The organism is Paenibacillus yonginensis (genome assembly GCF_001685395.1).
In the GTDB taxonomy this organism is placed as follows: domain Bacteria; phylum Bacillota; class Bacilli; order Paenibacillales; family Paenibacillaceae; genus Fontibacillus; species Fontibacillus yonginensis.
Map to the genome: position 1 here is coordinate 346,028 of NZ_CP014167.1, position 115,343 is coordinate 461,370.

The 115,343-nt window shown below is 51.4% G+C and carries 102 protein-coding genes and 1 pseudogene (2 of these 103 running past the window's edge); 62 read left to right on the forward strand and 41 right to left on the reverse strand.

Features of this window, described 5'->3' with window-relative positions; genetic code table 11:
• The 3 genes in view from AWM70_RS01515 to AWM70_RS01525 are tightly spaced (each overlapping or abutting the next) and all read left to right on the forward strand, a layout consistent with a single transcriptional unit that may run on beyond the window.
• On the forward strand, positions 1 to 153 hold the 3' end of the coding sequence (locus tag AWM70_RS01515; protein ID WP_068693739.1) for a cytosine permease. 1,116 nt of this gene lie to the left of the window's left edge; the window shows 153 of its 1,269 coding nt (coding positions 1,117-1,269); its start codon lies beyond the left edge, outside the window; it ends in the stop codon at positions 151 to 153.
• On the forward strand, positions 150 to 1,253 hold the full coding sequence (locus AWM70_RS01520) for an S-methyl thiohydantoin desulfurase family protein (RefSeq protein WP_068693741.1): 1,104 nt from the start codon (positions 150 to 152) through the stop codon (positions 1,251 to 1,253). The genes AWM70_RS01515 and AWM70_RS01520 overlap by 4 nt, the downstream gene beginning before the upstream one ends.
• Complete coding sequence (locus AWM70_RS01525) at positions 1,246 to 2,799, forward strand: hydantoinase/oxoprolinase N-terminal domain-containing protein (protein ID WP_068693743.1); 1,554 nt, start codon at positions 1,246 to 1,248, stop codon at positions 2,797 to 2,799. The genes AWM70_RS01520 and AWM70_RS01525 overlap by 8 nt, the downstream gene beginning before the upstream one ends.
• A gap of 107 nt (positions 2,800 to 2,906) precedes the next feature.
• Here the strand turns inward: AWM70_RS01525 and AWM70_RS01530 are convergent, their stop codons facing one another.
• Positions 2,907 to 3,803, reverse strand: a complete 897-nt coding sequence (locus tag AWM70_RS01530; protein WP_068693745.1) for an SDR family oxidoreductase — start codon at positions 3,801 to 3,803, stop codon at positions 2,907 to 2,909.
• Between the two features lie 180 nt (positions 3,804 to 3,983).
• Here AWM70_RS01530 and AWM70_RS01535 point away from each other — a divergent pair, with 180 nt between their 5' ends.
• The 5 genes from AWM70_RS01535 to ybaK all read left to right on the forward strand — a co-directional run bounded on the left by AWM70_RS01535 (position 3,984) and on the right by ybaK (position 9,100).
• Complete coding sequence (locus tag AWM70_RS01535) at positions 3,984 to 4,631, forward strand: TetR/AcrR family transcriptional regulator (RefSeq protein WP_068693748.1); 648 nt, start codon at positions 3,984 to 3,986, stop codon at positions 4,629 to 4,631.
• A gap of 139 nt (positions 4,632 to 4,770) precedes the next feature.
• Positions 4,771 to 5,274 carry a hypothetical protein gene (locus AWM70_RS01540; RefSeq protein ID WP_068693750.1) on the forward strand — a complete coding sequence of 168 codons (504 nt, stop codon included), beginning with the start codon at positions 4,771 to 4,773 and terminating at the stop codon, positions 5,272 to 5,274.
• Between the two features lie 231 nt (positions 5,275 to 5,505).
• Complete coding sequence (metE, locus tag AWM70_RS01545) at positions 5,506 to 7,794, forward strand: 5-methyltetrahydropteroyltriglutamate--homocysteine S-methyltransferase (protein ID WP_068693752.1); 2,289 nt, start codon at positions 5,506 to 5,508, stop codon at positions 7,792 to 7,794.
• Between the two features lie 387 nt (positions 7,795 to 8,181).
• Positions 8,182 to 8,598 (forward strand): GNAT family N-acetyltransferase, encoded by a 417-nt coding sequence (locus tag AWM70_RS01550; RefSeq protein WP_068693754.1) that lies wholly within the window; start codon positions 8,182 to 8,184, stop codon positions 8,596 to 8,598.
• A 19-nt stretch (positions 8,599 to 8,617) separates the two neighbouring features.
• Entirely contained in the window at positions 8,618 to 9,100 is a 483-nt protein-coding gene (gene ybaK / locus AWM70_RS01555) for a Cys-tRNA(Pro) deacylase (RefSeq protein ID WP_068693756.1), read from the forward strand.
• A gap of 363 nt (positions 9,101 to 9,463) precedes the next feature.
• Here the strand turns inward: ybaK and AWM70_RS01560 are convergent, their stop codons facing one another.
• Positions 9,464 to 12,094 carry a discoidin domain-containing protein gene (locus AWM70_RS01560; protein ID WP_068693758.1) on the reverse strand — a complete coding sequence of 877 codons (2,631 nt, stop codon included), beginning with the start codon at positions 12,092 to 12,094 and terminating at the stop codon, positions 9,464 to 9,466.
• A 377-nt stretch (positions 12,095 to 12,471) separates the two neighbouring features.
• Here AWM70_RS01560 and ppk1 point away from each other — a divergent pair, with 377 nt between their 5' ends.
• On the forward strand, positions 12,472 to 14,553 hold the full coding sequence (gene ppk1 / locus AWM70_RS01565; protein ID WP_068693760.1) for a polyphosphate kinase 1: 2,082 nt from the start codon (positions 12,472 to 12,474) through the stop codon (positions 14,551 to 14,553).
• On the opposite strand, the gene AWM70_RS01570 is transcribed toward ppk1, so the two are convergent.
• Positions 14,513 to 16,039: a Ppx/GppA family phosphatase gene (locus AWM70_RS01570; protein WP_068693762.1), complete on the reverse strand. Its 1,527-nt coding sequence runs from the start codon at positions 16,037 to 16,039 to the stop codon at positions 14,513 to 14,515. The two genes, ppk1 and AWM70_RS01570, sit on opposite strands and share 41 nt — an antisense overlap.
• Positions 16,040 to 16,311: 272 nt before the next feature.
• On the opposite strand from AWM70_RS01570, the gene AWM70_RS01575 reads away from it, so the two are divergent.
• On the forward strand, positions 16,312 to 17,415 hold the full coding sequence (locus AWM70_RS01575) for an FAD:protein FMN transferase (RefSeq protein WP_068693763.1): 1,104 nt from the start codon (positions 16,312 to 16,314) through the stop codon (positions 17,413 to 17,415).
• 85 nt (positions 17,416 to 17,500) lie between these two features.
• Positions 17,501 to 18,436, forward strand: a complete 936-nt coding sequence (locus AWM70_RS01580; protein WP_068693765.1) for a glycoside hydrolase family 25 protein — start codon at positions 17,501 to 17,503, stop codon at positions 18,434 to 18,436.
• Positions 18,437 to 18,535: 99 nt separating this feature from the next.
• On the opposite strand, the gene AWM70_RS01585 is transcribed toward AWM70_RS01580, so the two are convergent.
• The 5 genes from AWM70_RS01585 to AWM70_RS01605 all read right to left on the reverse strand — a co-directional run bounded on the left by AWM70_RS01585 (position 18,536) and on the right by AWM70_RS01605 (position 24,085).
• Positions 18,536 to 19,732 carry a cation:proton antiporter gene (locus AWM70_RS01585; RefSeq protein WP_068693767.1) on the reverse strand — a complete coding sequence of 399 codons (1,197 nt, stop codon included), beginning with the start codon at positions 19,730 to 19,732 and terminating at the stop codon, positions 18,536 to 18,538.
• 189 nt (positions 19,733 to 19,921) lie between these two features.
• Positions 19,922 to 20,122 (reverse strand): CLC_0170 family protein, encoded by a 201-nt coding sequence (locus AWM70_RS24250; RefSeq protein WP_068693769.1) that lies wholly within the window; start codon positions 20,120 to 20,122, stop codon positions 19,922 to 19,924.
• A 12-nt stretch (positions 20,123 to 20,134) separates the two neighbouring features.
• Positions 20,135 to 21,370, reverse strand: coding sequence for a Ger(x)C family spore germination protein (locus tag AWM70_RS01595; protein WP_068693771.1), 1,236 nt, complete (start codon positions 21,368 to 21,370; stop codon positions 20,135 to 20,137).
• Entirely contained in the window at positions 21,354 to 22,466 is a 1,113-nt protein-coding gene (locus tag AWM70_RS01600) for a GerAB/ArcD/ProY family transporter (protein WP_068693773.1), read from the reverse strand. Before AWM70_RS01600 ends, AWM70_RS01595 begins: the two co-directional genes overlap by 17 nt.
• Positions 22,463 to 24,085 (reverse strand): spore germination protein, encoded by a 1,623-nt coding sequence (locus AWM70_RS01605; protein WP_068693775.1) that lies wholly within the window; start codon positions 24,083 to 24,085, stop codon positions 22,463 to 22,465. The genes AWM70_RS01600 and AWM70_RS01605 overlap by 4 nt, the downstream gene beginning before the upstream one ends.
• A 204-nt stretch (positions 24,086 to 24,289) precedes the next feature.
• Here AWM70_RS01605 and AWM70_RS01610 point away from each other — a divergent pair, with 204 nt between their 5' ends.
• Positions 24,290 to 24,856 carry a GbsR/MarR family transcriptional regulator gene (locus AWM70_RS01610; RefSeq protein WP_068693779.1) on the forward strand — a complete coding sequence of 189 codons (567 nt, stop codon included), beginning with the start codon at positions 24,290 to 24,292 and terminating at the stop codon, positions 24,854 to 24,856.
• Between the two features lie 112 nt (positions 24,857 to 24,968).
• Here AWM70_RS01610 and pstB read toward each other — a convergent pair whose 3' ends face one another.
• The 4 genes from pstB to AWM70_RS01630 all read right to left on the reverse strand — a co-directional run bounded on the left by pstB (position 24,969) and on the right by AWM70_RS01630 (position 28,593).
• The gene (gene pstB / locus AWM70_RS01615) at positions 24,969 to 25,724 is read right to left on the reverse strand and encodes a phosphate ABC transporter ATP-binding protein PstB (RefSeq protein ID WP_068693781.1); all 756 of its coding nucleotides are present in this window, start codon (positions 25,722 to 25,724) and stop codon (positions 24,969 to 24,971) included.
• A gap of 18 nt (positions 25,725 to 25,742) precedes the next feature.
• Positions 25,743 to 26,630, reverse strand: a complete 888-nt coding sequence (pstA, locus tag AWM70_RS01620) for a phosphate ABC transporter permease PstA (protein WP_068693783.1) — start codon at positions 26,628 to 26,630, stop codon at positions 25,743 to 25,745.
• Positions 26,627 to 27,526 carry a phosphate ABC transporter permease subunit PstC gene (gene pstC / locus AWM70_RS01625; protein ID WP_068693785.1) on the reverse strand — a complete coding sequence of 300 codons (900 nt, stop codon included), beginning with the start codon at positions 27,524 to 27,526 and terminating at the stop codon, positions 26,627 to 26,629. Before pstC ends, pstA begins: the two co-directional genes overlap by 4 nt.
• Positions 27,527 to 27,639: 113 nt before the next feature.
• Positions 27,640 to 28,593 (reverse strand): phosphate ABC transporter substrate-binding protein, encoded by a 954-nt coding sequence (locus AWM70_RS01630; protein ID WP_068693786.1) that lies wholly within the window; start codon positions 28,591 to 28,593, stop codon positions 27,640 to 27,642.
• Between the two features lie 204 nt (positions 28,594 to 28,797).
• Here AWM70_RS01630 and AWM70_RS01635 point away from each other — a divergent pair, with 204 nt between their 5' ends.
• Positions 28,798 to 29,685, forward strand: a complete 888-nt coding sequence (locus tag AWM70_RS01635; protein WP_068693789.1) for a LysR family transcriptional regulator — start codon at positions 28,798 to 28,800, stop codon at positions 29,683 to 29,685.
• Between the two features lie 45 nt (positions 29,686 to 29,730).
• Here AWM70_RS01635 and AWM70_RS01640 read toward each other — a convergent pair whose 3' ends face one another.
• On the reverse strand, positions 29,731 to 32,100 hold the full coding sequence (locus AWM70_RS01640) for an alpha/beta hydrolase family protein (RefSeq protein ID WP_083180087.1): 2,370 nt from the start codon (positions 32,098 to 32,100) through the stop codon (positions 29,731 to 29,733).
• A gap of 146 nt (positions 32,101 to 32,246) precedes the next feature.
• The gene (locus AWM70_RS01645; RefSeq protein WP_068693791.1) at positions 32,247 to 32,792 is read right to left on the reverse strand and encodes a GbsR/MarR family transcriptional regulator; all 546 of its coding nucleotides are present in this window, start codon (positions 32,790 to 32,792) and stop codon (positions 32,247 to 32,249) included.
• 374 nt (positions 32,793 to 33,166) lie between these two features.
• On the opposite strand from AWM70_RS01645, the gene AWM70_RS01650 reads away from it, so the two are divergent.
• The 5 genes and pseudogenes from AWM70_RS01650 (at position 33,167) to AWM70_RS01670 (ending at position 38,543) form a co-directional block, all read left to right on the forward strand.
• Entirely contained in the window at positions 33,167 to 34,387 is a 1,221-nt protein-coding gene (locus AWM70_RS01650) for a quaternary amine ABC transporter ATP-binding protein (protein WP_068693793.1), read from the forward strand.
• Positions 34,362 to 35,190: pseudogene (locus AWM70_RS01655) on the forward strand (ABC transporter permease); the annotation flags it as partial. The gene AWM70_RS01650 and the pseudogene AWM70_RS01655, both read left to right, overlap by 26 nt.
• Before the next feature lie 91 nt (positions 35,191 to 35,281).
• Positions 35,282 to 36,232 carry a glycine betaine ABC transporter substrate-binding protein gene (locus AWM70_RS01660; protein WP_068693798.1) on the forward strand — a complete coding sequence of 317 codons (951 nt, stop codon included), beginning with the start codon at positions 35,282 to 35,284 and terminating at the stop codon, positions 36,230 to 36,232.
• Between the two features lie 274 nt (positions 36,233 to 36,506).
• On the forward strand, positions 36,507 to 37,214 hold the full coding sequence (gene deoD, locus AWM70_RS01665) for a purine-nucleoside phosphorylase (RefSeq protein ID WP_068693800.1): 708 nt from the start codon (positions 36,507 to 36,509) through the stop codon (positions 37,212 to 37,214).
• A 27-nt stretch (positions 37,215 to 37,241) separates the two neighbouring features.
• Positions 37,242 to 38,543, forward strand: coding sequence for a pyrimidine-nucleoside phosphorylase (locus tag AWM70_RS01670; RefSeq protein WP_068693802.1), 1,302 nt, complete (start codon positions 37,242 to 37,244; stop codon positions 38,541 to 38,543).
• A 67-nt stretch (positions 38,544 to 38,610) separates the two neighbouring features.
• Here the strand turns inward: AWM70_RS01670 and AWM70_RS01675 are convergent, their stop codons facing one another.
• From AWM70_RS01675 to AWM70_RS01690, 3 genes are all read right to left on the reverse strand, one after another.
• Complete coding sequence (locus AWM70_RS01675) at positions 38,611 to 39,147, reverse strand: chromate transporter (RefSeq protein WP_068693804.1); 537 nt, start codon at positions 39,145 to 39,147, stop codon at positions 38,611 to 38,613.
• 31 nt (positions 39,148 to 39,178) lie between these two features.
• On the reverse strand, positions 39,179 to 39,850 hold the full coding sequence (locus AWM70_RS01680; RefSeq protein WP_237167806.1) for a chromate transporter: 672 nt from the start codon (positions 39,848 to 39,850) through the stop codon (positions 39,179 to 39,181).
• 379 nt (positions 39,851 to 40,229) lie between these two features.
• On the reverse strand, positions 40,230 to 40,757 hold the full coding sequence (locus tag AWM70_RS01690) for a hypothetical protein (protein WP_068693810.1): 528 nt from the start codon (positions 40,755 to 40,757) through the stop codon (positions 40,230 to 40,232).
• A gap of 547 nt (positions 40,758 to 41,304) precedes the next feature.
• Between AWM70_RS01690 and AWM70_RS01695 the strand changes: the two genes are divergently transcribed.
• A complete protein-coding gene (locus AWM70_RS01695) occupies positions 41,305 to 43,026 on the forward strand; it encodes an NAD-dependent malic enzyme (RefSeq protein WP_068700264.1) in 1,722 nt (573 codons plus the stop codon).
• 108 nt (positions 43,027 to 43,134) lie between these two features.
• Here the strand turns inward: AWM70_RS01695 and AWM70_RS01700 are convergent, their stop codons facing one another.
• The 5 genes from AWM70_RS01700 to AWM70_RS01720 form a co-directional block, all read right to left on the reverse strand.
• Positions 43,135 to 43,707, reverse strand: coding sequence for a PadR family transcriptional regulator (locus AWM70_RS01700; RefSeq protein WP_068693812.1), 573 nt, complete (start codon positions 43,705 to 43,707; stop codon positions 43,135 to 43,137).
• A 3-nt stretch (positions 43,708 to 43,710) separates the two neighbouring features.
• Positions 43,711 to 45,249, reverse strand: a complete 1,539-nt coding sequence (locus AWM70_RS01705; protein ID WP_068693814.1) for an MDR family MFS transporter — start codon at positions 45,247 to 45,249, stop codon at positions 43,711 to 43,713.
• Positions 45,250 to 45,410: 161 nt separating this feature from the next.
• Complete coding sequence (locus AWM70_RS01710) at positions 45,411 to 46,406, reverse strand: Gfo/Idh/MocA family protein (protein WP_068693816.1); 996 nt, start codon at positions 46,404 to 46,406, stop codon at positions 45,411 to 45,413.
• Between the two features lie 231 nt (positions 46,407 to 46,637).
• Positions 46,638 to 47,354 carry a glycosyltransferase family 2 protein gene (locus AWM70_RS01715; RefSeq protein WP_068693818.1) on the reverse strand — a complete coding sequence of 239 codons (717 nt, stop codon included), beginning with the start codon at positions 47,352 to 47,354 and terminating at the stop codon, positions 46,638 to 46,640.
• Between the two features lie 163 nt (positions 47,355 to 47,517).
• Positions 47,518 to 48,531, reverse strand: coding sequence for a ketoacyl-ACP synthase III (locus AWM70_RS01720; protein ID WP_068693819.1), 1,014 nt, complete (start codon positions 48,529 to 48,531; stop codon positions 47,518 to 47,520).
• Between the two features lie 230 nt (positions 48,532 to 48,761).
• Between AWM70_RS01720 and AWM70_RS01725 the strand changes: the two genes are divergently transcribed.
• Positions 48,762 to 49,091: an ArsR/SmtB family transcription factor gene (locus AWM70_RS01725; RefSeq protein WP_068693821.1), complete on the forward strand. Its 330-nt coding sequence runs from the start codon at positions 48,762 to 48,764 to the stop codon at positions 49,089 to 49,091.
• 18 nt (positions 49,092 to 49,109) lie between these two features.
• Positions 49,110 to 50,888: a SulP family inorganic anion transporter gene (locus AWM70_RS01730; RefSeq protein WP_068693823.1), complete on the forward strand. Its 1,779-nt coding sequence runs from the start codon at positions 49,110 to 49,112 to the stop codon at positions 50,886 to 50,888.
• 160 nt (positions 50,889 to 51,048) lie between these two features.
• Here the strand turns inward: AWM70_RS01730 and fabV are convergent, their stop codons facing one another.
• The gene (gene fabV, locus AWM70_RS01735; protein WP_068693824.1) at positions 51,049 to 52,239 is read right to left on the reverse strand and encodes an enoyl-ACP reductase FabV; all 1,191 of its coding nucleotides are present in this window, start codon (positions 52,237 to 52,239) and stop codon (positions 51,049 to 51,051) included.
• Positions 52,240 to 52,357: 118 nt separating this feature from the next.
• Positions 52,358 to 53,518, reverse strand: coding sequence for an MFS transporter (locus AWM70_RS01740; RefSeq protein WP_068693825.1), 1,161 nt, complete (start codon positions 53,516 to 53,518; stop codon positions 52,358 to 52,360).
• 153 nt (positions 53,519 to 53,671) lie between these two features.
• Here AWM70_RS01740 and AWM70_RS01745 point away from each other — a divergent pair, with 153 nt between their 5' ends.
• The 9 genes from AWM70_RS01745 to AWM70_RS01785 all read left to right on the forward strand — a co-directional run bounded on the left by AWM70_RS01745 (position 53,672) and on the right by AWM70_RS01785 (position 64,606).
• Positions 53,672 to 54,433: an exodeoxyribonuclease III gene (locus AWM70_RS01745; protein WP_068693827.1), complete on the forward strand. Its 762-nt coding sequence runs from the start codon at positions 53,672 to 53,674 to the stop codon at positions 54,431 to 54,433.
• Between the two features lie 153 nt (positions 54,434 to 54,586).
• Complete coding sequence (locus AWM70_RS01750) at positions 54,587 to 55,819, forward strand: aminopeptidase (protein WP_068693829.1); 1,233 nt, start codon at positions 54,587 to 54,589, stop codon at positions 55,817 to 55,819.
• Positions 55,820 to 55,898: 79 nt separating this feature from the next.
• Complete coding sequence (locus tag AWM70_RS01755) at positions 55,899 to 56,591, forward strand: response regulator transcription factor (protein WP_068700265.1); 693 nt, start codon at positions 55,899 to 55,901, stop codon at positions 56,589 to 56,591.
• On the forward strand, positions 56,588 to 57,592 hold the full coding sequence (locus AWM70_RS01760) for a sensor histidine kinase (protein ID WP_068693831.1): 1,005 nt from the start codon (positions 56,588 to 56,590) through the stop codon (positions 57,590 to 57,592). The genes AWM70_RS01755 and AWM70_RS01760 overlap by 4 nt, the downstream gene beginning before the upstream one ends.
• A 127-nt stretch (positions 57,593 to 57,719) precedes the next feature.
• A complete protein-coding gene (locus AWM70_RS01765; protein ID WP_068693833.1) occupies positions 57,720 to 58,481 on the forward strand; it encodes an ABC transporter ATP-binding protein in 762 nt (253 codons plus the stop codon).
• The gene (locus tag AWM70_RS01770) at positions 58,471 to 60,405 is read left to right on the forward strand and encodes an FtsX-like permease family protein (protein WP_068693835.1); all 1,935 of its coding nucleotides are present in this window, start codon (positions 58,471 to 58,473) and stop codon (positions 60,403 to 60,405) included. The genes AWM70_RS01765 and AWM70_RS01770 overlap by 11 nt, the downstream gene beginning before the upstream one ends.
• 120 nt (positions 60,406 to 60,525) lie before the next feature.
• Complete coding sequence (locus AWM70_RS01775) at positions 60,526 to 61,224, forward strand: S-layer homology domain-containing protein (protein ID WP_083180088.1); 699 nt, start codon at positions 60,526 to 60,528, stop codon at positions 61,222 to 61,224.
• Positions 61,225 to 61,671: 447 nt separating this feature from the next.
• Positions 61,672 to 63,090 carry a group II intron reverse transcriptase/maturase gene (ltrA, locus tag AWM70_RS01780; RefSeq protein WP_068693838.1) on the forward strand — a complete coding sequence of 473 codons (1,419 nt, stop codon included), beginning with the start codon at positions 61,672 to 61,674 and terminating at the stop codon, positions 63,088 to 63,090.
• A gap of 235 nt (positions 63,091 to 63,325) precedes the next feature.
• Positions 63,326 to 64,606, forward strand: a complete 1,281-nt coding sequence (locus AWM70_RS01785) for an MFS transporter (RefSeq protein WP_169823387.1) — start codon at positions 63,326 to 63,328, stop codon at positions 64,604 to 64,606.
• Between the two features lie 92 nt (positions 64,607 to 64,698).
• Here AWM70_RS01785 and AWM70_RS01790 read toward each other — a convergent pair whose 3' ends face one another.
• The 4 genes from AWM70_RS01790 to AWM70_RS01805 all read right to left on the reverse strand — a co-directional run bounded on the left by AWM70_RS01790 (position 64,699) and on the right by AWM70_RS01805 (position 68,671).
• Positions 64,699 to 65,391: a metal-dependent hydrolase gene (locus AWM70_RS01790; RefSeq protein ID WP_068693840.1), complete on the reverse strand. Its 693-nt coding sequence runs from the start codon at positions 65,389 to 65,391 to the stop codon at positions 64,699 to 64,701.
• A gap of 114 nt (positions 65,392 to 65,505) precedes the next feature.
• Positions 65,506 to 66,513 (reverse strand): FecCD family ABC transporter permease, encoded by a 1,008-nt coding sequence (locus AWM70_RS01795; RefSeq protein ID WP_068693842.1) that lies wholly within the window; start codon positions 66,511 to 66,513, stop codon positions 65,506 to 65,508.
• Positions 66,510 to 67,583 (reverse strand): FecCD family ABC transporter permease, encoded by a 1,074-nt coding sequence (locus tag AWM70_RS01800; protein WP_083180089.1) that lies wholly within the window; start codon positions 67,581 to 67,583, stop codon positions 66,510 to 66,512. Before AWM70_RS01800 ends, AWM70_RS01795 begins: the two co-directional genes overlap by 4 nt.
• A gap of 89 nt (positions 67,584 to 67,672) precedes the next feature.
• On the reverse strand, positions 67,673 to 68,671 hold the full coding sequence (locus AWM70_RS01805) for an iron-hydroxamate ABC transporter substrate-binding protein (protein ID WP_068693844.1): 999 nt from the start codon (positions 68,669 to 68,671) through the stop codon (positions 67,673 to 67,675).
• 314 nt (positions 68,672 to 68,985) lie between these two features.
• On the opposite strand from AWM70_RS01805, the gene AWM70_RS01810 reads away from it, so the two are divergent.
• The 3 genes from AWM70_RS01810 to AWM70_RS01820 all read left to right on the forward strand — a co-directional run bounded on the left by AWM70_RS01810 (position 68,986) and on the right by AWM70_RS01820 (position 71,908).
• Positions 68,986 to 69,768 (forward strand): hypothetical protein, encoded by a 783-nt coding sequence (locus tag AWM70_RS01810; protein WP_083180090.1) that lies wholly within the window; start codon positions 68,986 to 68,988, stop codon positions 69,766 to 69,768.
• A gap of 194 nt (positions 69,769 to 69,962) precedes the next feature.
• A complete protein-coding gene (locus tag AWM70_RS01815) occupies positions 69,963 to 71,297 on the forward strand; it encodes an MFS transporter (protein WP_068693846.1) in 1,335 nt (444 codons plus the stop codon).
• A 158-nt stretch (positions 71,298 to 71,455) separates the two neighbouring features.
• Complete coding sequence (locus AWM70_RS01820; protein ID WP_206093408.1) at positions 71,456 to 71,908, forward strand: flavodoxin; 453 nt, start codon at positions 71,456 to 71,458, stop codon at positions 71,906 to 71,908.
• Between the two features lie 248 nt (positions 71,909 to 72,156).
• Here AWM70_RS01820 and AWM70_RS01825 read toward each other — a convergent pair whose 3' ends face one another.
• The 5 genes from AWM70_RS01825 to AWM70_RS01845 form a co-directional block, all read right to left on the reverse strand.
• Positions 72,157 to 72,981 (reverse strand): alpha/beta fold hydrolase, encoded by an 825-nt coding sequence (locus tag AWM70_RS01825; protein WP_068693849.1) that lies wholly within the window; start codon positions 72,979 to 72,981, stop codon positions 72,157 to 72,159.
• A 149-nt stretch (positions 72,982 to 73,130) separates the two neighbouring features.
• Positions 73,131 to 73,955 (reverse strand): carbohydrate ABC transporter permease, encoded by an 825-nt coding sequence (locus AWM70_RS01830; RefSeq protein ID WP_068693851.1) that lies wholly within the window; start codon positions 73,953 to 73,955, stop codon positions 73,131 to 73,133.
• Complete coding sequence (locus tag AWM70_RS01835; RefSeq protein ID WP_068693853.1) at positions 73,955 to 74,821, reverse strand: carbohydrate ABC transporter permease; 867 nt, start codon at positions 74,819 to 74,821, stop codon at positions 73,955 to 73,957. Before AWM70_RS01835 ends, AWM70_RS01830 begins: the two co-directional genes overlap by 1 nt.
• A 45-nt stretch (positions 74,822 to 74,866) precedes the next feature.
• Positions 74,867 to 76,111 (reverse strand): ABC transporter substrate-binding protein, encoded by a 1,245-nt coding sequence (locus tag AWM70_RS01840; RefSeq protein ID WP_068693855.1) that lies wholly within the window; start codon positions 76,109 to 76,111, stop codon positions 74,867 to 74,869.
• 227 nt (positions 76,112 to 76,338) lie between these two features.
• The gene (locus AWM70_RS01845) at positions 76,339 to 76,578 is read right to left on the reverse strand and encodes a hypothetical protein (RefSeq protein WP_169823388.1); all 240 of its coding nucleotides are present in this window, start codon (positions 76,576 to 76,578) and stop codon (positions 76,339 to 76,341) included.
• A gap of 220 nt (positions 76,579 to 76,798) precedes the next feature.
• On the opposite strand from AWM70_RS01845, the gene AWM70_RS01850 reads away from it, so the two are divergent.
• Complete coding sequence (locus AWM70_RS01850; RefSeq protein ID WP_068700273.1) at positions 76,799 to 77,659, forward strand: pentapeptide repeat-containing protein; 861 nt, start codon at positions 76,799 to 76,801, stop codon at positions 77,657 to 77,659.
• Between the two features lies 1 nt (position 77,660).
• Here the strand turns inward: AWM70_RS01850 and AWM70_RS01855 are convergent, their stop codons facing one another.
• Together AWM70_RS01855 and AWM70_RS01860 are read right to left on the reverse strand one after the other, a co-directional pair.
• Positions 77,661 to 78,419, reverse strand: a complete 759-nt coding sequence (locus tag AWM70_RS01855; RefSeq protein ID WP_068693859.1) for a methyltransferase domain-containing protein — start codon at positions 78,417 to 78,419, stop codon at positions 77,661 to 77,663.
• A gap of 226 nt (positions 78,420 to 78,645) precedes the next feature.
• The gene (locus AWM70_RS01860; RefSeq protein ID WP_068693861.1) at positions 78,646 to 79,698 is read right to left on the reverse strand and encodes a 2,3-butanediol dehydrogenase; all 1,053 of its coding nucleotides are present in this window, start codon (positions 79,696 to 79,698) and stop codon (positions 78,646 to 78,648) included.
• 282 nt (positions 79,699 to 79,980) lie between these two features.
• On the opposite strand from AWM70_RS01860, the gene AWM70_RS01865 reads away from it, so the two are divergent.
• Complete coding sequence (locus tag AWM70_RS01865) at positions 79,981 to 81,012, forward strand: LacI family DNA-binding transcriptional regulator (RefSeq protein ID WP_068693863.1); 1,032 nt, start codon at positions 79,981 to 79,983, stop codon at positions 81,010 to 81,012.
• Here AWM70_RS01865 and AWM70_RS23375 read toward each other — a convergent pair.
• On the reverse strand, positions 80,963 to 81,145 hold the full coding sequence (locus AWM70_RS23375; RefSeq protein WP_169823389.1) for a hypothetical protein: 183 nt from the start codon (positions 81,143 to 81,145) through the stop codon (positions 80,963 to 80,965). The genes AWM70_RS01865 and AWM70_RS23375 overlap by 50 nt on opposite strands.
• Positions 81,146 to 81,229: 84 nt before the next feature.
• Between AWM70_RS23375 and AWM70_RS01870 the strand changes: the two genes are divergently transcribed.
• Positions 81,230 to 81,790: a CueP family metal-binding protein gene (locus AWM70_RS01870; RefSeq protein ID WP_206093409.1), complete on the forward strand. Its 561-nt coding sequence runs from the start codon at positions 81,230 to 81,232 to the stop codon at positions 81,788 to 81,790.
• Positions 81,791 to 81,976: 186 nt separating this feature from the next.
• On the opposite strand, the gene AWM70_RS01875 is transcribed toward AWM70_RS01870, so the two are convergent.
• Both AWM70_RS01875 and AWM70_RS01880 read right to left on the reverse strand, forming a co-directional pair.
• Positions 81,977 to 82,651 carry a DUF1129 family protein gene (locus AWM70_RS01875; RefSeq protein ID WP_068693865.1) on the reverse strand — a complete coding sequence of 225 codons (675 nt, stop codon included), beginning with the start codon at positions 82,649 to 82,651 and terminating at the stop codon, positions 81,977 to 81,979.
• Positions 82,651 to 82,980 (reverse strand): PadR family transcriptional regulator, encoded by a 330-nt coding sequence (locus AWM70_RS01880; RefSeq protein WP_068700277.1) that lies wholly within the window; start codon positions 82,978 to 82,980, stop codon positions 82,651 to 82,653. The genes AWM70_RS01875 and AWM70_RS01880 overlap by 1 nt, the downstream gene beginning before the upstream one ends.
• Before the next feature lie 400 nt (positions 82,981 to 83,380).
• Here AWM70_RS01880 and AWM70_RS01885 point away from each other — a divergent pair, with 400 nt between their 5' ends.
• The 6 genes from AWM70_RS01885 to AWM70_RS01910 all read left to right on the forward strand — a co-directional run bounded on the left by AWM70_RS01885 (position 83,381) and on the right by AWM70_RS01910 (position 88,977).
• Entirely contained in the window at positions 83,381 to 84,109 is a 729-nt protein-coding gene (locus AWM70_RS01885) for an amino acid ABC transporter ATP-binding protein (protein ID WP_068693867.1), read from the forward strand.
• Between the two features lie 31 nt (positions 84,110 to 84,140).
• Entirely contained in the window at positions 84,141 to 84,974 is an 834-nt protein-coding gene (locus AWM70_RS01890) for a glutamate ABC transporter substrate-binding protein (protein WP_068693869.1), read from the forward strand.
• 111 nt (positions 84,975 to 85,085) lie between these two features.
• Positions 85,086 to 85,736, forward strand: coding sequence for an amino acid ABC transporter permease (locus AWM70_RS01895; RefSeq protein WP_068693870.1), 651 nt, complete (start codon positions 85,086 to 85,088; stop codon positions 85,734 to 85,736).
• Positions 85,737 to 85,792: 56 nt separating this feature from the next.
• Entirely contained in the window at positions 85,793 to 86,443 is a 651-nt protein-coding gene (locus AWM70_RS01900; protein ID WP_068693872.1) for an amino acid ABC transporter permease, read from the forward strand.
• A gap of 139 nt (positions 86,444 to 86,582) precedes the next feature.
• Entirely contained in the window at positions 86,583 to 88,007 is a 1,425-nt protein-coding gene (locus tag AWM70_RS01905; RefSeq protein WP_083180092.1) for a sensor histidine kinase, read from the forward strand.
• 58 nt (positions 88,008 to 88,065) lie between these two features.
• Entirely contained in the window at positions 88,066 to 88,977 is a 912-nt protein-coding gene (locus AWM70_RS01910) for a response regulator (protein ID WP_068693875.1), read from the forward strand.
• A gap of 381 nt (positions 88,978 to 89,358) precedes the next feature.
• Here the strand turns inward: AWM70_RS01910 and AWM70_RS01915 are convergent, their stop codons facing one another.
• Positions 89,359 to 90,153 carry an SDR family NAD(P)-dependent oxidoreductase gene (locus AWM70_RS01915; protein ID WP_068693876.1) on the reverse strand — a complete coding sequence of 265 codons (795 nt, stop codon included), beginning with the start codon at positions 90,151 to 90,153 and terminating at the stop codon, positions 89,359 to 89,361.
• Between the two features lie 296 nt (positions 90,154 to 90,449).
• Here AWM70_RS01915 and AWM70_RS01920 point away from each other — a divergent pair, with 296 nt between their 5' ends.
• From AWM70_RS01920 to AWM70_RS01960, 9 genes are all read left to right on the forward strand, one after another.
• A complete protein-coding gene (locus AWM70_RS01920) occupies positions 90,450 to 91,298 on the forward strand; it encodes a helix-turn-helix transcriptional regulator (protein WP_068693878.1) in 849 nt (282 codons plus the stop codon).
• Between the two features lie 656 nt (positions 91,299 to 91,954).
• Positions 91,955 to 92,968 (forward strand): LacI family DNA-binding transcriptional regulator, encoded by a 1,014-nt coding sequence (locus AWM70_RS01925; RefSeq protein WP_068693880.1) that lies wholly within the window; start codon positions 91,955 to 91,957, stop codon positions 92,966 to 92,968.
• A gap of 267 nt (positions 92,969 to 93,235) precedes the next feature.
• Complete coding sequence (locus AWM70_RS01930; protein ID WP_068693882.1) at positions 93,236 to 94,750, forward strand: sugar ABC transporter ATP-binding protein; 1,515 nt, start codon at positions 93,236 to 93,238, stop codon at positions 94,748 to 94,750.
• Positions 94,747 to 95,709, forward strand: a complete 963-nt coding sequence (locus AWM70_RS01935) for an ABC transporter permease (protein ID WP_068693884.1) — start codon at positions 94,747 to 94,749, stop codon at positions 95,707 to 95,709. Before AWM70_RS01930 ends, AWM70_RS01935 begins: the two co-directional genes overlap by 4 nt.
• Complete coding sequence (locus tag AWM70_RS01940) at positions 95,706 to 96,659, forward strand: ABC transporter permease (RefSeq protein WP_068693887.1); 954 nt, start codon at positions 95,706 to 95,708, stop codon at positions 96,657 to 96,659. Before AWM70_RS01935 ends, AWM70_RS01940 begins: the two co-directional genes overlap by 4 nt.
• Positions 96,656 to 97,696, forward strand: a complete 1,041-nt coding sequence (locus AWM70_RS01945) for an autoinducer 2 ABC transporter substrate-binding protein (RefSeq protein ID WP_068693889.1) — start codon at positions 96,656 to 96,658, stop codon at positions 97,694 to 97,696. Before AWM70_RS01940 ends, AWM70_RS01945 begins: the two co-directional genes overlap by 4 nt.
• Positions 97,697 to 97,734: 38 nt before the next feature.
• A complete protein-coding gene (locus tag AWM70_RS01950) occupies positions 97,735 to 98,244 on the forward strand; it encodes an ureidoglycolate lyase (protein WP_068693891.1) in 510 nt (169 codons plus the stop codon).
• Between the two features lie 18 nt (positions 98,245 to 98,262).
• On the forward strand, positions 98,263 to 99,573 hold the full coding sequence (locus AWM70_RS01955; RefSeq protein WP_068693893.1) for an ArgE/DapE family deacylase: 1,311 nt from the start codon (positions 98,263 to 98,265) through the stop codon (positions 99,571 to 99,573).
• 132 nt (positions 99,574 to 99,705) lie between these two features.
• Positions 99,706 to 100,437 carry a glutamine amidotransferase gene (locus AWM70_RS01960; RefSeq protein WP_068693895.1) on the forward strand — a complete coding sequence of 244 codons (732 nt, stop codon included), beginning with the start codon at positions 99,706 to 99,708 and terminating at the stop codon, positions 100,435 to 100,437.
• Between the two features lie 97 nt (positions 100,438 to 100,534).
• Here the strand turns inward: AWM70_RS01960 and AWM70_RS01965 are convergent, their stop codons facing one another.
• Entirely contained in the window at positions 100,535 to 101,458 is a 924-nt protein-coding gene (locus AWM70_RS01965) for a helix-turn-helix transcriptional regulator (protein ID WP_068693897.1), read from the reverse strand.
• Positions 101,459 to 101,559: 101 nt separating this feature from the next.
• Here AWM70_RS01965 and AWM70_RS01970 point away from each other — a divergent pair, with 101 nt between their 5' ends.
• The 6 genes from AWM70_RS01970 (at position 101,560) to pdxA (ending at position 107,939) form a co-directional block, all read left to right on the forward strand.
• Positions 101,560 to 102,024 carry a VOC family protein gene (locus AWM70_RS01970; protein WP_068693899.1) on the forward strand — a complete coding sequence of 155 codons (465 nt, stop codon included), beginning with the start codon at positions 101,560 to 101,562 and terminating at the stop codon, positions 102,022 to 102,024.
• Positions 102,025 to 102,065: 41 nt separating this feature from the next.
• A complete protein-coding gene (locus AWM70_RS01975; protein ID WP_068693901.1) occupies positions 102,066 to 102,635 on the forward strand; it encodes a YdeI/OmpD-associated family protein in 570 nt (189 codons plus the stop codon).
• A 105-nt stretch (positions 102,636 to 102,740) separates the two neighbouring features.
• Complete coding sequence (locus tag AWM70_RS01980) at positions 102,741 to 104,444, forward strand: sigma-54-dependent transcriptional regulator (protein WP_068693903.1); 1,704 nt, start codon at positions 102,741 to 102,743, stop codon at positions 104,442 to 104,444.
• Between the two features lie 158 nt (positions 104,445 to 104,602).
• The gene (locus AWM70_RS01985) at positions 104,603 to 105,565 is read left to right on the forward strand and encodes a 2-keto-3-deoxygluconate permease (protein ID WP_068693905.1); all 963 of its coding nucleotides are present in this window, start codon (positions 104,603 to 104,605) and stop codon (positions 105,563 to 105,565) included.
• Positions 105,566 to 105,630: 65 nt separating this feature from the next.
• On the forward strand, positions 105,631 to 106,929 hold the full coding sequence (locus AWM70_RS01990) for a four-carbon acid sugar kinase family protein (RefSeq protein ID WP_068693907.1): 1,299 nt from the start codon (positions 105,631 to 105,633) through the stop codon (positions 106,927 to 106,929).
• Between the two features lie 2 nt (positions 106,930 to 106,931).
• The gene (pdxA, locus tag AWM70_RS01995; RefSeq protein ID WP_068693909.1) at positions 106,932 to 107,939 is read left to right on the forward strand and encodes a 4-hydroxythreonine-4-phosphate dehydrogenase PdxA; all 1,008 of its coding nucleotides are present in this window, start codon (positions 106,932 to 106,934) and stop codon (positions 107,937 to 107,939) included.
• A gap of 214 nt (positions 107,940 to 108,153) precedes the next feature.
• Here pdxA and AWM70_RS02000 read toward each other — a convergent pair whose 3' ends face one another.
• Entirely contained in the window at positions 108,154 to 108,837 is a 684-nt protein-coding gene (locus tag AWM70_RS02000; RefSeq protein WP_068693911.1) for a hypothetical protein, read from the reverse strand.
• A 210-nt stretch (positions 108,838 to 109,047) separates the two neighbouring features.
• Here AWM70_RS02000 and AWM70_RS02005 point away from each other — a divergent pair, with 210 nt between their 5' ends.
• From AWM70_RS02005 to AWM70_RS02025, 5 genes are all read left to right on the forward strand, one after another.
• A complete protein-coding gene (locus tag AWM70_RS02005) occupies positions 109,048 to 110,310 on the forward strand; it encodes a GntR family transcriptional regulator (protein WP_335582139.1) in 1,263 nt (420 codons plus the stop codon).
• Between the two features lie 276 nt (positions 110,311 to 110,586).
• Entirely contained in the window at positions 110,587 to 111,945 is a 1,359-nt protein-coding gene (locus tag AWM70_RS02010) for a Vps62-related protein (protein ID WP_068693917.1), read from the forward strand.
• Between the two features lie 112 nt (positions 111,946 to 112,057).
• Complete coding sequence (locus tag AWM70_RS02015; protein WP_068693919.1) at positions 112,058 to 114,049, forward strand: ABC transporter substrate-binding protein; 1,992 nt, start codon at positions 112,058 to 112,060, stop codon at positions 114,047 to 114,049.
• An 82-nt stretch (positions 114,050 to 114,131) separates the two neighbouring features.
• Complete coding sequence (locus AWM70_RS02020) at positions 114,132 to 115,130, forward strand: ABC transporter permease (protein ID WP_068693921.1); 999 nt, start codon at positions 114,132 to 114,134, stop codon at positions 115,128 to 115,130.
• Between the two features lie 15 nt (positions 115,131 to 115,145).
• Positions 115,146 to 115,343, forward strand: partial view of an ABC transporter permease gene (locus tag AWM70_RS02025; RefSeq protein WP_068700281.1) — the beginning only. It continues 939 nt past the right edge of the window; 198 of the gene's 1,137 nt are visible here — the first part of the coding sequence; its start codon is at positions 115,146 to 115,148; its stop codon lies off the right edge, out of view.

A 115,343-nucleotide genomic window follows, 5' to 3' on the forward strand; every position in this document is an offset into this window, starting at 1 on the left:
ATCGCGGCCATTCCGGTTGTACTCTCGCTGTTCCCGAGCCTGCCGCAGGTGTCCAATCAGCCCCTGATCGGGATTGTCATTTCCTTTGTCCTTTATGTCGTAGGTTACCGGATTACAGCTTCAAAAACAGTAGTATTGGAGGAACAGCAATGAGATATCTGGATAAAACAGCTATTGAAAATATTTCAATCGGGGCCGCTTTCCTGGGAACAGGCGGCGGCGGCGACCCCTATATCGGCAAGCTGATGGCGATTTCCGCCATTGAACAAAACGGCCCGGTCAGGCTGTATTCGGTTGATGAAATCGCCGATGAGGATTTTTTTATCCCGACGGCCATGATGGGGGCACCTTCCGTATCGTCCGAGAAGTTCCCGAATGGGAGCGAATTCGTTAAAGTATTTCAGAAGCTGTCCCGTTACCTGGGCAAAGACAACATTGCAGGCACTTATCCGATGGAAGCGGGCGGCGTCAATTCGATGATCCCCATCGTAGTCGCTGCACAGCTGGGACTGCCGCTCGTCGATTGCGACGGGATGGGAAGAGCGTTTCCGGAGCTGCAGATGGTAACGTTTAACCTGGATGGCGTACCGGCGACGCCGATGGCGATTACCGATGAGAAAGGGAATATCGGCATTTTTGAAACGATTGATAATAAATGGACGGAGCGGCTCGCCCGGGCGGTGACGGTGGAGATGGGAGCAAGCGCTCTAGTGAGCTTATACCCGACGACCGGCGCACAGATGAAAACAAGCGGCGTGCATGGCATCGTGACGCTTTCGGAGCAGATTGGAGAAATTATTGCTTCGAAGAATAGAGACGCCAAGGACAAACTTGAGGAGCTGCTCCAGCTTGTATCCGGTTATGAGCTCTTCCAGGGCAAGATTGTCGATGTGATCCGGGAGACCAAAGGAGGGTTTAACCTCGGCCGCATGAATCTGGAAGGGATTGAAGGCCATAAGGGCGGAAACATGGACGTTCATTTTCAAAATGAAAATCTCGTTGCGGAGAAGGACGGCCGCGTTGTAGCGATGACCCCGGACTTGATTTGTCTGGTCGATTTCGAAACCTTGTCGCCTATAACTACAGAAAGCCTGAAATACGGGAAACGCGTAAGAGTCATCGGACTCCCTGCCCATGAGAAGTGGAGAACGGCGAAAGGCATAGAGACAGCGGGTCCCAAGTATTTTGGATATGACTATGAATATGTTCCTCTTGAAAAATTGGTAAACAAGGCGGTGACAGACCATGTATAGAATCGGAATTGATGTGGGCGGAACCAATACGGATGCCATTATTCTGGATGAGCGCCATCAGCTGATCCATGCCGTGAAATCGCCGACAAGTTTGGATATCAAGACGGGGATTGAATCCTCTCTCCGGCAGTTGCTGCAGGAAGCCAAGATTGATAAAGCACAGATTACTCACGCGATGCTGGGCACAACCCAATGCACTAATGCGATTGTAGAACGCAAGAAGCTGGCGAAGGTCGGCGTTATCCGTTTAGGATACCCGGCTACAGCATCCGTACCGCCATATACGGCTTGGCCTAAAGATATGGTGGACATCCTGTCCGGCAGCTACTCGCTGGTTCAGGGCGGTTATGAATACGATGGCCAGCTGCTTGGTGAGGTGGATGAAGAGGAGATTAAGGCACTGCTGGACAAGTGGCGGAACCATGTGGAGTCCATTGCCGTAATCGGGGTATTTTCCTCCATCAAAAATGACCAGGAGCTTTTGGTTCGTGACCTCATTCAAGAAGAATACGGGGAAGCCTTCCCGGTTTCCTGCTCCTCTTTAATCGGCTCCGTCGGTCTTATTGAACGGGAGAACGCAACGATTTTAAATGCGGCATTGTGCAAGGTGATTGCTGCAACTACGTCGGGATTTATTCATGCCCTTGAGGAAGAAGGAATCAAAAGTGCGCAGGTCTACCTGTGCCAAAACGACGGAACCCTGATGTCCATTGATTATGCCAAGCAGTTCCCGATTTTGACGATTGCCTGCGGACCGACCAACAGCATCCGAGGCGCTTCTTATCTGGCACAGATCAAAGATACGATGGTGCTCGACGTAGGCGGCACGACCTCGGATATCGGCGTTCTGCAGGACGGTTTCCCCCGGGAATCCTCAGTAGCCGTTGAGGTCGGCGATATCCGCACCAATTTCCGGATGCCGGATATCATCTCCGTTGGCCTGGGCGGCGGCAGTATTGTCCGGGTGAGCGACAGCGGTGCCATTACAGTCGGTCCGGACAGTGTCGGCTATAGAATCGGCGAAGAAGCGCTTGTCTTTGGCGGGAATACACTGACAACAACGGATATCGCAGTCCGTCTGGGGCTTGCTGAGGTCGGCGATAAAAGTCTGGTGTCTCACCTGGAAGAGGATTTTGCCTTAGCGGTACAGGCCCAGATAGCGGCTATCATCGAGCAGGCCATCGATAAGATGAAAACCTCTTCCGAAGACATTCAGCTCGTTCTTGTGGGCGGAGGAAGTATCATTATTCCTGATCAGATTCGCGGGGTCGCCCGTATGATCAAAACGGAAAACGGAAATGTCGCCAATGCCATCGGCGCCTCCATTGCCCAAATCAGCGGCCAATACGAACAGATTTATATTTACTCCAGAGAGCCGCGCGAATCTTCCCTGAAGGATGCCGAGGAAAAAGCGGTTAAACAAGCCGTTTTAGCCGGTGCGGTTTCCGAAACCATTGAATTGGTAGAAGTGGAAGAGACGCCGCTGGCTTATCATCCGGAGAATGCCACCCGATTAAGAGTCAAAGTTGTAGGAAAAATGAAATAGTAGTATAGGGTTAAAAAAATCCCTGCCGGCATAGGTTCTATGCTTGCAGGGATTTTATTTTGCTATTTTTCTAAGGGATCACATCGCCGGTAGGCGGGTTGGCCTTATCAGTTCTTGAAATAATGCCCCTGTTCGAGATCTTCGATTAAGCCAGGTTCTTTAGGCTGCCACTCCAAACGCTGCTGCGTGAGTGCGCTGGAGGTCGGGTTATCGGCGGAGGCGAAAGCGCCGAGGAAACCGAAATGAGCGTCCGCATCTTCGCGCGGAATGCTGACGACCGGTACGCCCAAATGCCGGCTGATGACCCCTGCGATGTCGCGGAAGGGTATCCCCTCATCCCCAACCCCATGAAAGATGGAACCCGCCGGTGCCTGTTCGAGCGCCAGCCGGAACAAACGGGCGGCATCCAGGCGGTGTACGGCTGGCCAGCGGTTGGACCCGTCGCCGACATATGCGGCGGCACCTTTGGTACGGGCGACGCCGATCAGGTAGGAGACAAATCCATGGTCGCCTTCCCCGTGGACGGAAGGAGAAAGGCGGACAACAGAGGAACGCACGCCGCGTTTGGCGAACGCCAGTGTCGTATTTTCCGATGCGCCCCGGGCACGCTGTCCGGCAACGATTTCTTCCGTTCCGGTTGTACCCGGAGGAGTAACGCCTAACATCATCAAAGTCCCCGAAGTATTCACGAAGGGTTTGCCGGACCCTTCAAGGGCGGCCCCTATGGTTTCGACGGCGCGGAGATCGGCTGCCAGAGCACCCTCATAATCCGAAAAATCATGCTTGAATGCCAGATGAATAACGCCGTCGGCCGAAGCGGCTCCGCTGCGCAGACTGTCAAGATCGTCAAGACTCCCGTGGTGAGCTTCGGCTCCCGCTGCAGCCAGCTCGGCCGCAGCCTTGTCAGAACGGGCAAGCCCGACAACTTGATGGCCGGCGCTAATAAGCTCTTTTATTACGGCAGATCCAATAAATCCGGTCGCTCCTGTAACAAAAACACGCATGAATTTGCGCCTCCTTAATTTTAGGTTGATAAACAAGAGTGGATACAGGATTGATTATAGAGCTTAACCTTGATAAGGTAAACTATTTTTATTAAATAAGTTAATTTATTAAGAAGCATTTATGATACCTCCCATTTTCGTTATAATAGGATTTATGAGTCTCAAAGGAGGATTTAGGCCGTGAGAAAAGCCGTCAGCAGGGATCAATATCTCTTGAAAATAAAGCCCGTTATCAGGCATACCAAATTCAGCCAATTAAAAATAGATGAAATCGCCAAATATTTGGACATCAGCAAAGTGACGCTGTATAAGCATTTTTCCTCCAAAGACGAGATCATGCAGGAAATTGTAGATTATTCGGTCAATTTTCTGCATGAGGTGGATCAGGTGGTACAGGATGAATCCCTTTCGTACATTAAACGGTTCCAGAAGACGTTTATCGAGTCGCTTGTCTGCGTCATTTACATTACGGATTTGTTTCTGGACGATCTAAAGGAGTTTTATCCGCATCACTTTGACGATCTTTCCGCCGCTATGCAGGATAGAAACAAAAAGCTGGAGGTATTCTTTGAATCAGGAATGGAGCAGGGGATCTTCAACCGGATGAATGCGGTGCTGTTTATGGTTCAGGATGACGCCGTGCTGCGGCGCTTAGTGGAGCCGTCTTTTTCCATCCAATATGATGTAACGCTCAAGCAAGCTGTCATGGACTTTTATCAGATGAAAAAGTATCAGCTGCTAAAACCCGAATATTTGGATCAGGCAGACGATTCCTCAGTGGAAAAACGTGTCGTTCAGATTTTGCAAACCGTTTCCGTCAATTATTAATTATTAGGCAAAAAGGCTCCTTCGGGGAGCTTTTTCTTTGCCTTGACAAAAGTAAATAAATGGGATTCAATGAATGAGATTGCTTGATCTGCCAAAGGGAATTAAACCATCTTAAAGAAACTGCAAAGGGGGACATCCTATGAAGATCAGTAAAGGACGGTTGTTCCTTATCCTATTTCTCCTTATTATGCTTGGAGTACATATTTATAATCTGGGAGTGGTCGACTGGTTTCGAACTTATTCTTTGGATCAGGTGCTGATCAACAAAGTTCAGGATAACGGCGTAGACCGTATGCTCTTAGTTCATAACCCAGATACATCCATAGAAACAGATACATCCATAGAAGATCCGCAGGTCATCCAGAACTTCCTTAACAGCTTTGATGATGTTCGCCTAAGGAAGATAAAAGACTTCCATAAACATGGGGAAAGCATGGGCTATTTTTATATGTTTACAGATAAACGAGATCATACGGAACAAAACGGGCTTTATTTATATGGTGAGAATGGAATCGTAAAATACCTGGAAGTCATGGATGCCCAAAAGACCAAAAACGCGCTGAGTTCCTACAAGATCATTGGCGGCAATGTCGATTATAAAGCGATTAAAGAAGTTATAAGCCAATCCAAGGAAATCAACTAGCGGGGCAGTCCAATAACGTTAAATAGTTTTCTCGCATGCGCGCAGCTCCGTACAGCTGACTGCACGTTATTTTTATGGTTTGATATAGTTTTTAATTATAACCGGCTATATCTTTTAGGATTTACCCTATATCCAGGAAACTATGCTATTTTGAGTTTAACAAGAAAAGCGGACGACGGCAGGCCTGCAGGAACCGCTCAAGACCATCTCAATATAGAGGAGTGTTTCCGAATGAGAAGCAGCAATTTAGGATACCCGCGCATCGGTCAAAACCGGGAGTGGAAAAAAGCCATCGAGGCCTATTGGGCCGGCAAGCTGGAGGAGCAGGAGCTGCACAGCGAGCTGGAATCCATTCGTCTCGGGAACTTGAAGCTTCAGCAGGAGCAGGGGATTGACCTGATTCCTGTAAATGATTTTACTTATTACGATCATGTACTGGATACGGCTGTCATGTTCGGATTGGTGCCAAGTCGGTTTGCCTGGACGGGAGGGCAGGTCGACCTTGCCACCTATTACGCGATAGCCCGGGGGAACAAGGAAGCCACCGCCTCCGAAATGACAAAATGGTTCAACACGAATTATCACTATATCGTGCCGGAGATTACGGCGGATCTGCAGCCGGTTCTGACGGTCAACCGTCCGCTTGAAGCATACCGGGAAGCCAAAACCAAGCTGGGCATTGAAGGCAAGCCGGTGCTTCTTGGCCTGTTTACGCTGCTGAAGCTGTCCAAAGGGTATGAAGCCGAGCAGTTCTCGGCCTGGGTGGACCGCCTGCTTCCGCTATACGGACAAGTGCTGGCCGAGCTGGAGCGGGAGGGCGTACAGTGGGTGCAAATCGACGAGCCTGCCCTGGTGGCGACGCTTACGTCCGAAGAGCTGGCAGAGGTCCAGCATATCTACGGGTCTTTGAGTAAACAGCTGTCCGGCTTGAAAGTGCTGGTTCAAACCTATTTTGAAGCTGTGGATCACTACAAGGAAATCGTAGCTTTGCCGGTGCAGGGCATCGGTCTCGACTTCGTTCATGACCGCGGGCAAAATCTGCGCTCCGTGCTGGAGCAGGGTTTCCCGGGCGACAAGGTGCTTGGAGCAGGCGTGATTGATGGCAGAGGCATTTGGAAATCCGATCTGGCCGCCAAACTTGAGCTGCTGGATGCCTTGAAGCAGAAAGTAGCGGCGGATCGCCTTCTCGTTCAGCCTTCCAGCAGCCTGCTGCATGTCCCTGTGACGGCGGCTCAGGAGCAGAAGCTGGACCCGGTCCTCCAAGACGCGCTTGCTTTCGCCAATGAAAAAATCACCGAGCTTGTGCTGCTCACCCAAGCCGGCCGCAAAGGCGCTTCAGCCGTCAGCGCCGAACTGGCTGCGGCGGACCGCGGCCGCAAGGCGCTTCAGCAGTCGCCGGCCAGAAATAAAACGGCTGTACGCCAGCGTACTGCCGAGGCGGCGGCCCAACCTGCCGAAAGAACGGCCGATGTGGAGACTCGCCGCAAGCTGCAGCAGGACAAGTTCCAGCTTCCGCTGCTTCCGACAACCACGATCGGCAGCTTCCCGCAGACGCCGGAGGTCCGCAGCGCCAGATTGAAATGGCGCAAGGGCGAGTGGAGTCCTCAGCGTTATGAAACGTTCATCAAGGAGCAGATCCAGGACTGGATCCGTATTCAGGAAGAGCTGGAGCTGGACGTACTTGTGCATGGAGAGTTTGAGCGGACGGACATGGTGGAATTTTTCGGAGAGAAGCTGGAAGGGTTTGCTTTCACATCGCTGGGCTGGGTGCAGTCCTATGGCTCCCGCTGCGTGAAGCCGCCGATCATTTACGGGGATATCGAGTTCACCGCGCCAATGACGGTCGCCGAGACCGTATACGCTCAATCGCTAACCCAAGCTCCGGTGAAAGGCATGCTGACCGGTCCGGTTACGATCCTCAACTGGTCGTTTGTGCGGGATGATCTGTCCCGCGAAGAGGTCGCTTATCAGATTGCGCTGGCCCTGCGGGAAGAGGTGGAGGCGCTAGAAGCAGCCGGCATCGGGATGATCCAGGTGGATGAACCGGCTCTGCGCGAAGGGCTTCCGCTCAAACGCGAGCAGTGGCCGCATTATCTGGACTGGGCGGTCAAGGCGTTCCGGCTGTCCACGACAACGGTTAAGGATGAAACGCAAATCCATACCCATATGTGTTACAGCGAATTTAACGACATCATCGAAGCGATCAGCGCTTTGGATGCGGACGTCATTTCGATCGAAACCTCGCGCAGTCACGGCGAGCTGATCGAAAGCTTCGAGAAATATACGTATGACAAAGGCATCGGTCTTGGCGTCTACGACATTCACAGCCCGCGTGTGCCTGCGGTGGAGGAAATGACCTCCATGATCGACCGTGCTCTGCGGGTGCTGAAGCCGTCCCAATTCTGGATCAATCCGGACTGCGGCCTGAAGACACGCAAAGATGAAGAAACGGTGCTGGCGCTGAGAAACATGGTGGAAGCCACTCGCCTCAGCCGTGAGAAATACGGCGTTAAAGCCTGATTTTCAGGCAAATTCACGCCAAATAGAAAGCGGGTTCCGGATAACGCCGGGGCCTGCTTTTCTTTTGTCTTTTCAGGTTCTAAGCTCAGCTTCTAAGCTCTATTAGCCATCCCAAGAAGGCAGCACATCCGTGGTGGTGTTGATCATCGAATTTCCTGCATGAAGATGGGCAGTGCAGCTTTCGTCATGTCAACAAATGAAATAATATGGATAGGGAAAGCAGCTGCCGCTGTATGCAGGATTATCGGAGGCCGGACGAGGATCCAAACATCATCCAAACATAATCCAAGCCGGGATGCCGGTCTTGGTGCAGCGCCGGAATAATGACGGGATGCTGCGGCAGTGAATGGGTTCAAAGACAATGTAGCCAAGAAAGGAGGGGTTTTTATGTCAATCGAAAAAATCTCCAAGGAGCTTGCCTGGCAGCTGCGGCACGAAGTGATGTGGCCGGACAAGCCTCTTGATTACGTCAAGCTGACAGACGATGATGCGGGCGTCCATTATGGGCTTTTTGAAGAAGGAAAGCTGCTGTCGGTGGTATCCTTGTTCTTAAAAGGGCCTGAAGCCCAATTCCGCAAATTTGCTACAAAGAAGAACGAGCAGGGCAAAGGGCATGGAAGCAGGCTGCTGGCGCATGTGCTTGAAGAAGCCCGGACGGCTGGAGCCAAACGTATTTTCTGCAATGCCCGCTCAGAGAAGGCGCCTTTTTATGAGAAGTTCGGACTGCTTAAGACAGAGGAAGAATTCGAGAAGGGCGGCAAAAGGTATGTGGTCATGGAGAAGGCAGGGGAGAAGGAGCAATGAGCGATAGGGGGAGAAAATAATGGCTGAAGGCAAAACCAATGCCATGCGGCAGCTCGACAAATCAAACATTCCGTACGAAGTGCTGAGCTACGAGCACGAGGATGGGCAGATTCACGGCACAGCCGTGGCCGAGAAAATCGGCAGACCGCAGGAGTCCGTCTTTAAAACGCTGGTGGCCCACCAAGGCAGCCAAATTTACGTTTATGTCATTCCGGTAGCGGAGGAGCTTGATTTGAAGAAAGCAGCCAAAGCCGCCGGCGTCAAAAAGATCGAGATGCTGCCCGTGAAGGACCTGCTTAAATGGACGGGGTATATCCGTGGCGGCTGTTCTCCAGTCGGCATGAAAAAGCTGTACCCGACCTTTATTGATGCCAGTGCCGAAGGGCTGGAGAACATTGCAGTCAGTGCGGGAAGAATAGGCACGCAAATCGAGCTGAACCCGCAGCAGCTGGCGGCGCAGGTGAAAGCAAAGTTTATTCCCTTAATCAAGGGAGAAGGTTAGTAAAAGGTCCGACTCCCTCTATAAGAGGCTTAACCGCTTCTCCGGACAGCTGTATCAGATCTTCCGAGGAAAAATGAGTGTCGATGTGGACATGGGAAAGTCTCCTCTCGGAAAAAAGGGATCATGGCTAAGTTGGTTAATAGTGTAACTAAATGGCGGGAAGTAGGGGCAACGGTCACAACGTTCCTGTGAAGTCATTATATTCCCCTGCGTACTTCAGAAAGCAGCTAGCGATCCGGCTTGAACGGGCTTAAAGCCGGGTGAACCTGCAGCTTTGGCTGTTTTCCATTACAAAAGAGGGGTCTCCAAGTGGAATGGAGACCCCTCTTTCGATTTATTCAGCTATGTGCGGCCAGGCTGAGGTCAAGGATACACGTTCAGTTCATGAATCGACCACCAGCTGGTGCTGGTCCCGGTTTGTACGATCCGGATGTATCTCGCATTTTGCGGCGTGAAGGTAGCGGTGATCACAGGACCGTTCCCCGTGCCTGTCGCAATCGCGCTGCCAAAACTGGTGCCGTCGTTCGATACATAAATCTCGTATCCGCGTGCATAGTCATCGCCGCTGCCCGTGGAGTCCATGACGATTTTACTGAAGCTGCTCGCGGTCTTCATGTCGATCGTCAAAGACTGGCCCGGTGCCATCGGTGCGCCTGTGCTCCAGCGGGTGGCGGGGTTGCCGTCGAACAGGCTAGCCGGCAGGTCGCCGCTGGAAGGCGCCGAGGAAGCCGTCCAGCCATTACGGGCAAGCGGCGTATCCGAGGAGCTGGCGGTGGTGCCATACACGTTCAGTTCATGGATCGACCACCAGCTGGATGAAGTGCCGGTCTGCACGATTTTGATATACCGGGCATTTTGCGCGGTAAAGCTCACGTCGATTACAGGACCGCTTCCGGTTCCAGCTGCCGCCGGATTGCCCCAGGTACTGCCGTCATTGGATAAATAAATCTGGTAGCCGCGGGCATAATCGCCGTCGCTGCCGGTCGAGTCCATTTTGATCGAATTCACGTTGTAAGCCTGGTTCATATCGATCGTCAAGGATTGACCCGAAGCCATTGGCGCCCCTGTGCTCCAGCGGGTTGCTGTATTGCCGTCAAACAGATTTGCGGCGGAATCGCCGCTGGAAGGATCAGAGACGGCCGTCCAGCCGGTGCGGTCCAGCGCAGTTCCGCCTGGATTGGTGCCTCCGTCTCCCGGATTTTCGCTGCCGTTCCCGGCAAATTCATTAAGCGTCTGCCGCATGGCCGAGGCCGGACTGTTCGCATATACGCGGCCGCCGGTGTTATTGACAATGTGGGTAATTTCGCTTCCAGGCGTGCCGTTAAGCCAGATGGTTGTGGCGTGATGGATTTTGACGCCCGGCGTATTAGGCACCTCGATTGCGCTGTTCAGCTTGACGGCCGCATCCCGGAAATAAGAGTAGATGCCAAGCCCCCAGGCTTCATGGCTGGTTACCGAGTCGGCCACCTTGTAGGAGGCATAGCCGTTCACCGCTCCGCCGTTCGACATCCAGGCTGCCTGGTTTGGAACATCGTACGGGATTTCCGATTGATAGAAATACAGACGGCCGCCATTGCCGTTCCATACCGTTTGATATTCGTTGTGGTGTTCGTTAAACAGGCCGTACAGGGTAACATCGGCCCCGTTTACGATCAGGCCGTTTTTGGACACGTTGCTGGTCCAGCCGGCTCCCGTGCCGTGATCGGCACGCCAGATCCAGAAATGATCGCCGATGACGTCGCGGCTGTTGATGACCAGGCCGGCATCTGTGCGGCCGTTTGAAGCGCCGCCGATCCGGAAGGTAAGATCGTGCAGCGAAGTCGGATTGGCGGCATGGCCGGCGCTGCTGCCGGCAGGACCTACTTCAAGCAGGCTTGAAGTATTCGCCGGACCGGCGTCAAAGGTCAATCCGGCAATTTTGACGCCGTCTACATCCGCTACCGACATGACCGGTTTCCCATTGTCCGGCACGAGGGTCGGAATACCGATGCCAAGCACGACTGTGTTGGGATTCGCAATGCGGATCGTGTCGTTTAAGTGGAAGAAACCAGGGGTGAACAGCAGGTTTTTGCCTTGGGCAAGAGCCGCGTTAATCGAATCCGCAGTAGCCGTTTCCGGTTTGGCGATATAGAACTGATCGATGGACAAGGAAGAACCCGGCGTGGAGCCGTTCGCCCAGCTGACCCCCTTGGAGTTGGACTGCAGCGCAGGCACGAACACCCGGTATTGGCCGGCGTTATCTATATAGAGATAAGGTTTCTCCCGCATAACCGGTGTTCGGTCTATCACGGTATACGGAGGTTCCGGGAACTGTCCCGAAGGCGCGTTTGTATCGCCTACGAATACCATATTCCAAACGCCGTTGTTCCAGGAGCCGTACAGATTGTTGCGAGAGAACCACTGCTGCTGGGACGCCGGCACAACCGTTCCGTCGACGATGGAGTCCGCCAGAAAGCCGCCGCTGGCCCAGCCGGCATTCCAATTGGAGTCGAAGTCAAACAGGTCCAACTCGCCTTTAATGTGCAGCCGTCTAAGCGGCGCTGCCTGGGATACGGCGATTTGGGTAACGCCACTGGAAGGAGCGATGGTCAGGTTCTCGATAGTGCGCCAGAAATTACGGGTGGCGTTGCCGTTGTCCCAATCGGCGTTGACGTTTAACCCGCCGTTGATCGTTACGTCCCCGGGATTCTGCCCTAGCCCGGCTACGTGGGTGTTGAAGCCTACATTGAAATTAATATTATAAGACCCTGGTTTGAATAATAAAGCGTTTCGCTGGGAGCCAAACTCGTTGGATTCCTGAACGGCAAATACAGAGTTGACCGTGTTCTGAATATCGGAAGCCGGCATAGAAGGGTCGAATACATAGACGTTAGGGCCAAAGATAGTGGAATTGGCATCGCTGATCGAAGCTGCATGGGAAAAACCGGGATCAGCCGCAAGGAACCCCACCGTCATGACCAGACTGGAAACGACGGACACTGCTTTTCTGAACATAATTGTCTCCTCCCGTAATAGGTTTTGATAAACCGCTTGGACTTGACCAGAACAGATCTTAAATAGTAGGTAAGCGTTTGCAAAATGCTGAAGTATCCTCTCCTTTCCTCATCAAACCCTATTTAATCATGAAAGCGTTTCCCAAGCTGCACAGCTATTATATCTAAATTTGTAAGAAATAGGGGGTTGATTTTTTTAAGGAGTTTTTAGATTCCGGAGGTATTTAATCCTGTTGTTCTTAAAACTCCGTTTACATAAAATTAACATTCGTTTTACACTGCCCTAACACGAACTGCAAGTCTGCAAAGTACAATTACATAGTTAAGCTGATTAATAGAGTAAATGCAATCATTTATGCTGACATTCGGAGGACCGATATGTTAAGAGAAATAAACACCGGAAAATATGTAAACCGGGATCTGAGCTGGGTGGAGTTCAACAGACGTGTGCTGCAGGAGGCCCAGGACACTGATACGCCGCTGCTGGAGCGCCTGAAGTTTCTTGGCATTGTAGCCAGCAATCTGGATGAGTTCATGGCCGTCCGCGTTGCCGAAACGATGGAGAAGATCAAGGCCGGCTTTACGCAAAAAGATTTTACGGGATACGCTCCCTCGGGTTTATACCGAAGGCTGGTCAAACGGATCAAACAGATGACGGCGGAGCAGTACAAGAGTTACCGGGATCTGACGCGTCTGCTCGCCAAGAAGGGGATTGTTTTTCAGGAATATGAGGCGCTTAATGCGACCCAGCAGAAGGCTCTGGATCATTACTTTCATGATATTATCTTTCCGGTGCTTACGCCGATGGCGGTAGATCAGAGCCGGCCGTTTCCGCTTGTGCATCCGAAATTTGTATATTTATCGGTTTTGCTTCGCAAAGAGGAGGCGGAGGATGAGGAAGAGAGCTTTTTTGCGATTGTGCAGGTGCCATCCAATGTGCCGCGGGTCGTTCCCGTGCCGCTGCGTGCGAACAGCAAACGCAAATCCTTCATCCTGATCGAAGAATTGATCAAACATCATATCCATACGCTGTTTATCGGTTATACGCCGCTTGCCGTTCATGAGTTCAGGTTAACCCGGAATGCCGATTTGACCATCAACGAAGAAGAGGCGGAGGATTTGCTGGAGGAAATTGAAAAAGAGCTTCGCCGCCGCAGGCGCGGAGCGCCCGTCCGGCTGGAGGTCGAGAAAGGCATTCACCCGGATGCGCTTGCCGAGCTGCAGGAGGAGTTCGAGCTGGAGGACATTTACGAAATCGACGGTCCGCTTGATTTAAGTTACCTGATCGGTTTTGCCGATAGCCTGGAGGGTTTCTCCCATTTGAAATATCCGCCGGTCCAGCCGGTATATCCGCAGGAGTTTGCGCCGCAAGAAAGTCATTTTGAAGTGCTGCGCAGGCAGGACGTGCTGGTCTACCATCCCTATGAATCGTTTGATGCGGTGACTGATTTTGTACAGGAAGCTGCCGAAGATCCGAAAGTCATGGCGATCAAAATGACGCTTTATCGGGTTAATGGCGACTCGCAGCTGATTCCGGCTTTGGCGCACGCCGCGGAATGCGGCAAGCAGGTAACGGTCGTTGTTGAGCTTAAAGCCCGTTTTGATGAGGAACGGAATATCGCCTGGGCGAGAAAGCTGGAGAAGGCCGGCTGTCATGTTGTTTATGGCCTTGTTGGATTAAAGACCCATGCTAAGATTATTTTGGTGGTTCGCCGCGAGCAGCAAGGGCTCCGCCGCTATGTGCATGTGGGAACCGGCAACTACAATGCCAGCACAGCCAGAGTGTATACCGACGTAGGGCTGTTCACCTCGAATCCGGTCATTGGCGACGACGCCTCGGAGCTGTTTAATGAAATTACCGGGTTCTCCGGCCCCAAAAATCTTAAGGCGCTGCGCATTGCGCCAACTGGCCTTAAGGACGAGCTGTTCCGCCTGATCCGGCGGGAAGCGGAGCATGCCCGCAACGGCAAGAAAGCCCGGATGATCGCCAAGATCAACTCCTTATCCAATCAGGACATGATTGATGAGCTTTATCTGGCTTCCCAAGCAGGCGTGCAGATCGAGCTGATCGTCAGGGGGGTGTGCTGCCTGCGTCCCGGTGTAGAGGGACTGAGCGAGAATATCAGGGTCATCAGCATCGTGGACCGGTTCCTGGAGCACAGCCGGATCTTTTATTTCGAGAACGACGGCAGTCCGGAAGTCTTCCTCTCCAGTGCAGACTGGATGACACGAAATCTCAAGCGGCGTATCGAGCTGATGTGTCCAGTCTTTGATCCGGCCACGAAAGAGATGGTGATCCATATTCTGAAGCTGATGCTGCGGGATAATGTCAAGGCAAGGGAACTGCAGGCGAGCGGGAATTATGTCTTTGTCCACAATGAAGAACCTCCGCTGCGCAGTCAGACGGAGGCGATGAACATTAATTATTGGAAGCCGCAAGATTTGACCACGTCAACTTGATCTTCCAAGCTTCTTCAAAGTCTTTGGAGGCTTCCTCCATACGGTTGTTTTGTACAAGCGACTCAGCGGTACAGTGCATCTGCACGTGCAGCGAGCCGTTTGCTGCTTCGACGGAAATCCTCTCCACAATCGGCGTAGACCGGATCGCTTTCGCAAGCGAAAGCAAGGAGCCCAGCCGATGAACCCGCTCCGTGTCGGAGGACTTCAAAATGTCGGCGTGCTGCTCGAGCAGCTGCGGCGTTCTCTTTTTCGGGTGATAATCGGCCGTTATCGCACTAAGCAGGGCTTCCCGGTGAGAGAGCCCGTAAATGCCCCCGTACATAATCCGGTAAACGGCATGCTGGCTGCTCTTATAGTAGTTGATCAGGATGCCGGACTCGCTGAGCATGGCAGCCGTATACATGACGGAGGTATCCCGAGCATCAGGCTTTTGCCGTTCCAGGGCTGTATAGATTTTGACCATATCCTCGTAAGCCGCAGTAAGAGAGGACTCCAGCACCGGCGGCCCAAAACAAAGGATATTCTGTACGCTTGTCTTCAGAGCATCGGCTACCACCGGCTCTTCGGGTGCAAACCAGTCCCGGAACAAGCCGTCGCGTAGTCCTGCCCCGCTGACGATATAGCGGTCGGCCTGAATGGCATGGAAGATCGTCTGCAGAATCAGCAGGCCGGGCACGATCAGATCGGCGCGGTCCTTGGACAAGCCGGGCAGCTTTTTGCGGAAAGAAGAGCTTTCAAACGGCAGCAGTTCGGCCATTTCATCGACGGTTTTCCCTTCCATTTCATAATGATGAACAGCCGGAAGGGAATATTTGATCTGGCGCTGATGCATTTTGGCAAGCGTCCGGATCGTTCCGCCCAGGCCGATCAGTGGAAGGCCCATATTGCTTTGCGGCCAGCCCAGCGGTTCAAGGGCCTGACGGATTTCCGCCCGCAGCGCTTCAACCTGGCTCTTCTCCCATTGCTCCCCTGCGGCGAACCGGGTGAGCCCGTTAACGGCTCCAAGCGGGATCGAGATGCTGTGCAGCAGCTTCCGGTTCCTGAACAGCGTCAGCTCCGTGCTGCCGCCCCCGATATCCACGATCATGCCGTCCTGAACATCCATCGACTGGAGAACGCCAAGAAAGCCGTAATAGGCTTCCTGCTCGCCGCTTACCCGTTCAATGACTAGGCCGGTGCCGGCTTCAAGCCAGCCGATGATTTCTTCCGCGTTAACCGCATTGCGGATGGCGGCTGTAGCGGCCGCGCGGATATGCGTGGTCCGGAACTCCTGGCAGATCATCTTGAACTGATTGAGTATCTGGATGGTCGCCTCCAGGCGGCCGTGCGGAATCGTTCCGTCCGATTCGACCTCCCGGCTTAAGCGGGCCGAATATTTATTTTCATAGATGATCCGGTAGCACCCGCCGGGTTTAATTTCATAGATGACCAGCCGGATTGAGTTGGAGCCGATATCAATGATTCCAATGTTTGAGTGGTGTTTCATAACGTTCTCCTTATAAATCGAATTCACTTATTTCTTCTAGCTTACCCCTCATCGGAGGGAACAAACCTTTCTCTATATTATTTCATATTGACGCTAAGAGAGAAAGAATGAAGAACTCCGGTTATCCGAATTTGAGAGGATTTAAGAGACTGGATAATAGATCTAAATCATTCAAATTTGAAGGGATAAAAGTGACAAATGTCTCATCGTCCGCCTGAAACGGCATGTTAAGATAGCCGGGAAAAGATGGATCAGAAGGTGGTGGGTCAAACATGACCAACAAAAGAGGCAGACGTTTCTCCATTTATATTATGATTTTGGTTTTATTGTCCGGGTTTACGGCGGCGGCGGTATACGGGGTGAAATCCTTCGGGAAACCGGACTCCGCTTCGCCAGCGAAAAGTACCGCTCATTCACCGGTGTTTTCCCAAACCTATTATATTTATGACACGGTTGTAAATATCAAGCTCTATGGGGATAAGGCGTCACAGCGCAATCTGGATGATATCAAGCCATTGCTGGAGCGTCTTGATAGGGAGCTGAGTCGAACGAAAGAAGGCGGCGATATCTATGAGGTTAACCGTCTTGCGGGCGTAGAGGCCGTCCCCGTTTCGGACGAAACGCTGGAAGCCGTCAAGCAGTCTCTCGCCTACGCCAAGGAAATGGACGGCCTGTTTGATCCGACTATCGGCCCGCTTGTAGATTTGTGGGGTATCGGCACGGAGAAAGCCCGCGTTCCCAAGCAGCAGGAAATCGACGAAGTGCTGAAGCTGATTAATTATAAAGAGGTACAGATAGATGATACCGCTAAAACGATCAAGCTCCCCTGCAGAGGAATGGTGCTGGATCTTGGCGGCATCGGCAAAGGTTATGCAGCGGATAAAGTGGCTGATTATTTGCGGAGCCAGGGCATTACGAGTGCGCTGATCGATTTGGGCGGCAGCAGCATCATCACCCTGGGAACCAAACCGGACGGTTCGCTTTGGAATATCGGCCTCCAGGATCCGGATCAAAGCAGAGGCACGCAGCTGGGCACCATCAAGATCAATAACGAAGTGATTGATGATTCCGGCGTTTACGAACGTTTCTTTATGCAGGACGGGATACGCTACCATCATATTCTGGATCCGCGAACCGGGTTCCCTGCCCAGAACGGGATTAAAAGCTTGACCATTATGAGTCCGAATGCAACAGATGCCGATGCTTTATCAACCGGCGTATTTCTGATGGGCGTACAGGACGGGCTGACTTATCTGGAGGCGCTGCCGGAGAAGATTGAAGCCTTCTTCGTAACGGACAACAATAAAATCTACGCAACGCCGGGACTCAAGAAACGGTTGAATATTACGGATAACACGTATTCTTTCGGCGAATGACGGTTATTTTTAGGAGAGAAGACAGGTTATAAGCACAGGCCAATTTCCCGGCGGCGGCATCTAATAGGATAGAAGGGGGGAGAGTATGCAGACTCGAAGCTCTGATTATGCTAAAGGAATTGATGTTTCGCACCATAATGGCACGGTGGATTGGCAGCGTGTGGCGGCCGGCGGATATTCGTTTGTTTTTGTCAAAGCAAGCGAAGGCACAAGCTACAAGGACCCCACGTTTGAGACCAACGTACGTGGAGCGAGACAGGCTGGTCTGCTTGTCGGGGCTTATCATTTCCTGAATGCGGCGAGCAGGCAGACGGCGATAGAGGAAGCAGCAAATTTTGCCGCGGCCATGTCGGCCGTAGGAGGCGCAGCCAGTCTGGATTTGCCGCCGGTGCTGGATTATGAAACCAATCCTTCGGGGATCAGTCAAAGCCAGCTGAATGAAGTGGCCAGGGCTTTTCTGACGGAAATCGAACGGATTACCTCAAGAAAACCTATTCTTTACACAGGCAATGACTTTGCACGGAATTTCTATACCCAATTCGGTGCTTATGACCTTTGGGTGGCCAGATACAGCACGCAGCCGCCTTGGAACGTACCAGCCTGGTCGGCATGGACATTTTGGCAGTACAGCCAGACTGGACGTGTTCCCGGCATTACGGGGGCGGCTGATTTAAATGTGTACAGCGGCTCGCAGACCGAGCTTAGAGCTTGGGCGGCTGGTCAATCAGGCGGAAAGGATGTGGATGATATGGCAACTCTGGAAGAGCTGCAGCGGGTTATTCAAGCCCAGGAGGCCCGAATAGCTGCCATGGAGAAGAAACTGAACATGTCCGGAAAGGAACCGCTTCCGTCTTGGGCGGAAGGCGCCGTTATTGCGGGCAAAGCGGCCGGAGCGATTACGACGTCGGCGGATAAAAGCATTCCGGACCTGATCGCCCTGCAAATGCTGAAAAATTTAGGTTTGCTTGATCCGGATGTGCTGCGGGCGATCCGAGCGCTCGCGAACAGTCAGAAATCTTGAGCGGATTCACGCTTATACAGAACAAACCGCAGAACCCGGCTTGCTTGGCAAGCAGGTTCTGCGGTTTGTTTGGTTTATTTCCAGTTTCGGATCATTATATTAATGGTCAGTTTGCTTGGATTTGTTTGATTCTGTTTGGGGCTGCCTCTCTCGGTCTTCACCGCGCGGGAAGGTTGCTTTCAGCAATGGCGGGGTCACGAGGGTAGTAATCATAACCACAATGACAACGGCTGTAAAATAAGCTTCGTCCAGAAGGCTCGATGCCAGCCCCGTTGCCGCCAGGATCAGCGCAACTTCGCCACGCGAAACCATACCGGCGCCGATTGCGGAGGAGGATTTGAGGGAGAAGCCGGTTAACTTTGCGCCGAGTCCGCCTCCGATCCATTTGGTCAGGATGGCCACAATACTGAGAACCACAATAATGCCAAGCTGTTCAAGCACGCCTTCAAAGCTGACCTTCAGGCCGATGCTGACAAAGAAGACAGGGACGAACAGCGCGTAAGCAATCGGTTCGATCCGGGCTTCAACTTTATGTTTCGAAGGGGTAACAGCAACAGCAATACCGGCAATAAAGGCGCCGATAATTCCGGCTACACCCATCATTTCAGCAAAATAAGAGAAGCCAAAGCAAACGATCAATCCGGCAGTGATTGCCGTTTCAGTTACTTTAAGTCTGCCGAACAATTTCATGACTAAAGGCACGAGCAGCCAGGCTGCAGCAATGGATACACCAAAGAAAATCAGCTTCTTGCCCGTAATCCATAACAGGGAATCCCCGCCGCTGCCTGCACCCAGGAAGCTGAGCATAAAAGCGAGCAGCAGAACGACTACGACGTCGTCAATGACGGCTGCGCCGAGAATAGCTGAGCCCTCGCGGGATTTCAGACGGTCCATTTCCTTTAAGCTTTGAACGGTAATACTGACGGAAGTAGCCGAGAGCAGCAGACCCAGGAATAAGGCATGAGACTGGCTGAGACCAAAGGCCAGAGCGGCGGCATAACCGCCAAACAAAGGCATCAGAATGCCGCCGAGAGCAACAGCCACGGCTGTCTTCCAGTTCTCTTTCAGCTGCTTCAGGTCGGTTTCAAGACCGGCAATAAACATCAACAGCAGTACGCCAATCTCAGAGAAAATATGGATCCAGTCGGCATCCTGTACCCATCCCAAGACGGCTGGCCCGACGATAATCCCCGAGATCAATTTGCCAAGCACGGAAGGCTGCCCCAGTCTGGCAGCCGCATGTCCGGCTAGTTTGGTTACGATTAGAATCAAACATAAGGTCAGTACGAATTCCACAACAAAACTCCTTCCCCAGCCCACAAAAAGAGAGCCAGCTAACGCAGGGAATCCGTAGGTTTTAGCCTGAAAAAAGGCATAAAGGAGCCTGCGTTGGCAGGCTCCTCCAGTTGTCGCTTTTTTTAAATTTAAGCTAATTATAACATGGATTCGCCTGAAAATAAAGCAAAAGCTGGTTATCATGACTTCCTACACCAGTAGGATTAGCAGAATATAACCCAGAAATAGGAGAAAGTTGATTCCCAGAAGAATGAACCCCAAAACCGAAGACAAAGTCCTCTCTTTATGCATTCCGTTTGCACGGTAGAAAGGGCGATCGAATAGAAGCAGGAAAATCCAGGAGCACATAAAGTTGATGATCAGATAAATCATCATTTTTGCGTATATCATATTCTTCTCATCCTATTCGCTTTTTAATCCAACTCTTCGCACTTTGCATTCCACCTTGATTTCAATCGGGATTTTAGAAAATACCTCTTCCCACTCCTCCTTGCTGTGGATATTTTTACGCCAATACTGGCTATGATAGGCACGAACAATTTCGCCCAAGCCAACTATGTCTGACTTGTCTTGTTGAAGCTGATGCATAAATTTGTGGAGGTTCAGCTCCAGCGATTGATTAAATTGTTTCTCGATTTGTTGAAGCGACTCCGAAGTATTAATCATGGCTTGAGTTTCTTTCTCGACCAATTTGGCCTCAACATGGGCTTTGATATAGGCCGCAGGCTGGCCGTTTTTTATTTTCATGTCGATTTTGGTTTCCCGTCGGGTCACGTTCAGCATGACCCCGCCTTTCTCGGAAGCATCTATCATCAATGAATATCCTCCCGGATCCAAACCTTTAAATTCCATATAAGAAGCTATCTGATGCGGAAGCGTGGTGCCTGCCAACCGGTCTGCTTTGAAGTAAGCAATTCCTTTGATCAGAATATTATCTTCGTTGCGAATGGAGATATAGGGCAGAAAGGAGTCTTTGCCAAGTTTGGATTGTGCACTCCAAAACTGGCCGATCGTATCCTCGGGAAATTTCCCCATCGCTACCGAACGCTCGATCATTCCTAATAGATAAAGCGTAGGGACTCTTTCCAGCGGTGGAGAGACATTCATGAACTTGGCAGCCTCCTGATCTGAAACGAGCAGCCAAGTGGATCTCCGGACTTCGGGGTTCCGCCGCAAATAATCATTAATATCGCTAAGGCCCCGTTGTGCTATTTCTTTACTGATAATAATGACTCTAAGATGAATCAAGGTCTTGGGATCTGCTACTTCCTGCTGCAGATTGTTAAGACAGTCGTCAATAGAGTGGCCGTAAACCTGGACTACCCATACAGGCATGGAATCCGTCCCTTTTCCGCCTCCGTCCCCGCCCCCCCCTGTGCCAGGCCCCAAGGGGACGCGGCCGGGTACGGCGATCTGTGCCGTTAAACGAATCATACGGTGCTTGACGGACTCAGGAACGGCAAGATGAGTGACTTTGGTTTCATTGAAATCCTCCTTATTAGAAACTTCGTCAATGGCCAGGCCAAGAATCAAGGCCCTATCTTCAATTTCGTGACGGTCCCAGCATCCGGAAAGCAGAGGAACGTGAAGCACGGCCAAGAGCAGCAAAGCCATTATTCGTTTAACCTGTTGTGTCATGGCGACTGTCCCCTTTCCGGGCGAATGACATGATCATCAATAGCAAGGAGTAGAAGAAGATGAAAGCCATGCCGGCGATGCCGGCCTTGTCAACAATGCTGTATACCTGAAAGAAATCCTGAGGAATTAAAGAAAAGCTCAGGATGAACGGAGAGATTACCGAAGAATAGAGGCGGTAATCCTGAACCTTCGTTAACCGGCTTAACAGATATAAGCAAATATAGTAGGCAGAATATAAGGTCGTAAACCCGGTTAAGACCCACACAATAATAAACAAGCCGTCCAAACGCTGGATTCCGCCAAAAGCGAGGGAGCTGGAGCGCGCCAGTTCCAGCGTAGGATAGACCATCTGTTTCAACTCCTCCGCTCCAAAAACAGCCGTAGCTGTAATGATGATAAATAAATAAAAAAAACCGCTGCATAACAAAGAGACAATGCTGGCTTTTAATGCCTTTTGAGGTTCGGCCATGTGCGGGATAAGGATAGCGGCCACAAAAGAAACCTGAAAAAGGGAAGCAACCGAAAAGGCTCCCCGGTAAAGGTGAACTGGGTGAATTCCGGTAACAGGCAGCAGATTCAAATACTCCCCGTACTTCAAAGCCCCGACAATAATCAGAACTCCGGGAATCAAAATAAAGGGGAGATAAAAGGTATGGATATAAGCAAATTTAACAATGTCCCTGCGCGAGCCTACCATACAGAGGAGCATGACAAGTAGCGATGTAATTTCGGTAGGAGTCCGCGGCAGTACAATCAGGTTGATCGCTTCCGCGGATTGCCGCAGAACCCCCGCTGTGAACAGCATAAAGTGAAGGATGATTAAGGAGCAGAACAAAACGGTCAAAGGGCCGCCGATCATTTTTTTACTGTAAGCGACCAAATGATCTTTTGGGAACTTGCGCCCCGCCAGTATAGCCGGAATCAGAAAAAGGACTGCCAAGATGATGCCGGCAAGGGTTAATAACGGGGATCCGCTATCCGCATCAAGGGCAAGGAAATGCGGAAAGGACAAAACTCCGACACCGACTGTCGTACTGATCAGAACTGATTGGGTTTGGATGACGGTAATTTGTCCTCCGGTAGTTTTACGGCTCAAGTAGGTTCTTCCTTTCTGCTGGGGCCTTTAAATGCAGAGTCTTTCGAAGACTCTTCGTCTTGCCGGGAAAGTCTTTGCTGATTCATTGGATAGAGATGGCTTGGACGTTTAGTCAGCCACCACAAAGGTCCACGGATTAACGTATCCTTCATTCCGCTCCAGCTCCCGGGAACGACAGGAGACAGATAAGGAATGCCAAAGGATTCAAGCGTTAACAAATGATTAACAATAAAGATCAAGCCGATCATCAAACCAAAAAGTCCAAAGAGACCTGAAAGGAAAATCAGCGGAAATCTGAGCATTCTTAAAGCAATGGCAGCGTTATAGGCAGGTGTTGCAAAAGATCCAATTGTCGTGAGCGCTACAACCACTACAGTAATGGGACTGCAGAAACCAGCTGAAACTGCCGCTTGACCGACGATGAGAACACCGACGATCGACAAGGCTCCTCCAATCATTTGAGGAAGCCGGATAGTTGCTTCCCGTAGTATTTCCATCGAGATTTCGATGATTAGAACCTCAATCATTGCCGGGAAAGGTACCCCTGCACGACCGCCGGCAACCGCAACGGCAAAATCCGTTGGGAGCAGCTCGGGGTTGAACGAGATAATCGCCACATAAAGGGCCGGTGTCACCAACGAGAAAATAAGCGCCAGCAGCCGGACGATCCGTAGCAGGGAACCCATCATGAAACGTTCCGTATAATCATCCATAGTTTGATAAAATTGAGAAAACATGGTCGGGATAATCAGGACAATCGGGGAGTTGTCCACCATGATCGCAATTCTTCCCTCCAGCAGAGCTGCAGCTGTTTTGTCAGGGCGTTCCGTATTTTGAATTTGCGGAAAAGGAGAGAACGGATGGTCTTCGATAAACTGCTCGATATAACCAGCGTCGAGGATGGCATCCGTATTGATTTTGGATAAACGGCGAAGGGCTTCTTCCACCAAATCAGGATTGACGATTCCTTCAATATAACAAACGGCTACCCTGGATTGCGTGCGTGCGCCAACCGGGCATATCTTAACTTTTAAGTTTCGGGTCTGAAGGCGTGCCCGGAGCAGAGACAGATTGGATTCTAGAGATTCGATGTACCCCTCGCGAGAGCCTTTGATAACCTGTTCAGTTTGAGGCTGTTCAATGCTCCGCTGTTCAACCTTACGGGTTTGAAGGAGAAGGTTGTCACGGACTCCGTCAGTCAGCAGGGCGGTACTGCCCAGCATAATTCCCCTTATTAGCTTCTCCATTTCCGCTTCTTTGTGTCCCTCTGACACGAGAAGATAGTCCTTCAATAGAATATCCGGCAGCTCCGGAGATGGGGCCTCCGATAGTCCAGGCTGACCCTGTGTATGCATGAGCTGTTTTAGGATTCCTTCATGAATAAGGTTTTGGTCTGCAACCGGAGCCATGAACACCAAACAAGCTTCGACTTGGCCGAAGATCCGGAATTTCCGCAGGATAAAGTCGTCATTATCTCCAAGTAATGATTTTAAGAGTTCAAGTTTATCTTCCATTCGAAGAGAGTTCAGTATGGCATTGGTGTCCCCAAAGGGTGGGAATTGATCTCCTTTCCGGCTATTAGGTTTGTAATTGTCCAGGAGCTGCTTCCAACTTGCCATTTTGTCCCTCCAACTTAAGGTCAATTTCTTAATCACTATTTCCCAAAAGATAATGGGTTATGTATGATCGGCTTCCCTTTCTTTACATTTGTAATCCACTTTCATACAATAAGACAAGAATATACACAGGCTCGGCATAAGCCGCAGGATTAGTCCAATTTAGTCAAACGGCAGCAGGAGACATTTCACGGGAGGTTAGCAGCAATGGGTTTGGAACAGCTTACTCCGGAAGAACAAGCTGAGGTTGCCCGTATTCGCAAGAGAGTTATTGAAACGATTGGAAGCAACATGGATTTGTACGGCATTACCCAGTCGACGGGACATTTGTACGGATTGATGTTCTTCTCCGATAAGCCAATGACGCTGGATGAAATGGGTCAGGAAATGAAGATGAGCAAGACAAGCATGAGCACCGGGGTGCGTAAGCTGCTTGATTTGAAAATGGTCAACAAAGTATGGGAGAAGGGCTCCCGTAAGGATTTATATGAAGTAGAGTATGACTGGCATCAAACCTTTGCGGATTTCTTTGCAACGGAGTGGAGGAGGGCGGTGGAGAGCAACCGGAATGCTTTGCGCCGTTCCATGGCTGAAATTGACCGGTTGCTGCTTCAGTTTTCAGCGGAGCTTGAAGAGGACGCTTTTCGTCAAATCCTGTTTCAGGATAAACAAAAAATGGAGAACGCCATGGCTTATTATGCCTGGCTGGACCGTTTGATAGACGCCATGGAAAGCGGGGAAATCTTTGATCTCGTTCCCAAAGAATCCCCCTGATTAAATTAAGATTCAGAATTAAGCTTCGATAAAAATACAGCGGCAGGCTGGACCTTAAAGGTCTGGCCTGCCGCTGTTTGGTTTAGACACCATGATGCAGAATCAGGAGGAATCAGCCGAAGCGGCCGGAGATGTATTCCTGGGTCATCGGATCGGAAGGGTTGGTGAAAATCTTCTCTGTCTCATCGTATTCAATCAGCTTGCCCATATAGAAATAGGCCGTGTGGCCGGAAATCCGGGCCGCCTGCTGCATATTGTGGGTCACGATGACGATGCAAAGCTGCTCTTTAAGCTGGAGAATGGTTTCCTCAATTTTGGAGGTAGAGACCGGATCAAGCGCCGAAGCCGGCTCGTCAAGCAGCAAAATCTTCGGCTGGACGGACAAAGCACGTGCGATGCACAGTCGCTGCTGCTGGCCGCCGGACAGCGATAAAGCAGAAGTGTGAAGCCGGTCCTTGACTTCGTCCCACAAGGCCGCTTTACGCAGACTGTCTTCAACGATGCCGTCAAGCTCGGCTTTATTTTTGACACCATGATATCTGGGCCCAAAAGCAACGTTGGCATATATGGATTTATAAAAAGGATTTGGCCGCTGCCAAACCATGCCGATTTTTTGTCGCAATACCGTAACGTCTGTGTCAGGAGCGTTTATATTGTTGCCGTCGATCCAGATGTTCCCGGTCATACGCGAGCCGGGGATTTCATCATTCATCCGGTTCAGTGCTCTAAGAAAGGTCGATTTGCCGCAGCCGGACGGACCGATCAAAGCGGTGACCGAATTTCCCGAGAAGGACAAATCTACGCCTTTAACGGCTTCATTTTGACCGTAATAGATTTTAAGATCTTCGGTGCGAAGAATATCCGTCATGTCATCGATCTCCAATTCTTATTTAATGGAAGTGAACTTTCTGTACAGCAGTCTGCCGACCCAGCGTGCCAGCAGGTTAAAGAGAAGCACCATAATGACCAGCACCGCAGATGCCCCGGCAGCGATTTGAGCCGCATCAGGCGAAAGCCCTTCGCTATTTACCTTCCAGATATGGACGGATAACGTTTCCGCAGGACGCAGCGGGTTAATCGGCGAGTGCAGGCTTGTCGGATTCCAATCGGTGAAATCCAGCTTTGGCGTCGTCATACCGGCTGTGAACAGCAGGGCGGCGGCTTCACCAAAAATCCTGCCGGCTGCAAGAATAGTGCCGGTAATAATGGCAGGCAGCGCAACCGGGAACAGGATGGAGGTAATAATCTTCCAGTGGGATAGTCCCATAGCCAGACCGGCTTCTTTTTGTTCAATCGGCACGCTGCGGAAGGCCTGCTCAGTAACGCGAACCATGAGCGGCATGTTAAAGATCGTCAGAACAAGGGCTCCGGATAAGACGGAGAACCCGAATTGAAATGTATTTACGAGAACTAGCAAACCAAACAAACCTACAACGATCGAAGGGAAAGAAGACAATACTTCAACAATCAGACGTATGGAAGCGGTGATCCGGCCTTCTTTGGCGTATTCCGCCATATAAATCCCGGCTCCGATCCCAAGCGGAATCGTAATGATCAAGGTCAGAACGAGCAAATAAATCGAATTAAACAGTGCGGGGCCTATCCCGCCCCCGGCTTTGATCGTTTCAGGCTCGGAGGTCAGGAAATGCCAGTCGATATGACTGATTCCACGGACCAGAATATAGGCCAGCATGCCCACCAGGACAGCGATAATTAATGCAGAAAAGAAAATAATAACGCCGGTCGCAATCCGGTCTTTAACTTTGGCGCTCAAATTCTTGCCCTCCTTTCAAGCAGACGCACAATCAGGACAAACACAAAGGTCATCAGCAGCAGGATAAGCGCCATGCTCCACAATGCATTGTTCTGAACGGAGCCCATAACGGTGTTGCTCATGTTCAGCGTGATTACACTTGTTAAGGTAGAAGCGGATTCAAACAGCGATCTTGGGATATGCGGCGCATTCCCGATGACCATCTGCACGGCCAAAGCTTCGCCAAAGGCGCGGGCCATCCCGAGAACCACCCCGGTCAGCACGGATGGGAGCACAGTAGGGAGCACGACACCGGCAATCGTCTGCCAGCGGGTAGCCCCCAAGCCGTAAGAGGCTTCTTTAAGATTGCGGGGCAGGGAGCTTAGGGCATCGGTCGCGATACTCGTAATGGTAGGCAGGATCATGATCGACAAGACGACTGAACCCGCTGCCACGCCAAGCCCTTGTCCGGGAAAGATATCGCGAAGAAAAGGCACCAATACGCTTAAACCGATAAAGCCGTAAACAACGGACGGGATACCGGCCAAAAGTTCAACTACGGGCTGAAGGATCTTTTTCCCCCAGTTGGGTGTTATTTCAGTCATGAACAGCGCCGCACATACGCTCAAAGGACTGGCAATGACAGCGGCCAGCAGCGAGGTCACAAAAGAGCCGAAAATAAAAGGCAGCGCGCCGAATTTATTAGAATCAGGCTGCCAGGTTTGTCCAAACAGGAACTCGGACAAACTTACGCCGTTGATTGCGAAGGTTGCAATGCCTTTGCTGGCTACAAAATAAACAATCGAAACGATGATTACAATAAGAAGTGCAACACAGAAGGTCGTGTAAATTCGCCCGATCCATTCTTCGGCCCGGTGCTTTCGGAACAGAAGCGGGGTTTCTTGTTTTGCTTTCATGGATGGCCTTCTTTCCTGGATTTTTTATAAAGGGTGTTCACCAAGGATAAACGTGAAAATAGAGGTCGAAGGCAAATGCCTTCGGCCTCCTGTCAAAACAAGTGCCTTGCTTCTTATTTGTTGGAAATGTTGCCGTCTTTGTCGCGAACAACGGTCATTTGGGATACTGGAATGTAACCCAGTTCTACAACATCGCCGTTTTGAACTTCATCGGAAACCATGTAATCCAGGAAAGCTTTAGTGACTGCATCAGGATCGCCTTTGGTATACATGTGCTCGTAAGCCCAAACCGGATATTTGCCGGCAGCTACGTTTTCAGTTGTAGGGTCAACGCCGTCATATTGTACGGATTGAACAGTGTCGTCGATGTAAGAGAAAGCAAGGTAGCCGATAGCGCCCGGTGTTTCAGTAACCAGCTTCTTAACTGTCCCTGAGGAGTCTTCCTGGATGGAGCCTTTCAGGTCTTCCGTTTTTTGCCCCAAAGCGTATTTCTCGAAAGTTGCACGAGTACCGGAGCTGCTTGGACGGTTGATGATTACGATGCCTTGATCTTTACCGCCAAGGTCTTTCCAGTTGGTGATTTTGCCAGTGAAGATGTCAACCAGCTGTTGTTTAGTCAGGTTTGTTACGCCAACTTCTTTATTTACTACTGCTGCCATAGCGACTACAGCAACTTGATGATCTTTCAGTTCTGCGGCTTTAGCAGCATCGTCGATTTTTTCTTCAGCGAATACGTCAGAGTTACCGATTTGAACTTGACCTTCAGAAACCTGAGTCAGACCGGTACCACTACCGCCGCCTTGCACCTGGATGGAAACACCGCTGTTGGTTTCGGAGAACTTCTTAGCAACTTGGTCAACCAATGGCTGCAGCGCTGTAGAACCGGAAGCAATAATGGAACCGCTAAGCGAAGAATCAGCAGGAGCCGTGGAAGCCGTGTTCGCCGAACCGGAAGCGTTATTCGAAGCATTGCTGCCGGAAGAGCTGTTATTGTTGTTGCCGCAAGCCGCCAAAGAGACGCTGAACGCAAGCGTAAGTGCAAGTACTGCGGATTTACCAAATTTCATGACGTAGTATTCCCCCATACTGTATATTTGTTTTCTCGATAAGTGTTCTTGTCCTTATCGACATTATTAATTATAGAAATCGTTCATTTGATAGAAGTCAGCTTAATGTAAATTTAACAATAAAATTCTATATAGAATCTCTATAATATTTATAGATAAAATGTATAATTGTATTAGAAGCAATAGAAAGGAAGAGAGCTTGCATTGAATTTATTAAAATTACAAATTTTGGTGCTTATAGAGAAATACAAAAAGGTCACCGACGTTGCCAACGAACTTCAGCTCAAGCAGCCGACCGTAACCTTTCATATGAAAAGTCTCGAGGAAGAGCTTGGGATCCCTTTATATCAAAACAGAAGCGGCCGGGTGTGGCTGAGCGAAGCAGGAAAAGCACTGTATCCGTATGCACAGAAAATGACGGCTTTGTACAGCGAGGCGGAAAAAACGCTTGAGCGGTTCAAAAGGACAGGCGCAACCGTTCTCCGGATCGGTGCCGAAGATATCTATTCGGCGGCCCTGATGAGAGGGCTCAGGGATCTGGGAGAGAAGAGCCCCGAGCTGCAAGTGGAGGTTCGTTTTGCCCCTGAGAAGGAGCTGGCTTCGTTGTTTGCGGAGGGAGCGCTTGATGGGATGATCAGCGAGCAAAATTTGGCGGAAAAAACAGGGGGAAGCTTTGACGCGCTGTTTAAGGACGAGCTGGTCATCATCTGCAGCCGACGGCATAAATGGGCGGAACTGGAGGTTTTGCCCGATCAGGAAATCCAGCAGGAGAAGCTGGTGGGTTATGATGTTTCTTCTTATTTAAGCAGCGCCGCTTTGAGCTGGGCAGGAAAACGCAGGCTGAGCCTGCAATACGGAACGACCGTTTCATCGTTTGCGGCGGCGGTCCAGGCGGTCAGACTGGGCATAGGTGCTGCTTTTGCGACCCGAATAGCCGCAGACGGGCTCGAAGAACAGGGCAAAGAAATAGCAGTGCTCCCGCTGCCGGGAACACTGCCAGAGAAATTGGGTACTATGGGACTACTGCATCATGGCGCTGAGCCGCCGGGACTATATCTGCGGGAACTGGCCGCCGCCTTGAAGAAGAAATGAAAGGCGAATGAAAGGGGAGGACGCCGAAAGCGGGCCAAATCTCGTCTAGTCCAGATACAAGCCAATTGTGCTCAGCATCACTTTGCCCGGTTCCTCTCCGAAAATAAAGGCGATGGAGACAAGCTGTCCCGGAACAAAAGCCGGATTTTGCGCTGCAAAAGGAGTGAAATCCACTCGGTAGGTTTGAAAAACCGGCTCGGTAGCTTCTTTGTATTTGCCGCCTTCGATTTTGTCGTTCAGCCACGGATTAATCGTAAATTTGCTCACCGGCAAAGGGATCACGGGCATAAAATCCGCTAACGGCAGGCGGGCTTTCTCCCCGTTAGCATCCACTAGCTCAAGCGAAATGTCGGGGGTGTCTGTTTGTGTATCCTGGAGCTGATAATTCAAATTTGCCATAGAGAAGGACAAACCGGAAGAATGGGACAAAGCGTAAATAAACTGGCTGCTGTTGCCGGCCGACCGCAAATGAAGCGTGTAGGAAGGTTCCCCGGAGACGGGGCCGGAGGAATCCGGCGAGTCCGCCTGCTCAGGCGCCTTCGCCTGTCCTGTTGCCTGTCTTGGTGTCTGCTCTGTTGCCTGCGTCTGCGCCGCCTTCGGCCACTCCAGCACGGCCCCGCGTTCATTTTTGGTGGAATTGTCGCGATCCTTCGCTTGTTCCTCGTCCAACTGAACCTGATAAGCTTCGGCCGTACCGCCTCCACGAATCGTATTCTTGTCTCGGTCTTCCTGATAATCGGCCAACACGGTAAAGCGGCCATCCTGATACCGGTTGAAATAAGCCGTATCCGGCAGCCAGCTCAGCCCGTTCCGATAATCCTGGAACAGCTTGGTATATTCGGATTGTCCGTGCAGCGTAGCTTCCATAAAGGCGGATACATATACCTTGGCGATCTGGCGCTGGCTGTCTTCATCCATAATCCGGCTGCGGCTCAGCAGAATCCCGTTTGGAAAGCTGGCGTCATAATGCCCCCAGCTGGTGTTGAACTGGCTGTGATTCGCGCCGTCGACGTACAAAGTTGCTTTGAATTTCGAGCTACCCTTGTCAAAGGTGGCCCGGCTGTATTGCCGATCCCCATAGAAGTCGCTGACATCGCCGTCCTGGGCCCCCTGCAGGGAGAAATAATTGACGTTGCTGAGACGGGCCTGATTATTGTCCACAAGTTTGTCGGTTGGAGCAAGTGCGGCCACGCTGACAATATGAAATTTGTCGATATTCCCCAGTGAATCCCCGCGCTGGAACCAGCGCAGCGGGTCCGCAGCCATGGCTACAGCCTGGCCTCCACGCGAGTGGCCCACCAGACCAATCCGGTCGAAATCAACTTTATTGTAAAAAGGAGTGCTGCTGTCAGCCGCAAATTGGTCGATCTGCTGGAGATGCTTGAGCAGCAGCCAGGCTCTGACCTTCATGTCATTATCGGGAATTCCGGTCCAGGCTGAGTAATTCAGAAAATTCTCGTCGACCGAAACAGCGATGAATCCGCGGCTGGCCAGCAGCTCGCCCAGATAAGCGTAGCCTTCATCCGAGAAATCCTCCATCAAATGATTCCCGTGAACCAGCAGCACAAGCGGAAAAGGACCGCTGCCCTCCGGCATCCAGACCCTGCCGTTAACCGGCAGGGCTTGTGGATCAAATCCCCAGAACGAAGTCCGGGCTTTGGACCACTTCGAGATGAACGCAGAGGCGTCCACGGAGCCCGAGAGCAGCCCGGCGTCTTGGCCATATTCATCCCGGTGGCGGTCATTTCCGCTGCCATAGGTGAAATACCGGTAAGCAGCCGGCCCGGGGAGCCCCGGATTGGCGGCTTGGATCACGGCCGAGCCGTCCGCCGCCGTCTCCACGGCGTCCGGCTCGGCCGGCTTGCTGCCGCTGGTATGCAGCAGCGGCAGATAAAGCAGCACGGCGCACGCAGCCGCCGGCAGCAGGGACATGGCCAGCCTGCGGCGCGTCCGCAGCCGCGGCTTGGCCAGGAAGCCGGCCGTGAAGCCGGCAAGCGTGCCGGCGCACGCGGCGAACAAGGCCACCGCCGTCGACACGTCCCATCTGGCTCCCGCGTAGCGGAAGATGGTCAGCACGGCTCCGGCGGTGAACAGCCATGCCCCGAGGTATAACCGGGGCAAGGGCAGGCCGGCGATCGCCAGCAGCAGGGCGATCGCATTGGCGCAGAGGGCCATGGCGATCGTGCCGCCGGCCGTAAACATCAGCACATCGGCTGCGGTGCCGAAGCCGGTGGGCAGCCCCAGAGCGGTTAAAGTGAAGGCCGCGAGCACCACGGCCCAAAGGCCGAACAGCGAAACCTGCCAAAATAAAGTATCGTAACGGTAAGTAGCCGCCATCCGAGCTTTCATCCGCTGCCTGAGCGGCGGTTTAACCTGGAGGCGTTCGGGGGATAAGGCTTCAATTTGAATGTTCATAAGCTTGATAAGTTCTCCTAGATGAGTTTGGGATGATCATCAAATCATGATGCTGCAGGAACCTGATTGGCTAACATCTATTGTAACATGAAAAAAAGCCTGCACCCGATTAGAAAATCAAGTGAAGGCTCTTTATCATAAAGAAGCTATCGGGGCACCAAATTAAAAATTTCCCCGCTTTCCATCGTCTCGATCAGGCGGTCCAGCCAGTGGTAATACGCTTTGGCCTCCAGCAGCTTTTCCTTATCCCGCTCCAGCACCGTCTTAAAGGTTTTGTTGTCCGTCTCCTGAATGCACTTGTCCGCTTCCTTGATCCCTTTCTGGATCGCAAGCAGATTGCTTTCTACAGCTTTTTTCCAGCGGATTGCAAAATAGTCGAGAAAGGTTTGGTGCCAGTCATATTCGACCTCGTACAAATCCTTCCGGGAGCCTTTCTCCCAGATTTTATTCACCATTCTCAAATCCAGCATGCTGCGGACAGCGGTGCTCATGCTCGTTTTGCTCATTTTCATTTCACTGCCCATTTCGTCAAGGGTCATAGGCTTGCCCGTGAAAAATAACAGCCCATACAAATGGCCTGCCGATTGCGTAAGTCCGTACAAATCCATATTAATACCTATATGTTCAATGACACGTTTCCGTATCTTCAGAATAATAGCTTGTTGTTCTTCGGTTAATGGGTCCTGAACCATGGTTTTTCCTCCTATTCGTGTGCAGGAAACCTCAATGCCGTGGAGGTTCAAATTGAATATGACTCATTGTAAATAAGCATCCTGAGGAAGTAAAGGAGCAATCAAGGGAGCATTAGGCAGCATATGGGAGGATATTGTAGATTTACTTTGTACAGTTTTTTCTGTACGTACTATACGTACGGATTTTTAGGTTGATATGTAAAAGAACTTATTGTTACAATGGGTACATTCCATTGGACCGACAGGCGTATTTCGGCTGCAGAAGGCGGACAGGAGCAGATGCTTCAGACCGGATGCTGCAGGCAGCCGAAGCCAAAGATCCATAAACACAGAGATCTTATCAAGGAAGTTTGACCACAAAAGGGGTGTTTTACATGGCTATATTGGAATTGAAACAGGTCAGCAAGCTGTTTGGCCCCCATACTGAACAGGGGATGAAGCTGCTTGCGGAAGGCTGGAGCAAGGAGAAGCTGGCCAAAGAGAAACACATCACGGTTGGCGTCAACCAAGTCAGCTTTGATATTAAGGAAGGCGAAATCTTTGTCATTATGGGATTGTCCGGCAGCGGCAAATCTACGCTGGTCCGGATGCTGAACCGGCTGATTGAACCGACCGGCGGGCAGATTCTGGTTCACGGCAAAGATCTGATGAAGATGAACCGGGAACAGCTGAGGGAGGTTCGCCGCAAGACAATCAGTATGGTTTTCCAGAAATTCGCTTTGTTCCCGCATCGTACGGTGCTTGAGAATGTTGAATATGGACTTGAGGTCCAGAAAGTAAATAAGCAGGAACGCGCAGAGAAAGCGGCGCAGTCGCTTGAGCTTGTCGGTCTTAAAGGCTGGGAAGACAAGATGCCGGATGAACTGAGCGGAGGTATGCAGCAGCGTGTGGGCCTGGCCCGCGCCCTGGCGAACGATCCCGAAGTGCTGCTGATGGACGAAGCGTTCAGTGCGCTTGATCCGCTGATTCGCCGCGATATGCAGGATGAACTGCTGGATCTGCAGGATAAAATGAAGAAGACGATCGTCTTTATTACCCATGATTTGGATGAGGCGCTGCGCATCGGCGACCGGATCGCCTTGATGAGAGACGGTGCTGTCGTACAGATTGGCACGCCTGAAGAAATCATGATCCATCCGGCCAATCGTTATGTGGAACGATTTGTGGAGGATGTCGATTTGTCGAAGGTGCTGACGGCTTCCCATGTGATGCGGCGTCCGGAGACTATAACTTTGGACCGTGGGCCGCGGGTAGCCTTGGAGCTCATGCGGGAGAGAGGGATCTCGAACCTCTTTATCATCGACCGCTCCAAAAAGCTTCTTGGCGTCATTACCGCGGAGGATGCTTCCGAGGCGATTCGCAGCAAGCAATCGCTGGAAGATATTATGATCCGGGAGACGCCGACCGTGTCTCCTGACCGTGTCCTGAACGAGCTGTTTGAACTGACAAGCACGTCCAAGCTGCCGCTTGCCGTCGTAGACGAACAGAACCGTCTGCTTGGGGTGATCATCCGCGGAGCATTGCTGGGCGCGCTTGCCGGAGGACTGGAACTGGAAAGGAGGGATGATCATGCTTCCGAAACTACCGCTATCTGATTGGATTCAAAGTCTGGTGGACTGGATGTCGGCTCATCTCGGTCCGCTGTTTGATGGGATTTCTACAGTTATTGAAGGTATAGTAGATTTCTTTGCCGATATCTTTTTACTGCCGCATCCGTTTTTATTTATCGTTATTTTGGGGGTCATTGCTTATTATGCGGGCAAACTGCCGCTGGCGCTGTTCTCCATGATCGGATTTCTGCTGGTTTATGACCTTGGCTATTGGACGCAAACGATGAATTCGCTGGCCCTGGTCATTACTTCCGGATTGATATCCATTTTGTTTGGGATTCCGATCGGCATCTGGTGTGCTTATAAGAAGTCTGTCTCCAGCGTGATTATTCCGCTGCTGGATTTCATGCAGACCATGCCGGCTTTTGTATATTTGCTTCCCGCGGTGACTTTCTTCAGCCTTGGCGTTGTGCCGGGCGTCATCGCATCCGTTATTTTCGCTATTCCGCCTACGATCCGTTTGACCCGGCTCGGGATCATGCAGGTTTCGGGCGAGCTGGTGGAAGCCGCCGACGCTTTCGGCTCTACGCCGATGCAGAAGCTGTTCAAGGTTCAGCTGCCTTTGTCGCTGCCAACCTTGATGGCCGGCGTCAACCAGACCATTATGTTGTCCTTATCCATGGTCGTTATCGCTTCGATGATCGGAGCGCAGGGCATCGGCGCCGAGGTGTACCGCGCGGTGACCCAATTGCAGATCGGTAAAGGTTTTGAGGCGGGGATCGTTGTTGTAGTGCTTGCTATCGTGCTTGACCGTTTGAGTCAAAATCTGATCAAGCCGCGGACCAAACGCAAGAAGCAGGCCGCCTAAAGCGGCCATTAGAAGCTGTTCACGGGGGAAATTGGAATCAACAAATTTACGGAAAGAGAGTGATAAGAAAGATGAAATTCAAGAAGCTGAAGTTCAGAAGTGTAGGTTTGCTGGCTGTTTCGGTTGTGCTTGTAGCGGGACTTGCCGCCTGTAATCCGGATCGCAACGGCGCCTCGGGAACGAACAATAACGCTGCCGAAGGAGGAAATGCCGGCACTACAGCTAACATTGGCGATCAGGTGAAGCATCAGATTATCGGGATCGATCCGGGCGCAGGCATCATGAAAGCAACGGCCCAGGCCATTCAAGATTACGGACTGGATAACTGGCAGCTGGTTGAAGGCTCCGGTGCCGCTATGACGGCTGCGTTAGACAAAGCGATTAAGAATCAGGACCCTATTATTATCACCGGCTGGACACCACACTGGATGTTCTCCAAATATGATTTGAAATATCTTGATGATCCAAAGAAAGTTTACGGTGAAGCTGAAGAAATTCATACGATCGCCCGCAAAGGCCTCAAAGAAGACGAGCCGACGGCTTACGAATTCCTGGACCGCTTCCAGTGGACCGACAAACAAATGGGTGAAATTATGACCGCCATCCAGGAAGGACAAGAGCCGGAAGCTGCTGCCAAAGCTTGGGCGGACGCCAATGAAGATGTCATCGCTCCTTGGATCGAAGGGCTTAAGCCTGTAGACGGCAAACCGCTGAAGCTGGCTTATGTCGCTTGGGATTCCGAGATTGCCAGCACAAACCTGCTGAAATATGTGCTGGAAAGCAAACTGGGCTACAAAGTAACCGCGCTGCAGGTTGAAGCTGGCCCAATGTGGACCGGTGTAGCAAATGGTGATGCTGATGCTTCGGTTGCCGCATGGCTGCCTTTGACGCATGCCGACTACTGGAACCAGTTCAAGGATAAGCTTGAAGACCTGGGCGCCAACATGACCGGCGTGAAGACAGGTCTGGTTGTACCGTCTTACATGGATATCAACTCTATCGAGGATTTGAAGGATAAATAATAAATCTGGCTGGCGGCTTTTGGATAACGTCAGTTGGAAAATAGCCGTGCAGGATCGCCGAAATTCCGGTTTAGACCGGGACGGCGGTCCTGTTTTTTTTCATTTTCTTCCTATATAATAGAAGGGCCAATGAATGCGCAGAATAACAAAACCAAACGTAACCCGTCTGGCGGACGAGTTTGGGCGGTTATTTATGCTGTCATAGGCTGCAGCCGGGTATCCGAAGTCGCGATTCCGGCCATTCTTATTTTACAAGCCAAAGGAGATTTTAATCATGAGTGTACATATTGCAGCCAAAGCGGGAGATGTTGCCGAGACGATTCTGCTGCCGGGAGATCCGCTTCGCGCCAAATTTATCGCCGAAACTTATCTGAGCGACGTGACCTGCTACAATGAAGTCCGCGGCATGCTTGGGTTTACGGGGACTTACCAAGGGAAAAGAGTGTCCGTTCAGGGAACGGGGATGGGGACTCCGTCCATTGCTATTTACGTTAACGAGCTGATCCGCGAATACGGTGTAAAAAATCTGATCCGCGTCGGCACATGCGGCGGGATGCAGGAGCATGTTCATGTCCGCGACGTTATTTTGGCCCAGGCGGCCTGTACGGATTCCAGCATGAACCGCCATGTGTTCGGCGGGTATGATTTTGCGCCGATTGCAAGCTTTGAGCTGCTCAAATCCGCATATGAACGCGGCGTGGAGAAAGGGCTCAACATGCATGTCGGCAACATTTTCAGCTCGGACATGTTTTACCGCGATGACACCTCTGTCACCCAGCTGCTGATGAAATACGGCGTGCTTGGCGTGGAAATGGAAACAACAGCGCTGTATACGCTGGCAGCGAAATACGGCGTAAACGCCTTGACCATTTTGACGGTCAGCGACCACCTGCTTACCGGGGAAGAAACGACCTCCGAAGAACGCCAGACCACCTTTAAAGAAATGATGGAAGTGGCGCTGGATACGGCTGTTCATTTGTAGGATTTAAAGAAAGCGGGGACTAAAGCCATGAGAATGGTAGATTTGATCGAAAAGAAACGCGACGGCGGCGAGCTGCTGACCGAAGAAATTAATTATATTATTCAAGGTTATACCCGCGGGGAGATTCCGGATTATCAGGTCAGCGCTTTGGCGATGGCGATCTTTTTCCAGGATATGAACGAACGCGAACGCGCCGATTTGACGATGGCCATGGTGCATTCCGGCGATGTGATCGACCTGTCCGCCATCGAAGGCGTGAAGGTGGACAAACATTCCACGGGCGGTGTAGGCGATACGACAACTTTGGTGTTGGCTCCGCTTGTGGCAGCTCTGGATATCCCGGTGGCGAAAATGTCCGGCCGGGGTCTGGGCCATACCGGAGGAACGATCGACAAGTTGGAATCCATTCCGGGTTTCCATACAGAGATTACGACGGATGAATTCGCCGATCTTGTCAACCGGTTCAAAATTGCCGTCGTCGGCCAAACCGGCAACTTGACCCCGGCAGACAAGAAGCTGTACGCGCTGCGGGACGTCACTGCAACCGTTAACTCCATTCCGCTGATCGCAAGTTCTATTATGAGCAAAAAGATTGCCGCAGGCTCCGATGCCATCGTGCTGGACGTCAAAACCGGCTCCGGCGCTTTCATGAAAACGGCGGAGGATGCCGCTGAGCTGGCGCAGGCCATGGTGCGGATCGGCAACAATGTCGGCCGCAAGACGATGGCGGTGATCTCCGACATGAGCCAGCCGCTTGGCCGGGCAATCGGCAATGCGCTTGAAGTGCAGGAGGCGATCGACGCCTTGAAAGGGCAAGGTCCCGAGGATCTCGAGGAGCTGTGCCTGGCTTTGGGGCGCCAAATGGTTTATTTGGCGGGCAAAGCCGCTTCGCTGGAGGAAGCGGAGGAGAAGCTGCGCGAAGCTATCCGCAGCGGTGCCGCGCTGGAGAAGTTCAAGCAGTTTATCGCCAACCAGGGCGGAGATCCTTCCGTTGTCGACGATCCGGAGAAGCTGCCGAAGGCCGCTTACAAAATCGAAGTGCCGGCCCAGGAAGACGGCGTTGTAGCTGAGATTATCGCCGACGGGATAGGCACAGCCGCCATGTGGCTGGGCGCGGGCCGCGCGACGAAGGAATCGGAAATCGACCTGGCTGTAGGCCTCATGCTGAACAAGAAGATCGGGGATGCGGTTAAAGCCGGCGAATCGCTGGTTACGATCCACGCGAACACGGAAGATGTAGAGGCGGTTAAAGCCAAAATTTACGAATGCATCCGCGTGGCAGATCATGCCGAAGCGCCGGTGCTGGTGCATGGCATCGTAACGGAGTAAGGGAAGCAAATACGAGCAGCAGATGATTAAACCCCGCCGGGAATCCCGGCGGGGTTTGCTTCTGTGATTAGAATATAACAATCCCGGCACAGGCCGAAAGCAAAATGATTGCTAACGGATGCACCTTATATTTGACCACAGCAATAAAAGTCGCCGCCCCGATCAGCAAGGTGCCGAGTGTCGTCCAGTCCAAAATGGAACCGTTTCGGCTGGGGAAAGCGAAGTGGATGGCTGCATAAAGAATAAGTCCCGTTATAATCGGGCGTAGGCCGTAGAAGGAAGATTTTACCCAAAAGTTTGTATGGATTTTGAAAAAAAAGGCGGCAATCAGGATTACGACGATCAAGGATGGCAGGATGATGCCGGAAGTGGCTGCAATGGCTCCGGGCAGGCCCGCAGCATGATAACCGATTAAAGTGGCGCTGTTGGTGGCAATCGAACCGGGCGACATGCCAGACAAGGAGACCGTCTCGCGGAACTCTGCATCCGACATCCATCCATTGCTATGGGTTTCATATTGAATCATGGACAGGACCGCGTAGCCGCCGCCGAAGGACAAAAAACCGATTTTGAGGAATGCCCAGAAAAGCTGCCAAATGAACAAAAGTTCCACCTTCTAAATGTAAATATTCGATCTAAATATAGTACTCGATGACGCCGGTGTTGCCGGTGCTGTTCTGTCCTTCCTGATGTTCTTTCTCTGTAACGACTTGCAGGCCAAACCATTTCTTCACCCTCACAACGGCAATCCCCAGTACAAGGCCGGCCATAATCAGGAAGATCGGGTTCCAGCCCGTTAGCAGCAGCAGGCCCAGCGAGGCGGCACCTATAACAAGGGTAGTTCGGTCGAATAACGCATTTTTGCCCATTTTATAAGCGGCTACGGCAATTAGTCCGATCACGGCGCCGTTGATGCCTTTAAAGGCGGCCTGGACCTTCGGCACGTGCTGCAGCTGGGTATAGAAGAAACTGAGCGCATACAGGATGAGGAAGGTGGGGAGGGTGATGCCGAGCACCGCTGCAACCGCACCTGGAATTTTGGCCAGCCGGTAACCGATGAAAGCCGATGCATTAACGCCGACGCCTCCCGGAGCAGACCCGGCAATAGACATCATATCGTGCACTTCATGTTCTTCCATCCATTTGCGTTTGCCGGCAATTTCGTGTTCAATCACAGTCATCATGGCATATCCGCCACCAAAGGTGGAGGGGCCGATTTTAAAGAAAACCCAGAATAATCCCCATAGAAGGGAAAGCCGGGCAAGACCTTGTTGAATCATTTTGGAATGACGGATTCTTAATTTCATCGAAGTCCTCTCCAAGCTGTTTGATTTGCTCCTTATTATAGCATCTTTTTGTCAACTTGAAATTAACTATCGACCAAAAAGATAAAAATGGGTGGAAACGGCGCAATTTAACCTAAAAAGAGGGAATAAAAATAGAAAAAACATCGGATTTATGGTGATTGAAATTTAGAATTGAAGTAGTTTCTATTAAAATGAAATTAAGTGGGCGTGAATAAAAAATTGCTATCCCGTTTGGCGCTCCATCAAGCTTCAGCTTCCACTCCCACCCACACCCAATAAATATGGGTTTGGTTCTCATAAACTTCAGCTGCGCAAACCTTGCGGCGTGGTATTTTTGATGCCGGACCAGCTCATACACAAGCGTGAGAGCCTCTTCTTTTTATTGCCTACCCACTCCAAGCCGCTCATACAATTGATTGCGCTGCTGAACCGCCCAAGGCTGTCCGGGCTGGGCTTCCAGCATGCCAAGCAGCAGATCGTGAAAGTCCTGAATCATAAATCCGTCCGGCAGATGCGGCTGCTGCAGCAGCGCCGGGAAATCATAGTCAGGCAAAGCCATTTGGCCGTCTACAGCTTGCTCCAGCCAAGCGAGCCAATCCTTCAGATCCAGTAGGTCGGCCCTCCACAAATCCAATTGCAGACTGAGGCAGTCCTGCAGGGTTTCATAACTTTGTTCGTCCCGGAATCTCCGGCACAGCTGCACGGCAAGTGCAAAAAACTCTTTGGCCGCAGCAAGCTGGGCGCCTGCAGGCCTAAATTCAAGCCGGGACAAGAAATCATCGGCCGTAATGGACGAGCCCTCGTCATACAGCAGAAGGCCGTTCGCCAAGGTTTCCATAACATTGTCCATCTGCTGATCGGTTATTTGCCCCGAGCCAAAGGCCTCAAGCAATAGTTTGTTCTCCATAGGTGTATCCTCCGTTTAAGAAATCCGGTTGCTGACTCCAAGTGTACCAGAATTCAGGACATAGGTCTTGGCTTGTGCGGGAAGATAGGGCCAGCTTCAGCGTATTTTAGCCCTTATTTCCTGTTTTTTGGCAAAAGAGTTTGGTCTGTGATGAGGCGGGGTAATGACTGACAAATTATTTTTTATAAAACTACAAAGGGAGGAAAAAGCAAAGTGAATCTAAGTGTGCATGCCTCAATGCCCTACAATCACCAATTCTTTAAGTCCCCGAGTACCACACCTTTCAAAAAAGAGGAACCGCGTGAGAAAAATGTAAATTTCGCGGATATCTTAAATGAAAAGCTGAAGCAGGCGGAACGCCGTTAAAGCTGTCAGCCCTGCAAGGTTAATAGGCAATGTTAACTTTATTATGTTCTGAGAAAGCCGTCTCCGGTTACAATGAAACCGCTGGGCGGCTTTTTGCGTGGTTTGAACACAGGCGGGCCGCAAGGAAATCGAAGCAGAACAAACTGATAAAAGAACAAGGATGGAGAAAGAGGAGATCGACATGCGGCCGTTTAGACCCACCGAACATGGAAACACGATTGAAACAACTTTAAGAGGCAAAGACCTGCTCGCCTGCCCTATGCTGAACAAAGGGGTTGCCTTCACGCTGGAAGAGCGCAGGGAGCTGGGGCTTACCGGCCTGCTGCCGCCTGTGGTGATGACGATTGAGGAGCAGGTCAAGCGAGTGTACGAACAGCTTCAAAACCAGCCGGATTTTTTACATAAAAATATTGCCTTAAACGATTTATTTCACCGGAATGTCGTTTTGTTTTACCGCCTGCTGAGCGAGCATCTAAGCGAGATGCTGCCGATTGTGTATACGCCAACCGTAGGGCAGGCGATCCAGGTCTACAGTCATGAATACCACCGGCCGGACGGCGTCTATTTGTCCATAAATGAACCGGAAGGGATCGAAAGGGCTTTTCAGAACGTGTGCGATTCCGCAGGAGAAATAGATTTGATCGTCGCAACGGATTCGGAAAGCATCTTGGGCATAGGAGACTGGGGCATCGGGGGAATCAACATTTCCATAGGCAAACTGGCCGTATACACAGCGGCTGCAGGCATAGATCCAAGCCGGGTGCTTGCCGTTGTGCTTGACGTCGGCACAGATAATGCCAAGCTGCTCGAAGATCCTTTATACATGGGCAGCCGCCACACCCGCGTGCGCGGGGACAGGTACGAACAGTTTATCGACCGGTTTATCCAGGCAGCTGTGCAGACCTTCCCGGATGTGCTGCTGCACTGGGAGGACCTGGGCAGCGTAAATGCCCGGCAGATTTTGAACAAATATGCCGGCAGCCTGCTCACCTTCAACGACGACATCCAGGGGACAGGCGCCGTTGCCCTGGCCGCCGTCCAGTCGGCCTGCCGGCTGACGAATACGCCGCTGACCGGGCAGCGTGTGCTGATCTTTGGACCCGGCTCGGCAGGCATCGGCATTGCCGATCAGCTTTGCGCCGCCATGCAGCAGCAGGGCTTAACCCGAGCGGAGGCGCTGAGACGCTTCTGGGCTTACGATCAGCGGGGGCTGCTGACGGAGGGCACCGAGAAGGTGCTGGATTATCAGCTGCCTTACGTGCGTCCGGATGCGGAATGCCGGGAATGGAACCGGAATGAAGCCGGGGTCATTCCGCTGCTTGAGGTTGTCCGGCAGGTAAAGCCGACGATTCTGATCGGCACTTCGGGCGTGGCCGGGGCTTTCTCGGAATTCATCGTGCGGGAAATGGCCCGGTATGTGGAGCGGCCGGTGATCCTGCCGATGTCCAATCCGACGGCTCTGGCCGAAGCGGTGCCGGCAGATCTTCTCGCCTGGACCGAAGGGCGGGCCTTAATCGCTACGGGCAGCCCGTTCGAGTCAGCTGAGCTGAACGGCGTCCATTACGAAATCGCCCAATCCAATAATGCTTTAGTTTTCCCGGGTCTTGGACTCGGGGCAATTGTGGTGAAGGCCAAACGTCTGACGCCGGGCATGTTCAGTGCAGCGGCTGACGCTATAGCAGCGTTTGTGGCGCAGCAAGCGGAGCGCGTGCTGCTTCCGCGTGTGGGCGACCTTCGGGCCGTCTCCCTGGCGGTAGCGGCAGCCGTGGCCAATCAGGCCATCGCGGAAGGGGTGGCCGGGGATGTCCCGCTGGATGTGGAAGCAGCTATACACAGCGCTGTATGGCCGTGCGAATACAAGCCGATCAAGGCAATGCCGGAGCCTGCAACGGTAACGGTATAAAAGATTCCTATAAACAATAAACAGCCATTGCCGCGGACGCGGCAATGGCTGTTCGTTTTTTCTCCAAAGAGGGAAGATTTGTGCTGGGCAGGCCTGCAGCCTCCGAGGTTATTCCTCGTCTTCCAGAATCGAGACCGGGGCAATTTCGGCCAGACGCCCCTCATGGGCGTCCTGATACAGCCGCTTCAGCCATTTCAGCTCGGTTTTGGCATGCTCATAATTGCCGGCCATAAGATGCAGTACACTGCGGGGAGCTACGCCGATATGCTCCTGGTAAACCTCATACAGGTAATTGACCTGATGCTCCGCTTCAACAACCCTTTTCTTCAGCACGTCCGCCATTTTAGCCTGATCGCCTTTCCAGGCGAAAGCAAGCGCCATCTTGATCGGCGTATGAACCGGCTCGATTTCCTCCAGCATGCTGAGCAGCAGCTTTTCAAAATAAGCTTTGCCTTTATCCGTAATCTGATAGACGGTTTTGTCCGGGCGGTTATCGCTTTTAATGACTTCTACCGCTTCGATATACGCCTGTTTGGCTAACTGCTCTACAGCGTAATAGAGGGAGCCGATCTGAATTTTGGTGTTCTGATCCAGCGCCCGGTCTTTCATGATCGTGCGGATTTCGTAGGGATGCATGTTTTTCTCCATCAGCAGTCCTAGAATAGCCAGTTTGATCGGCATAGTCTATTCTCCTGAGACGTGGGCTGCCGGCTTGCCAGCCGAGGCTTTTTTATCCACTTGAACCCGGTCTTTCGGCATAAGCATGATAAACAGAGCGGCCAATGCCACTGCAATAAGCGACCATAAAAATGTATGGGCAATGGAGGTAGCCATGGCGTCCGAGATTTTGCTCAGCACAGCTTCAGGAATCAGCTTGCGGTTCTCCGGTGTCAAGGCGTTCTGCGGATTGCCGAAGGAAGCGGCATCCTGTCCGCTGCCGGCAAAAGCTTCTTTCATTTGACCGGTGAGCAGATTGCGCTGGATAATCCCGAAGATCGTAATGCCCACTGTCATGCCCAGAGAACGCATGAACGTAATCGTGGACGTAGCCGAACCGCGCTGGCGCATTTCGAAATGATGAATGCTGGCAAGGTTCAGGGTGGAGAAGGAGAAACCAACTCCGATACCGGTGATAATGCTATAAACGGTCAATAAAGCCCGCGAGGAATCCGAATTCAGGGTGCCAAGCAGAATCATGCCGGCAATAAAAAAGACGATCGAAATCAGCATGATATTCCGGAACGAAAGGCGGGTGGACAACAGGCCGCCGGATTGCGCACCGATGACCGAGCCGATCATCATCGGCATCAGGATCAGTCCGGAGTTGGTGGCCGAACCGCCGTAAACTCCCTGCACGAAGATTGGAATATAAACCGTTGCGACAATAAACACGGCTCCATAAAAAAGAGCAACGGCGTTGCTGGCCGCAAACAGCCGGACCTTGAACATTTCGAAAGAAATAATCGGCTCGGAAGCCTTCCGTTCGATCAGCAGGAACGCGATCAGCAAGGCGGCAAATCCGGCGAACAAACCGATAATTTGCGCCGAATTCCAGGCATAAGTGTCGCCGCCCAGCTCAAGCCCGAACATCAGGCAGACGATGGCTCCCACCAGCGTAATCGCGCCGAACCAATCAATCTTCTGCTTCATATGGGATGGAGACTCTTTGTAGAAGCCCATAATCAGGATAAAGGATACGATTCCGACGGGAACGTTGATGTAAAACACCCAGTTCCAGCCCAGGTGATCTGTAATAAATGCCCCCAGAAGCGGGCCTACAATGCTGGACAATCCGAATACCGCGCCGAACAGGCCTGTAGCTTTACCACGGGATTTAGGCGGGAAGATGTCAAAAATAATCGTGAAGGCGATCGGCATCAAAGCGCCGCCTCCAATACCTTGAATGACCCGGAACAAGCTGAGCTGCGTAATGCTGGTGGCAAGGCCGCACAGAATCGAACCGAGCAGAAAAACGACGATGCCAAAGACGTAGAAACGTTTGCGTCCATACATGTCGGATAATTTACCGAAGATCGGGGTACCGGCCATTACGGCTACCATATAAGCGGAGGTTACCCATACAAATTGTTCCATACCGCCCAGGTCGGATACAATGGTTCCCATTGCGGTAGTTACGATCGTGTTGTCCATTGCCGCCATCAAAATGCCCAGCAGCAAACCGGCCACGATAAACCGGAGACTTCTTGGATTGCTTTGAATCATGATTAAACTCCTTTTTCTTTATTCAAATTTGAATACTTCATCATTATATTCAAATTTGAATAGAAATCAATTAAAAAAATCGCGATCTTCGTAAAAAGAAGACCACGACTTTTTTAAAAAACTTCAAAAGTTCCACTGCAGGACTAAGAACCTGCTTTGACTTAATACATGCCCGTTTGGTCCGCCGGATAGACGAGCCCAAGCTGCCTGCGGGCTTCATCCATAATTTCAGCCGAGATTAAAGTCCGTTCGTGGCTGTTGACGGTGGATTCGATGGAGCCCTGGCGGATCATTTTCATAAACTCAACCGTCTCATAGGTCATCGTAGGCAAAGCGGTAGGGATCGAAATATCCTCCTCATGGCCGTCCCGGTAACGGATCACGACATGGTGAGGTTCGCTCAGTTTGTCGATCACGATTGAGCCAAGCTCACCCTGGATTTCGGAGGGGAGGGCGGAGTCGGTAATTTTGGAATACATGACAACCGCATCCATCTCCGGATAAGAGGCAATCAGGGTGCCTTCGCCGTCTACACCTGATTCCAGCATATATCCGGTCGCTTTGACGGTAGATGGCTTGCCAAACAGCGTCACCATCGGATAGATGCCGTAGATCCCCAGATCCATTAACGCTCCGTTAGAGAATTCCGGTTTAAAGGCATTCAGGATTTCGCCCTCCTTGTAAGCATCGTACCGGGAGGAATATTGACAGAAGTTGGCGATATAACGGCGGATCGGACCGATCTTGTTCAGATTGTCGCGAATGGTCCGGAAGTTCGGCAGCAGAGTTGTTTTCAGGGCTTCCATAAAAACAACGTTGTTCGCTTTAGCCGCTTCAATCACAGCTTTGACCTCGCGTGCATTTGAAGCGGCCGGTTTCTCGCAGAGCACATGTTTGCCGCGATTCATCGCTTCGATGGCCTGGCTCGCATGGAGAGAATTGGGACTGGCAATATATACAGCGTCTATCGTATCGCTTTCCAGCATCGTATTCAGATCCGTGTAAGTATTCGGAATGTTGTGTTTCTCGGCAAAAGCTTGCGCTTTCTCAGAAGTCCGCGAATAGACGGCCGACAGGACAAAACCTTCGGCTTCAGTCGCGGCTTCAATGAACCGGTCGGTAATCCAGTTGGTTCCAATGATGCCGAAACGAATCATGTTATAGCCTCCTTAAGGTTGCTTGCGCCTGTGTACGTATCCGGCAGCAAGTATTCATCACATTGTCAGTTATAATAGAACCGGCAGAGAAATGCAACCCTGCTCAAGAATGGGGCCTGCCGATAACCATTTACATGACCCTTTTTCATAATCATTAAATAGAAAAAAAAGAAGACGGAAGACCGTCCTCTCCATCTCCAATATAGAAGGCAGCGCCATCCCGATCGGCGTTCAGCCCGGCATACCTGCCAGCCGCTGCCGCAGCATCGGCTCATAATAAGCTCTCATCATCTCAAATTCCGGTGTAATCCGGTCTATATGACGTACGGTTCCCATGCCGGAATGACGGCGGTATAGGGTTAACGGCTGATTCAAATACCCCATGTGCACCCCGTTGATCGCAATTCTGGCCCAGAGATCGTAGTCATGCGTATAAGGCAGATCGGGATTAAACCAGCCGACCGCTTCAATCAGGTTGCGCAGCATCATAACCGTGCAGCCGTTGATTGGACAATAGCTCAGCATGGCCGAAACGAGCGCTTTTTCACTCGGGAATGCGAATTGGCTGTTAGGCTGCACAATGCTGCCGTATTCATTAATCGTGTGATAATCGGTGAAGCTGAACTGAAGATGGTGACTTTCCATAAAAGCGACCTGGTTCGCAATTTTATCCGGATAGAAGGCGTCATCCGAGCTGAGCCAGACCACATATTTGCCGCTTGCGCGGGTCATACCGTGGTTAAGGGCGCTGGCCGTACCGCCGTTGGCTTTGCCCAGATAGACAATTCTCGAGCGGTAAGGGTCGATTTTGTATTGGTATTCCGTAGAACCGTCGTCCACGACAATGACTTCAATGGCTTCATAAGTTTGCGCCAGAACGCTGGAGATCGCATGGTCAATATACGGATCATTATAAAAAGGAATGACGACCGTTACAATCGGTGGCATGTGTCCAACACCTTTCTAAAGAGTTTCGGGCTATGTAATCAGTGTATGAAGTTGAAAGGGCGGGGGCTTGGATGGCTGTACCGCTTTCTGGTGAAAAAAAGACCTGAAGAAAGGTCTCCTGATCGGAGCCGTTCTTCAGGTCTTTGCTGGCTGAGCTGGCTGTCTACAAGGCCCAGCGCAGCAGCAGTCCGGCCTGGGACAAGCCGCCGCCAAAGCCGTACAGCATCAGCAATTGACCAGAGCGAATCCGTCCGTCGCGGACAGCCTGATGCAGGGCAATCGGGATAGAAGCGGCGGATGTATTGCCGGTATAAGCAAGTGTACTTAGCGTCTTCTCCAGCGGGATGCCGGTCCGTTCGCTGACCGCTTCCAGAATCCGAATGTTCGGATTGTGTGGCACAAACCAATCCAGATCCTGAGCGGCGATGCCGGTTTGAGCTAAAAACTGTTCGATGCCCTCCGGCACCCGGCTGATCGCCCAGCGATAGACAGCCCGGCCGTTTTGCACGATAAAGCCGTTCTGCTCAACTGCCATCTCGCCGATATTCGGCGCGAGGCTGGAGCGGTACAAATGATGGCCTTCTTCGCCATCTGTCAGAGCAATAGTGCTTAGCCAGGATGCCGGTTCATCCGCCGATCCGGCTTCGACCAGCACGGCGCCAGCCCCGTCCCCGAACAGGATGCAGGTCGTCCGGTCTGTATAGTCGGTGATCTTGGACAAAGCTTCAGCGCCGATGACGAGTATCTTACGGTGCATCCCCGTAGCGATCAGTCCGCCGGCGAGCTGAAGCGCCGCTACGAAACCCGCGCAGGCCGCCTGCACGTCAACGGCTCCGCTGCCGCCAATGCCGAATTCGGCCTGCACACGCGCCGCCATCTGCGGGAAAAAGGTATCCGGCGTTGTGGTTGCTACAATAATATAATCCACGTCTTTAAGCTCTACTCGGTACTCCTCCACCATGCTGCGAACCGCAGCAAAACACATATCGCTTGTAAATTCCCCTTGAGCGGCGATCCGCCGTTCGCGAATCCCTGTACGCTGGACAATCCATTCGTCCGACGTCTCCACCATGTTCTCCAGATCGGCGTTCGTCAGCTTCCTCTCCGGCAAATAGGAGCCGATCGCTGTAATCCTTGCGGTTGTTGTATATGTGAAGTTCCCGTCTTGTCTATTCATTTCCCAAAAACCTCCTTTGGTTAGTACCAGATACTAATACTTAGTGCTAATATAACGTTTTGCAAAGCGGAAGTCAACTTATCATTAGGGAGGGGCCCCTTATTTAGAATGGCTAAAAAAGTGGCACATGTGTGACAAATGTCATAGCAAAATTTCACAGTTGTCTGCATAATCTGTTTTTGTAAATCTTCAAATATTTGAAGATAACAGAACAGAAAGGGTGGGCTTGAATGGATATGCAGATTCCCCGCTTCAAGGCGGAATTTTTTAAAGCTTTGGCTCATCCGCTTCGGATACGGATTCTGGAGGTGTTGTGCGAAGGAGAACGCAACGTCAATGAAATTCAATCGATCGTAGGTCTTGAAGGTTCTGCAGTATCCCAGCAATTAGCGGTACTGCGCGCCAAAAATCTGGTAAACACCGTCAAATCCGGCACCACCGTCACTTATTCGCTCCGCGACCCGCTGATCCGTGATCTGCTGGCCGTGGCGAAGCAAATTTTTAACAACCACCTGGTTGAAACCATTTCGGTATTGGAAGAAATGCAGCAGAACCCATAGAGAAAAGAAGGTAGAAAGATGAAGTGGAGTGGACGTTATCAGCATTACACCGGGGAAGCGTTTAGAAGGGATCTGATCGCAGGGGGCATTGTCGGCATTGTCGCGATTCCGCTGGGCATGGCCTTTGCCATCGCCTCGGGCGTCAAACCGGAATATGGGCTGTATACGACAATTGTAGCGGGTATTCTTATTTCTTTGTTTGGAGGTTCGAAGTTTCAGATCGGCGGTCCTACAGGTGCCTTTATTCCGGTGCTGCTTGGCATCGTGATGCAATACGGGTATCAGGATCTGTTGATCGCCGGTTTTATGGGCGGCGTTATTCTGCTGCTGATGGGGGTGCTGCGGCTGGGATTCCTGATCCGCTATATCCCCAAACCCGTGACGATTGGATTTACGGCGGGGATCGCCGTGACGATTTTCTCGGGACAAATCGGGAATTTCCTGGGGCTTACCGGCGTCAAGCGGCATGAATATTTCCTCGGGAGCATGCGGGAGCTCTGGGACCGGCTTCCCACCTGGAATTTGTACAGCGTGCTCACCGCCGCGATTTGTCTGGCGGCTCTGTTGATCACTCCGAAGCTGCTGCCTAAGCTGCCGGCGTCCATGGTGGGGCTGCTGCTGTCGACCGCGGCTGCGCTTTGGCTTTATCCCGGTCAAGTGGCAACCATCGGTTCGGCATACGGTACAATTCCCGGCGGACTGCCGGTGATTCACGGGCTGGATTTATCAGCGTCTCATCTGCTGCGGCTGCTGGAGCCGGCGCTGATCATCGCGATGCTGGGCAGCATCGAATCGCTGCTGTCAGCCGTTGTCGCAGACGGTATGAGCGGTACACGCCATAACAGCAACCGCGAGCTGCTTGGGCAGGGTATCGCTAATATAGTTACGCCTTTCTTTGGCGGGATTCCCGCCACGGGCGCCATTGCCCGGACGGCAACCAATATCCGCAGCGCAGCGGCATCCCCGCTTTCTGGGATTGTGCACGGGATTGTGGTGCTGCTGATTGTTGCGTTGTTTGCACCCTATGCCTCCAACATCCCTTTGGCGAGCATGGCGCCTGTATTGATGATGGTGGCCTGGAATATGAGCGAACGCAAAGCATTTGTCAAAATGCTGAAGACCCGCACCGGCGATTCGGTTATTTTGCTGGTAACCTTCTTTCTTACCGTATTCACCACCTTGACGACAGCGGTGGAAGCCGGGCTGCTGCTGGCGGCCGTTTTGTTTATTTGGGGGATGAGCCGTTCGCTTGTCATGCATAAAGCGCTGCCAGACGCGGCGCACGGCGAACGCAAAATGCAAGCGCTGCAGCCAGACCGCCACCATGATTGTCCGCAGATCGCGATCTTCAGCGTCAATGGGGCGCTGTTCTTCGGCGCAGCCACAGCTTTTGAGGAGGAAGGCAGCGAACTGGCCAAACACCCGCTGGGCTGCGTCATTCTGCGGATGAGCCGGGTGCCGTTTATGGACACGACGGGGGAAGCTCAGTTCACAGAGCTGGTGCGAAAGCTGCAGGATAAAGGCACAACCGTGCTGGTGGCGGGACTAAACCGCCAGCCGAAGGAAATGCTGACGAAAACGGGTGGTTATGCGCGGCTTGGCGACCGCCACTGCTTTGAACATACCGGCGAAGCGCTCGACTTCGCCTTGTCCAGAGTGGACCGGCCGACCTGCAAAGGCTGCCGTCAATTCGCGTTCCGGGAATGTGCTTCTTTGTGCAAAGCAGAAGGAGAGACGGCTGGATTTGCCGTTCCGGGTTCGGCGGGGCCTTCGGTACAGAAGCCGGGCACTATTTAACAGATTAAGAGCTTTCGTTTGATAGAGCATTCGATTCTAGCCAATATTTCGCAAATCGCTGCAGCCGGCCACCATACGGATATAACACAAAAAGCGGTTTTTCCTTCTCTGAGGAAAAACCGCTTTTTGTGCTGCCGCTGACAAGGCCAGCAGCCTATTATTAGTTTTGGTGCGGAACTTCAATCTCCGGGTTCACGTCCGCTTCGTAATCCACGCCTTCGGTCTCAAAGCCGAACAACTGGAAGAACTCTCTGCGGTAGCCTTCCAGATCGGTCAGCTTCCAGATGTTCTCGCTGTCCACGCTGTTCCAGATGTCAGCCACTTCCTGCTGCACATCTTCGCGCATTTCCCAATCGTCAATACGGATGCGGTTTAGTTCATCGACAGGCACATCGCCTTCGGTATACAAACGCTCCGCAAATAGACGGTACATTTGCTCAATCGTACCTTCGTGAATACCTTTCTCCTTCATCACCTTGTAAAGCGCCGAAATGTACAGCGGCACAATCGGGATGGCGGAGGAGGATTGCGTCACAAGCGCTTTGCCGACCACGACATAAGCATGTCCCTGTTTTGCGGCAAGCTGATCGTTCATCCGGCGGGCGGTAGCCTCCAAATGATCTTTGGCTTGACCGATGGAGCCGTCACGGTAAATCGGCTGGGTAAGCGCAGGACCGAGGTAAGAATAGGCCAGCGTAATAACGCCGTCAGCCAGCACGCCCGCTTCTTCGAGCATCTGCATCCAGTCCTGCCAGTCATTGCCGCCCATGACTTCAACGGTGGCTTTGATTTCTTCTTCGGTTGCCGGCTCAATCGAAATATCGGTCACCGTGCCGTTATGGAAATCAACCGTTTTGTTGGTGTAGGTTTGTCCGATCGGCTTCAGCACGGAATTAAATACTTCGCCTGTTGCCGGGTCTGTTTTGCGCGCAGTAGCCACGCTGTAGATGACCATGTCCACTTGTCCAAGCTCACGTTTGATCAGCTCAGCCGTGCGCTTCTTCGTGTCAGCGTCAAAAGCATCGCCGGTTACGCTGAACGATTTCAGTCCTGCTTCTTCGGCTGCTTTCTCAAAGGCTGCAGAGTTGTACCAGCCAGCAGACGCTGTGCGGGTTTGGGTGCTTTTGCTTGGACGGTAAACGCCAACCGTGTTGGCGCCGGAGCCGAATGCGGCCACGATCCGCGCTGACAGGCCGTAGCCGGTAGAAGCGCCGATGACGAGCACATTGCGGGGCCCTTTAACAGCGGGCTGGGATTTTACATAATCGATTTGCTGCTGGACCTGCGCCGCACAACCGACCGGATGTGAAGTGGTGCAGATAAAGCCGCGTGTTCTTGGTTTAATAATCATCAGTTTAAGTTCCTTTCTTTATCCGTAATTTCCTTTATACGAGATTTCAGCGTTAAGGCGTATGTAGGGCGTACGCTTCCTATTTTAGCAACAATTAACCTTTCATAACCAGTGCCTTTCAAGATTCTTTCAAAAATCTTGCTCTCCTGCCGTAAACGGCATAGAGAATCCAGCCGAACACCATGCCGGCCAAAGACAAGGCGGAGATCAGCAGGAACAGCAGCTGACCGCCGGCGGCTTCATATAAAGCTCCGCCCGCATAAGAAGCTATGATGCCCGATACGCCAAAGAACAGCAGGGCCAAAACCGTCTGTCCGGTCGCCCGCCATTCGGCCGGCACGATCCGGTACAAATACTGAATCGCCGACGAATAGAAGACCGGGAAGGTCAGCAGCTGCAGGAGCTGGATGTACGCCAGCCAATGCGGATCGGTCACCCAGGCGCTGACGAAGAACCGGACGAAATAAAACGCGCCGGCAATCGAAATGGTAATCAGCTCGCGGCCGGGGCGCAGCCACCAGAAGCTGAGGGCAAACACGGCGATTTCCGAGCCTGCGGCAAGGAACCAGGCTTGTCCGACAAGGCTGGAGCTGCCGCCGAGCTCTTTGATATAAACGCCGAGGAACGTGTCATTCATACGGGCTGGAACCGAGCTGATAAACACCAGCAGCAGAAACAGCAGCGTCTCCTTGCTGCCGAGGAAGGCTTTAAGGCTCTTCAGCGTTACCGGCTTGCCTGCCACCGGAGCGTCGGGCATGCTGATGGTGAGCACCAGGCTGACGAGGGCCAGGCCGGCGAACAGATAAGCGAGGCTGTGGGCGCCGAGATAAGTCATAAAATAGCCGGACAGCAGTGCCATGACGCCGTATCCAAGCGCGCCGAACGTGCGGATAGAGCCGTAGCTGGTGCCAGCCGCCTCCGAAACCCGGAAGTTCAGGCTCTCCGTCAGCGGGTCGATCGGCATCAGCACGAAATAAGTCAGCATGGCCAGCCCGACCAGCAGGCTGTAGGAGCTTGAAGCATACAGGCCGAATCCGGTCAGGGCGGATAAAATCAGCAGGACGATGAGCACCTTGCGGATCGTTTTGGTCCGGTCGCTGATCATGCCCCACAGCGGCTGGGCGATAATCGTAATGACGCCTCCCGTGCCGATGATAACACCGATCTGGGACGGGTTCAGCCCCTGGTCATCCAGATATACCGGCAAGAACGGAATAAAAATCGCCAGCAGCGCGAAATAAAAAAAGTTAAAGCCTTTAAGCAAAGATGAATGGCTCATGGATCGTCGATCTTCCTCCCGATAACCTAATATCTTCAATTTATCATAGTTTACCGGTTATGTTACACTTAAACGGAATTCATAAACCTATTATTCCCTTAAGGATTATATAAAGAAACGATACTTGGGAGATTGTAAGGAGAGTCAGCAGAAATGAGACTGGTATCATGGAACGTTAATGGTTTGAGGGCCGCTGTGAGCAAAGGGTTTCAGGATTATTTCAACCGCGTGGACGCCGATATTTTCTGCGTGCAGGAGACCAAACTCCAGGCCGGGCAAATTACGATGGAGCATGGGGAAGAATATGAGCAGTATTGGAATTATGCAGTGAAGAAAGGTTATTCAGGCACCGCAGTATTTACCCGGATCAAACCTTTGTCCGTCTGGTACGGCCTGGAGGAGGATTCAGAGGCCGAGGGGCGCACCATTACGCTGGAATTCGAATCTTTTTATCTCGTGAATGTCTATACGCCAAACGCAAAAAGAGATCTGTCTCGCCTGACTTACAGGCTGGAATGGGAGGATCGGTTCCGGCAGTATCTGCAGGACCTGGACAGCAGGAAGCCGGTTATCGTCTGCGGCGATCTGAATGTGGCCCACCAGGAGATTGATCTGAAAAATGCGGCGTCCAACCGCGGCAATTCCGGTTTCACAGATGAGGAGCGGGCCAAAATGACCGAGCTGCTCGAATCGGGATTCGTGGACACGTTCCGTCATTTCTACCCGGACGCCACAGACGTTTACAGCTGGTGGTCCTATATGATGAAGGTCAGGGAACGGAACATCGGCTGGCGCATCGATTATTTCCTGGCCTCGGAGAGGCTGCTGCCGCTGCTGCGCGATGCCAAGATCGACACGGCCATTCTGGGCAGCGATCACTGCCCGATTATTCTGGAGATGGATGATCTGACTTAAAGCTCAAGGCGATCAAGCTCTGAACCGGAGTCAGACAAGGGGCGGCGAGCCGGCTGTTAGGCAATGCCGGTCCGCTTGTGCCCATCTCATGTTAATATAGAACAAAAACAAGCTGCTCAAATAGCTGGCTAATGAAAAGTGGAGGACTGCAACATGAAAGATTTTGAAGTTATGCTGAACAAATATGCAGAGCTGGTTGTCAAGGTTGGCGTCAACATTCAGCCCGGACAAATTCTGCTGGTGAACGCGCCGCTGGAAACGGTGGATTTTACGCGTTTGATCGTTGCTAAAGCTTATGAAGCCGGAGCGAAATTCGTCCAGGTGGATTGGGAGGACGAGCAGGTGACACGCATCCGCTATGAGAAAGCGCCTGACGAATCGTTTGGCTATTATCCGAAATGGCAGGCGGACACGATGGAGCAGCTGGCTGAAAGCGGCGGGGCCGTCCTACATATCAAGGTTCCGAATCCGGAGCTGTTCAAAGGTATAGATTCGTCCAAGGTGGCGAAACAAGTAAAAGCCGCCGCGGTAGTGCGCGAGAAATATCAATCTTACGTGCGCAGCAACAAGGTTGTCTGGTCTCTGATCAAAGCCCCGACCCGCGACTGGGCCAATAAAGTCTTTGCTGACCTTCCGGAAGAGGAACGGGTGCCTGCGATGTGGGAGGCCGTATTCAAGATGAACCGGGTGCAGGCGGACAACGATCCGATCCAGGCCTGGAAAGAACATATCGCTGCGCTTAAAGAAACGCAGAACCGCATGAACACGAAACGTTACAAAGCGCTGCACTACCGCGCGCCGGGCACCGATCTGCGGGTCGAGCTGCCTGAAGGCCATCTTTGGCTTGGCGGCGGCGATCACGCCGAATCCGGCACTTATTTTGTGGCCAATATGCCAACTGAAGAAATTTATACGATGCCCAAGCGCACCGGCGTGAACGGCACGGTTGTCAGCACGATGCCGCTGAACCTGAACGGCCGGCTGGTAGAAGGCATCAAACTGACGTTCAAGGACGGCAAGGTAGTGGACTATGATGCGGAGTCCGGACGCGAGCATCTCACTTCCCTGCTGGAGACCGATGAAGGCGCGTCTTATCTGGGCGAGGTGGCGCTGGTACCCCATCTGTCGCCGATTTCCGAGATGAACCGCATATTCTACAACACCGGCATTGATGAAAATGCTTCCTGCCATTTCGCTTTGGGCAGCTGCTATCCGGTCAATATCGAAGGCGGCACCAAGCTGAGCAAGGAGGAGCTGCAGGCGAAGGGCGGCAACGTCAGCCTCACGCATGTCGATTTCATGATCGGCTCCGCGCAGCTGGAAATTGACGGCGAGCTGGAGGACGGCAGCGTGGAAGCCGTGTTCCGCGCCGGAAACTGGGCTTAAAGCAGGCGGAAATTCAGTTAGCTAGGCTAACTAGGTAACCGGCCGAACAGGATGCTCAATATAGATGGCAGGTGGTTGTTTGTTTAGAATCTTATTGATTGAAGACGATCAAACCTTATTCCAGGAGGTCAAGGAGCGGCTGACCCAGTGGTCTTATGAAGTCCGCGGAATAAACGATTTCAGCCAGGTGCTGGAGGAATATACGGCAATGAAGCCGGATCTTGTGCTGATCGATATCCAGCTGCCCAAATTTGACGGCTTTCATTGGTGCCGGATGATCCGGGCCCATTCCAATGTGCCGATCATCTTCCTGTCCTCGCGGGATCATCCAACGGACATGGTTATGGCTATGCAGCTTGGGGCGGACGACTACGTCCAGAAGCCGTTCCATTTCGAGGTGCTGGTGGCCAAGATTCAGGCCACCTTGCGCAGGGTCTACAACTACAGCAGCGATACGGCTGCAACGTTTAAAACCTGGTGCGGCGCGGCGGTGGATTACGAGAAAAATACCGTCACAAATGAAATCGGCGTCATTGAGCTGACCCGGAATGAGATTCTGATCCTGAAGCAGCTGATCGAACATAAAAACAAGGTGGTCAGCCGGGAGCACCTGATTCGCAGCCTATGGGAGGATGAACGGTTCGTCAGCGATAATACGCTAACCGTCAATTTGAACCGGCTGCGAAAGAAACTGGAGGAGATCGGGCTGGATCAGCAGATTGAAACCAAGGTCGGCCTCGGTTACATGGCTGTGGAAGAGGCTGTCCCATGATCGGTAAGTTCCTGCGCGAGCGCTTGGCCTGGATATGGTTTATTGTGCTCCAGCAGGTCCTCATCCTGTTTGTGGCTTATGTCGATGCGGCCATTCCTTTCTGGCCGGTGGCTTATATCGTGTTTCTGTCCGTGCTGCTCCTGCTCATGTTCCTTGTGTACAGATATGTCAAGGAAACCCGCTTCTACCGGAGTCTGCAGGAGTGGAACACCAGCCTGGACAAACAAGGCATCCAGGAGCCTGAAAGTCCGTTCGAGCGGATGGTTGACGAGAGCATCACGCAGCAGACGGAGTGGCTGCGCCAGACCGCTTCCCGCAATCAGATTCTGCTGGAGAGCGAGAAGGACGATCTGCTGGCCTGGATTCATGAGGTGAAGACGCCGCTGACCGCCATGCACCTCATGATTGAGCGGATGGAGGACTCGAAGGAGAAGTCCAATCTGACCTATGAATGGCTGCGCGTCCATCTGCTGCTCGATCAGCAGCTGCACAGCAAGCGGATCTCCTTTCTTGAAAATGACCTGTATATCGAGAAGCTTGACTTAAAGTCGCTGCTTGTCCCGGAAATCAGGTCCCTGCAGTCCTGGTGCATGCAGAAAGGGGTCGGGATTGAGCTTCGTTTGGAAGCTCCCGAGGTCTACAGCGATGCGAAATGGCTGTCCTTCATCTTCCGCCAGCTGCTGACCAATGCGATTAAATACAGCGACAACAACGACATTACAATCGTGAGCCGGCTGCAAGGCGGCCAGGTCGTGGCGGAGGTGCAGGATGAGGGACGCGGGATCGAAGCCCAGGATCTTCCCCGCATCTTCGACAAAGGGTTTACCTCGACGACCCGGCACGGGGACCAGGCGTCGACCGGGATGGGGCTTTACCTGTCGCGACGTGCGGCCGAGGCCTTGTCAATCCGCCTTCAAGCGGATTCCGCGCCGGGCCGAGGAACAAGGATGATCCTTGTTTTTCCGAGCAGGAATGAATTTGTGGATATGATAAGCATGTGACGTTATTGTCACATGCTTATCTTGTTTTGTTAGGCGAATCAAACGCCTGAACCCCGACTCTTTTTATATACTGGGTACAGATCAAGGCCGATTGGGCCCAAAAAATGAAAAACAGAGGGGTATTACTATGAGTATATTGGAAGCTCGCAAGATCCATAAAATCTACGGCAGCAAGCTGAACAGCCAGGAAGTGCTGAAGGGAATCGATATAACGATCGAAGAAGGGGAATTCGTCAGCATTATGGGACCGTCGGGTTCCGGCAAAACCACTTTGCTGAATGTGCTGTCGTCCATCGACAAGCTGAGTCACGGCTCGATCCGCATTAACGAAGCGGAGATGACGAACATGAAGGAGAAGCAGCTGGCCGAATTCCGCAAGCGGCATCTCGGTTTTATCTTTCAGGACTACAACCTGCTGGATACGCTGACAGTCAAAGAAAATATCCTGCTGCCGCTCTCGATTTCGAAGACGCCAAAAAAGGAAGCGAGCGAACGGTTTAAGTCCGTTGCCGCAGAGCTTGGCATTTTGGAGCTGGCGGACAAATACCCGAACGAAATTTCGGGCGGACAGAAGCAGCGCACCTCGGCGGCCCGGGCGTTTATCCATGAGCCGAGCATTATTTTTGCCGATGAGCCGACAGGCGCCTTGGATTCGAAATCAGCCTCCGACCTGCTGAACAAGCTGAGCGAGCTGAACCGCAGCCGCCGGTCGACGATCGTTATGGTTACGCATGATCCGGTAGCCGCAAGCTACTGCAGCCGGGTGATTTTTATCAAGGACGGACAAGTTTATACCCAGCTGAACCGCGGGGCTCAGGACCGGCAGGTGTTCTTCCAGGATATTATGAAAACGCAGGGCGTGCTGGGCGGGGTGCAGCATGAATATTAATCATCTGATCTGGCGCAATCTGCGCAAAAATCTCAAAAACTATTATCTCTACGTATTTGCGCTCATTTTCAGCTCGGCGCTGTATTTCTCTTTCGTCACCCTGCAGTATGACCCGTCTATGGACGAAACGAAAGGTTCCATCAAAGGGGGAGCAGCCCTGGGTGCCGCCTCCGTGCTGTTGGTGGCAATCGTGGCGATTTTTCTGCTGTACGCGAACAGTATTTTTATCAAACGCCGCAGCAAGGAGATCGGTTTGTTTCAATTGATCGGTCTGACGAAGCAGCGGATCTTCCGCATTCTCAGCGCCGAGAATCTCATGCTGTACTTCGGTTCGCTGGTTGTGGGCATTCTGGTCGGCTTCTCGTTCTCCCGACTGATGCTGATGATTTTGTTCAAAATTATCGGGATAGAAACGGAAGCGGCGATGAACTTTTCCAGTCAGGCTTTGGGACAGACCCTGCTTGTCTTCTGCGGCATCTACCTTCTGATTATGCTGATGAACTACACGTTTATTCTACGGCAGAGCATTTTGTCGCTGTTCAGGGTCCGTTCTTCGACCGAGACCAAGGTAAGCAAGCTGTCCTTCTGGGAAATCGTAATGGGACTGCTTGGCATCGGTTTTATTCTTGCAGGATATTATGTCTCCTCCAAGCTGTTCGGAGGGGATTTCGTCTCGATGTTTCAACTGTTTGGAGCAATGCTGTTCATCTTGGCAGCCGTCATTATCGGCACTTATTTGTTTTATAAGGGGTCTGTCAGCTTTATTTTTAAATCGATCCGCAAGAGCAAGGGCGGTTATCTGGACATTACGGATGTGCTCTCCCTGTCGTCGATCATGTTCCGCATGAAATCAAGCGCGCTGATGCTGACGATTATTACAACCGTTTCGGCGCTGGCGATCGGGCTACTGTCGTTGTCTTATATTTCGTATTATTCCGCGGAGAAATCGGCCGCCGATTCGGTACCGCTTGATTTTGCAATTACCCAAAACGAAGATGCCGACATGCTCGACAGGGCTTTGACTGAACAAGGGATCGGTTTCTCGACGAAAAAGGTAGACGTGATCCACGTTCCTGCCGATCTCAGTCAAATTCAGGACGGCGGCGCAAGCGCGCTGATTTCGAGCGGCGGTGAAACCATCGGCCTGGCCGTGATCGGGGATCAATCGGTTGAAAAGCTGGATCTGGCTGCGGATGAAGCGGTCTTCACCGGGGGGAATGATCTGCTTCAGAAATTTTTGCCGCTTAAGGATTCAGGCGATATTAAGCTGCTTTCCGGCGGCACGGACGTTCCGCTAAGGTATCTGGGTTTGCGTTCCGAGCACATCATTTCTTCGCAGTATTCGTACGGCACGATGCCTACGCTGGTTGTGGATGAAGTTTTGTTTGAACGGCTGAAGGCCAGTAGTGAAGATGTCTTTCATTACACGGGGGTCAAAATTACCGATCCTGCCAAACTGGACCAGGCCAACGAGATTTACCACAATCTCTATGATCAGATGAAGGGGGATCCGCTTTCGAGGCAGGAACTGGTAGAGCGGCAGAAGTTGAGCATGGGCCTCGTCATGTTTATCGTTGGCTTCCTCGGCTTGACCTTTCTCATTACCTCGGGCTGCATTCTGTATTTCAAACAGACCGGAGAAAGTGAAGAGGAGAAGGACAGCTATACCATTTTGCGCAAGCTCGGGTTTACACGCGGAGATCTGCAGAAGGGCATAAGGGTGAAGCAGGTGTTCAACTTCGGCATTCCGCTTGTCGTGGGCCTTTGCCACAGCTATTTTGCCGTCCAGTCCGGATGGTTCCTGTTCGGCACCGAGGTCTGGACCCCGATGCTGATCGTCATGGCGCTTTATACCGTGCTTTATTCGATCTTTGGCATTTTGTCCGTTCAGCATTATAAGAAGGTGATTAAACAGGCGCTTTAACCCGCTGTAAAGGGCGCTGCAAATTTTTGAAATTGATTTTGCAACCTTTTGAAGACTATCTCTGTCTGAATAGATAGAAGTAAATAATACCAATAAACTAAACAGAAGAGGTGTCTCGCTATGGTAAAATCTATACAATCGGCAAAATCGAAGAAACGTAAATTTGCGGCTGGTTTCACAGCCCTTTGCTTGACCATATCCCTTGGTAGCCAAGTGTTTGCTGCTGATGCAGGCTTCAGCGACCTAAACGGCGTAAATGGCCAGGACAAAATCCTTTCCCTTCAGGAAAAAGGCCTGCTTAAAGGAACGGGCCATGACGAATTCCGTCCGGACGCCAGCCTGACCAATGCCGAAGCGGTGCAAATGATCGCTAACGGTCTGTCGGTGATCGCGGCCGCTCAATCGGCGGAAGCCGCAGAGAAAGGCATATTCATCAACGTGGTGGATACCGCCTGGTATGCGCAGGCTTTCCTTGATGCTTCGAATAAAGGCCTGGAGATCGACAGCACCGTTGTTCCTTCCCAGTCGATGACCCGTGAGCAGTATACGGCTTATCTGGTGCAGGTGGTTGAGAAATGGGCCAACCTGCCGATGGTGAATCTCGTGCCAAAAGACATCGCCGATGAAGCAGACTTGAATCCGGTTTACCAAGGCGCAGTGCAGAGGGCTTTGGCCTGGAACATCACTACGCTTGACGACAACGGCAAATTCAATCCTAAAGGCAGCGTAACCCGCGCCGAAGCGGCAGTTATGCTGTACAATATGCTTGAATTCGTGAATAGTCATCCATTTTCTGCTCCGGCTTCTGCCGGCGAGTAATATCGTTTAAACCGCAAGCCGCGCCTCGTGCGCGGCTTTTTTTAGTGTGCCACGCATGGCGATTAACTAGGTGGTGAAAGTCCACTGTGGGGGTTTGTAGTTACCAACCACTAGCCAAGAGCAAGGGTGTCCACCGCGAGGTGGAATCCAAAGGAAGCTGGAGGCAAACTTCCGGCCCAAGGAACACGAACATCATCAGGCATAGGATACGGGATGAGTCTGCTAAACAAGACGAAGTCCAATTAACTACACGGACGTACCAATGTAAATGATGTGGGTATATGGAAGGAAAGTGAATCGTCTTACCGTGGGAGGTCTCATGGACGTGAGGAGATGCACTTCGAATCACGGTTGAAACAAGATTTATCATGAGAAGTCAGCAGACGCCATAGTACCGCGAACAGTCGACGGTTCGAGGGAAGGGCTGAACCTTAGGAGGTGAAGTCAATGAAAGTTACCGAAACAGGAGCCAAGGGCAGCCAACTTCTAACGGAAGACTCTTTGCAAAAGAATAGTGCGGAACACGAAGGATATGCGGGAGTGCACAGTCCTGCGAGGATAACCGAAACCGACGACACCAACGCAACCGAGTCGAAGGACCGGTTGCTTGAGAAAATCGTTAGCAGGGACAACTTGAACGAAGCATTCAAGAGAGTCAAAGCGAACAAGGGATCGCACGGAATCGACGGGATGGGAGTAGATGAACTTCTACAATATCTCAGAGACAACGGCGAGACCATCAAGCAACTGATCTTGGGCGGCAAGTACCGCCCGAATCCCGTTCGAAGGGTAGAGATTCCCAAAGAGAACGGAAAGAAGAGAAACCTTGGCATCCCAACAGTGGTTGACCGAGTCATCCAGCAGGCAATCGCCCAAGTGCTTACGCCAATTTATGAGAGGCAGTTTTCAGACAACAGCTACGGATTCCGACCCAAACGGAGCGCACACCACGCGATGAAACGAAGCCAACAATACGTGCAAGAGGGATATCGTTACGTGGTGGATATGGACTTGGAGAAATACTTTGACACCGTCAACCAAAGCAAGCTTATCGAGGTGCTTTCAAGAACGATCAAAGACGGACGAGTGATCTCGCTCATCCATAAGTATCTCCGGGCGGGAGTCGTCGTGAAGCATAAGTTTGAGGACACGGAAATCGGCGTACCGCAGGGAGGGAACCTAAGTCCGATTCTCAGCAATATCATGCTGAATGAATTGGACAAGGAACTGGAAGCAAGAGGACATCGATTCGTGCGATACGCAGACGATATGCTCATATTCTGCCGGAGCAGGAGGAGTGCGGAGCGTACCCTGACGAAAATTCTCCCTTACATCGAGAAGAAGTTGTTTCTCAAGGTAAACCGGGAGAAAACGATTGTGGACGATGCGACAAAAGTTAAATTTCTTGGCTTCTCATTCTACCAGAGCAAAGGGGAAACGCGGGTCAGAATCCATCCCAAATCCGTATCCAAGATGAAAGCTAAAGTGAAAGAGCTAACGTCGAGAAGCAACGGAATGGGCAACACCGACCGGGCGCTGAAGCTTAGGCGTTACATCATGGGATGGGTAAATTATTTCAAGCTTGCTGACATGAAACAACTACTCCAAACCACTGATAAATGGATGAGAAGGCGTATCCGAATGGTCTTCTGGAAGCAATGGAAACGAGTGAGGACGAAACTCGAAAGGCTTATATCGCTCGGAATTCATGAACAGAAGGCGTGGGAATACGCAAACACAAGAAAGGGCTATTGGAGAATCTCCAATAGCCCAATCCTCTCGAAGTCCCTCGGTAACAATAGGCTGAAGAACCTCGGATTCCTTTTCTTTTCTGATTATTATCGACAAGTTACTGCGCATTCCTAATGGAACCGCCGTATACCGAACGGTACGTACGGTGGTGTGGGAGGTCGGCTGCCCAATTAATGGGTAGCCTCCTACCCGATTGCGGCTGCGACTTCCATCCCCGCTTCCATCTCCACCTCCGTATTCAGAATCTCTTGCTTTGATCCATTTATTAGATTAACATCTAATTATATATTTATTAAATTAAATGAATGTCGAATTAATAAAAAGAGATGGGATGGAGAGGAAACTAAGGATGAAAGCTGTAAATACCCCGATGAGACTGCTTTATACTCGAACAAACTACACCCGCCTGTTTCTGTCAGGGCTTGTGAACGGCATCGGCGACCGTTTCAGCCAGGTAGCGATGTTGTCCCTTATTCTGAACCTGACGGGCTCCGGTATGGCGGTGGGCCTGACCATGGGCATCCGCTTTCTGCCCTTCTTGTTATTTGCTCCGTTAGGAGGACGGATGGCCGACAAGCTTTCGCGGAAAAAGATGATGATCGCAGCCGATTTGATGCGTGTCCCAGTTGCGCTTTCTTTCCTGCTGGTCCATACGGAACGGGATTTATGGATCATTTACGCCGCAAGCTTTCTGCTGGCCGTCGGAGAAGCCATTTATGGCCCGGTCCGCAAGTCCTCGATTCCACTGCTGGTTAAGAAGGAAGAACTTATGACGGTCAACAGCCTGGAGCAGGTTCTCCTGGGTTTTGTCCTGGTGGTCGGAGCTATGATGGGGGGAGTGGTTTCGTTATGGCTTGGCCCTGATTGGTCATTTGCTTTAAACGCCTGTTCATTCCTGTTGACAGCGCTGCTGATCTTACAAATGGACTTCACCCCTGTTGAGCGCGGAACCTTGCAGGATAACCGGACGGATGCATCTGCACGCGTTCAAGATGTCCGCAGATCAATGAGATTTACATTATGGAAGCTGCTCGCTGTCAGCCTGCCTCTGCAGGTGGCTGCCGGGTTTGAACTGCTAGTTCCGCTGTTTAATGGACTGGATAACGTGCTGCTCAGCGTGTATGCGATCCAGGTATTCCATGCGGGGGATTTGGGGGTAGGGCTGTTATATGGAGCCATCGGCATCGGGTTGGTTCTGAGTATGTTTGTGAGCCGATTTGCGGGGAAACACATGATTGCCGGAGCTTTGATCGGCTTGCTCGCCGAAGGGCTGCTGCTTATGGTTATCAGTACAGTGCCCGCTTTGGTTTATGCCTTTGTGCTGTTCAGCGCTCTTTCCTTTGCCTCCGGCTTTGGAAGCGCCTGTCTGGATACGGTGCTGATGCGCGAAATTCCCTCCGAGCAGCGAGGAACGGTATTTGGTCTCCTATCGGCTGTCGGCAGCGTGCTGCTCGGCATGTCGATGATGGCGGCGGGCTGGCTGCTGGAGTTCGTGGAGCCGAGGGTGCTGGGACGTTTCGGAGGAGCGGCGTATACCGGAATTGCGGTGCTCCTCGCGTTATATTTTGCAGCCGGAACGTGGTATTTGAGAAACAAACGTACAGAAGCGGCAGCACAAAGGGATAAATAACAAAAATTCAGCATGCAAATTCATGGCCTATCGAAAATAAAAGGCATCCTTCCGGATTCCGGAAAAGGATGCCTTCATGTTTTACATCGGAATTAAATTTCGATCGATTCGCCCGGTTTGAGGACTTTGCCTTTAAGGCCTTTGGCCTCCAGCTTGTTGACAAAAGCGTCTGCGTCCTGTTTGATCGGAGGGAAGGTGTCATAGTGGATAGGCACAACAAGTTTGGCGTTGTACCAAACGGCTGCCTGCAGCGCATCTTCAGGCCCCATCGTAAAATGGTCGCCGATCGGCAGGAACACCACGTCGATTTCATTCATGTCGCCGATCATTTTCATGTCGCTGAACAAGCCGGTATCGCCGGCGTGCACGATGGTTTTGCCTTCCGCTTTGATAATAAAGCCGGCCGGCATACCGCCGTAAACGACCGTTTTGTTGGCTTCGTCGATCATGCCGGAGCTGTGGAAGGCATGGGTCATTTTGGCCGTGGCAAAACCAAGGTCAACAGTTCCGCCGATGTTCATGCCAATCGTTTGTTCTACGCCCTGCCAGGTCAGGTAGGTGGCCAATTCGGGATTGGCGATAACCGGAGCGCCGTTGGCTTTGGAGATAGGCGCCGCATCCAGGATATGGTCGGCATGCGCGTGCGTCAGGAGTACTGCATCGACTTTAATGTCTTCAGGTTTAACGGCTGCGAGCTGATTGCCGCTCAGAAAAGGATCGACAATCAGGGACTTGCCATTGGAGTTTAATTGGATGGTGGAATGTCCATGAAAGATAAGCTGCATGTGTCCGTTGGCCTCCTTAAGAGAGATGGTAGGTGGCTGCGCTCGGGCAGCCCCACAACCTATTATAATCTCTTAGTTTGGGAAAGCCAAAAATCTTCGCAATACCGGGAGTTTCTATTTTTTTAGCAGCAGGTACAGAAAATAAGGCGCTCCGATAAAAGCAACCACAATCCCGGCCGGGATGCCGTCCGGGTCGGCCAGATTGCGTCCGATCGTATCGGCCAGAAGCAGCAGCCACCCGCCCATCAAAATGGACACCGGAACGAACAGCTGATGTCTTGGACCTACCAAAGCTCTCGCAATATGCGGAGCCATCAGCCCGATAAACGCGATGCCTCCGGTGACCGAAACAGCGGAAGCAGCCAGCGCAACGGCGGCAAGCGTAAGGAGAATCCGGTCCTTTTGCATGGGAACGCCCGCTCCCACAGCAACCTCTTCATTCAGCGCCAGCAGGTTTAACGTCTTCGATTTGTATAAGGCATAAGGAATCAGCAGCACCAGCCAGGGCAGCAGCGCGATAACAAACGGCCAATCGGTCCCCCAGACATTGCCGGCCAGCCAACGGGAAATAAAGTCGACTTTGGCACGCTCCGTGCGGGAAATCAGCACGATCATGAGGCCGGATAAAGCGAGGGAGAACCCTACGCCGGTCAGGACAAGCTTCATCGGCTGCATGCCGTCTTGACGGCTGTAGGAGAACGAATAAATAAGTAAGGCGGTAACCAAAGCGCCGATAAAGGCCACAAGCGGCATCACGTAAGCGAATGTATCCGCATCAACCGGGACAAACAGGAAAAAGACCGTAATGCCTACGCCCGCGCCGGCATTGATGCCGACGATGCCCGGATCGGCCAGCTCATTGCGGGTAATGCCCTGAAGAATGGAGCCGGACAGGGCAAGGGCCATGCCGGCCAGCAGGGTGATCAGCATGCGCGGAAGCCGGATGGAGAACAATACGAACTCGTCTTTAAAGCTCCCGTGTCCGAGTAAAGTGGGAATCAGCCGGTCGTAAGAGACGGAAGCGTAACCGATGCCCATGCCGATGGCGATCGTTGCCAGCGTGAGCAGGAGCAGGCCGCCAAACACGATTTGTTGTCTGCGGATCAGTTGAAGTTGGCTCATGACAGTGACTTGACTCCTTTACGTACGATTAACAGGAAGAAAGGCAGTCCCATAATCGAGATGATCGCCGCGATCGGCGTCTCCATAGGCGCGTTGACCATCCGGGCCAGGAAATCCGCAAACAGCATAAAAACGGCGCCAAGGATGGCCGACATCGGCAAAATGGTCCGGTAATCCGTGCCGACCAAAGCTCTTACGATGTGAGGAATCATTAAGCCGATAAAAGCAAAATTCCCGACCAGGGCGACGGATGCGCCGGCTAGCAGCGTAATCAGCACGTATAGGGCGATTTTGACCTGCGTGCTTTTAAGGCCGAGGCCTACAGCCGCTTCTTCGTTCAGGCTGAGAATGGTGAGCTGCCGGGACAAGAGGAGGGCCGCAGCCACGCCAAGGATGATGACGGGAGCAATCGCTTGAATTTGCCCCCAGGTGGTGCCGATAAGCCCGCCGGCGGTCCACATGGAGACGTTTTTGGAAATTTTGAAAGCCAGGCTGATGCCGTCGGCAACGGCGGACAGCAGGGCGGACACCGCTGCGCCGGCAAGCACCATGCGCAGCGGGGACAGGCCTCTACGCCGCAGGGCGCTGAGGCCGAACACGAGCATCACGCCGCAAGCCGCGCCGATAAAGCAGGCCGTCATCGTGCCGAAATAACCGACGGCGGGAATAAATGCAAAAGTAAAGGCAAGCGCTGCGTTTGCCCCGGCGGTAAGCCCGAGCAGACCCGGATCGGCCAGCGGATTCCGGGTCAGGCCCTGCATGATGGCGCCTGAGACCGCTAAAGCGGAGCCGACGAGAATGCCGCCCACTTCGCGCGGCAGCCGGATATCACGGATGATCGAGATATCTTCGCCTTGAACGCCGGGGCGGAACATAGCGCTCCAAATATCCGTTAGCGCTATGTTTTTAGCACCGATCATCATGGCTAAAGCAAACATGGCGGCAAAGAGAAGGAGGCTGAGCAGCAGCTTCGGCACAAAGTTGCGGGACCGTCTGGATCCAGACGGGCTTTGTGGCCTGCTATTGGAAGCAGGCTGATGGGACAAGTTTGTTTGCGGTTGTGGTTTCATGGTTCGTTCATCAGTTCCTTATAAGAGGATAGCAGAAAGAACTCCTGAAGGAGTCCTTCTGCACGGCTGGGCATTTGGGTTTGGCGTTATTAGCTGCCCAGGAACGATTTCTTGAAGAAATCAAGCTGATAATCAAGGGATATCATGTCGTTGAAATAGAAGGTGTTGGCATCCACTTCAAATACATGGTTATTTTTGACGGCAGGGATGTTTTTGTACGTATCGGTTCCTTGAAAGGAATTATCCATCGAAGGGTCCTTCGAATAAATGGCGTAGTCTCCGATATACTGCGGCAGGACTTCCAGAGACAAATCATAATAGCCCTGCTTGGAGGTCATCTCCTTGACTTTATCCGGCATTTTCAGGCCCATTGCCTGATAGAGGACTTCGGTTCCTCGGCCCCAGGCATCCCCAAAGACATACAACTGCTTTGAATCGCCTTCCATGACGGTTACGGTTTTATCCGCGCCGATTTCGGCTTTGATTTCATCGCCCAGCTGCTTGGCGCGTTCCTTGAAATCGGCGATCCAGTCGGCTGCTTTTTGCTCCTGGTTGACCGCTTTGCCGATTTCTAAAATCTGCTGCAGGTAGTCCACTTTGTTATATGTATAAGCGACAGTGGGAGCAATCTGCTTTAATTTATCGAGGTTTTTGGCGTCTGAGCTCGTAATGATCAAGTCGGGTTTAAGCTCAATGATTTTTTCCAGATTTTCTTCGGACACCTCCGGGATATCCTTCAGCTGCTCCTTAAAATTAGGATCCGATTTGGTCCAGGAATCCACGCCGACAAGCGGGACACCCAATCCGATCAGATTGCCTGCATAACCGGCCAGAGCGACCACACGCTGCGGGTTCGCCGGAAGCTCGAGCGGCCCGTTCTCGGACTGATACGTGATCGTCCCGGAGGCGTTGTCGCTTGCAGCAGGGGCTGTACTAGAATTGGCATTAGTGGAGCTGGCATTGTCCGAGCTCGCGCTGGAGCTTGGGGGCGTATTGCCGGCGCTGTTAGCGCTGTTGTTCTGATTGTTGCCGCAGGCGCTTAGTGCAAGCACTACAAGGACTAACAGGGGGATAAATAACTTTTTCATCTTTCAAAGACACCTCTTTAACTTTTATGATATTGATAATCATTATCAATAAGATGATATAAAAACTTTAAATATAAGTCAGGAGTTTGTCAATCCCCAAATTTAAAGAAACATATGTTCGTTATTTAGGTTGACAATTGGAAATACCAGGGTTATAGTAAAAGCAATCAAAACAGGTTAGCGGAAGAAGCACTCCGCAGGCAAGGCTCTTGAGCCTTCTTGCGGAGTGCTTTTTTTTATGCGCTAGGATGGTTTCTCCGGCGCGTTTTTCCTCCAGCTGTTTTGAAAAAATAAGAATGAGGAGTTGGAAATTCATGCGTGCTAAGAAAGGGAAGGTTTGGGTGAGAAGGGCTGCGAGTTTACTGCTGGCTGTGGTTGTAAGTATCGGGGCATTAACGCCGCCCGCTTATGCGGACAGCTGGAGCTCGGCTTTGTCCAGCCTGGACGGGCTGCATGACAGCTTTACGGCGCTGGAAGCCGTTGTGAAGGCGGAGAAAGCGCAGATTACGGCTTTGAACAAAACCAATAACGACCAGCTGTCCAGAATTAATGCCGGCATTAGCAGCATTGACAAGACGAAGATCAGCCAGTTGCAAAGCGCAGCGGATGCGGCCGCCAAGAAATATGCCCCGCTGCTGGACGAATATACGTCCCTTGGCAAGCAGGCGGCTGCCGCCAGGAAGATCAAGGACAAGAAAAAAGCCGATCTGCTGGACTTGAAGCGGAACAAAATGAAACCCGAAGTGGAGGCGGCCAAGCAGGAGATCAAAGTAAAGAAAGACGCATTAACAGCCGCAAGAAAGCAGGCAGCCGCCAAAAAGAAGACGGTGCAGGATGCGCTGCTGCCGGTCAAAACACTGAAACAGCAGATGGCAGCCGAGAACAAGCTGATTTCAGCTGCCAATAAAAACAAAAGTGCGGCCGAAAAGCTGTACCGCGCAGCGGTCAAGCAGGGGAACGCCATTACAGCGGCTGCTGAAATGGCTGTGATGTACACCGAGCTGGGTAAAGTGCACAGCTCGCAGCAAAAGCTGAAGTCCTGCGCGGATAAAATAACGGCTGCACTCAAGACGGCCCAAGCCAAGCTGCCCAAATAAACCACTAAATCGGCTCTAAGAGGGCTGTCCTAAATGAGGAGAACGGAAGGCTGGCGGCCGGTGTTTATTTATTCCCTGATTTAACAAACTTCCCGATTCTACTTCATACAGCGGTGATAGACTGAAGCTGTATGGTCTTCCATTTTAGAAGAGAACATCTCTTGAATCATCAGAAGAGAGAAAAGGGGATTGGGATGAATAAACGTTCTGTTTGGGCCTGGATCATGTATGACTTTGCCAATTCGGCTTATGCCACGACGGTCTTGGCGGTGGTTCTGCCTATCTTTTATAGTCAGGTAGCGGCAGCTACGCTGGACTCGCAGACAGCATCCTCTTATTTGGGTTACACCCACTCCGTAGGAATGCTGTTTGTAGCTTTGCTTGCGCCGATTCTGGGCGCGGCTGCAGACCGGTCAGGGAAGAAAGGGAATTTCCTCAGAACCTTCTCTCTGCTTGGAATGGCAGCAACGCTGGGATTTGTTTTTATCGGAGAAGGGGACTGGCTGGCGGCTTCGACCCTGCTGGTCTTATCGACGATTGGATTTGCAGGCGCCAACACGTTCTATGATGCGCTGCTGCCTGATTTGGTTCCCTCCGGCAAAAGGGAATATGTCTCCTCGCAAGGCTACGCTTACGGTTACATTGGGGGAGGCCTGCTGCTGGCAGTGAATCTGTTGATGATTCAGCAGCCGGAATGGTTTGGACTGCCGGATACACTGGCAGGAACCCGGCTGGCTTTTGCTAGCGTAGCCGTGTGGTGGCTGGTCTTCTCAATCCCTATATTCCGGGTTAGCAGCAAGCCGGGGAATCCATCTTCGGCAAATGGCGGAGCCGGGAATGGGAGAGAGGCAAGGAGCGGCTTTGCCGGGCTGGTCAAGACCTTCCGTGAGCTAGCCCGTTATCCGGAGCTGCTGAAATTCATGGCCGCCTTCTGGTTCTTCAACGACGGGATCAACACGATTATTTTGATGGCAACTATATATGGTACGAGTATTGGGATTGGCTCCAGTGACCTGATCCTTGCTTTGTTAATCACGCAATTTGTCGGCTTCCCTTGCACACTGCTGCTGGGGAAGCTGGCCGAACGGTTCGGTGCGAAAAAGCTGCTTTATTTATCACTGGCCTGCTATGTGCTTATCGTAGGGTTGGGTTATTTCATGACCAGCGCCCTTCACTTTTACCTTCTGGCGGGCATGGTCGGACTTGTTCAGGGCGGCAGCCAATCGCTGGCCCGATCCTTGTTCAGTGAATTAATGCCGGCCAAGCGGACGGGTGAATTTTTTGGGTTTGTGAATGTAACTGGCAAATTCTCTTCGATATTTGGGCCGTTTGTCTTCGGATTAGTTGGACAAATTACGGGGTCTACCCGCTGGGGCATTTTGTCCCTGCTTGCTTTCTTTGTGATTGGAATGGCGCTTATGGCCTGGTCCGATATGGAGAAAGGGCGGAGGGAAGCCCAGGAGGATGGTCACTCGGAAGCGGGCTTTTTCCCTCAAAATGCCGTTCCGCTGCCGGAGACAATCGGTTAGAGATCATGAAGGGAGCAGAGTTAACCCCTTTGCCGGGCAGGCGGCGAAGGGGTGCTGGGCCTTACAGGGGAATACTCCTTTTTATATTTGACGATGAGAATCATTATCAATTATACTCGGATTAAGGGTTGGTTATTTGTAAAAGGGAGATGTTCGAAGTGAGCAAAATCCTTATCGTCTATGCCAGTTTAACAGGCAATACGGAAGAGATTGCCGAGTTGATCGCGGAGGGCATCCAAGCCGCCGGATCAGAAGTGGTTCTGAAAATGGTGGATGAATGCAGTGCAGTTGAACTGCTGAAATATGATGCTTTTATGTTGGGGGCTTATACATGGGGAGGAGGGGAGCTTCCGGATGAATTTCTGGATTTCGTAGAGGAGCTGGAGGAGCTTGACCTCCAAGGGAGACCTGCGGCGGTGTTCGGCAGCGGGGATACAGGCTACCCAATTTACTGCGGGGCGGTTGATGAGCTGGAGGATAGGCTCAAAGCATGGGGAGCAGCGCTTGTTCAGGGCGGGCTGAAGATAGAATACGGCCCGAGCCAGGAAGAGAAAGGGAAATGCCGGGATTTTGGCCGGACCTTTGTCCAAAGCCTGGACATCGTTACCTGATGATAACGTTGACCCTATTATGAACTGGAGGCATGGCCACGTTCCTGTTCACCTATAAGGCTGGAAGAAACCGGCACGTGTTGTTCATAGAGGGGGTCATAGAATAGAAAGGGCAAAAAAGCATGAGGGCGTTATTCCTCATGCTTACTGAATTGCCTTATTAAATTGCTTTATTGAATCTGTCTTAATGACTCGGCTTTAATTGGGTTAGCTTTTGTCGGCTTTAATCGGATAACTTCATCGGCTCATTAACCAACAGGTAAAATCTCTGCCAGAGCTGCTGCCCATTCCTCCGGCATATCAAAAAAGGAAAGGTGATGGCCGGGCAGAACGGCGGGTTCGGAGCCTAAGGCTTCCGCCAGCACCTTGGCGGTTTGGCCGCAGTACAAATCGTTGTCCAGCGTCAGCCGTCCGGCCGCCAACCTAAGCGGGACCCCGCTGGCGAGCAGCAGCTCGGCACTTGGCTTGTAGTGAACCAGCGGCGTCAGTTCATGGTTCACGTAAAAAGCCGCATTCCCGGCAAGGCGGTCCTTGTACGCCTGCGGGATCCGGCTTTGCGCCTGCGGCGGCAGCTTCAGCGACAAGGACAGCATAAACATCGCTTCGCTGACTCCATGGATTTCCGCGGTCCGCGAGACGCCGCCGAAGAAATACCGCCATCTTTTGCTGTCCGGCAGCAGCCGGATGACCGGCGGTTCATGAATGACGGCGGCCTTCATGGCCTGCGGCTGGCTTTTGATCATTTCCAGGGCAATAACGCCGCCGTCGCCGCTGGCGAATACAAGCGCGGCATCGTGCCCGGCTGCCTGCAGTACGGCCACGGCATCCCGCGCCTGCCGGCCGATATCAAAGCGGTCCGGGTCACGCCGGGTGCTTCGGGAATGACCTCTGCGGTCATAAGTGATCACCTGGTAATGCTTGGCGAGCAGGGGGGCGACAGCCTCATAACAGCCGGCATCCCCTTCGCTGGGAATTAGGAGCAGCGGTTGTCCACCGCCGCGAATTTCATAATATAGCGTATCGCCTTCAGTAGTTACATATCCGGTTATTGGAGACGTAAAGGGATTGTCCATTTTCAGCAAAACTCCTTTTAGACAGGATGGCAATGCCGTTTTCTAGCGGCTGTTCGATTATCCATTATGACTTATTTTGAACAAATAAACACCCCCGGCGGGTTCAGCCAAGGGTGTGCGGTGTGCAGAGCGGCGTCTTTGCAAGCCTCTTATTTGACGGCTCCTTGCGTAACCCCGTTAATAATCCATTTCTGCGCGAATACGTACACCAGGATCATCGGCAGCATGGCGAGCAGGTAAGAAGCGAAAGCCAGGTTGAATTCGGTGTTGAACTGACCCTGGAAAATGTACTGCACCAGCGGCAGGGTATACATGCTCTGATCGCTGATAATCACGAGAGGAAGCAGGAAGTCATTGTATGTGGACAGGCAGATCAAAATGCCTACAGTGGCGTTGATCGGCATCATCAGCGGGAAAATGATCCGCCAGAACGTGCCCCACGTCGAGGCCCCGTCTACCCGGGCTGCTTCCTCCAGCGCCGTCGGAATGGAGCGGATGTAGCCCACGTAAACAAACACGTTAAAGGCCAGCCCGTAAACCGTATGCAGAATCGTCAGTCCGACCAGGTTGGTCATGCCCATGGCAGAGGTCAATTTGACGATCGGCAGCATGATGATCGGGAACGGAATAAACATCGCGCTGATGAAATAGAAATACAACCCTTTAAAGAATTTGTGGTTCATGTTACGCGCAATCGCGTAAGCGACGAGGGAGTTGGTGAGCAGCGTCAGCACGGCGGTTGCCAGGGTCACAAAAGCGCTGTTGCCGAATGCGCGGAAGAAATTCGTCATGCGGATCGCTTCCGTGAAATTTTCAAACCGCCAATGTGTCGGCAGGCCAAACACCGAGGTCAGCATATCCTGCTGATTTTTCAGCGAAATCGTAATGGCCATATACAAAGGGAACAGGATAAACAGCGTCCCCAGCGCAATGAATATCGTAACCGTCCAGTTGGTTTTTCCCCGAACCTTCATCACATATCCGTCTCCCTTCTCTGCAAGAATCGGATTTGAATAATCGAAATCAGCGCAATCACGATAAAATAGATCACCGAGTTGGCTGATTGATAGGCGAATTCGCCGCCTTCAAAGCCGCCGGTGTAGATCAGGTGGGAGATCGACTGCGTAGCGCGTCCCGGCCCGCCGTTGGTCAAAGCGACGATCAGGTCGAACACCATCAGCGAGTTTTTCATGGCCAGCACCATGTTGATGGTGAAGAAGGGCGCGATCATCGGGAAGGTGATTTTCCAAAACTCCTGCCATTTGCTTGCCCCGTCCAGATTGGAGGCTTCGTAGATATCGGTTGGAATGGTCTGCAGGCCGGACAGATACAGAATTGTGTTAAAAGCGATGCCCTGCCAGACGGCTACGAACGATACGCCGAGCCAGGCGAATTTTTCATTCCCCAAAATATTGCCCGCCAGCGTGTCGCTGCCCAAATGGGCGCCCCAAATCGGAAATACGTTCGAGAACAAGTAGTTAAAAATATATCCGACGATCAGTACGCTCAGGATATTCGGCAGGAAATACACCGCCCGGAAGAAATTCCGCGCTTTGATGCTGGCGTTCAGACCCAGCGCGATGAGCAGGCTGATGAGGTTGATAAAGATCGTGGCCACCACCGCAAATTTGAAGGTGAACCCGTAAGCATTCCAGACGTTGCTGTCCTGGAACAGGTAATAATAGTTTTTGAAGCCGATGAAATCATAATGATCCCCAAAGCCGTTCCAGTTGGTAAAGGAATAATAAACGCCCTGAAGGGCTGGAAAGGTATGAAATAAGAAAAAGAGAACTACAGCCGGAATCGTCATCCAGTAAAACGCCGCGCGTCGTCTAGCCATCCTTCATCCTCCTTTTTGGTCTGCTTAGCGATAACGAGTAGCGGGTTATTGGGTCTGCCGCCGGTTGGCGACTTTGTCCCACTCCGTGTCCAAGGTGTTCAGGAACCAGTCGATATTATGATTTTGCAGGAATGACTGGGTAATGGAATTCAGTTGAACGGCCGCCGGAATGAAATGGTCCGCAAAGTCCACGAAACGGGACTGTTCAAAATACGGTTTAAGCTCCGCAACCGCCGGGTCGTCCTGATTGACGCCTTCCACAGCGGCAAACGCGGTTTGCTCGTCGATGTATTGGCCGATATTTTCAGGCTGCAGCAGGAATTCTACGAATTTGGCCGCTTCCTCTTTATGTTTGGAGGACTGCGTAATGGCGAGCAGCGTATCCACGCCGGAGATCAGGTTGACTTTGTTCGGATCATTGCCGGTAGGAAAAGGGAAAAATCCCAGCTCCAGATCCGGGTTTGTTTTGCGGAGCTCGGGAATGGCCCAGGTTCCCTGGATGTACATGGCGGCTTCGCCGCGGGCGAAAGAGCGGTTGCCGTCGGCGTAGGTTTTGCCGAAATTGTCGCTGTGGCCGTAGTCCAGCAAAGCGAGCATTTTTTCCGCTACCTCCCGGAAATGCTCCTTAAAAGTGGTTTCGCCGGCCCGGCGGGCCTTGAAGAAATCGTTGCCCACAATATTCGGCCCGAGGGCGTTAAAGGAAAGGTTGGTCTGCCAATCGTCCTTATAGGTGAAATAAAAAGGAATGATCCCGGCAGCCTTCACGGCCTGGGCGGTTTGGATCAGCTCGTCCCACGTTTTGGGCACCTGCAGGTTCAGCTTGCGGAAAATTTCCTTGTTGTACATAATGCCGTTGGCATTGGTCGCGTAAGGGACCCCGGTGATGTCGGCCATTCCGGTTACATCGGTGATTTGTTTGACATAAGCAGGGTTTACTCGATCCAGCAAAGGCTGACCGGTCAGGTCTTCAAAGATGCCGCTTTGGGACAAAATGGAAAAGGTGTCCGTTGCGCCCATGCCGACGATGTCCGGTTCATCGTTTTTGACCACTCTTGTGAGTAAAACGGTTTCGGCATCCGGCGGATTTACCTGCGTTACTTCGATATTCGGATTCTCAGCGTTAAACTTGGCAACCAGCTTGTCGAAAGAATCTTTGGCCTCCGGCTTGTTCTGGAAAAATTCGATATGCACTTTGCCGTCCGCGGACGTTGTGCCGCCGCATGATGACAGCAGAGTGCCTGCCAGCAGGACAGCGGTGATGACGCTTACAGTTCTGCCGAACCTTCTCATTCTGCATTCCTCCTCATGTTTGCTTCAAAGCCCCTTACGAGATAAGGGTAAATCGGTAGGCTTGCTTGTTTATTACCCCCGCTTGTCCGAAGGAGAAACAAAGGTCGGTAAATTCCTTGTCCGCATCCGGAAGACAACAAGCCCAAAAACCGCACCAGGACTGGTGCGGCTGCTGTCAAATAAATTTGCTGTCTCGGGTTATTTATCCAAACGGGTAAACGGGGAGATTACCTCATATCCGCCCATTCGCCGTCGCTGGGAATGATAATCCGGTTCGTTATCTTCTTGCTGCTTAAACGGTCTTTCAGCTGTTCACGTGTAAGCAGGCAATGGTTGATGCTCTTCATATGAACGGCCATGATTTGCGTGTAAGGCGCATAACCCGCCAGTTCGGCAATGTCTTGGTCCGTCATCGTAATCGGATCCCCTTCGAGGAAGCGCGCTCCGCCGGCATTAACGATCGTCATCCGGGGATTAAAGGCGTCAAGAGCGCTATGCGTTGCGGATAAGTTGTATTTTCATTTGTTCTTTACCTCCATTAAACGAAAGGAATTCTGATACAATAGAAAGGATAAGCATTCAGAGTTTTAACCCTGCAAAACAAGATAAGGCAAGGAGATGAAAGAGTTGGCTGGACATACTGAACAAGCAGGACACGCAGGAAATGCGGGACAAGGCGAACAACTCTTGGGTTCGGTAAAGGGGACATCGGGCTTCCTGCTTCAGCGGGAGGAGCTAAAAGCGGATTGCGAGCAATGTTTTGGGTTATGCTGCGCGGCGCTGCCGTTTGCAGCTTCCGTTGATTTTGCGGCTGACAAGCCTGCCGGGCAGGCCTGCCGCCATCTGCAGGAGGATTTTCGGTGCGGCATCCACGGAAGCCTTCGAGAGCAGGGATATCGCGGCTGTACGGTTTATGATTGTTTCGGGGCCGGACAGAAGCTGTCCCAGGAGACGTTCGGTGGCGCAAGCTGGCGGGAGCATCCGGAGACCGGAAAGCTAATGCTTGAAGTGTTCCCCGTCATGTGGCAGCTTCATGAGCTTCTTTGGTATCTTGCCGAGGCTTTGACTCTGGGCGGTGCCTCCGCACTCCATGATCGGATAAAGGCCGCTTTGGAAGAAACCCGACGGCTGACAGCGCTCGGTGCAGATGAATTAGCCGGTTTGAATGTAAGTATACACCGCGGGGAAGTCGGCGCTTTGCTGCTGCAGGCCAGCGAGCTGGAGCGGAAAGAGAAAGCCCGGCAGCTGAGAAGCTCCGGTCGCAGAACGAAGAAAGCGGGGCGGGGAGCAGACTTGATAGGCGCGAGTCTCAGCGGAGCCGACCTAAGCTGCGCCAACTTGCGCGGGGCTTATTTGATCGCCGCTGATCTGCGGAAGGCGGACTTGAGGTCAGCCGATCTGATTGGCGCGGATTTCCGCGATGCTGATCTCCGCGGCGCGGATTTGACGGGCAGCTTGTTTGTGACCCAGGCGCAGATGAATGCGGCTAAAGGGAATATGGAGACGAAACTGCCCGCCGGTATTATCCGTCCGGCCCATTGGAGCTGAATTAACGTTTGAAGGCTGATACCCGGATTCTCCGGTAATCCATCACCCAGCGGCCATCCTGGAACAGAAGCGGCCGGAGCTGCTCCTCCAGATCGGTTAAGATCCGTTCTCGTTGTTCAGTGGTCAGAACGCTTAGGATTCCATTAGCAAACACGTCCAACCATTTCCGGAAACCTTGCTCCCCATCTTCGAGCGGAGTAGGCCGTGCAAAGCAAAGGGCCAATTCAACGGTAAAGCCGTGTTTCTCCAGTAGAGACGTGTATTGGCCGATACTTGGGAAATACCAAGGCATTCGCAGCTTGCTGCCCAAACCGTGGGCTTCAAAGACCTGCGGCAAACCGCTGACAACGGAGGCAATATTGCCGTGTCCTCCGAATTCGCACACCAAGCGGCCGCCTGACCGAAGGCTGGAGGCCATAGAAGCGGCGGCGGCGTCCGCATCCTGAAGCCAGTGCAGGGCAGCATTGCTGAATATGGCGTCTGCGGGTTTGTCGTGTACATAATGCTGGGCATCGGCTTGGATAAAACGAAGCTGAGGATGTTTGGCTTGAGCGGCTCGAACCATCTCTGGAGAAACATCAATTCCCGTCACGTCGGCTCCGCTTTGTGCTATTAAGGCGGCCAGATCTCCTGTGCCGCTGCCCCAATCCAGAATCCGTTCTCCCGGCTGCGGCTGCAGGAGCCCGATCAGGGATTCTCCGAACTGCGACACAAAAGACATGGATGAATCGTAGGTACCCGAATTCCACTGCTGATTCATAGTTCACCCTCCTTAGGAGATATACAGGTTTGAATTCATTTTACGTCTGGTTTCGTTATTAGGGAAATATATAAACTGCATAACAGTAATTGATTTAACCTATAAGTTTACAAAAAGAGTCCCTCTGCCACGCAGACAGAGGGATACGAAACACAGCGCAGCTGTCTAGGAGGCGAGTGCCTCATGACGGGCTTGACGCGCGATTAGACGCTTATAATACTAATGTTTAGCGGTTGGGAGTGACCAGAATCTTCACCTGGTTCTTCTCTTTAAGCAGCGCTTCAAAGCCTTGCTCGACGGCGTCATCCAAAGCAATACGTTTGGTGACAAGCTTCTCGGCGGAGAAATATCCCTGCTCCATGAGGCTGATAACGGCAGGGAAAACATCCCGGTATCCGATGATGCCTGCAATATTCCGTTCCTGCATGACGATTTGATTCGGGTGGATAGCCGCTTCTTTTTCAAAAATGCTTACGATCATGATCTGGCCGCCAATCCGCGTAGATTGGATCGCCTGCTGAAGCACGACTGGAACGCCGGTCACTTCAAAAGCCACGTCGGCTCCGCCGTCCGACAGGCGGCAAATTTCAGCAATCACATCCTGCTCGGCCGGGTTGATGCCAATGGCTCCAAGCTCTTCGGCTTTGTTCCGGCGTTCCTGCGACAACTCCACGGCATAAATGGACGAGGCACCGGATGCTTTAAGCGCTTCGATGACCAGCAGTCCGATAGGACCGGCTCCAAATACCACTGCTCGGTCGCCGACCTTAAATTGGCTTTGGCGTACGGCATACAGGGCTACCGCAGAGGGTTCAACCAATGCCCCCTGCTCAAAGGAAACGCTTTCCGGAATTTTGTGCACACGGTGCTCTTCGGTCGCAACGTATTCGGAGAAACCGCCGCCGCCTCCAGCCAGACCGAGGAAGCCCATCTGTTCGCACAAATTATATTTGCCTTGCCGGCAAGCCGCACACTCCCCGCAATTAAAGATAGGTTCTACTACGACCCGGTCGCCGGTTTTGAAGCGGGTCACGCCTTCTCCAACCTCGACCACCTGTCCGGAAAATTCATGGCCCATAACAACAGGAGCTTCTTCATGGGTTAAGGGATGTGGAGCACCTTGGGATATAAAAATAGGGCCTGCCGCATATTCGTGCAGATCACTGCCGCAGATCCCGCACCATTCGATTTTAATTTTGACTTGCCCTTTGGCTGTCACCGGTTCCTCGATAGTTTCGATTCTCAGGTCTTTAACACCGTGCCAACGTAATGCTTTCATTCCTGTCATCTCCTGATAAATGGTATATAAAATTATTGAATATAATTTTTTTAGGAAACGTTTCCGATGATTATAATGTCACAGAATGTTCATGTTGTCAAACCTTTGGACCGTTAAATGGGATAAGCAAATATAGCAATGAACAACAGATAAGCATGGTGCGACAGGGCCGGTAAGAAGAGTGGGTGCCGCTGTGATATAATGAAAATATAAATTTTTGGTTTTCGAAACAAAACAGGAAACGATTCCGACACAACGGATGAAAGGATATTCAAGAGAACTATGGAACAGAACAGAAAAGTAACGATCGAAGACGTAGCCAAACAGGCCGGAGTAGGCATTGCGACCGTCTCTCGTGCGCTGAATGACAGCGGGGGGATCAGCGCAGCAACTAAAGCCAAAATTTTGCAGGTGGTCGATGAAATGGGGTTTGTCCCCAACACCTCCGCCCAAAGCTTGAAAATCCGGCAGACCCGGCAGATTGCCCTTGCGGTTCCCGATATTCGAAATGCGATTATTCCCGACATTGCCTGGTCGGTGGAGCAGGCCGCCAAGCAGCATGGATACCGGGTGGTGCAGATCAACACGCTGGGCAATGCGCGGCTGGAGCTGGAGACGCTGCGCGAGATTAAGAAGCTGCATGTAGACGGTTTGGTTATAATGCCCCTAGCCTATCCCAAAACGCTGGAAAACCTGATTAACCGGGCAAGTCTGCCTGTCTCCGTCATCAATTACGGGAAAAAACTGAGTCCCGACCTGAAAGCCGATGTGGTCGGGCTTGCAAGGCAGGAAGGCAAGCTGGTGATGGAGCATCTGCAGCAAATCGGCCGGACGCGGATCGCTTACGCGGGAGCGCCGAAGGACAAAATTGAAGAGAGATACCGCGCCTATGAGGAATCCGTCAGCCAGGTGGATGTTTCGCTGGTTTATTTCGGCGAAGATTTCAACTTTGAGACGGGACGGCGGGCCGCGGATTATTTCTATAGCCTCAAACATATGCCTGACGCTATTTATGCGGTGAACGACATGGTGGCTATCGGGATCGTCAACCGGTTTAAAGAACTTGGCGTCAAGGTGCCCGAGCAGGTGGCGGTGGTCGGAATTGATAACAATTTGTGGGCTACCGTTACTACGCCCAAGATCAGCTCGGTCTCCATCATGGGCAGCGAGGTGGGGCGGCTGGCGGCTGAATTGCTGCTGAAGCGCATCCAATCCGCAGAAGCCGCAGCTTATGAACGGGTTGAATTTGAACCCCGGTTGATCGTCAGGGAATCCAGTGCGGCTCCGACCCGGTATTCCGGTCCGTCTGCCTGAGGATAGAATTCTGGAAATTGGCGATAGGCGCTTCCAGCCATCTGCGGATCGTATATGGATTCTGCTGCTTGGCTTGTTTGTCCGTAGCCGCATTCGGCTGCTCGGTAATGGCTGCCTGATATGACCATTCCATGACATTTGTGAATGAAGCTTTTTTAACGGATTTCTTGCCTTATAATGAGGGAAGACAAGCTTTGAAACGGAGGAGATTCTGAAGATGCGGCAGCAGCCTAAACGACAGCGATCTAAACAGGGAATTGCAGCAGCGCTAGCTTTTTTGTTGTTTGGTGTTTTACTTGCAGCTTGTGGAAATTCGCCGAAAGCGGAAGTTAATCTGCAGACGGATGAACTGAAACAGCTGGTACAGAATTTAAGCGCCGGAAATAAGAAGGCCCAATCAGCTTCCATATCATCCAGCGGTCTGAAGCTTGTGGATGATAAAGGGAAGGAAACGGAGTATGTTTTGCCGGAGCAGGAGTTTTTTGTATCGATTGCCCCTTATTTGCAGCAGACTCACCGTTGCTCCATCCATAATCTGGCCGGCTGCCAGGGGGAATTGCAGCAGCAGACATTTACGGTTACGGTTCGCGACTCATCCGGCAAAGCGATCCTTGACCGGGAATCGCTTGCTTCTCAGGTAAACGGATTTATAGACTTATGGCTGCCTAGGGATGACACTTTCCATGTAACGGTAGAGTATAACGGGAAACAAGCGGAATCCGATATCTCGACGTTTGAAGGCGACAACACGTGTATCACAACGATGCAGCTGGGCTAAAGGAACTTGAGCTGGTTAATGAAGTTGTGTCTCATCCAAAGAAGCTGCCCCCTTGTCAATGAGGGGCAGCTTCTTTGGGGTGCTTTAACAGTCCGTGTCAGAATATGTTATTCAAGACCACCTACAATGCAGTTAGACATTACATTTCATCATACGCTCCAATCGGCCGTTTCTCTGGCCCAACCCTTACTTCCTGTTCTCCAGCCATTTTCCTGCTCCGTACAATATTGCGCCAATGAGGGCTAGCACGTATACAGGAACGTCAATGGGCGGGCCGAAACGAGGCATGAAGTAGAGAACGATTGCGAAAATCGTGAATACCCCTCCGCCGATCAGACAGGCTGCCACCATTTCCTTTACCTTACGGATGGAACGAAAGGCGGACCAGCGAATGTATCTCAAGATGCCGGCAATAAATATATAAGCCCCAAGAACAGAAACGGCTGCGGTAACCGTCAAACTCCCTAAATGAAGATGATAAACGGACTCTCCCTGATTAAAAACATAACTGAGGATGCTGGCGAACAGACCGGTAATAAAAGCAAAGACGCCTAAAAAAATCAAGCCGAACATGGAAACAAGCTTTACCACCTCTTTCGGCATCGCCGTTGGCAGCTCGCCGACAATTTCACGGGCATATGCCTGCGGATCTTCTCCAAACACCTCTTCGGCAGTCCGTCCTTCTTCTTGAGCTTCCAGGAGATGGTCCAGCACCTCCATTAAAATTTCTTCGGTTTCCTGTTCGGAGGTATTAAATGAGGTTCGGATATAAATCAGCAATCCGGTATAATACCTTTCGTTGTTCTTGCTCAGCAGTTCGCGTTTCCGATTGTTCTCCTGGATCAATTCTTTAACATGCATCAAACTCTGCCTCCTCTTTGCAGCAAATGATCTACAGGATCCCTTAAGTTCTCCCAGTGTTTTTTAAATTCATCTAAAGCTTCCTCGCCTTTGCGGGTGAGGGTGTAATATTTGCGGTTCGGGCCGCTGGGCGACTTTTTCATCTCCCCGACGATCAGTTTCTCCTTCTGAAGCCGCAGCAGAATAGGGTAAATCGAACCTTCGCTTACTTCTATCTGCATCGCATGGAGCTTCAGGGTAAGCTCATAGCCGTATATCGTTTCTTGGGATATAACCGCGAGGATGCACCCTTCCAATATTCCTTTTAAAAGCTGGCTTCGCACGGACAACATCATCACCTACCTTGTATAACAATATAGTGAGGCAAAAAAGAATTCATATCAAATTTCAATTGCAGCTGACTTGCATAACAAGATAGCTGATTCAATATGAGCTACCTTGCATAACAAAGTAGCTCGTGTTCACCTTACCAAACCTCTGCCGGGATTTCAAGAGCTCTATGTCTTTTAGCGTAAGGAAAAGGATTGTTGTCAGCAAAGGTGACGCATGTCCACCTGCACCGGGACAAGTACAGGCGATAAACGAAATTTCTCATCGTAAAACAAATGATTTTTGATCCTTCTGAAGGATTTTGTGTAGGAGATTGTAGTTTTCTATAGTCGTTCCAGTAAGGTTAATTTCAAATGTTACGAATATTCACATACAGCCGAGGAGAAAGGGGGACTGCCGGTGATCCGTTTTCAACAAGTAGATAAACACTATGGACATTTTCAGGTGTTAAGAGGGATTGATCTGGAGGTTCAGGAAGGCGAAGTTGTGGTGGTCGTCGGGCCGTCCGGTTCGGGCAAAAGCACGATGCTCCGCTGCATTAACCGGCTGGAGACGATCACAAGCGGGGAGCTGATGGTCGAGGGTATTCCGGTCAATGACCGCAAGACCGACATTAACAAGCTGCGGCGGGACATCGGGATGGTCTTTCAGCATTTCAACCTGTATCCGCACAAAAAAGTCATCGACAACATCACTTTAGCTCCGGTCAAGGTGCTTGGCGTATCCAAAGCGGAGGCTGAGCAGACGGCTATGTTTTATCTGGAGAAGGTTGGAATTGCGGACAAAGCGCACGCTTATCCTTCGCAATTGTCAGGAGGCCAGCAGCAGCGGGTGGCGATCGCACGCGGGCTGGCGATGAGACCCAAGATCATGTTGTTTGACGAGCCCACTTCGGCGCTTGATCCGGAGATGGTCGGCGAGGTGCTTGACGTGATGCGTACGCTGGCCAAAGAAGGCATGACGATGGTTGTCGTTACTCACGAAATGGGTTTCGCCCGCGAGGTAGCGGACCGGGTCATCTTTATGGATCAGGGGCAAATCCTCGAAGAGGCGGCGCCTGAGGTGTTTTTTGGGAATCCGCGTGAAGAACGGACGCGAACATTCCTCAGCCGGTTGCTCAGTCATTAAATCTCTAATTAGAACGAGGAGGAGAAAAAGAATGAAGAACAGGTTGAAGAAAAGATGGCTGCCGCTTGGAATTGCGGCGGTGTGTACGATGCTCCTGCTGGCCGCTTGCGGCAATAAGGAGTCCGGCGGCAATGCAGGTTCAGCGGCATCAGGTGCTCTGGATAAAATCAAGGAACGCGGAAAGCTGATCGTCGGCGTCAAATACGACACCAAGCTGTTTGGCCTGAAGGACCCGGCCAGCGGCAATGTAGAGGGATTTGACATTGACATTTCCAAGGCGATTGCCAAACACATTCTCGGTGACGAAAATGCGATTGAGCTGAAGGAGGTCACCTCCAAGACGCGGATTCCAATGCTGAACAACGGCGAAATCGATATGATTGTGGCCACGATGACGATTACGGAGGAACGCAAGAAGGAAGCGGATTTCTCGGACGTGTATTTCCAGGCCGGTCAATCGCTGCTGGTGAAGAAAGGCAGCCCGATTCATGGGATCGAGGACGTAACTTCCAGCACGACCGTGTTGGGAACCAAAGGTTCAACTTCTGTCAAGAACATCCGCGACAAAGTATCCGGCGTCAAAGTGCTGGAGTTCGACAACTATCAGGATGCGTTTAACGCATTGAAATCCGGCCAAGGCGATGCCTTGACGACGGATGATGCCATTCTTTACGGCATGGCCGCCCAGGATTCGAATTACGAGGTCGTGGGCAAGCCGTTCACCGATGAACCTTACGGCATCGCGGTGCAGAAGGGGAACTCCGATATCGTGCAGGCTGTCAACGATACACTCAAAGAGCTGCATGACAGCGGGGAATACGATAAAATTTACGAAAAATGGATTGGCAAAAAGCCTGCCGAATAAACCGGCTCCTGCATAGAAACGAAAGGATGGAATGGCAGTCCGCCTTGCCATCCTTTCGTGTTATCGGAGCGGAACGGATCTCGTTCCGCTATTCGGGAAGGAGATGAGTCAATGGATTTTACGATATTAACCGATTATTTCGGCGATTACATGGAAGGCTTTCGCGGGACGCTGCTATCCAGCCTGCTGGCGCTTGTCGGCAGCTTTGCATTAGGAGCGTTGATTGCCGTATTCCGGATTGGCCCTGTACGGGCTTTGCGCTGGCTGGGGACGGGATATGTGGAATTTATCCGCAATATCCCGCTGCTGCTGGTGGTATACGTTTTTTATTACGGCCCTGCGGCCTTCGGCATCCCGCTGGACGGTTTCACGGCCGGGACGATCGGGCTTGCGGTTTACACTTCCTCTTTTATCGCTGAAGCGATCCGTGCAGGCATCATGGCGATCCCCAAAGGCCAGACCGAGGCTGCGCGTTCATCGGGTTTGACCTACGGGCAGACGATGGTTCACATTATTTTGCCTCAAGCGATCAGGCTGGTTATCCCGCCGCTTGGCAACCAGTTTATCAATCTGATCAAAAATTCGTCCGTACTGACGATCGTCGCCGGGCTGGACCTGATGTATTTTGCCGATATTGTCAATTCGGATACGTTCCGCACGTTTGACACTTATATCTTTGTTGCGCTGTTCTACCTGGTGCTGACTCTGCCGCTAAGTTATGGAGTCCGGGTTTGGGAGCGGCGGCTGCAGCGTAAATATTGAATGGAAGACGGTAGCTATGAAGGTTAAGCAGCTTAGATGAAGGGAGGATGATGGGAATGGATTTTGCAGGAGCTTACAGTGCGGATAATTTACGGTTTCTGTCAGATGGATTGTGGATGACGCTGATCGTCGCCGGAGCTTCGATTGTGCTCAGCTTTCTGATCGGCTGCGTGATAGGCGTCATCCGTTATGTGAAGCTTCCGGTATTATCGCCGGTACTGTTCGTCGTTGTAGAGCTGATCCGGAATTTGCCGCTGCTTCTGATTATTTTTTTTATCCGGTTTGCCTTGCCGGAGGTAGGCGTTAAGCTCGGTCTGGTTACGGCCGCCATTGCAGCATTGACGATATTTGAAGCGGCCATGATTTCCGAAATTGTACGGGGAGGGTTAACCTCCATCGACAAAGGTCAAATCGAAGCGGCGCGTTCATCGGGGCTGAGCGCCTTTCAGGCATTATGGCATATCGTACTGCCTCAAGGGCTGCGGCGAATGGTGCCTCCCCTGGTCAGCCAATTTATTTCACTGCTTAAGGATACCTCGCTGGCAGTCGTGATTTCTCTGCCGGAACTCATGCACCATGCCGGTATTGTGATCGGACACGGTTACAGCTATACAATTCCGATTTTGCTGCTCGTAGCGTTGATTTATTTTACGGTCAATTTTGTGCTGTCGCTGGTTTCCAGAAGGCTGGAGGCCCGGCATGTATAAGCCGGTTCAAGAAAAGCGAACAGGCTGGTTAACATATAACTGACACGTGATGAAATGGTAAGGATAGGCGCTGTCTCCGAAATATGGTACGATAAGGAGCAAAAATATCAACATTCTCTCACGGGAGTCAGGTGAGCTTATGGGGACAGCTTTTTTCAGCATCAAAGATTTTGGCGGGTTGCGTGGAACACGCAAAAGGCCCGAAAGGGTTCTCGATCAAAGCCCGGCATTATGGGGGAGTTTTAAATCCGTTTATGTTCAAATCGCCGTTGTCGCGTTAGGTACGGCGCTTGCCGGAGAGCTGAAGATCAACCCTTTTGATGGAGATATTTTCAGGATCGGCCTTGGCAGCAGCGCTTTTTTGCTGTTTCTGCTGCTGCTCAGACGTTTGCCTTATATCTTGACCGGAGCGGTGACCGGGGCGGTTGTGCTGATGTTTCGCATGGGGCTGGATCAGGCTTTGGGCCATGATCTGACGCCGATTGCCAGTGCTACCCGCCACTGCTCGGCTGCCGTATATTATCTGGTGTTTGCGGTGGGAATGAGCGTCATCAAGCCGCGGCTTGACCGGTTTTATCCCTTAGTGCTGGGGGCGGTGACGGCGGTCGTCGATCTGATGTCCAATGAAGCGGAGCTGCTGACCCGGCTGCTCGTTACCGGCACAACAACGTTTGAACTAAATGAATGGACTTTCCTTATGGCGATTGCGATGCTCCGCACGTATTTTGTCACCGGAATTTACAGCAGCATCGCCATCAGCCGGATGCGCATCGTGCAGAAGGAGCAGAACCGCAGGATCGAGCAGATGCTCAGTGTCAGTTCGGGACTGTATGGCGAGGTTTTTTACCTCAAGAAATCGATAGGCACACTGGAAAATGTAACGCTCGGCAGCTATGAGCTGTACCGGCGTCTCGCGGACGAAGGGCTTCAGGAGCACAAGCAGAAGGTGCTTGGCCTTACGCAGCAAATTCATGAGGTGAAGAAGGATTCGCAGCGTATTTTGGCCGGGTTGATCAAGCTGACAGACCGCGAGGTTCCGGGCGATATGCCGCTTTCTAACCTGCTCCAGTATACGGTCAGAAGCAATCAGCAGTATGCGGAGATGCTGGGCAAAAGTATTGTTTTTACGCAAAAAATGTCCTGTGATTACGTCACCTCCAGCTACATCCCCCTGCTTACGCTGCTTGGCAATTTAACGGCAAACGCAGTTGAAGCGATCCGTACTCAAGGACAAATTCATCTTGAGGTTCGTGAACAGGGGGAGCTGACGTTTCTGTCGGTCAGTGACAGCGGAGGCGGAATCCCGCCGGAAGATCGGGAGCTGTTGTTTGAACCGGGGTTTACGACCAAATTTGATGACGAAGGTATTGCGGCAACGGGAATTGGCCTGTCCCATGTCCGTGATATAGCGGAGCGGCTCGGAGGAGAAATTACGATTGGTACGGCACCAGGACTTGGCGGAGCCTGGTTTCAGGTTCGGATTCCAACGGAGAAACTGCGAGCAAGCACGCCTTCTGATCCAAATAGCATGCAAGAATCCTCGTTTGAAAGGCTGCTTGTTTAACATAGGCTTCTTACAATAACCTCTTTCTATTCCATCCCCACTTTGAGGAGGTCTAAAGATGTCCCTTTCTTTCTGTATCGTTGATGATGATGCCAGTGCCCGAAGAATGCTGCAATATATTATTGAGGAAAGCAGTCTGGGAGAGGTTACAGGATCGGCCGGCGGCGGGCTGGAAGGCGTCCGTCAGATTTTGAGCGAAGCTCCGGATATTGTGCTGATGGACCTGCTGATGCCCGACCAGGATGGAATCGAAGTGATTGAATCCCTGCGGGCCCAAGGCTGCAGTTCCCGGTTTGTAATGATTTCCCAGATTGAAAACCAGGATATGGTCGGACGTGCTTACCGCAGCGGGATTGAATTTTTTATCCGCAAGCCGATCAACCGGATTGAGGTTGAAACGGTGCTGCGAAAGGTCAATGAGCGTTACGCGATGAGTCATTATCTGGATGAGATTAAATCCAGCCTGCGAAAGCTGGAAGGTTTGCGCAGCGCCCCGTTTGTGCCGACCGGCAGACGGACTGTCCGTGAGACGATACAGCCGATCCTGATGAACATGGGTTTGATCGGCGAAAGCGGCAGCCGAGATATCATTACGATTATGGAGCTTCTGCTTGAGCATGAAGGCGGCAGCGTTGATCATCTGCCGCCGCTTAAAGAGCTTTACCGGCAGGCGGCCTCCACCTATAAGAAGAAACCGGAGGATATCGCCAAGGAGGTGAAAGCGATCGAGCAGCGGCTGCGCCGCGCTTTGACGGCTGCCTTATCCAATCTCGCATCGCTTGGCTTGACCGATTACGGCAACCCGCGTTTCGAATATTACGCTCCGCTTTATTTTGATTTCGAAGACGTCAGGCTCAAAATGAAGCAAATCGAGGAAGGACGGGAAACGCCAGCCGGCAAAGGGAAAGTAAACATCAAAAAGTTTCTGCAGGTTTTGTATATCGAAATCAAGGAGCAGCTGGGCGTTTAGCCCGGAGCTCTTTTTTTTGTGCGGAGGTCTCCATCATGATTGATGACACCTTGTTCCAATCCAGAAGGCTTTCGGAGGCCCTATTCCGTACACGGTCGCAGTGTCCTATAAATGGAGTCCGGCTGTCGTCGCCGAATCAAAAACCGGTTTTAAGTTTTCTTCGTAAGAGGGTTCCCGAAAATAGCATGCGTGTTAAGTGATCAGGCATTGGGGTTAGACTAGAGTTGGATAAAAAGCACAGGAGTGCAGTGGGCAGACTGAAATTCCATTGTAGTTTTGAGGAGAGCCATTGAAGGAAAGACTCATTCGCTGGGCGTTTCATAACATGAGGAGGGAGCATCCTGGGTCAATGGACCCTGTGGGATACTCCCTCCGTTAGAACTATGCTCTTGATCCGCCGTCCACCGGCAGAACGACGCCTGTTACGTAAGAAGCGCGATCGCTCAATAACCAGGCTGCCGCTTGTGCGATCTCATGAGGATCGGCAGGACGTCTAAGAGGCGTCGCAGAGTTGCTTTTTTCAATGATATCTGGAACTTGTGCAACTAACCCCTCGATCATCTCGGTCATGGTGGTGCCAGGTGCAATAGCGTTTACGCGGATACCCGAAGGCCCGTATTCAATAGCAGCCGTCTCGGTCAGACTATTAACAGCCCGTTTGGCGGCTCCGTAGACAGACAAGCCCGGATTACCTCTGAAGCTGCCGACACTGCTGTTATTGACAATGGCACCGGTACCTGCAGTATTGATCATTGCCTTGATTTCCGCTTTCATTGCCACCCAGATTCCTTTGTAATTTATAGCTTGAAGAAGGTCGAAATCCTCTTCTGTAACCTCAGTTAAGGGCGAAAGGGGAGCCCCAATTCCAGCATTATTGAATGCTATATCCAGGCGGCCGTGACGCTCAACGATCGTTTGAACCGCCTGTTCAATGCTGGCGGGATCGGCTAGATCGGCAACGATGTAATCGGCTTTGCCGCCTAATGCGGTAATTTCCTCTGCTACAGAGCGGAGAGCTGCTTCTGTTCTTGCGACGAGCGTTACTGCCGCGCCTTCTTCGGCGAACAGTTTGGCTGCCGCCGCTCCGATGCCGCGGCTGGCACCAGTAACCAGGGCTACTTTATTGAGAAGCATTCCCTCAAAATTGTTATTTTTGGATTGTTTTATAGATTGCATGGCTTGTCTCCTTTAAAATCGTTATTGGTTTGAAAAGCTTCGAGCTGGGTTGAAGCGATTTCTAGGATTGAGTATAATTTTCTAATACACTTTTGACGAGAGGCCGCTTGATCATAGGTTTCCGAGTAATAGGTTCATCCATCGGTAAGATGTCGAGTCCTTGGAGGTTTACAGCCGGTCTTGACTCAATTTTGAAGGTGCGACGACTGGTAACATTCGAGCAGATCCCAGTCCCTAGAGGACTGGGATCTGGCTTCTAAATAGCTTCAAAAGATATTTTATGAGGAGGGATTGAGATGAACGATAGCGAACGCCGCTCTGTTCTCGGCGACTTTTTGCGTAAACGGAGGTCAAGCCTTTCTCCAAAGGATGTGGGATTGCCGGCTGGGCAGCGTCGGAGGACAGCCGGATTGCGCCGGGAAGAGGTCGCACAACTGGCGAATATCGGCACATCATGGTACATGTGGCTGGAGCAGGGACGTGATGTACGTCCGTCAGTACAAGTATTGGAAAGTTTAGCTACGGCTCTAAGGCTTAATGTCAATGAACGCCGCCACCTATTTTTTCTTGCAGGGGAATCACTTCCTCCTTACTTGTCTCCCGACCAAGAAAGTATCGGGCCATCCTTTCAAAGGATGCTGGATGACCTTGCTCCGAATCCTGCTTATATTCTGGGAAGACGCTGGGATTTTGTGGCCTGGAATGATGCAGCAAATGAGGTTTTCTCTATTTCCTCCGCGTCCCCGCCTCATGAATTCAATTTAATCTGGCGGTTTTTCACCGACCCGGTATGGAAGGGACGCTTCAAAGGTTTCGACCAAAAGGCTGCGGGGATGATTGCGGAATTCCACACGGCATCAGCCCGCTACGTTGAAGATGCGTCTTTTGCCGAATTAATTGAAGATCTTAAACGATTAAGTCCCGAATTTGACCGGCTATGGATGCAGCATGAAACCCCCGGCTCTCTTGAAGGATTTAAAGAAGTGGAGCATCCCGACCTGGGGCACCTGGAGTTTGATCATATTACGCTACAGATCCCCAATGATCCTGATATAAGAGTGATGATTTATATGCCACTTGCAGCAACAAGATCAAAGCTGGAAAAATATTTGAAAAAGAAATTACCTGCAATAAACAAAGGATGACAGTATTTTATCCTTAGCGTGAGGTCTCTGATGTGAGAGTTTTATAAGGCCGGAAAATTTACATATATATGTGTCTAGTATATGTGTCTAGCGCAACATGTTTGGGCTTTATTGCCATTACGAATAGAAAGGTGTTTTTCTTTATCAAGTAATGCCATAGTGCTTGCCCGGTGGCTAATGGAACCGGGGGAAACTTTGGGAGAGGCCGTGAAAAGGGGACTTTTTAAAGAAACAGGATAAATCTCCAAAATGAGTAGCCTATGTTTAAGTTCTCCTGTAAAAATGGTTTAGTTGTGTTGACTGCCATTTTATACGAAACCGACATGGGCTTTTTCGTTTTTCTAGGTGTCGAACTTTCTAATTACAAACCATCTATGTGTTAATTAATATTACATTCGATATTGTTAAATGGATAAAATTACGTTTACTTTTTATAAACCTGACACATCAGTGTTAGGTTTATAAAAAGTAAGCGCTTTAATGTTGATTTTTTTGTGGATTTACTATTGAAATCTGGTTTTTCGTGTACTAAAATGAGACTAGAAATTGCGTAAACGTTTTGACAAATGCAATCATCAATTTTTATTAGGTCCATATTCATAAGGATTTAATGATGTAAAAACGTTATTACAAATTGATGGGAATGGGAGGCAGCAGTGACCAATAGAAACATCACCATAAAGGATGTAGCCAAACAAGCCAATGTTTCGGTTGCAACCGTATCCCGGGTCATCAATGGGCTTGATCGCGTTAGTGAATCAACCCGTAAACGGGTACTCAAAATTATTCAGGAATTAAACTTTGTTCCCAACAACATGGCGGCCTCCATGGTCAATAAGAAAACGAATATGATTTCGGTTGTCGTGCCGGAAATTCAGAATCCCTTTTATACGGCGGTCATCGAGGGGACGGTTGAGGTAGCGAAGCGGGAAGGTTTCTTTACGCTGGTGCTTTCCACCAACGGAGATGAAGGCGAAGAAGAAGAATTTCTGGACAGCTTTCTGGGGAAAAACGTCGACGGCATCATTCTGATCGGCAGCCATAAAGAAGCGGAATTTTATCGGGAAATTCAAAAGCCGACCATACTTGTAGACCGTTATTTTAATGACAGCGGTCACGACGGCGTCATGATTGATAATTACCGAGGCGCTTATGAAGCGACCAAACATTTTATCGAATATGGCCATGAACGGATTGCGATCATCGACGGCGCTCATGATTTTAATGACGGCAAGGACCGCTTCTGGGGGTATAAGCAGGCCATGCTGGAGCATGGATTTACGCCTGATCCTGCTTATCACAAGCAGGGGAACTGGACGGAAGAGGACGGCTATAAATTTGCTAAGGAGCTGCTGCAATCGCATCAGCCGCCAACGGCGATATTTGCTGCGAATAACGTTCTCTGCAAAGGAACCATCCGGGCAATCCGCGACATGAACCTGAAACTGGGGGAGGATATTTCACTAATCGGCTTTGATGAAAATGAGCTGGCGCAGTTCGTGCAGCCCCAGGTCACCGTTGTCCGCAGACCCACGAGGGAAATGGGGGAACAGGCCGCGGAAATGCTCATCCATAAGATTAAAGGCGGGCAGCTGGAGCCTTCGAAGCCTAAGAAAGTGATTTTGGATGTGGAACTGATGAAATGCGGTTCGGTCAAGAAACTGAACTAGAGCAGGAAGGGACCATGATGGCGGACAGCCGATAAGGCGTATGTCTACTATACAAAGCAAACAGCAGGAGAAATAACAGTTTTATTGAAGCCTTGTTCGCCTATCACGATCCCTTTCCCCTAATTAAATGATTTCCTGTACTCAACTGCACCCCAATACTTTGACGTATTAACGCTTAGTCTTATTAAAGCTATCCAAAATCAAGCATACAATCAAACCATTTCTGAAGACTGCATGATGAAGATGAGGGAAAAGGAGGGGAAGGCCATGCAGCAGCCTGTTTTGACAATGGAAGGGATCAGCAAGGAGTTTCCAGGGGTTAAGGCTTTATCCGATGTTCATTTCGAGCTGTATCCAGGTGAGGTCCATGCGCTGATGGGGGAGAACGGAGCAGGCAAATCCACGCTGATGAAAATTTTATCCGGCGTATATCCGGCTACCAGCGGGGTTATCAGGCTCAAGGGGAAGGAGGTTCATTTCGGCAATCCTCTTGACGCTCAGAAGCAGGGGGTCTCGATTATCCATCAGGAGTTTAATTTGTTTGCCAACCTGTCTGCGGCGGAGAACATCTTTATCGACCGCCCGGAAATCACCGGCAAATTCGGACGGATCGAATGGTCGAACATGTACGATGAAGCGCAGCGGCTTATCGATTCCATCGGAGGAAGCGGCATAGATGTCCGCAAGGAGGTTCGGCATCTCGGGGTTCACAGCCAGCAGGTTGTGGAAATTGCCAAAGCCTTGTCTTTCCAGGCAGATGTGCTGATTATGGATGAACCTTCGGCCGCTCTGCCCGAGAACGAGGTGCAGAAAATGTTTGACGTCGTAAAGCTCCTGAAATCGCAAGGGGTTGCGATCGTTTATGTTTCGCACCGGATGAAGGAGATCTTTGAAATCGCCGACAAGGTTACGGTGCTTAGGGATGGAAAGAAAATCGATACCCGGAGCATCGGAGAGGTAACGGAACAAATCCTGATTCAAATGATGGTAGGCAAGGAGGTCAACCAGCTCTACCCGGTTCGGGAGCAGGAGCCGCGCGAGGAGAAAGCGCTGGAGGTCAAGGAATTGTCGCTGGATGATAAACATACCGTTTCCTTTGGGCTCAGGAAAGGCGAGATTTTAGGGTTGTTTGGAATCCCGGGTTCCGGTTCCCATACGGTTGCTGAGCGGCTGTTCGGATTGAAACGGGGTACAGGAGAAATCATGGTCGGAGGGAAACCGGTGCGGATCAATCGTCCAGGCGATGCCAAAGCGCAGAAAATCGCTTACGTTCCGCCGGACCGCCACCGCCAAGGGATCATCAAACCGATGTCCATTCGCCAGAATATCTCCATCCCCAACCTCCAAGAGCTGTCCAAAGGCCCGATTCTTGACGGCAGAAAAATGATGGAGACAAGCCGCGAGTACATGGAGAAGCTGCGGATCAAGGCGCCGAGTGACCAGCAAAGCGTCGATTACCTCAGCGGAGGCAACCAGCAAAAGGTCGTAATCGGCAAATGGCTGGCTGCCAAACCGGAAATTCTCATCCTTGAAGAGCCAACGCGGGGCGTGGACGTGGGGGCGAAAGCGGAAATTTACAGCATCATTCATCAACTGGCGCAGGAGGGCCTCAGCATTCTGCTGATCTCTTCCGAAATGCCTGAGGTGATTGGACTGAGCGACCGCATTCTGGTGCTTTACAAAGGTGAGGTCGTCCATGAATTCGGCCGCGGAGAAGCTGATCAGGAGCAATTGCTGCAGCGTGCTTCGCATCCGCGTTATTCGGAAGGAGGCAGCTTATGAAGCGGATCTTCAATATCCATGAGGCGCCGATCATCATTTTTACTCTTGTTGTGATTGTGCTGTTCTCGATTCTTTCCCCGGATTTCTTTCAATTTGACAATGCCTGGCTGATTCTCGATCAGAACCTTTCTTCCTTTATCGTCGCGATTGGCATGACTATGGTGATTTTGCTGGGCGGGATGGATTTGTCCGTCGGTTCCGTTCTGGCGCTCACGGCCACCTCGGTCGGCCTGTTTCTAAGCCACGGCTTTCCTCCCTGGCTGGCGGCTTTGCTGGGGGTGTGCATCGGAATTCTGTGCGGGGCGGTTAACGGTTATTTCATTGCAGTGAGAAAAATCCCCGACATTATTGTAACGCTGGCCACCATGTATATTTTCCGCGGAATCGCGGTAGGCATCAGCGGCGGTACCTGGATGACCAATTTCCCCGAAGGGTTCCGCTTCTTTGGTCAAGGGAAGCTGGCGGGCGTTTCATTTCCGCTGCTGGTAGCGATTGTGCTTGTGGCCGCCTTTATTTATCTGATGAAATTTACGCGAAGCGGCAGACGGATCTATGCGATCGGCGGGAATGGGGCGGCTGCGAAGCTGGCCGGCATCAGCGTGGCGAGGACAAAATTTACCGTTTATGTATGGACGGGAATGCTGGTAGGCATCGCTGCGGTGATTTTTGCCTCCAAGGTGGGAAGCGTGCAGGCCTCTACGGCCGGCAGCAGCTTGTCTTTTGAGGTGATGGCTGCGGTGCTGATCGGGGGCGGAAGCATTTTTGGCGGTGTCGGGACGGTCGCGGGCACTATGCTGGGCGTTCTGTTTATGGGCATGGTCAAAAATGGGCTGATCATCTCCAAGGTTTCTCCGTTTTGGGTCGATGCGACCACCGGTTTTCTAATCCTGTTAGCGATTGTAATCAATACGCTGCAGCGTGTCAGAGAAAGCAAAAGCAAAGAGGGTGATTTGGTATGAGCGTATGGGTAAGGGCGTTTTCGTTCAAGGAAAATAAATTGCTGGTTCAGCTTTTACTGCTGCTCTTCATCATCGTGTTGTTTAGTTTTCTGTCCCCTTATTTCTTATCCTTCACTAATTTCATGAATGTGCTGAACCAGATGGTCGAGATTGGCCTGATCGCTATTCCGATGACGATGATCGTCATTTCCGGAGCGATGGACCTTTCGGTCGGTTCTATTCTGGGCTTCTCGGCTGTTTGTCTCGGAATTGCGTTCGAGCACGGTCTGAATATTTGGCTCAGCGTTCTCGTTGCGCTTCTAGCGGGTTTACTGTGCGGGGCGGTGAACGGCTATCTGATTGCCCGGCACCGGATGCAGGCCATAGTAGTGACGATCGGTATGCTGGTCATGCTGCGCGGCCTGGTTTATGTCATCAACGAAGGCCGTCCCATCAGCGGTTATCCGGACGATTTCTATTTCCTGGGCCAGCAATACATCGGCGGCATTCCGTTTAACGCTATTTTTCTGGCTGTCATGTTCCTTCTGGCTAACTTCGTAATGAGGAAAACGAGATTCAGCACGTACGTATACGGCATAGGCAATAACGAGGAAGCCGTGCATTATTCCGGGGTTTCCGTAATTCGTACACGATTTGTTTTGTTTTTGCTCAGCGGTTTATTTTCGGCATTGGCGGGTGTTTTCCTGGTGTCGCGTCTGGCAAGCGCGGAAGCGACCTCAGGTACCAATATAGAGCTGGATGTTTTAACAGCTACTCTAATAGGCGGAACGCACATTTTTGGAGGGAGGGGCAGTCTTTCGGGAACTTTCGTCGGTTTGCTGATCATCGTCTTTTTGCGAAACGGGCTTAATCTGCTCGGAGTATCGGTGCTTTATCAGGCGGTTATATTAGGGGCGCTGCTCTTAATCGCCGTAGGGAACAAAAAATTTAACGGGGGGTTAACAGGATGAGAAAAATGGCATTAGCGGTATTGTCAGGGGTATTGGCGTTAAGTTTGGCGGCATGCGGAAATACAGGCGGCAGCGGCGGAAACGCCCAGGCCGGAGCTAACGGTCAAGAAACCTCGGGCGGGGGATCTAGAACTTATTTCATTAATCCGAAATCCATTGGACCTGCCTATTGGGCCGCTGCCCAAAAAGGAGCCGATCAAGCGGCAAAGGACCTGAACGTTAAAGTGGTCTATAACGCGCCTACCGAAGCGGATTCTTCGAAACAAATCAACATGATTCAAGATATGCTGACGCGCAAGGTGGACGGGATCGGGGTATCCCCTAACGACGCCAAAGCGGTAGGACCTGTGTTCAAGAAGGCAGCCGGACAAAACGTCAAGATTGTAACCTGGGACAGCGATGCTCCGGATACAGACCGTCAATATTACGTGGCCCCCGATACGGATGAAGCGGTCGGCGAGCTGCTGGCCAAAACGATCGGCGAAGAGATCGGCGGCAAAGGGCAGGTTGCCTTTATGGTGGCCGGACTCGGCTCGCAGAACCAAATCGCCAAATCAGACGCAGCCAAAGCTTATTTCGCCGCCAACTATCCGGATATTGAGCTGGTAACAACCGTGTCGAGCGACGATGATCAACAGAAAGCATATGCGAATGCACAAAACCTGATCAAAACCTATCCGGATCTGAGAGGCATCATCGGATTTGCCGGCGGAGAGCCGCCAGCGGCTGCTGAAGTGGTGGAGCAGGCCGTCAAAGCCGGAACGCTGAAGCAGGGACAGGTTGCGATTACGGGCATTGCGGTTCCGAGCGTTGTGAAGAACTATATCAAAAACGGCACAATCAAAACGGACATTATTTGGGATCCGGGCAAGCTGGCGTACACCACGGTATATGTTCTGGATCAATTGGCGCAGGGCAAAGAGATCACTGACGGCATGGATATTCCGAATGTCGGCACAGTCAAGGTAGACGGCAGCAACGTATTTATCGGTACGCTGGAAGTAACAAGCGGCAACGTGGACAGTTTTGATTTCTAAATGGATTTCTATTTTGGCAGCTGAGGGAGAGGTATTTCATGCAGCATAAAGTGGAGCTTGAGGAGCTGACGCCGGAGGCGTTTGCTCCCTATGGGAAAGTGATTGATCTGCCGGCCGGGGCCCCGTCCAAAAGCGGAGAAGGCTGGGACTGCTGGAGTTATATTCAGATGCTTGAGGCAGAGGTGCCCATCGGTTTTGGCCTCGTGGTCACCAGGGAGAGAGAGCCGGTCGTTGCCGCTATGGAACGGCACGTCAGCCGGGAGGAGCTGCTGCTGACCTTTGACCGGGAAATCATTCAGCCTGTCGCTTGCTGCGCGGATATCGACGATCCGGATGAAAGTCCTGACCCGCTAACCACAAAATGTTTCCGGATCAAACCGGGCCAGGCGATTGTAATCGGCAAGGGAGTTTGGCACAGTCCGGCTTATTCGGCTGAAGGAGAGGCCCGGTATATGTTCGGGATTGAGAAGAAGCAGGATAAATTTGGGGATGAAATGATTCATCCATGGGTCGACTTTAAAAATAAGGATACCGTCCGGTTCGGCTAAGACGGGAAGGAGCGCAGCATGAATCAGGAACAGCAAATTATGCGTTGGATAGACGGTCATCAGGAGGAAATCATTGATTTTTTACGGCAGCTAATCCGGATTCCCAGCGTGAATCCTTGGTTTTTTGAGGAGCCGGGTCCCTCGAAGGAAAAGGACCTTCAGGAATTTTTGGCCGGGAAGCTGTCCGGGCTGGGAGCGCGGATCGAGCAGTGGGAGCCGGTTGCAGACGAGTTGAAGCAATATGAAGGCATGGCCGGTTATTACCCGGGCCGGGATTTTACAGGCAGACCGAATTTGGCTGCGACCTTCGAAGGGGAAGCGGCAGGCAAGTCCCTGCTGCTGTTTGGCCATATTGATGTCGTCATGGCAGGCAGCAAATGGACGGTCGATCCGTTTGAAGGCCAGATCATCGACGGGAACATGTACGGCCGGGGCACGGTGGATATGAAGGGCGGCGTGGCGGCGATGATCATGGCCGTTGAGGCCGTGCTGCGCAGCGGCTTTAAGCCCAAAGGCTCCGTTATTGTAGGGACCGTAGTGGATGAGGAAGCCGGCGGCATGGGGGCGCTTGATTTCATTCATCACGGGTACCGGGCGGATGCCTGCATTTTGACCGAGCCCACTTCCCTTACGATCGCTCCGCTGTGCAGAGGCATTTTATGGGGGAAAATCAAGGTCCAGGGCCGAAGCGGCCATATTGAAATGCCGCAGGCGGACTGGAAGGACGGCGGAGCGGTGGATGCGATCAAAAAAGCCCGGTATCTGCTTGATGAAATCGACCGCCTGAATGAGGATTGGGCGGTCCGCAAAACGCATCCCTATTTGTCTATTCCATGCCAGGTGCATGTGGCGCAGCTGAAGGCGGGGGAATACCCGACTTCGTTCGCCAATGAGGCGGAAATCGTGTTTAACGCGCAGTATCTGCCGTCCGAACGCGACGACAAGCTGGTCGGAGGCCATGTGAAAAAGGAATTGATAGATTTCCTGATGCAGGCGGCCCAGGCCGATCCCTGGCTGAGCGAACATCCGCCTGAAATCGAATGGCTGGTCGATGCCGATTGTGCAGAAACCGATGCCGATCATCCATTTGTGCAGACCTGTGTGCATTCCCTTCAAGCGATCGGCGAATCGGGGAAAATCGAAGGGCTCGGCTTCCATACCGATATGGGCTGGCCCGTTAACGTAGGCATCCCGACCGTCAATTTCGGTCCCGGCGATCCCAGCCTGGCTCACCACAGCGATGAATTCACGCCGGTGGAGGAAGTGATTCAGGCCGTCAAAATGATCGCCAAAACGATTATTGACTGGTGCGGCGTAGAAGAGGCTTAACGCCTGCTGCAGGCAGTCGCGCTGGAAGTACGCCGGAAGACTGCCGAACCCAGCCGACCGTTGCATGGCCGAGGGTTCTTGATAGAACCGCTGGTCAGCCGGGTTCTATCCTAAATGAAGGGAGCTGTTGTTATGAAGGTGTTATTTATTGGGGAATCGTGGATCGTTCATATGATTCATACGAAAGGATATGACAGCTTTACCTCAACCAAATATGAGGAAGGCGCAACTTATTTGCTAGACTGTTTGCGCAAGGGCGGCATCGACCTTACCTACATGCCGTCGCATGAGGTGCAGGTGCGGTTCCCGCAATCGCTGAAGGAGCTGAAAACCTATGATGCGATTGTGCTGAGCGATGTGGGGGCCAATACGTTCCTGCTGCAGAACTCAACCTTTTATCAAATGCAGGTTGTGCCAAATGCGCTGGAGCTGATCAGGCAGTTTGTTGCCGAAGGAGGCGGCCTGCTGATGGTAGGGGGGTATCTGACCTTTATGGGGATCGAAGGGAAAGCCAATTATAAAAATACGGTGCTTGCGGAGGTGCTGCCGGTTGTAATGGAGAGCGGAGATGACCGCGCAGAAATGCCAAACGGCTTCTCTCCTGCCGCAGCCCGATCCCATCCGCTTGTGGACGGTCTCGGCGACTGGCCGAAGCTGCTCGGTTACAACCGGCTCAAGGCGAAACCGGAGGCCGAGGAACTGCTCAGCCACGGGGACGACGCCATTTTGACTGTCGGCACGTTCGGGGCAGGCAAGACGGCGGCTTTCGCCAGCGATTGTTCACCGCATTGGGGTTCCCTTGAATTTATGGAGTGGGAACATTATCCGGCATTCTGGACAAGGCTCGTCCAATATATTGGCTGAATCCGCTCACTTGCCCAGAAGATAAAACAGCATTCATATTTACGGCAGAATACCGTCAGGTATTCTGCCGTTTGTTTTATCGGCATTATCGGTCTGCCTAGGAGTCTTTTGAAGTGTATTTCTCCACCATTTTATTCAAATAATCTCGAAATGCCTCAACATAGGTTCTCGGCTCTACGATTTCGAGATTTGTCCCGAAACTCGCTAAAAATTGAAAACCAATATGGTTATGAGGAACTTGGATTGTTGCCAATAAATAATCAGAGCTATAATTGTTAATGCTCTTTCGGCCGTATCGTTCAATGAATTGATCTTGGATGGCAGGCGAAATCAACGCCTTGACTGTGACCAGCTCCGGTTGATAATTGGCCTCCTGCTTTTGTTCCAACAAATCATCTCTAGGGCTGAACGTTTGTTCATCCATATTAAGATGATCGATCCGAGATAATTTGAACGTTCTATATCTCTTGCGAAGCAAGCAGAATCCTTTCAGATACCAACTCGTTTCGCTAAAATGAAGCTGATAAGGCTCGACAGTTCTTTTCATCGCAGTGCCATTTTTATCTATATAGTCAAATGAAACTAATCTTCTCTTTAAAATAGCTTCCTGACATGTTTTTAAGGTTTGACGAATCTCAGACCGACCTTCCCAATCATAAAAAGACAGCTGCATTAAACCTTTCGGAGCCAATGGACTAATCATGGCTTCTATTTTTTTGATCGTTATTTCAACTTCTTCACTGATTAGAATTTGTTCCAAGCCGCCGAGCGCAGTCCAGATATTCTCCAAGTCGGGGTTGCTTAAAAGACGTTTATCAATCTTGTATTCATCCATAATGCCGTAACCGCCATGAACTCCATTGACCGAATAGATCGGGATGTTTGATAAACTCAAGGTTTCCATATCACGAAGAATCGTTCTTTTGGAAACGTTAAATAATTGCGCGAATTCTTTGGTGGAAACGATATTCTTTTTCAGCAAGATCATAATGATCGAAATTAATCTCTCAACTTTTTCCATAGTTCCCCCTCTTTTTTTCTGCTTCCGTATGAAACGGTGACATACGAATGTCACCTCTTATAAATTATACTAAATTTATAACAAGAAGGAGGTATTGCTTTATGGCAGCTGTTGTATATTTGAACTTTGATGGAAATGCAGAACAAGTGATTGAATTTTATTCGGAGGCTTTAAGAGCAATAGAAGTAAAAAAAGTGAAATTCAGGGATATCCCCCAAGATCCAAACTACCCCTTGCCGGAAAAGGAGTTGAATATGATCATGGAGTCCTCCATAGAATTCGCAGGAGGGAAAATCATGATGTCGGACATTTTGCCTTCAATGAAGGCGACAATGGGCGAACTGGTGAAAGGGAATAATGTTCTGATTAGTCTGGTCATGGATGATAAGCAGAAACTGGAAGACTACTTTAATCATTTGGCTGTTGGCGGCCATGTGATTATGCCGTTATCCAATACTCCATGGTCTTCGTGTTTTGGAATGTTAGTTGATAAATTTGGAGTTAACTGGAAATTCAATAGCGACGCAGATCAGTTTCTTGATCACGTGATCTCCAGCATGAATTAACGAACACAGGATAAATGCAGGAAGGATATTCTTTTTCAAATATGGAAATGGATCATTTAATTATCGTAAATTCGAGAGAGCAGTTAAGGTTTTGGCTGCAGGAACACAGTAAGATTGAAAAATATTGTTGGGTTTTGGTTAGTATAATGCCCAAATCGGACACGCTCCTATATTTGGACTCGGTCGAGGAAGCTTTGTGTTTTGGATGGATCGATGGAGTCAAGAAGAAAATAGCTGGAATGGGACTGGCTCAAAGACTGTCTCCTCGAAGCCCAAAAAGCTCATGGACTGAATTGAATAAAGAACGTGTCCGCCGCCTCGAAAGGTTAGGGTTGATGACGGACGAAGGAAGAAAGGTTCTTCCTGATATGGATTACGATTCTTTTCGAATCGACCCCGTTATAGAGCAAAGGCTGAAAGAGGAGAAGCAAGGATATGAGAATTTCAAAGCATTTCCGGATCTATACAAAAGAGTTCGGATCGACACGATACAAAGCATAAAAAATCAACCGAAATTATTTGAGAGCAGATTAGACAAATTCATAGCAAACACGAGAGAAAACAAAATGTATGGCCATTGGAACGATAATGGACGTCTGCTAGATATCTAAGCTGCCTCGGCCTTTTTTTCGGATGATTGCATCCCTACCCGATATGTGCTATGACTGAATTTAAGCTGTAAGGGTGTTTAAATTTAAAGTACAGGTGTGGTAGAAATGACGATTAAAACGCTGTTTGTGGCGCCTTACGAAGCCATGGTGAATTTGATAGAGGAATGCGGCAAGGAAGAGAGCGAGCTGGATCTGCACGTTCAGGTCGGGAACCTCCAGCATGGCGTGGCTTTGGCGAAGCAAGCGGAGGCACAGGGGTTTGAAGCGATCATAAGCCGCGGAGGCACGGCGAAGCTGATTGCAGAAGCGGTGGACATTCCGGTGATCGATGTGCACGTTTCCGGCTATGACATGCTGCGGGTACTGACGCTGGCCAATGATTTTCCGAGAAAAAAAGCGATCGTAGGGTTTTCATCCATTACCCAAGGCGCCAAAGCGATTACCGATCTGCTGGACATTCCCATCGATATGTACACGATCGAATCCGAGGACGAGACGGAAGAGCTGCTTAAACGTTTGAAGCAGGAGGGCTACCAGCTAATCATGGGCGATGTCGTTACCTTCGAAACCGCATCCCGCCTGGGACTTCTGGGCATACTGATCCAATCGGGGCGCGAAGCTATTTTTAGCGCGTTTAAAGAAACCAAAACAGTGTCGCGCTGGATGCTGAAAAGCAGGCTGGAGATCGAACGTTTAAAAAAGATCCTGCGGGTTACAGCGTCTGATTTCATGGTAGTCTCGGAGCAAGGCGAAGTGGTTTATGAGCAGTGGAAGGAGCTGGAGACCGGGCCCTGGGCGGAGCTGCCGCTTGAAGCGGACTTGCCGGGAACCGGCAGCGGACGCGAAATGACCCATACCACGGATGCGGACGGCAATACGTTAAAAGTCACGAGAACACGGATCACGGTTGCCGGCTCCGTTTTTGTGGTCTGCGAATTTGCCCGGCTCCATGGGACAAGGGCTGCAGAAGCGCATGAAAGCTTGAAAATCGGCCTGCCGGCTCCGCCGCTGGTCATTCACCAAAGCGAAGCGATGAACGCTTGTTTGGTTTTGATCCGCCGCTGCCTGTCTTATAATCATTTTATTTTAACGGGGCCGGCCGGGGCCGAATCGGAGCTGATTGCCCGTTATATTCATTTCCACAAATTTCAGGGGAACGGTTTATATGCTTCTGTAAAAGCTTCCGATCTGCTCGGTCTCGAACCCGAAACGCTTGACGGCGATATCAAAACGATTTATGTCCATACGCTGCTCTCATTGGGCTCAGGGAAGAAGGACAAGCTTTGGGGGCAGCTGGAGCTGTTTAAGCGACAGGGGATGACCGTCGTTCTGCCGGTGATGGAGGAAGAAGCCGAGTGGGGCAACCGGATTTACGGGGATGGAGTGATCCGCATCCATCTGCCGGCTTTGGCTCAGCGCAAAGAAGACTTGAAAGAGCTGGTTACGGCATTCCTATTGCATTTCAATCAAACGCTTGGCACTTCTGCCGTCCGCATTCATGAACAGGCATTGTCTTTGCTGGCCGGTTATGCCTGGCCCGGGGATGTAGAGGAACTGAAGGCGCTGCTGCAGGAAGCTGTTTTAATGGAAAAAGGGTATGTGCTCGAAGCCCGGTTAATCGAGGAACTGCTGGCGCGCAAAGGTGCGCTGCCGGCCGGCTTGCGGTCCGATCTTTTGACCGGCTCCCTGGAGCACATCGAGAAGAAGATCATTGAGAAGGTGCTAGAAGAGGAAGGTTTTAATCAAACGAAGGCGGCCAAACGTTTGGATATTAACCGCTCCACCCTGTGGCGCAAGCTGAAGGGGTAATCCAGTTGACTGTTTAATAATGCAACAGTTTTGTGTTTATCTTATTTTTTAAACACAAAACTGTTGCATTTTATTATGTATGCGTTTACTATAAGAACTGTAATCGGTTACAAGACAAATAAGTGTTTCAAATTACAACAACAAGGAGCGGTGCAACCATGAAAATCAAAGCGGCCATTGACAAAATCCCCGGCGGGATGATGTTGATTCCTTTGCTCATAGGGGCTATCATTCGTACATTTTTTCCATCCATCTTTGATTTGCCGGAATTTAAAAGCTCGTTTACGGGAGGACTTTTAACCGGGACCTCGGCTTTGCTGGCAGCATTTTATATTTGTTTAGGTTCCACGATTCGCTTTCAGGCCACCGGCTATATTTTGAAGAAAGGCGTGAGCCTCTGGGTCGGCAAAATCGGCACGACCTTTCTGATCGCTTTGCTGATCAAAGCCATTTTCCCGGATCAAAACAATCTCTTTCTGGGGTTGTCCGCTTTGGCGATCATAGCTGCTTTCTCCGATACAAACGGCGGCCTTTATATGGCGCTGATGGGACAGCTCGGACGAAAAGCTGAGGACGTTGCCGCTTATTCGATTATGTCGCTTGAATCCGGTCCTTTCTTCACCATGCTGATTCTGGGCGTTGCCGGACTGGCGAGCTTTCCGGTCCTGGCGTTTGTGTTCGCCATCCTGCCGCTGGTTCTCGGTATGATTCTCGGCAACCTGGACGAGAAAATGCGGGAATTTTTAAGCAAAGGACAGGAGGTCCTGATTCCGCTGTTTGCGCTGGCTATCGGCTCGGGCATTAACCTGACCAACGTGGTTAAAGCCGGTTTCTCCGGTGTACTGCTCGGGATTGGCGTCGTTGTGATTACCGGTGTAGTCCTGTTCCTCATCGACCGTTTGACCGGCGGAAACGGCGTAGCCGGCATTGCCGCTTCGTCTACCGCAGGGAATACTTCAGCCGTGCCTATGGCCGTTGCAGCCGTATACACCGGCTACTCTGCCATTGCGGCTACAGCAACACTGCAGGTTACAGCTGCCGTTATCGTGACGGCCGTTCTGACGCCGCTGCTCACCACCTGGTTCGCTAAACGTGCCGAGCGGCGTAATGCAAGCGCTTAATCCTCTCAAGCCATCAATTTAGTTGTACTATAGAGAATGCAGTAAAATAAGGAAGTGGAGAACTCATGCGTAGTTTTTACATCATTGCGGACGATTTGACGGGGGCCAATGACGCCGGCGTACAGCTGTCGAAGATCGGCATTGCCTCAACCGTCTGGCTGGATTTTCAAGAAGGCGCTTTGGGATCAGCCGGAGACGTGGCGATTATCGATACCGACAGCCGGGCGGCGGAAGAGCGGGTCGCTTATGAACGAAGCAGCAAGGCGAGTTCGATTCTGCGGAGTCATGGCTATGAGCATGTTTATAAAAAAATGGACTCGACATTAAGAGGAAATGTCGCCGCCGAACTGGCAGCTGTCGTGTCCGTTCATCAGCCTGAAGTTGTGGTGGTTGCGCCGGCATTTCCGAAAATGAACCGGCAAACCATAAACGGATACCAATACGTAAACGGCCGGCTTGTTTCGGAGACGGAGTTCGGACGGGATCCGAAAACGCCGGTCACGGACAGCAGCATCCCTAATTTGTTTAAGGGTTATGTAGACGCTAACCGGATTTACCTGATCAGCCAAACGGAATTGGCGGATTCGCCGGAACAGACGAAACGCAAAATTTTGGAGCTGGCTGCTGAAGGCCCGGCCTGGTTCATCTGCGACGCTGCCACAGACGCCGATTTGGAGGCGGTCGCCCGGCTGTTTGCCCAAACCGGCAAACGGACGGTATGGGCCGGATCGGCCGGCCTGATCGAGCAGCTGCCGGCTGCGCTGAACTTGAAGCAAACGTTCAGCGGCCAGCCGGACAAGCTGAACATTGCCCGGACGCTGACGGTTTCCGCCAGCTTGTCCCAGGTGACCAGACGGCAGCTCGAGAAAGCACGGACGCTGCCGGACGTTTTTTTCCTGGAGATGAATCCGGCGGATTTGATCCGGCAAACCTACGAGGTACAGGATATGGTTCGTACGTTCGCTGGGAATGCGCATAACAGGCATTTCGTGCTGTTCGTGGATCCGTCAGCGGAGAACCGGGAGGCGACCAAAAAGCTGGAAGCGGAGCTTTCTATGAATAAAACGGAAATCAGCGAAGCGATCTCCAGGGAGCTGGGCACGATTGCCCGGGCGATTCTGCAGTCTTTTCCGGATATCAACGGGCTGGTGCTGACGGGAGGAGACACGGCCAAGGCTGTCTGCAACCGGCTGGGCATGACCCGGCTGCGGCTGTACACCGAGGTGGAGCCGGGACTGCCGCTTGGCAAAATGAGCGACGCATCTTCGTCCCGGGACTATTGGACCGTCACGAAAGCAGGCGCTTTCGGCAGCGAAAATTCTTTGGCGAATGTATTAAGTTATATGAACGGAAAGGATGAATGAACATGAATCAAATCAAACCGATCGTCGGAATCACTATGGGGGACGGAGCGGGCGTAGGACCCGAGATTATTTTAAAAAGTCTGGGCGATCCGGAGATTTATGATCTCTGCCGTCCTGTTGTTATTGGCGACAGCAAAATTTTGAACCGGGCCAAAGCTTTTGTCCACAGCGATTTAAAAGTCGAAACCATTCAAGAGGAGCAAATTGCCGATCTCCCGTATTCCTTCGGGACAGTCTATTGCCTCGATCTGAACCTGCTGAGCGAAGACCTGCCCATCGGCCAGGTGTCGGCGGAAGCCGGCCATGCCGCGTTTGAATATTTGGCCAAAGCAATCGATCTGGCGAACAAAAAGGCAATCGACGCCATCTGCACGGCTCCGCTGAACAAGGAGGCCCTCCATAAAGGCGGGCACAAATATCCGGGCCATACGGAAATTCTGGCCGATTTGACCGGTACAGACGAGTTTTCCATGATGCTGTCCGCGCCTAAACTGAAAGTCATCCACGTCACAACCCATGTCGGAATCATCGACGCTGTGAAAATGATTAACCCGGACCGCGTCTACCGGGTGATCCGGCTGGCCCATGACACGCTGGTCAAATCGGGCATCGAAAATCCGAAAATCGCCGTTTGCGGCATCAACCCGCATGCGGGCGAAAACGGACTGTTCGGCTATGGCGAAGAAGAAGAAAAGGTAGTACCGGCCGTGAACAAGGCGCAGGGCGAAGGGATCAACGTGGTTGGCCCGCTGCCTGCGGATACGCTGTTCTTCCGTACGGTCCGCGGCGATTTCGATATCGTGGTAGCGATGTATCATGACCAGGGACATGGTCCCGTCAAGGTGCTTGGCCTCGATGCGGGCGTCAATATTACGGTCGGCCTGCCGATCATCCGCACCAGCGTCGATCACGGCACCGCGTTCGATATTGCCGGCAAAGGCATCGTGGAAGAAAAAAGCATGACCGAAGCGATCCGCCAGGCCGTCGAGCTGGCTCCAAAAAGAAAATAAGCAGGCGGTAGACGCTGGTGTAACGAAGCGAGAGGTAAGGGTTCTTAAGCAGCGACATTTGATACTTTGCAACAATGGTTACCGGAAGATGACTCCTTATGATGAGGGGTCATCTTTTTTAGGTCGAAGGTATTCCTCCAGTGGGGTTACCCGTTTCGCTTCGCCTAACGGCTAAGCGATAACGGTATAACCGCATAACCGCATAACCGCATGACTAACCACGTAGTTCGAGTTCCGCCAGCAGCTTACGCATCCTTTGCGGAATTTCCATCCGCAGCTGTTCCCATGGAATGAACATGTCTGGAGTCCACTCGAAGGGAGCGTACGCAAAGGCAGGCCGGAACGTGAAGGCTCGCAAATGATTTTCAGCCAAACGGTCCGAGAGATCGTTGAGTTCAAATTCACCACGGAATAAATCCGGCTCCAGCACGCCGCCATTGCCCGCTTCTTCCATGCAGGAGCTTCTTGCATCGGGCAGCAGCAGAAACACTTCAGGCAGCGGCGACATGGCATGTTTGCCAGGCTGCACGAACACCTGAACTTGTCCGCTGTCCGTCAGATTGCCCCGATCAGGCAAAAGTCCGACCAAATAACGGCCGTGGAAGCTGACCTCGCAGGAGACAATTTTCCCATCATGGCCGACATAGATCCAAACATGCTCCAAGTCATAAAGATGCTGAATGTCATAATCCCAATAGAGCGCATATTCAATGACGAACTGAACCTCCTCACGATCTACCTCAATCGTTCTGGCGAAAGACGGAGAGGGACCGGACTGCTCAAATATCGTAACCCCGGCCCGGATTAGCTGGAAAGGCTCCTTTAGGTCCATGAGAAGCCGGGGGGCGGCTTTCAATACGATGTCCAGATAAGATTGCTGAATAGTTGCGGCATTCATGATAGGCAGATCCTCCTACTTGTAATAGGTCATACCAAGCGCTTGATTTTTATTAGTATAAAGGAATAGTTGGAGGCTCCCGTTAATTTGGATACAGAGGTTTGTAAAAAAATAGGGGACAAAAGTTAAATTCATGTCAACTACTCCCTTAGGCATCATATGGAACAAAAGGTGGAGTGGTTGCTGGCTTATGTTTCTGATATTATACATGTGACATGGATCAGTATCGGAGGGAAAAGATGGATGAAGGAGCAGCGCAGCGCAACCAAACGGAAGAACCTGCTGTACCGGCAGGTAGCAGATAAAGTCAGGGCCGATATTACGGCCAAAGGGATGCAGCCTCATGAGCCCGTTCTCTCAGAAGGCGAATTGGCCAAGCTTTACGGCGTGAGCCGGATGACAGCCAAGCTGGCGCTTGAGCTGCTGGTTAAAGAAGGACTGGTATACAGGCTGGCAAGACGCGGCACTTTCGTGTCGGGGCAGACAGGTAATCCTGAAGGGAATCACAACAGTTCTGAAGGAAACAACAGCAGTTCTGAAGGAAACAACAGCAGTTTTGAAGAGAATCAAAGAGCCGCCCTGCAGCAAGCATCAGGAATGAAGCGGAGGATCAGTTCCGAACAAAAACGAATGGCGCTGGTGTTTCCCAACCTGGATGAATATACAGCCAGAATTATTGCTGCCGCCGAAGCCGAGGCAAGAGAAGCCGGTTATCAGGTGCTGATCCGGGTGTCCAAGGACAAAGATGATGAAAGCGAATGTCTGCAGGAGCTGCAGGATGCGGGAGTCGACGGGATCATTCTCTATCCGAGAGGCCGGAAAACCTGCAGCGAAAAGGTGCTTCAGCTCTATCTGGCCAATTACCCGATCGTTGTGATTGACCGGATCTTCCGGGAGGTTCGAATTGACTGCGTGTACCACGATCATTATCAGGGGGCCTACCAATTGACGGAATATTTGATTGGCAAAGGGCACCGGGAGATCGGCTACGTGTCAATGGCTTTCGACGGAGTTACGAGCCGGGAGGATCGTTATAAAGGGTATCTGCAGGCGATGCTGGATCATGACTTGTCGATCAACAGCCATAACATTTTTCTCCATTGCGGAGAGGATTACATGGACAACCTGACCGCACTGAATCGGCAGCTGCAGGCTTTTCTGGAGGAAAGTCCCGGGCTGACGGCCGTGCTTTGCGCCGATGACTATCTGGCAACCTCTTGTTTGTATACGGCGTTTCATATGAACAAATCGGTGCCGGATGAGCTGTCCATCGTCGGTTTCTCCGATATCCAGCTGGCCAGCCTGCTTCCCGTCCCGCTAACGACAGTACGTCAAACAACCGACCAGCTGGGACAAGCGGCAGTCAAACTATTGGTTAAAAGGATCAATCATTCCCGGGAAAACCCAATTACGATAAAAGTTAACACTTCGCTTGTGGAACGTAGTTCTGTCAAACAAATGTCAACGGATTAAGACCTGCATATATAAAAAATATCAGATGCTTCCCCCTTTTATTGAACCAAATCCTAACGAGATCGCGGTTTAAGTAAATAAGGGGAGGCTTTTTTACATGGATTTTATAGTTTTTAATTTAACATTCCCCCCTATTTTGATTTACAAAATTAATGTTACGAAACGATTGAATATATCAGTGACATAGATTATCGTCTTTGGATGGAAGGGGTAATTTTCCAAATATCAGGAGATGGAGGGATAACAAACATCGTGAAACCTACAGGAAATTTGACAATGCTTATTCGCAGAGGGGAATGGAGCAGATCTATCTTCCAGGAAGTTCGCAGCATCCGGAAGGCCAAGCGGGCCAAGAGCTGGATATTCGCTTTACTGGTCGGTATTTTGACTGTTTCCGGTTTGGGGCTGCCAGGCGCCAGTCTTGCAGGAGCTGAATCTGCGAACGGGTTCGGAGCTGATAACAGTGATCTGGCTCGCTTGTCTGCCAGCTATGCTTCCCATTTGCCGGTGACGGTTTATGACAATTCGCCTTACGGAGGTAAAGAGCAGGCTTTTGACATTGGCAGCTATGACTGGGACGTCATCAATAGCGGAGTAGGAAATGATAAAATTTCCTCCCTGCGGGTTGCGCCGGGCTACAAGGTTACCCTGTACAAGGATGCTGGTTTCTCCGGGGCATCGAAGGTTTTTACTGCTGATGCTATGTATGTCGATGACTTCAATGATGAGACAAGCAGTCTGAAGGTCGAAGCTGTTACACCGCTTGATGCCTCCAGCTTCGCCGTTCCGGGCAACGCGTACACGGATGCATCCAAACGCAGTATGCTCGAATCCTTTGCGCCACGAATCTGGTTTGCGCAAGGCGAAGTTTATTTTCCATCCTCCGTGGAGTACACGTTCCCTTATGTGGAACGCTACCTCAATCCTAACTCCGGGAATTACGAATTCAGAACCAAAGAAGCTTTGAACCCTTACAACAAGAAGCTCCCTTATTTTAATGGCGACCTGCAAAATGCGCCCATCTACGCCTTTTGGGTCGAGAAAGATTACAACAATGTTGATTTAGTTTACTTCCAGTTCTCCCCATACGATCTGGGCAAAACCGTGCTCGGCAGTGAATTTGGCGACCATGTGGGCGACTTTGAACGCGTAACGGTCCGCTTAGCCAAGTTCGTCTACAACGGCCAGAACTATTTGAAGCCAGTTCAAGTGTTCTACGGCTATCATTCTTCCGGTATTACTTACCGCTGGGATGAAGTGGACAAGATCGGCGGCACACATCCGGTTGCTTACTCGGCCTTTGGTTCCCACGGCATGTGGAAAGACCCGGGCAATCATGTGTATCAGGATATCGTGATCGCCAAGCTGACCGACGTAACGAATCAGGGAACGTCTTGGGATACGTGGAACCGGGTACAGGCATTTGAATACTTCCCGAATGCATCGACCGGTGTAGGTCTTGGCAATCCATGGCCAACCTGGCTGAACAAAGATTATACCAATCCGAACAGCGGTGCGGTATACCGGTTCGGCAATCCGGCGCAAGGCTCCGTCTTTGGACAGCCGCTGCTGGCGGACGGCCCAACGGGACCTCAGGAGAAAACAGCCCTGACAAGCGATACGATTTTAGATTAAAAACGTTTTAAACCTCTTTGGCCGTGTTTCTAAACTAATTTTTTTCTAACCGATTCTCATTGATTTCCAAATAAAACTTCTTTATTTCAAATTAGAGACTGGAGAGACAAAAGTGGGAAAAAAATCGATCTGGAGCCTTGCAGTTGTAGTTGCCGTAGTGCTGGTAGTTGTCATTTTATTCGTCAATGGCAACAAAGATCGTCAAGCCAAGACGTCTGCAGCGCCGGCAGAGTCTCAGGCGCCGTCAGCCAATACGGCTGCCAATAATACTTCTTCGTCAGGGGGCGGCTTGAAGGAAGCCCCGATTCTGGCTGAGAAGGTCAAGGCGGGATCACTGCCGCCGATAGAAGAACGTATGCCGGCTGCAGATGACATTATGGTTGAGCCAACTTACGAGGAAATCGGTAAATACGGCGGTGAATGGCGTTATCCTTGGAACGGTCCCGACGATAAATGGGGCATCGAGATGGTGACGGAAGAGCCGTTGTTCCGCTTCAAGCAGGATGGCTCCGGCAGCGTTGAGCCCAACGTGGCCAAAAGCTACGATGTGAACGAGGACTCTACTGAATTCACGATCCATCTTCGGGAAGGCATGAAATGGTCGGACGGCGTTCCGTTTACGGCCGATGATGTTATTTTCTACTGGGAGCATATGCTGATTCCTGAAACCTTCGGCAAGGCGCTGTACGACTGCTATTATTCGGTGAATCCGGAGACGGGCGAGAAGGAAAGAGCCGAGGTGACCAAAGTCGACGACTACACGGTCAAAGTGGTGTTCAAGCATCCAAGTGTACAATTCCTGGAGCGGCTGGCGATCGACAACAAGTGGTTCTTCGCACCGGCTCATTATTACAAAACGATCCTTCCGGAATTCATCGGCGAGGACAAAGCGCTTGAGGTTGCCAAAGAGTATGGCTTTGAAGACACCCAAAATCTGGGCGTATGGACTGGCTACTATTACTGGCTGTACCCGCAGCGCCCAACTCTCCGCCCTTGGGTCGCAACGAACGATGCCAACAGCGATCGCTTCATTATGGAGCGCAACCCGTATTACTTCAAAACCGATGCAGAAGGGCAACAGCTTCCTTATATCGACCGCATCGTGCTGACGAAAACGCAGGACCCAAGCCACAAGCTGCTGGATATGCTGGCCGGCAACGTGGAAGTAGCCCAGTTTGATTTCAAGGATTTCACCGTACTCAAGGAAAATGAACAAAAAGGCGGATACCGCGTTATCCCTTGGTCGACGCCAAACTGGTCCAGTACAGGCATTGAGCTGAACCAGACAACCGAGGATCCGAAGCTCCGCGCATTGTTCCAGGACATTCGCTTCCGCGAAGCACTTTCGGTAGCAGTGGATCGCAAGGAAGTTTCCGAGATCATTACAAGCGGCATGGGCGAACCGGCTCAAGCTTCCGTACCGGAAGGCCTGCCAGGCTTCCAGGATGGCTGGAACAAGCAGTGGACGGAGTACGATACAACCCGCGCTTCACAGTTGTTTGATGAAATCGGCCTGAAATGGGACAGCGCTCATAAGTACAGAACCTTTGCCGACGGTTCCCCTCTGTCCATTTTGTTCTATGAGGAAAAAAGCGCCGACAACGAGCAGTTTATCGAACTGGTTCGCAAATATTACGAAAGCGTCGGTATTAAAACCGAGCTCAAAATCGTGGACCAAGGCAGCTTCTTTGATCTGAAGTACGCCAACAAAATTCCGGCAACGTTCAAGACGGTCAGCGTCGTTGACGTTTCGCTCAGACCGGACGAGCTTGTTCCTCTGCGCGTTATTACTCCTTGGTTTGGCCACTATGGCTTGTACAACTCTTCCGGAGGCAAAGAAGGCGTGAAACCGGAAGGGGATGTAGCCAAGATCATGGAATTCTGGGACAAAATCAAGGCAGCGAAGACAAGAGAGGAAATTACGCAGTACAGCAACGAGATTATTAAGCTGCATCAGAAGAACCAGTGGGTGATTGGTTACACAGGCCCGACTCCTGTTCTGACCGTTGTCAAAAACAATGTGAAGAACGTGCCGGCCCTTGTTAACAGCGATGAGTTCAGAGGACTTGGCTTCGCTCATCCGGATCAATTTTTTATCGAATAGTATACGAACAATATACGAATCTGCTTATCAACGGGGAAGTTTCTTCCCCGTTGATCTTGCATGATGAAGAGGGGAACTGCATGTGGTAGGTTACATAACTCGCAGGCTGCTTACGATGATTCCGGTCGTGCTGCTGATATCGATCATCGTCTTTTTTATCATCCAGCTGCCTCCCGGCGATTTCATCAGCACTTATGCAGCCAAGATGACGACAAGCGGCGAAATCATGGACGATGCGGCGCTGCTAAAGCTGCGGGAAGCGTATGGTCTGGATCAGAGCTGGTATATGCAGTATTTCAAGTGGATCTGGGGGATGGTGACTCAAGGCGATTTCGGCTATTCGCTGAACTATAACCGTCCGGTGGCTTCGATCATCAGCCAATATATGGGCTTTACGGTCATTGTGTCTGTAATTTCCATGCTGTTTACTTATGCGCTGTCTATTCCAATCGGCATTTACAGTGCGGTGCGGCAGTATTCAATCGGTGATTATATCTTTACGGCTATCGGCTTTATCGGCATGGCTACACCTAATTTTCTGCTGGCGATTATTCTTATGTATTTCTCCTATGTCTATGTCGGCGACCCGATGCTGGGACTGTTCTCGCCGGAATTTGCAGAGCAGGCTTGGTCCTATGAGAAATTCAAGGACTTTCTTAAACATATGATCATTCCCGTTATCGTGATCGGCACGGGCAGCACCTGCGATCTGATCCGCGTCATGCGGGCGCAGATGCTGGATGAAATGGACAAGCCTTATATGCTCACCGCAAGGGCCAAGGGATTGTCCGAAGCGCGGATTATTTTCAAATATCCGGTTCGTGCCGCCATCAATCCGATCGTCAGTACCATAGGATGGTCGCTGACCTCCATTTTCACAGGGGCGACTATTACGGCGATCGTGCTGAACCTGCCGGTACAGGGACCTGTTATGTATCAGGCGCTGCTGTCCCAGGACATGTATTTGGCGGGGACCTGGCTGCTGTTTATGGCCGCTTGTATTGTGCTGGGTACGCTCATATCAGATATTTTGCTGGTATGGCTTGACCCTCGAATCCGGATGCAGAGAAAAGGAATGTGATCGATGTATACGCAGATGAAGAAGAATTCTGGTTTATGGTCCAGATTGTTTTCGGTCAAGAGAGAGGAAGACACTTATTACGCGGAATCCCACATCCGTCTTATGTTCCGCAAGCTCATGAGGCACAAGCTGGCACGGATCAGTTTGATTGTGCTGGCCTTGATGTATCTGCTGGCCTTATTCGGGAACTTTGTTGCTCCGCAGGGGCTGGAC

Bases quoted from the DNA above. Each gene is read 5' to 3' on its own strand.
- AWM70_RS01760 (WP_068693831.1), top strand. From the start codon at position 56,588: ATGATCGGTAAGTTCCTGCGCGAGCGCTTGGCCTGGATATGGTTTATT.
- fabV (WP_068693824.1), bottom strand. From the start codon at position 52,239: ATGATTATTAAACCAAGAACACGCGGCTTTATCTGCACCACTTCACAT.
- AWM70_RS01815 (WP_068693846.1), top strand. From the start codon at position 69,963: ATGAATAAACGTTCTGTTTGGGCCTGGATCATGTATGACTTTGCCAAT.
- AWM70_RS01720 (WP_068693819.1), bottom strand. From the start codon at position 48,531: ATGAATAGACAAGACGGGAACTTCACATATACAACAACCGCAAGGATT.
- AWM70_RS01855 (WP_068693859.1), bottom strand. From the start codon at position 78,419: ATGAATCAGCAGTGGAATTCGGGTACCTACGATTCATCCATGTCTTTT.
- ppk1 (WP_068693760.1), top strand. From the start codon at position 12,472: ATGTTAAGAGAAATAAACACCGGAAAATATGTAAACCGGGATCTGAGC.
- pstC (WP_068693785.1), bottom strand. From the start codon at position 27,526: ATGAAAGCAAAACAAGAAACCCCGCTTCTGTTCCGAAAGCACCGGGCC.
- AWM70_RS01920 (WP_068693878.1), top strand. From the start codon at position 90,450: ATGAACGATAGCGAACGCCGCTCTGTTCTCGGCGACTTTTTGCGTAAA.
- AWM70_RS01980 (WP_068693903.1), top strand. From the start codon at position 102,741: ATGACGATTAAAACGCTGTTTGTGGCGCCTTACGAAGCCATGGTGAAT.
- AWM70_RS01645 (WP_068693791.1), bottom strand. From the start codon at position 32,792: ATGGTTCAGGACCCATTAACCGAAGAACAACAAGCTATTATTCTGAAG.
- AWM70_RS01550 (WP_068693754.1), top strand. From the start codon at position 8,182: ATGTCAATCGAAAAAATCTCCAAGGAGCTTGCCTGGCAGCTGCGGCAC.
- AWM70_RS01940 (WP_068693887.1), top strand. From the start codon at position 95,706: ATGAGCGTATGGGTAAGGGCGTTTTCGTTCAAGGAAAATAAATTGCTG.
- AWM70_RS01910 (WP_068693875.1), top strand. From the start codon at position 88,066: ATGTCCCTTTCTTTCTGTATCGTTGATGATGATGCCAGTGCCCGAAGA.
- AWM70_RS01775 (WP_083180088.1), top strand. From the start codon at position 60,526: ATGGTAAAATCTATACAATCGGCAAAATCGAAGAAACGTAAATTTGCG.
- AWM70_RS01595 (WP_068693771.1), bottom strand. From the start codon at position 21,370: ATGACACAACAGGTTAAACGAATAATGGCTTTGCTGCTCTTGGCCGTG.
- AWM70_RS01700 (WP_068693812.1), bottom strand. From the start codon at position 43,707: ATGCCGATCAAACTGGCTATTCTAGGACTGCTGATGGAGAAAAACATG.
- AWM70_RS01935 (WP_068693884.1), top strand. From the start codon at position 94,747: ATGAAGCGGATCTTCAATATCCATGAGGCGCCGATCATCATTTTTACT.
- AWM70_RS01690 (WP_068693810.1), bottom strand. From the start codon at position 40,757: ATGGAGAACAAACTATTGCTTGAGGCCTTTGGCTCGGGGCAAATAACC.
- AWM70_RS02000 (WP_068693911.1), bottom strand. From the start codon at position 108,837: ATGAATGCCGCAACTATTCAGCAATCTTATCTGGACATCGTATTGAAA.
- deoD (WP_068693800.1), top strand. From the start codon at position 36,507: ATGAGTGTACATATTGCAGCCAAAGCGGGAGATGTTGCCGAGACGATT.
- AWM70_RS02010 (WP_068693917.1), top strand. From the start codon at position 110,587: ATGCTTATTCGCAGAGGGGAATGGAGCAGATCTATCTTCCAGGAAGTT.
- AWM70_RS01605 (WP_068693775.1), bottom strand. From the start codon at position 24,085: ATGGCAAGTTGGAAGCAGCTCCTGGACAATTACAAACCTAATAGCCGG.
- AWM70_RS01715 (WP_068693818.1), bottom strand. From the start codon at position 47,354: ATGCCACCGATTGTAACGGTCGTCATTCCTTTTTATAATGATCCGTAT.
- AWM70_RS01725 (WP_068693821.1), top strand. From the start codon at position 48,762: ATGGATATGCAGATTCCCCGCTTCAAGGCGGAATTTTTTAAAGCTTTG.
- AWM70_RS01705 (WP_068693814.1), bottom strand. From the start codon at position 45,249: ATGATTCAAAGCAATCCAAGAAGTCTCCGGTTTATCGTGGCCGGTTTG.
- AWM70_RS01905 (WP_083180092.1), top strand. From the start codon at position 86,583: ATGGGGACAGCTTTTTTCAGCATCAAAGATTTTGGCGGGTTGCGTGGA.
- AWM70_RS01970 (WP_068693899.1), top strand. From the start codon at position 101,560: ATGGCAGCTGTTGTATATTTGAACTTTGATGGAAATGCAGAACAAGTG.
- AWM70_RS01945 (WP_068693889.1), top strand. From the start codon at position 96,656: ATGAGAAAAATGGCATTAGCGGTATTGTCAGGGGTATTGGCGTTAAGT.
- AWM70_RS01800 (WP_083180089.1), bottom strand. From the start codon at position 67,583: ATGAAACCACAACCGCAAACAAACTTGTCCCATCAGCCTGCTTCCAAT.
- AWM70_RS24250 (WP_068693769.1), bottom strand. From the start codon at position 20,122: ATGATATACGCAAAAATGATGATTTATCTGATCATCAACTTTATGTGC.
- AWM70_RS01990 (WP_068693907.1), top strand. From the start codon at position 105,631: ATGCGTAGTTTTTACATCATTGCGGACGATTTGACGGGGGCCAATGAC.
- AWM70_RS01835 (WP_068693853.1), bottom strand. From the start codon at position 74,821: ATGGCTAGACGACGCGCGGCGTTTTACTGGATGACGATTCCGGCTGTA.
- AWM70_RS01845 (WP_169823388.1), bottom strand. From the start codon at position 76,578: ATGACGATCGTTAATGCCGGCGGAGCGCGCTTCCTCGAAGGGGATCCG.
- AWM70_RS01960 (WP_068693895.1), top strand. From the start codon at position 99,706: ATGAAGGTGTTATTTATTGGGGAATCGTGGATCGTTCATATGATTCAT.
- AWM70_RS01745 (WP_068693827.1), top strand. From the start codon at position 53,672: ATGAGACTGGTATCATGGAACGTTAATGGTTTGAGGGCCGCTGTGAGC.
- AWM70_RS01580 (WP_068693765.1), top strand. From the start codon at position 17,501: ATGCAGACTCGAAGCTCTGATTATGCTAAAGGAATTGATGTTTCGCAC.
- AWM70_RS01795 (WP_068693842.1), bottom strand. From the start codon at position 66,513: ATGAGCCAACTTCAACTGATCCGCAGACAACAAATCGTGTTTGGCGGC.
- AWM70_RS01840 (WP_068693855.1), bottom strand. From the start codon at position 76,111: ATGAGAAGGTTCGGCAGAACTGTAAGCGTCATCACCGCTGTCCTGCTG.
- AWM70_RS01530 (WP_068693745.1), bottom strand. From the start codon at position 3,803: ATGCGTGTTTTTGTTACAGGAGCGACCGGATTTATTGGATCTGCCGTA.
- AWM70_RS01765 (WP_068693833.1), top strand. From the start codon at position 57,720: ATGAGTATATTGGAAGCTCGCAAGATCCATAAAATCTACGGCAGCAAG.
- AWM70_RS01895 (WP_068693870.1), top strand. From the start codon at position 85,086: ATGGATTTTACGATATTAACCGATTATTTCGGCGATTACATGGAAGGC.
- AWM70_RS01900 (WP_068693872.1), top strand. From the start codon at position 85,793: ATGGATTTTGCAGGAGCTTACAGTGCGGATAATTTACGGTTTCTGTCA.
- AWM70_RS01805 (WP_068693844.1), bottom strand. From the start codon at position 68,671: ATGAAAAAGTTATTTATCCCCCTGTTAGTCCTTGTAGTGCTTGCACTA.
- AWM70_RS01680 (WP_237167806.1), bottom strand. From the start codon at position 39,850: ATGAAATTAAGAATCCGTCATTCCAAAATGATTCAACAAGGTCTTGCC.
- ybaK (WP_068693756.1), top strand. From the start codon at position 8,618: ATGGCTGAAGGCAAAACCAATGCCATGCGGCAGCTCGACAAATCAAAC.
- AWM70_RS01770 (WP_068693835.1), top strand. From the start codon at position 58,471: ATGAATATTAATCATCTGATCTGGCGCAATCTGCGCAAAAATCTCAAA.
- AWM70_RS01825 (WP_068693849.1), bottom strand. From the start codon at position 72,981: ATGGACAATCCCTTTACGTCTCCAATAACCGGATATGTAACTACTGAA.
- AWM70_RS01915 (WP_068693876.1), bottom strand. From the start codon at position 90,153: ATGCAATCTATAAAACAATCCAAAAATAACAATTTTGAGGGAATGCTT.
- AWM70_RS01810 (WP_083180090.1), top strand. From the start codon at position 68,986: ATGCGTGCTAAGAAAGGGAAGGTTTGGGTGAGAAGGGCTGCGAGTTTA.
- ltrA (WP_068693838.1), top strand. From the start codon at position 61,672: ATGAAAGTTACCGAAACAGGAGCCAAGGGCAGCCAACTTCTAACGGAA.
- AWM70_RS01860 (WP_068693861.1), bottom strand. From the start codon at position 79,698: ATGAAAGCATTACGTTGGCACGGTGTTAAAGACCTGAGAATCGAAACT.
- AWM70_RS01740 (WP_068693825.1), bottom strand. From the start codon at position 53,518: ATGAGCCATTCATCTTTGCTTAAAGGCTTTAACTTTTTTTATTTCGCG.
- AWM70_RS01520 (WP_068693741.1), top strand. From the start codon at position 150: ATGAGATATCTGGATAAAACAGCTATTGAAAATATTTCAATCGGGGCC.
- AWM70_RS01965 (WP_068693897.1), bottom strand. From the start codon at position 101,458: ATGGAAAAAGTTGAGAGATTAATTTCGATCATTATGATCTTGCTGAAA.
- AWM70_RS01540 (WP_068693750.1), top strand. From the start codon at position 4,771: ATGAAGATCAGTAAAGGACGGTTGTTCCTTATCCTATTTCTCCTTATT.
- AWM70_RS01560 (WP_068693758.1), bottom strand. From the start codon at position 12,094: ATGTTCAGAAAAGCAGTGTCCGTCGTTTCCAGTCTGGTCATGACGGTG.
- pstB (WP_068693781.1), bottom strand. From the start codon at position 25,724: ATGACGGATATTCTTCGCACCGAAGATCTTAAAATCTATTACGGTCAA.
- AWM70_RS01790 (WP_068693840.1), bottom strand. From the start codon at position 65,391: ATGCAGCTTATCTTTCATGGACATTCCACCATCCAATTAAACTCCAAT.
- AWM70_RS01670 (WP_068693802.1), top strand. From the start codon at position 37,242: ATGAGAATGGTAGATTTGATCGAAAAGAAACGCGACGGCGGCGAGCTG.
- AWM70_RS01695 (WP_068700264.1), top strand. From the start codon at position 41,305: ATGCGGCCGTTTAGACCCACCGAACATGGAAACACGATTGAAACAACT.
- AWM70_RS01785 (WP_169823387.1), top strand. From the start codon at position 63,326: ATGAAAGCTGTAAATACCCCGATGAGACTGCTTTATACTCGAACAAAC.
- AWM70_RS01650 (WP_068693793.1), top strand. From the start codon at position 33,167: ATGGCTATATTGGAATTGAAACAGGTCAGCAAGCTGTTTGGCCCCCAT.
- AWM70_RS01985 (WP_068693905.1), top strand. From the start codon at position 104,603: ATGAAAATCAAAGCGGCCATTGACAAAATCCCCGGCGGGATGATGTTG.
- metE (WP_068693752.1), top strand. From the start codon at position 5,506: ATGAGAAGCAGCAATTTAGGATACCCGCGCATCGGTCAAAACCGGGAG.
- AWM70_RS01870 (WP_206093409.1), top strand. From the start codon at position 81,230: ATGCGGCAGCAGCCTAAACGACAGCGATCTAAACAGGGAATTGCAGCA.
- AWM70_RS01570 (WP_068693762.1), bottom strand. From the start codon at position 16,039: ATGAAACACCACTCAAACATTGGAATCATTGATATCGGCTCCAACTCA.
- AWM70_RS01630 (WP_068693786.1), bottom strand. From the start codon at position 28,593: ATGAAATTTGGTAAATCCGCAGTACTTGCACTTACGCTTGCGTTCAGC.
- AWM70_RS01930 (WP_068693882.1), top strand. From the start codon at position 93,236: ATGCAGCAGCCTGTTTTGACAATGGAAGGGATCAGCAAGGAGTTTCCA.
- AWM70_RS01640 (WP_083180087.1), bottom strand. From the start codon at position 32,100: ATGAACATTCAAATTGAAGCCTTATCCCCCGAACGCCTCCAGGTTAAA.
- pdxA (WP_068693909.1), top strand. From the start codon at position 106,932: ATGAATCAAATCAAACCGATCGTCGGAATCACTATGGGGGACGGAGCG.
- AWM70_RS01730 (WP_068693823.1), top strand. From the start codon at position 49,110: ATGAAGTGGAGTGGACGTTATCAGCATTACACCGGGGAAGCGTTTAGA.
- AWM70_RS01975 (WP_068693901.1), top strand. From the start codon at position 102,066: ATGGAAATGGATCATTTAATTATCGTAAATTCGAGAGAGCAGTTAAGG.
- AWM70_RS01890 (WP_068693869.1), top strand. From the start codon at position 84,141: ATGAAGAACAGGTTGAAGAAAAGATGGCTGCCGCTTGGAATTGCGGCG.
- AWM70_RS01575 (WP_068693763.1), top strand. From the start codon at position 16,312: ATGACCAACAAAAGAGGCAGACGTTTCTCCATTTATATTATGATTTTG.
- AWM70_RS01955 (WP_068693893.1), top strand. From the start codon at position 98,263: ATGAATCAGGAACAGCAAATTATGCGTTGGATAGACGGTCATCAGGAG.
- AWM70_RS01950 (WP_068693891.1), top strand. From the start codon at position 97,735: ATGCAGCATAAAGTGGAGCTTGAGGAGCTGACGCCGGAGGCGTTTGCT.
- AWM70_RS01710 (WP_068693816.1), bottom strand. From the start codon at position 46,406: ATGATTCGTTTCGGCATCATTGGAACCAACTGGATTACCGACCGGTTC.
- AWM70_RS01610 (WP_068693779.1), top strand. From the start codon at position 24,290: ATGGGTTTGGAACAGCTTACTCCGGAAGAACAAGCTGAGGTTGCCCGT.
- AWM70_RS01830 (WP_068693851.1), bottom strand. From the start codon at position 73,955: ATGAAGGTTCGGGGAAAAACCAACTGGACGGTTACGATATTCATTGCG.
- AWM70_RS01660 (WP_068693798.1), top strand. From the start codon at position 35,282: ATGAAATTCAAGAAGCTGAAGTTCAGAAGTGTAGGTTTGCTGGCTGTT.
- AWM70_RS01750 (WP_068693829.1), top strand. From the start codon at position 54,587: ATGAAAGATTTTGAAGTTATGCTGAACAAATATGCAGAGCTGGTTGTC.
- AWM70_RS01525 (WP_068693743.1), top strand. From the start codon at position 1,246: ATGTATAGAATCGGAATTGATGTGGGCGGAACCAATACGGATGCCATT.
- AWM70_RS01875 (WP_068693865.1), bottom strand. From the start codon at position 82,651: ATGCATGTTAAAGAATTGATCCAGGAGAACAATCGGAAACGCGAACTG.
- AWM70_RS23375 (WP_169823389.1), bottom strand. From the start codon at position 81,145: ATGGAATGGTCATATCAGGCAGCCATTACCGAGCAGCCGAATGCGGCT.
- AWM70_RS01865 (WP_068693863.1), top strand. From the start codon at position 79,981: ATGGAACAGAACAGAAAAGTAACGATCGAAGACGTAGCCAAACAGGCC.